Source organism: Microbacterium sp. 22303 (genome assembly GCF_052045265.1).
GTDB lineage: Bacteria > Actinomycetota > Actinomycetes > Actinomycetales > Microbacteriaceae > Microbacterium.
Map to the genome: position 1 here is coordinate 1 of NZ_JBQEOQ010000002.1, position 112292 is coordinate 112292.

The following is a 112292-nucleotide window of genomic DNA, read 5'->3' on the forward strand; positions in this document are numbered from 1 at the left end:
GGGTGGCCTCGCTTTCGCCCGTCACTATGGCCTCGTTTTCAACCATCGCCGACAGGGACCGGCTTGCGGGCACCGCGGTAACTGGAACGAGCGCGGAACTCAGCGCGCCAGTACGCTTCCCTCATGGTTGCCAAACTGACAACTCTTGGCTGGACACCGCTACCAGGCGCGATACCCGAGACGGTTCTGCCAGACACGGTCTATGTGATTCCAACGCGGACCGCCATGCCGAGCGGTGATGTCGTTGACGGAGAGCTGCGATACACGGAACACGTCCGCTATCTCCCAAAGGCTGCCCGCGCTGTCGGTTTGCCGGTCGAGTTCTCGATGGCCGAGGGCACCCGAAAGTACTTGTCCGAGTACAGCGTCGACCCCGAAACGTGGGCCCTGGGCCTCGCGTGCCTCACCATGGCGAACGACTGGCTCATCGCCGTGGTGTCGCTATTCATAGGCGAACGGGCCAAATTCCAAGGCTGGACCGCGGAGGAGGCAACACGGCTACCGCTGAGGCTGAAGGTGGTGGAGACGGAGACCGAACTCAACTACGAGATTGAGGGCGAAGGGGCCGATGTACTGGCCGCTCTTCGCGAACTGAACGGAGCCGCGAAAACGCGGCAGGCGAACGGCGGCCAAGAGGTTGGCTGACCGAAGCCTTCGGTACAGGGCCCTGCTTCTAGAGTGGGGACCCGTCCCACCCTCGGGAGGGCCGGAGCGTCTACGCTACCTCGCGCATTACGGGCAGGCGTCGCTGAGAGATTCTGAAACTGAGCTTCAATGCGTGACAGCGGCCTTCGATAAGAACCCCTCGCCGATGCCGGTGATCGACTTCGAGCTGGTCGAAACGGACGAACGAGTGCGGCGAGCGATTCAGGTGAAGAAGCGCCACGAATGGGCGGAGTTCACGCTGTCAGTAGACGATGCGCTTTTGGAAATTGTCGAACCCCACGCCCGGAAGGCAGTCGCATCGGCGATTGCGGCCCTCAACTTCCTCGAGGATCATGAGCTCCGTGAAGACGCCCACGCCGCGATTCACAAAGCCTCGTTTGTTCTGCGGGGCCTCTTTGGCTGTCCGATTGTTGTGCGCGATAACGCGTACTGGACGGCGTGCCCGGTGAACGTGTCGCACCTTCGAATGGGAGCGTCCATAGGGATGGTCGCCGAGTTTGCTTGCTCCATATGCGCGCGGATGGTCGAAGACTGCGATCATGTGATGGGTGAACAATATCGCCAGTTTGCGACGCGCCTCGACGGGCGTTGCTCCGTCTGCGAAGCACCTGAGTGTGAGCACGTCGTCGGAAGTTCCTACGTTGTCGTGGCACAGGCGCGGGCCCATGAATGCCGTCATGCATGAGGCTTCGTTCGTTGCACGCCCCCGCTATCCGCAGGCGCGAATCACTGAATTTACCCAGGACTACGGAGACGCGGGGGACGACCCTCACTTCCGCGCCCTCGCGGATCATGGCGCGCTTCACTGTGACGTCGACCTAGGACCGTGCGCCGGGCTAAATGACATGGTGATGGACCAGTTCGGGGCCTAGCCCTTGGAAGACTTCTTGCAGTCGATCCAAGACGCGGACGCTCGCAAGATCTGACGGGTGCGCCCCAGAGGTCCGTCTCCTCTACTATTTCGTTTCACCGAGTAGACGTGGACCGTTATCCCGCGGGTGTCACTCATCGTTGCGATCTGGGGGCCGCGAGCAAGAGTGGCGACCAAACTTCTTCCTGCAGTTGGGTTTGACTAGAGCGGGTTTTACCACTGAACGTCACCATGCCAATTGCTCAATTCGTGCTCGAGCCCCTCCCGGGCCCCCGGGGCCGCGTGGCCGGACCTCCGCCCCGCCTCCTCAGCCGGCGATCGCGCGCCCGTAGACCTCGAGCATCGCCGCGGTGCGCGACGACTGCCGGAAGTCGGCGGCGACCTGCGGATCCGGCTCGGGTGCACGACCGGCCGCGATGTCCGCGGCGGCGGTGCGCAGCGTCTCGGCGAGCGCGGCCACCCGGGCGGGCTCGTCCGCCCCGGCATCGGGCACGGCCCACAGCCCACCCCGCAGTTCGGCAGCGATGTCGGGGTCGCTCACGACCGTCGGGGTGCCCAGGGTCGCCGCCTCGAACGGCGTCATCCCCTGCGTCTCGAAGCCGATCGAGGTCTGCACGACGGCGTCGGCCGCGGCGATCCTGGCGAGCACGTCGGCGTAGCCGATCCGGCCGGCGAAGTGGATGCCGGGGCGCCCCGCCCAGGCGGCGATGCGCTCGGCGGCGCGGCGCTCGCCTCCGCCGCCGACGATCTCGATGTCCGCGTCCACGTCGCTCGCGACGACCGCCTCCAGGAACGGCAGCAGACGCTTCTCCGGACTCATCCGGCCGAGCCAGATGAACCGCGGCCGCCCCGGCTTCCGCTCCGTGCCCGGTCCCTGAGCCTGTCGAAGGGCGGCGAGCACCTGCTCGCGCACCTCGTCGTCGATCCCGTTCCAGATCACGTCCACGGATCCGAAGACGTCGTGCTGCTCGAGCCGGCGGGCGAAATGCCCCGACGGCGCCGTCACGGCACGCGACTCCGCGGCGATCCCCGCGAGGTACGCCCACCCGTCGGCGCCATGCGGCTGCGCCCCGATCCCGCGCAGCGCCGTGCGCCGCCACAGGTTCAGGACGCCGAGCACCGGCCGGTGCAGCGGAGTCACCGCGGCGATGCCGACGTCCACCCGGTTGTGCATCGTGTGCACGGCGGGGATGCCGTGCCGGTGCGCGAAGCGGTGCCCGATGAACGCGCCCCAGAAGTCGGCCTGCACGTGCACGAGATCCACGGGTGGACGGCGGGTGAGCGCACGGTCGAGGAAGCGGTCCGTGCGTCGGCCCGGCCAGGTCAGCGAATACTCGCGGTCGGCCGTGATCGGAACCGACGGGAGGTCGACGTATCCGGGATCGTCCTCCGCACCGGCGAGCCTCGCTCGAGCGGCATGCATCCGCGGCGCGACGATCGTGACCGTGTGACCCGCCCGCTCCAGGTACTTCCGCTGCAGTCGCATCGAGACCTGCGCCCCGCCCAGCGACTCGGCGTGCTGGTCGCCGAAGAAGACGATGTGCATCCGGGGCTACTCGGGCAGCGGCTCGTCGCGGTACAGCGCCTCGAAGGTGTCCAGCGTGCGGTTGATGTCGTGCACGACGACCCCGTCGAGCGAGGCGCGCTGCATGCGCTCGTACTCGGCCGGGTCGGCGGTGAGCACGTCGGTCAATCGCGCGGCCAGCTCGTTCACGTTGCCGGGCTCGAACAAGTAGCCGTTCTCCCCGTCGTGCACCAGGTGCGGCAGCGCGACGGCGTCCGCGGCGACGATCGGCAGCGCCGAGGCCATCGCCTCCATCGTCGCGATGGACTGCAGCTCGGCGATCGAGGCGATCACGAACAGCGAGGCGCGGCTGAGGATCGCGCGCAGCTCGGCATCGGTCGTGCGCCCGTGGAAGGTCACCCGGTCGGCCAGCCCGAGCTGCTGCGCGAGCGCCTCGAGCTGTTTGCGCTGGTCTCCCCCGCCCACGATGTCGAACGTCACGTCGAGAGCCGGATCCAGTTTGGTCATCGCCTTGAGGATGACCTCGACCTGCTTCTCGGCCGTGAGCCGGCCGACGAACACGATGCGGTTCTTCTCACGCGGGCCGATGACCGGCGTGTACTGGGTGCGGTCGATCCCGCAGCTGATCGGGATGACGCCCTCGACGTCGATCGTGCGCTCGAGGAAGTCGGCCGCGCGGCGGGTCGGCGTGGTCACGGCGCGGGTGAGAGCGAACGTGCGCGCCGCGTCGGCCCACGCGAACTTCAGCACGATGTCGTCGACGAACTTCGGCATCGTGGTGTGGTCGAGGATGTTCTCGGCCATGACGTGGTTCGTGGCGATCACGGGGATCCCGCGCTGATGTGCGATGCGCGAGAGCCCGCGCCCGATCACGATGTGCGACTGGATGTGCACCACGTCGGGCTGCACCTCGTCGAGCACTTTGCGTGCGTAGTGCTTCGCGCGCCACGGCCAGACGAACCGCAGCCAGTCGTGTGGCGCCCAGCGCACCGACGGCAGCCGGTGCAGCGTCATCGCCTCACCCTCGATCACCTCGACGCGGGGCTTCGCGGTGCGGTAGGCCTGGTTGGGGGCCACGACGTGCACGTCGTGGCCCCGCTGCACCAGGCCGGCGGCGAGGCGCTCGGTGAATCGGGCGGCGCCGTTCACGTCGGGTGAGAACGTGTCGGCGCCGATGACGATGGTGAGCGGGCGCGGCGCGGCCGCGGACTCAGCCGAGGCGGACGCGGCGGTGTCGGGGGTGGCCTGCGGGCGATGATCGCCGGGGGAAGTCACGTGATTGCTGCCTTTTGCTGGGCCGCGGCGCCGGCGAGCGCCTCATCGGCCGCTCGAACCCCGCGGAGATGGCCTGGATCGGGCGCTGGCCACTCTACCCGAGCGGACTGAGGATGCCGGGGAGGCGGATCCGGCACAGCACGGCAGCGTTCGGTGGTCCGCGGCGTCCCGTGCTCAGGATGGATCGGTGTTCGCCGCCTCTTGCCGACCGGAACGTCGCGGTTTCGGAGAATCCATCCTGAATTGCGGACACCAGGGGCGATGGCGGAGTCCGCGATCCAGCGTCCACCGCACGGCTCCACGGCCGGCCCGCTGATCGGCGGGCCGGCCGTGGACGGGATTCAGGCTCCGAGCACGACGCGCTTGGCGTGCCCGTGCCCGTCGAGGTCGAACTCGAGGGTGAGCGGCGACGTGCCGACGATCCGAACCCCGTCGTCGGCCTCGACCACGGTCGACTCCGCGACGCCGGCGAGCACGACCCGTGCGGTTGTCTGCGTGCGGCTCGGGTCGGAGAGCGCGACGGTCGTGCGCCCGCCCTCGGTGTGCACCGCCAGCGAGCACGGGCCGCTCACCGTCACCCCGTACGCGGGCGCCGCACCCGACGGCGTGGCCTGGAAGAAGTTCGCGAGCACGAGCCCCTGCCCCGCCACGCGGATCACCTGCGCCTGCGCGTTGTTGGCGACGATCTGGACGGTCGGCGCGTCGGACTCGGTGAACGTGACCGAGTGGTCCACGTTCGGCAGCACCATGTACGCATAGCCCCCGCCGGACGGGTTCGTGCCGTGGTGGTGCGTCACCGTGACATAGTCGCGGTTCTTGACGTCGGTCGTGCCGCCGGTGTCGGATCCGGAGTTGATCGTCTGCCAGTCGCCGGAGCGGGGCACGACCTGCACATCGATCGCACCGGAGACGTTCTCCCCCTGGAGGAAGACGTATCCGCCGTGGCCCATGATGTGCACGTTGCGCTTGACCGTGATCGACCCGTCGCCCGCGGTGAGGACGCGGTTGCGGTTGTCGGTGCGCACGTTCGGCACGGTGCCTGGCGCGAACGAGCGGTTGTCGATCGTGGTGAACACGTCATTGCCGGAGGTCGAGGCGATCGCCGCGCCCAGGCACACCACCTTGTCGTCGAGGAAGAACCACGACTTGCGGGCACTCAGGCTCTTGTCGAAGTTCAGGTGATCCATCCCCTGGATCCCCCAGCGCTCGTCGAGGGCGAGGCCGCCACCGAAGGCCTGGAATGCGCGCGGGATGCCGGTGCCATCCGTCGCACCGTTCGCGCGGGGCGCCGCGGTGACGGTCGTGCCGGGCAACCGGTACGGGTCGACCGTGGGCCAGAAGTCCGCGCTGTACTGCGCCGGATCCGCAGAGCTGTAGAAGAAGGTCAGCCCGTCGCCCTGGTACCAGCCGAGGTTGTTCTCGCGGTTGCCCCACTCATAGCGGCCGATCCGCTTCGAGGAGATGTTGACCACGGCGCTGAAGCCGGGGCGGTGGTGCACGAGCCGGTCCTGGTCGCCGAACGCCCTCGTGTAGACCGGTGCGTCGGCCGGCGTCACGCTGTCGTCGCCGAGGATCGAGGTCACCAGCAGCGACTTCGCCACCGTCTGGGTGGGCAGGCCATACAGCTTCTCGTCGGTGCAGCGCTGCAGCCAGCCCTTCACGAGCGAGAGGTAGCGGCTGCGGTACGGCTCCCCCGCGCCGGGGGCGAGCAGCAGGATCGCGGTGATCGCGGAGGCGCCGTCCACGTAGTCGGGCTCGGCCTGCCGCGACACTGCCCGGCCGCGGACGGTCTCCATCATCCGGCCGTTCCAGATGAACGGCGCGTACGAGGCATCGATCGCGTCGAGGAACACCGACTTCTTCGGATCCGTCACCTCCCAGTCGCTGCCGCCGAGCAGGCCCAGGATCTCGGCGATGCCTCCGAGCGTGACCACGCCGTAGGTTCCGACGTAGGGCAGGTAGGTGTGCTGCACGAAGGATCCGTCGGCGTAGAAGCCGTCACCGCTCGTAACGTAGCCGAACACGCTGTTCTTCCTTGCCCGCACCGTGTCGCTGAGGGCGTCGCGGGCGAGCGCGATCTCTTCAGGGTGCCCGTCGAGGATTCCGCGCAATGCGCAGGAGAGCGCCTTGTCCGTACGGTTCGCGCCGGTCTCGGCCAGGCTCGTGCCGCGGCCGCGCCAGTTCGGGTCGGGCGTGAAGTACCGTGCCGCCGCCATGAGCGCGGCGCGCACATCGGCCGGGACCGCGTCGTGCAGCAGGATGCAGATGTCGGCCGCCTTGCGGGGCACGCCGATCTCCCAGAACCACCAGTTGCCGACCGCGGACTTGCCCGCCTTGTAGACGTTCGCGCTGAGCCAGGTCAGCGCGTCCACGAGGTCGGCCGCGAGCGCCGCGTCCCCGTGCTGCGCGCATCCCGCTGTCGAGTACGCAAGAGCGAGGTCGAAGATGCGGTTGAACGTCACGCCCATGTTGCCGGACAGGACGGTGCCGCTCACGCCAGAGAGAGGCAGATCGGCCCAGATGCCGGGGGCCGCCGTGGGCCGCACCATCGCGTTCCACGACGCGCTCGCCGCGGCACTCATGCCGTTCAGCACGTCGGCGAGCTCGGGGATGGACGCCGCGCTGCCGTCGCCTGCCAGCATCACGCGACGGCGCTCGATGAGCACAGTGAGCGGATCGTCGGCGACGGCCGGGACGCGTCCGGGGAGCGTCCGGGCGCTCGCGGACTCGCCTGCGACGGCGACGAGGGCGCCGGCGCCGAGCAGTCCGAGCAGGGTGCGGCGGTTCATCTCAAGAGGGGACATCATCGGCCTCCGGGCGGTTCGGGGAAGGATTCGCGGACCATGGTATGCGCTTTCCCATCCGAATAGTAGAGGCGGTGTACATATTTCACGGCGCAGTGGACGCACGGCTGGCCCCCACCTTCGCCCTCTACGCTCTGAGCATGCGCCTGCTCGCCGACGCCGACCCCGCACGCTGGATCCCCGTGACCGGATCCCTCGGTCTGCGCGGCCGGCGGCACCGCAAGGCGGCGATCCGGATGCTGCTCGGCCAGGCCGGCGCGGCGGTCGGCGCTCCTCCGACGGCGTCAGGTACCAGGAGCGGATCCGGCTTCGGTGCGTGGGCGCTCAGCCAGGCCGCACCCTTCCTCATGCGCAAGGCCGACGGCCGGGTGCTGGTGTGGACCTGGAAGGCGGAGCCGGAGCTCATCGTGGCCATGGCGAGCGCGCAGGAGCTCACCCCGCAGCTGCGCACCGCCCGCGCCATGATGCCCATGGAGTACGACGACACCGAGGAGTTCCGCAACCCCTACCTCGGCGCCGGGGAGAAGCTCGTCGTGCCGCTGCCGCAACCCGGCCCCACGGGGCAGTCGGCACCGCCGTTCGCGACGTACACCTGGGACACCGGCACGCACCTCATCACGCTGCAGGCGGTCTGCGCCGACCGCGAGCGATTCGGCACCGTCATCTCCGCCGTGGACGAGATCGCGCGCACCCTGCGCACCGCGGATGACCTCGCCGTGGGCGAGGCCGGTCCGGTGCTGCGGCTGCCACCGGCCTGAGCGCAGGGCAGCGGATCAGTCCGTCCTGTCTCGGGGAATCAGCCTGTGGCTCTGATCGTCAGTCGCCCTGAAGCACCGCGGCAAGGCCGTTCAGGCGCAGGGCGGTGCCGCCACGCAGGTGCGGGAAATCGTCGCTTCCGTCCCCGGTGCGGGCGAGGAATGCGACCTGTTCGGTCCACATCAGCAGGCAGGCATCGTCATCGGCATCCGCGAACAGGACGGTCACCAGCGACGCCCACCGCGGCACGTCGTTCACCGTTGAGGTGTAGGAGAACACGATCCGACGGTCGGTGACGATGTCGAGATAGTGGGAGTGATAGGCGAGCTGCTCCGGTGCCGCATCGGGAACCGGGAAGCTGCTGGTGGCATCCACGCCGCCACCGACCCGGAACTCGTGACGTTCAGCCGTCCGCTTCCCCGGCAACCGGAACCATCGTCGTCGCTCCGTCTCATCGGCGAACGCGGTGAACACCGACGAGGCCGCCGCCTCGAAGCGGCGCTCGATCGTGAAGGCGTCGTGACGTACGTCTAGGGCGGCGGGCGTCCGCCTCGCGTCGTCGTGGGGTGCGGGGTGGGCTGTCATATCGTCTCCGGTTCATCAGCGGGTTTCTCAGTGACCCTCAGGAAGAAACATGAACGGACGGCGATAATTCCGCCCGCACCGTGCGCACGAGATCGCCCTCAGTTCAAGCCGCGCTCGGCAAGCCACGCGCGACCTACCGCCTTCGGCGCGCGGAGCAGCCACGCATCGGCGATCACCTCGCCGAGATGATCGGGCGCGATCGCTTCGAGGCGCAGCAGCACGGCGGGGTATCCCGCGAAGTGCGGGATGGTGAAGAAGACGTCCGGATCCGCCGCGATCAGCTCCTCGGCGAGGGCGGCGGTCTCCGTGTGCACGGCGACCACCGGCCCCTCCGGCCAGGTGCGGCCGAGCTCGGCCAACTGCGCCAGATCCGTCTTGCGCGGTCCGCGCATCCACGCGATCTGGCCGCCGTTGCAGCGCCAGGCCGGTTCCCCGGTGTGTCCGCCGATCCGCTCCTCGACGCCTGGCAGTGCGAGGGCCAGAGTACGGACATCGTCGATCGTCGCCATGGATCCGATCCTCGTCCCGTCCGGGACGAGGCTCAAGGGGCGGGCGGCTGCAGGACGCCACGACGGATGCAGGACGGATCCGGCGATCCCGTCGTGCATCCGTCGTGGGACCTGCAGTCACGCGGCCCGCGAGTTCAGGAGCGCTCGTACTCCAGCAGCGTGACTCCCGAGTCGAAGGCCGTCGCCGCCGTGCGCGTGAACGCCGACGGCGCGTACCCGCTGCGCCCGAACAGGGGGATCCCCTCGCCGAAGAGCACGGGATTCACCTTGAGCACCAGACGGTCGATCTCGCCGACGAGCGACGCGGCGAGCGCGCCGCCGCCGCACAGCCAGATGCCGCCGCCCTCCCGGTCCTTGAGATCGCGCACCACGTCGACCGGATCCCGGTCGGCGAACTCGACCCCCTCCACCGGATCCGGACCCTTCCGCGTGAAGACGATCTGGTGCAGGTGCGCGTACGGGCTGGGCATGGCGGGCAGTCCGACCGCGTACGTGTTCCAGCCCATCAGGACGGTGTCGAACGTCGTGCGGTCCTGCGCGATGCCGAGGGCATCCGCGAAGGACGTGGGGATGGCGTCGGCGAAGCGGGCGTTGATCGCGGCCATGTGATCGCCGTCGAAGAGGAAGGCGTCGAACTGCCCCTCGGGCCCGGCGATGAAGCCGTCCAGGCTGACAGCCACGTAATAGGTGAGCTCTCGCATAAGTCCTCCGATCCTCGAGCACATATCCACGACAGGTGCAGTGATTGAGAGACTACAACAGGTGTTGTGGTTGCGCTACTCTGAGGGCATGGCGAAGAACGAAGCCCGCAGGAACGCCCTCGCCGACGCCGGCATCGCCGTGCTCGCACGGGAAGGGTCGCGCGGGCTCACCCACCGCGCGGTCGACGACGCCGCCGGCGTGCCGACGGGCACGGCGTCGAACTACTTCCGCAGCAGAGAGGCGCTGATCGCCGGCCTGTTCCAGCGCATCGGCGAGCGCCTCGCCCCCACTCCGGAGGATCTCGCGCACCGCGCCGTGCAGACGCCGAGCCGTGCCCTGTTCGCCGACTACATGCGCGACATCGTGCGCCGGCTGCTCGGCGAGCGCGAGGTGACACTCGCCCTGTTCGAGCTGCGGCTCGAGGCGGCCCGGCGGCCCGAGCTCGCCGCCGCGCTCGAGGAGTGGCAGCGCGCGGGCTTCGAGGGCGATGTCGCGTTCAACGAGGCGGCGGGCCTTCCGGGCGGCCGCGCGGAGATCGCCCTGTTCCACTACGCCATCGAAGGCCTCGTATTCGACCGGCTCACGTCCTCGATCGACCCGGCGACGCCGACCGACGACGTCGTGGACGCACTCGTGGCGGGGCTGCTGCCGCGCTGAAACGCCGGTGCCGGCGCCGGCGCCGCACCCCGAAAGATGGAAAACGTCGCTCGCACGGTCCTGGGAGCGACGTTTTCCATCTTCGGCGCCGCCGCGCTTGTCGGCGACACGATGGATGCCCCAGGGTGGTCAGACGTTCACGTCGCCCACGAGGTTGACCCGGATGCCCATGCCGTCGAGCATCGCGGCCTTTGCGACGAGGGCCTTGTCGGCAGTCTCGGCGTCCGGCGCGTAGACGAGCTGGGCGTGGTTGGCCTTGTGCCTGGCCATGAACTGGTCCCGACTCTGACCGTGCAGCACGACGTGCGCGATCGGCCACTCCGGGTTCGTGGCGTCCTTCCGACGTTGGGTCTCCTCGGCGGGCAGCTCCACGACCGCGCCGCGGAACACGTCGGCCTGCAGCACCCCGTCGGCGATGAAGATGCGGGACAGCACGACTTCGCCCGGCTTGGAGACGCCGTTGATCGTGGCGCCGCCGGCGGGGAAGAACACGTGACCCTGCCGCCATCCTTCAGCCCTGTCCCAGCCGCCGAGGTGCGAGGCGGGGACGGATCCGGAGATCTCGTAGACCCAGACGAACTCGCCGTCGTAGTCCTCGCCCCAGCGCACGTCGTGCAGCGTGTTGTCGGGCACGAGGCCCATCGCCCGCCACACCCGGTCGGTCACGAGGGCATCGACCGCGACCCCCTCGTCGGCCTCGTTGAAGTGCGGGAAGGCGCGCCCCTCGTGCAGGATCCGGGATCCGTCGCGCGAGGTGACCGGCGGGCGCTCCGTGGAGTTCAGGATCCCCTCGGCCAGATCCGACGCGGGCACCAGATCCTTGAGGCCCTGCTGGTACTGGATCCCGACCGCGTCCAGGCCGAAGTCGTCGGCTATGCGAAGGGCGGCGATGTACATCTTCAGCTGCCACTGCACCTGCTCACGGGTGAGCTCGGTGGCGGCGTCCTCGCCGTAGACGAACGTCATGCCGTGCGCGATGAGCCAGTCGTAGGCGGCGTCGGCCTCGGCGTCGGTCACGGTCAGCATCTCGGCGTACAGCGCGGACTGCGACAGGCGCTCCTTGTAGATGCCGGTCCCATTGAGCAGCTCGTCGTCGAAGATCGCGTTGTACATGCCCATGCAGCCCTCGTCGAACACGCCGATGATGGCCTTGTCGGCGCGCAGCTGCGCGGCGAGCGCCTCACCGAGTTGCTTCTCCGGGCTGTCGGGGAGCACGGGCATGGCACGCACGTGCGAGGCGTCGTGCGTGATGCGGCCCGTCTCCGTCCACTCCTTCAGGCCCGCGCGGAACCAGTCGTCCGTGAAGTCGACCGACCAGATCGTGGAGTACGGCTTGCCCATCTTCGTGAGGCCCGCGTTCAGACCGAGCAGACCCACGAGCCCCGGCCAGTCCGGAGCGAAGTTCGCGGTGGTGAGGATCGGGCCGCGGTGCGTGCGCAACCCTGCCAGCACGTGGTGCGAGTACTGCCAGTTCGCGGTCGCCACGATGAGCGGTGCGTCGACGGGGATCCTCGTGAACACCTCCATGCCCATCCGCTGGCTCGAGATGTAGCCGTGACCGGTGACCGGATCCACGCCGAAGGGGCGGATGACGGTCCACCCGAGATCCGCGAAGGCGGCGGTGACGGCAGCCTCGGTCGCGGCCTGCACCGGCCACCCCGCGACGTTCGCCGACTCGCGGAGGTCGCCGGAGGTGATCAGGTAGGCGGTCTTCGGTGCGGAGGCGGGGCGCACGGTCGGCGCGGGGATGGCGTAGCTCATGGGATTCTCCGTTGCTGGATGGGGGTCTCGTCAGTGGTGCCGGTGGTGCCGGTGGTGCCGGTGGGCAGCGGGAGGGTGCGGGTCTCGCCCGCGACCATCCGCAGGTCGCGGGCGACGACGGCGTCGTGCAGGCGGAGCTCGGCGAGGTCGAGCGCTCCGCCGTGGAGGTGGAGGGTCAGCGTGCCCCGGTCTACTTCGGCCAAACCCCACCCGGTCCCGGTGGTGAACAGGAATCGCGCAGGGGCATCCACAGCGAAGGCGCCCAGGGTCGGTGCGAAGGACAGGGTGCGCGCGGGCGCGTCCCACTGCGCGCCGCTCGCGGCGAGCAGCAACGCCCAGGAGGCGAGGGAGCGGGCGTAGTGGTTGCCGCACTCGATCTCGTTCCACGGATTGCGGTGAACGCCGTCATAGCGGGAGCGCAGGGTGCGTTCGACGAGCAGGGCGTCCTCGACCCGGCCTGCATAGAGCAGCGATGCCGCCACCTGGTGCTCGATGCCGGTCCACACCTCGTCCGAGTACACGAACGGGATCGCGGGCCGCCCGCCGCGTGGCCAAGAAGCGAGCAGCAGCCCGCCCTCATCGTTCAGGGCGTACACGCGCTGCGTGCTCTCGTGCACGGACAGGTCGGCCCGGTGGTTGTGCGCCACGATCGCGGCGAGCGCGGAGTCGAGATGCTCGGGCGGCAGCAGCGCTCCGAGCCCGTTCGCCCAGGCGTGGAACTGCCCGAGGAGCTGGTCCGACAGCACACCCTCGCCGTACTGGTAGCGGTGCGCGTCGACGTCGTCGATCACCTGCCGGTAGTACTCGCCGTTGTACAGCACGTCGTCCATCGCCCCGGCGACGTGGTCGGCACGGGCCGCCCAGTCGCGAGCACGCTCGGTCTCGCCGAGGTGGGCCGCCATCCGCGATCCGGCCCGGAGTGCCGCCAGATAGATGCCGTTGGCGAGCGGATCGATCCCGTGGAACTCGATGTCGTAGGTGTTGTGCAGCTCGCCGTCGAGCAGGCCGTCGCCGTCGCGGTCCCATTCGCGGATGGCGTGCTCCAGGGCGCGCACCGCCGCCGGCCAGAGCTCGCGCAGGAACGCGTCGTCTGCGGAGAAGCGCCATTCGCGGTGCAGGCGCAGGAACGTGCCGAGCTGTCCGTCGACCGCCGGACCCATGAACCACGACGGGGATCCGAAGATCCGGTTGCCGCGGAACTTCTGCGCGCCGTCCTCGTCGGTCTCGAGCAGGAACTCGGGCCGGCGGGCGCTGCGCTCGAGCGAGGGGAACAGCCATGCGACGGTCTGCGCGTACGACCAGACATGGGTGCAGGTGCCCTCGCAGGAGCCGCCGTGGTCGAAGGACCCCTCCCACGCGGCGAACACCGGCCCCTCCCCCAGGACCGGGTTCGGCGGCTCCAGCACGAAGCAGGTGGTGGAGCGCGCCGCGGCGATGTTCGCCCCGGCGGCTTCGGCGAGCACGGGATCCAGGGTGCCGCCATAGAGGGCCTCGACGAACGCGTCGGTCGCCGCCTCGAGCGCGGGCAGTTCGCGGTGCAGGTGCACGGCGGCCGCCCACGCGTCGGGCCACAGCGACGCGTAGTGGTTGCGCACGACGGGTGGCAGCGCGGGATCCGCCGGTTGGCCGTCCAGGATGATGTGGCCATGCCAGCCGCGACGCCGGTTCGGAAACGACCAGCTCAGCACGAACTCGAAGTCGCGGGCCTCGCCGGGCGCGAGCGTGTGCACGATGCCCAGGGATCCGGTGCGCAGCCGTGGGAGCTTGGCGAGCATCTCCTCCTCGGTGAGCGGCGGGGCGTCGGGATCCGCGTCCCGCTCCGCGAAGAGGCCGCGCGGGCGGTCTTCGAGCGTGAGGCGCGGTTCGGGGTCGAGCAGTCCGTCGGCGGTGAGGTCGCTCCAGAACATGCGGGCGCCGTCGGGCCAGTAGCTCGTGACCCACTGCGGCTTGACCGTGGTCGACGCGTCGCTCGTGGTGAGGGCGAGGGTGCCGTAGCCCGGATCGTCCTCGGGCAGATCGATGCCGAAGTCGAGCCCCCGCACCTCGCCCTCATCGCGCCAGCGCACGGTCTGCGTGCCGCGCATCCCCCAGGGAGCATCCGGTCCGGGCTCGCCGCGGCCGGCCGTGTGCGACACGCTGCCGACGACCGTGACCCCGACCGGCGCGACGCCCGGATTGACGACCCGATAGCGCAGCACGGCGGCGGGGATGCCCGAGGCATCCGCATCGAGCGGCACGAGCGGGGTGAACGCACGCAGCGACACCTCCACGGGCAGCACGCGGTCGGCGAAGTCGATGTCGACCACGGGGTACTCGCCGTGCATCGTGGCGCCGTCGAGCCGCGGCAGGCCCGCGAGGTCGTCGAACGAGAACCCGGCATCGAGGTCCCGACGGCCGGTTACGCGCGCCTCCAGCACCCGGGTGACCGGATCCGCACCCTCCGGCGCCGCGTGGATCGCGAAGAACGTGCGCGGGTTGCGCCGGTCCTTGTCGGGGTGGTTCTCCAGTTCCCAGTCGCGCAGCTCGCCGCGGGCCCCGAGCGACACGTTGCCGGTGCCGATGCCGCCGAGCAGGAACGCCGCGCGCTCTGCAGTGTGCGGGATGGGGCGGGCGCGACGCGTCATGCGGACGCCTCCCTCACGTCGTCGGCCCGCTGCTGCGCCGCGAGCTCGTGCACGACCTCGGCCGTACCCGCGTAGAGCCGCAGGTAGCGGTCGTAGAGCGCGTCGTAGGCCGGAGCGAGAGTCGGGTCCGGGACGATCGTCGTCACCACCAGGTTCCACTCCTCGATCCTCGGAGCCGGATCGGCGACCGCACCCGCCGCGAGGAAGGCGGCGCCGTAGCTCGCACCGATCGTCACCTCGGGCACCTCCTGCACGAGCCCGGTGACGTCGGAGACGATCTGCAGCCAGAGCCGGCCCTGCGTGCCGCCGCCCACCGCGACGACGCGCCGGATGTCCGCGCCGGCGTCGCGCATGGTCTGCACGTTGTGCCGCACGCCGAGCGCCGTGGCCTCGAGCGCGGCCCGGTACAGGTCGCCCCGGCCGTGCGCGAGCGTGAGACCGGCGATCACGCCGCGCGCGTCCGGATCCTGGATCGGCGTGCGCTCGCCCGCGAAGTACGGCAGCAGCACGAGCCCGCGCGCTCCGACGCCGGATGCGTCCGCCTCGGCGAGCAGCTCGGCGTAGTCGGACCCGGTGAGGTCCTTCAGCCACGCGGTGAGCGCGCCGGACGTCGACAGCCCGCCGGCGAGGTTGCGGGTGCCCGCGAAGGCGCCGGCCGTGGTCCACATCGAGGGGGTGCGCAGAGTCTCCTCCCCGGTCGCGATGAGGAACATGGTCGTCCCGTACATGAGCATGAGGTCCCCGACGCCGTGGGCCCCGACGCTGACCGCCTCGGTCCACGCGTCGATGGTGCCGGCGATGACCGGCGTACCCTCGGGGATGCCGGCGAGGGCTGCCGCCTCGGCTGACACGGCCCCGGCGACGTCGCCCGCCCAGCACAGGGCGGGCTGCTCGATGGGCGCCGCGTACCGCTGCCACCATCCGTCGTGCCAGCATTCCCGTTCGATGTCGTAGAGCGGAGACACCTGGCTCGCGGACTGGTGGTCCAGCACGTAGGCGCCGGTGAGCCGGTGCGCGAGCCACGAGGCGGGCATGAAGAGCCGATGCGCGCGGCTCCACGCCGCCGGATCCTCGTCACGGATCCAGAGGATCTTCGGGCCGCCGGCCTGAGAGGTGAGTTCGGATCCCCCCACCCGCGTGATCTCGGCGACACCCAGGTCTGCGGTCATCCGGTCGATCTGCTCGCCGGCCCGGGTGTCGACACCGTAGAGGATGGCAGGACGGACGGGTTCGCCCGCGTCGTCGGCCAAGAGGATGCACGGTCCCATGCCGCTCACGCCGACGCCGGCGACCTCGGCATCCGGCACCTCGGCCAGCAGCTCACGGGACAGGGAGACGAACTCGTCCCACCAGATCCCGCCGTCCATCTCGACCCATCCGCTGCGCGGACGCATCACGTCATGCGTCCGCGTGGCCTGGGCGAGGATCGCGCCGCCGGCATCGACGAGGACGCCTTTGCTGCTGGAGGTGCCGATGTCGACACCGATGGTGCACCGCACGCGCATCCTCCTCGATCGCTCGCCCTGACCGGACGGCGATCACATTACGCGAAATCGATTTCAAGTGCAATCGGCTTGGAAACACTCTGCGCGGATCGGCATTCGCACGACCTTTCCGCTGATTTCGTGAAACCGATCCACATACCAGACGGCGATAAGAATCGCAGCCGGACGGATCTTCCCCACCCCGCGCTCGGCTCGGCTCGGCTCGGCTCGGCTCGGCTCGGCTCGGCTCGGCTCGGCTCGGACCAGCTCAGCGCGAGACGGTCGCGGCTTGGATCTCGTTGCGGAGCACGATCGTGCGCGCGGGCTGGTCGTCGCCGCCGATCCGGTCCAGCAGCATGCGTGCGGCCGTCACGCCCATGTGGCGCGCAGGAAGACGCACCACGGTGACCACGCTCGGCGACAGCGTCGTGAACGGCAGCGAACCCACGACCGCGACGCCCATTGCGGGCGGAGTGAGGCCGTGTTCGGTGAGCACCTGGATGGCGCCGACGCCGATGAGGTTGTTGCCCGCGACCACGGCGTCAGGCGGCTCGGGGAGCGCCAGCAGGTGCTCCATGGCCTCGCGGCCCCCGTCCACCCGGAACGACGAGAACCGCAGCAGGTCGGGGATGACAGGAAGACCGTGGGAGGCGAGAGCCATCCGCCATCCGTCCACGCGTTCGACCGCTGTCTCGATGTGCTCGGGCCCGGCGATGTGCGCGATGCGGGTGTATCCGGCTTCGATCAGCTGCTCGGTCGCGCTGCGACCCGCGTCGCGGTTCGCCATGACCACGCCGTCGATGTCGTACCCGGTGCTGCGGTCGACGGCGACCACAGGCCGCCCCGCCGCCATGATCTCCTCGAGGCTGGTGTGATCCGATGCCGCGGCGAGGATCACCCCGGACATGTGCTCGGCGATCGCGATCCGCAGATACGTCTGCTCCTTCTCGACCTGCGCGTCGGAGTTGCACAGCACCACGGAGAAGCCTGCTTCAGAGGCGACGTCCTCGACTCCGCGCGCCATCTCGGTGAAGTAGGGGTTCTCGATGTCGGGGATCACGAGCGCGATCACCTCGGAGCTCTGCCGCCGAAGGGTGCGCGCGGTGCGGTTCGGGAAGAACTTGAGCTGCGCGGCGGCCTGGCGCACGGCCGCGACCTTCTCCTCGGAGACGCCGACGCCGTTGAAGACGCGGGAAACCGTCGCCGGAGACACGCCCGCGAGACGCGCCACGTCGTAGATGGTCGCCATCCCGCCCTGCCTTCTGTTGTCCGTCAGGACACACTACCGTGATGAAATCGATTGCAACAGTGGGATGGAATCGGTAGGGTGGCCGCACGCGCTGCCACGCCCTGCACGCGTCTTCACCCACTCGACACGAGGATGTGCCCCGCCATGACCTTTTCCGACCTGTCGTCCCTGTCCGCCTTGCGCACCGTGCAGACCCGGTCCATCTCCCCGGAGAACTTCGACGGCTCCGTCGGCGGCGGCGCCAGGGCGACCGAGGGGACGGGGGCCGACTGCGCCCGCGACCTGGGGCCCGGGTGGAAGATCTCGCCGAGCGTCGACATCGCAGCGGGCGAGACGTTCGATCTCGCCGTGATCGAGGGCGCGGGCAGGATCACGCACATCTGGATCACCACGCACACCGACAACTGGCGCACTCTCATCCTGCGCGCGTACTGGGACGGCGTGGCCGAGCCCGCCGTCGAGGTGCCCTACGGCGACTTCTTCTGCAACGGCTGGGGCGTGTTCGCGCAGGTGAACTCGCAGGTGATCGCCGCGAACCCGCACGGCGGCTTCAACTCGTACTGGCCGATGCCGTTCCGCGACGGCGCCCGCCTCACGATCGAGAACACCTCGGCGGTCGACGTGCGCGTCTACTACCAGGTGACCTACGAGACCGGCGGCGACTACTCCGCCGACGGCTACTTCCATGCGCAGTGGCGCCGGTCGAATCCGCTGGAGGAACTCGTGCCGCACACGATCCTGGAAGGGATCGAGGGGCAGGGCCAGTACGTAGGGACGTACATCGCCTGGGGTGTGAATTCCAACGGCTGGTGGGGCGAGGGCGAGATCAAGTTCTACCTCGACGACGACACCGACCATCCCACGATCTGCGGCACCGGAACCGAGGACTATTTCGGCGGCGCCTGGAACTTCGACATCCCCGGCCAGGGGTACACGGCGTTCTCGACGCCCTACCTGGGCATGCCCCAGGTGATCCGCCCGGACGGGCTCTACGTCTCCCAGCAGCGCTTCGGCATGTACCGCTGGCACCTCGCGGATCCGATCCACTTCTCCACAGGACTGCCCAAGGTCGACATTCAGGCGCTCGGATGGCGCAGCGGCTGGCGCTACCTCCCCCTCCGCGACGACATCGCCTCCACCGCGATGTTCTACCTGGACCGCCCGACGGCCCGCCGCCCGAAGGCACCGAGTGCTGACGACATGGAGGTGCACCTAGGCACGGCCCCGGTGCCCGACCTGGGCGCCACTCCCCCACGCGCACCGCGCAGCTGAACCCGTCGCACGGCGAGCGCCGGCGACGCGAAGAAAGGAGAGGGCGATGAAGCCCCTGACCAGGATCGCGGCGGGCGCCGCGATCGCCTCCCTCGCCGTCGTCGCCTTCGCGGCCGCGGCGGCACCTCCGCCGGCCGTGGCCACCACCGCGACGACCCCGGCCACCGTCGTCGAGAAGCTCACCGGACCGGACGCCCCGAACAACACCTGGGGCCGCTGGGATGTGAAGGCCACCGACCTCGGCATCGGGTGGGACGACGGATCCGGCCACGTGCTCACCGCGTTCGGCGACACCTTCGGCAACTCCTGGACCGGCCCCGGCGGCGGTGCGCCGCCGAACGGGAACTGGCGCAGCAACGTGCTGCTGCGCTCGAGCGACACCGCCCTCGCCGACGGGATGCTGTTCGACCACGCCGCACAGGATCCGCAGGGGATCGCGAAGCAGATCATCCCATCGAAGAAGATCAACGGCGACGAGATCACCGTCATCCCCACGGCGGGCATCTCGGTCGGCGGACGCCAGTACCTCGGCTTCATGTCGGTGCGCCAGTGGGGACCTCCCGGCGTGTGGGACACGAACCATGCCGGCATCGCGTACTCCGACGACGACGGCGAGACCTGGACCGTGTCCGACACCCGCTGGGACAACCCGGACGGGCATGATCCCTTCCAGATGCAGGCGTACGTACAGAAGGGCGGCACGATCTACGTCTTCGGCACGCAGAACGGCCGCAACGGGCCGGCTTCGGTGGCGAAGGTTCCCGCGCAGAAGCTGCTCGACAAGGCCTCTTACCGGTACTGGGACGGCTCGTCCTGGAGCAAGGACGAAGCCGCGGCGAAGCCGGTCATGGACGCGCCGATGAGCGAGATGTCCGTGCAATGGGATGACTACAGCAAGCGGTTCCTCATGATGACGCTCTCGGGCGAGGATATCGTTCTGCGCACGGCGACCAGCCCCGAAGGACCGTGGACGCCGGCGCAGACCGTGGCCAGCTCTACCGACTATCCCGCGCTATACGGCGGCTACTTCCATCCGTGGAACAAGAACGGCGAGATCTACTTCACGATGTCGCAGTGGAACCCGTACAACGTGTATCTGATGCACCTCCGCATCGACCGCAACGGCACGATCATCGATCCGAACCTCGTGTCGGATCCGAGTTTCGAGCGCGCGACGACGCTGGGCGACGGCACGAACGGCACCTGGGGCGCGAAGCCAAACTCGGGAATCGACAACGCGCCGGCCGCGGGCTTCACAGGCGACCACCGCGTGTTCGTGCGGTACAACCAGGGCTGGCGCGACGTCTGGCAGGACGTGGCGGTGCAGCCGCACACGAAATACCAGCTGACCGGATTCCTCCGCACGTCGGTGAACAGCGACGCCGGGTACTTCGGTGCGCGGTCGCTCGACGGCACCGTGATCTCCGAGGCGCACTTCACCTCGGTGGGCGCATGGACGCGCTTCACCGTGACGTTCGACTCCGGGGACCGCGATCAGGTGCAGCTCTACAGCGGCGTCTGGACGAACAGCGGCGACATCTGGATGCAGATGGACGACGTGGCGCTCGTGCGGGTGCCCTGATGCCGCGCTGAAACGCCCGCTGCCGGAGTCGGAGTCGGCGTCGCCGTCGCAGCCGGACCCTCAAAGATGGAAAACGTCGCTCCCACGTTCCTGGGAGCGACGTTTTCCATCTTCGGCGCAGATTGCGGGTCAGGCGAGCGCGCGCACCGGGACTCAGGCGAGGGCGCGCACCGGGCCGCGCAGCACGGCGCGGTCGAGGCCGTAGCGACCCGCGCCGGTGAAGGCGAGGGCGAGGGCGCCGGCTCCGAGCACGGCCGCGAACTCCCAGCCGCCGTCACCGACCCAGATGCCTTTGCCGAGGTGCACCAGCACGATGGCTCCCACCATGTCGGCGGCCAGCAGCACACCGACGGGGCGCGTGAACAGGCCGGCGACGAGCAGGATCCCGCCGATCAGCTCGAGGAACGCGATCGCGGGCCCGGCGATCTCGGGCAGGGGCGCACCCATGCCGGCGAAGGCCTGCACCGTGCCGGGCAGGGTGAACTCGAAGACCTTCTGGGCGCCGTGCGCGGCGAAGACGCCGCCGATCACGAGGCGCAGGACCAGGAGTCCGAGAGAGGCGGCGGGCTTCGTGGTGTTCGTCATTCCGGACAGCTCCTTCGTGGCAGGACACCGCGGCGAGCGCGGCTCGGGGCGTCCGCCCCGTTCCTCCACGCTACGGAGCCGCCCCTGTCATGTTTCTGAACGCGGGCTCAATATCCGGTGTCGGATCCTCAGGACAGGGGCGGAACGTCCGCTTACACTGCACGGGTGGTGACGTTGCAGGAGCGCTGGCTCGCGAGGCTCGCGCGCTTCAATGCGGAGCATCCCTGGTCACACAATGACGCATACGCTCCCTGGGTTGTTTGGCACGCAAGACAGGTGCGGCGCCACGGCGGCACGCGCGCGCTGGACGTCGGATGCGGCGCGGGAGGACTGCTGCGGCGCCTGTCCGGTGTTCTGGACGAGGTCACAGGCATCGAGCCCGACCCGGCGACGGCATCCCGCGCGCACGCACACGTCGGTGCCGCGCGGTCGATCGCGGTGCAGAACCTCGCTTTCGAGGATCTGGAGACCACAGGCGTGCGCTACGACCTGATCACGTTCGTCGCGGTGCTGCATCACCTTGACCTCGTGCCCGCGCTGGAGAAGGCGCGCGAGCTGCTGTCGCCCGGCGGGCGCATCCTCATCGTCGGTGTCGCCGAAGAGACTGATGCGGACTTGCCCTGGACGGTGGTCTCGATGCTGCTCAATCCGCTGATCGGAGCGATCCGTCATCCGCGTCGAGCACTGCGATACCCCGCGAGCATGACCGCGCCGACGGCCGAGCCACGCGAAACGTTCGACGAGATCCGGGCCGTGACGCGCACGGTGCTTCCCGGCATCCGGTTCCGTCGACGGTTCTTCTGGCGCTACACCGCAGTCTGGACAGCGCCGGTGTCCTGAGCCCGGGCGCCGTCATCGACGCTCCGGTGCCGGCACGTTCCTCGCGCGCGCCTCGCTCAGGACGTCGGGATGACGACGATCGGCTGGGTCGTGGGCTTGCCCGTGGGCGATCCGCCCGCGGGCTCGACGGTCACCGCGATCGCGTCGCCGGCGTGCATGTCCCCCTTCAGCTGCGCAGTCGTCGTGCCCGGCTCGGCGGCGAAGAGGCCGGCGGACACAGGCGCGTCGCCTCGGACGAACCACAGCTCGTAGGTCTGCTTGTCATCCAGCGGCTCCAGCCCGTCGGACACGAGCACCGCTGTGCCGATAGAGGCCGACCAGTGCGCGGTCGCGTGGCCGCCGGAGGGCAACGACACGGTCTTCTGCGCCGCGTCGGGTGCGTTCTCGATCTTGTCGAGCGCGACGACCGCCGCGGGGCGCAGCAGTTGCGGGATCACGACGGAGGCCGCCACGCCGAGACCGACGATCAGCACGAGGCACGCGGCCAGCGCGAACAGGAGCCTGCGCGGACGACGCGCGGGCTTCGCTGCAGCGGGCGCATCGGATCCGGCCGGACGGCGCTCCTGTGCGGCAGCTTCCGGAACAGCTGCCTGATCGGATTCGGCCGGCGGCGCGTCGGAGACGGCCGGCCGCGCATCCACGGGCGGAGCGTCAACATCGCGGTCCTGGGGCGTGGCGGTGATGCGGGCAAGAAGCGCGTTGCGCAGCGCCGGCGGCGGCGCGACGGGCGGCACCCCCTCGGCGAGGAGGGCGGCGGTCTCCGCGTCGTCCTCGGCGATCGATGACCACTCGGGGTGCGCGGCGAGTGCAGCCCGGTAGCGTCGCTCATCCTCCGCAGACAGCGACCCGAGACTGTGGCCCGCGGCCAGCTCGGCGAACTCCGACTCGTTCATGCGTTCACCCCCCAGTGCGTCCGAAGACGCGTGAGTCCATCTCTCATCCGGGTCTTCACCGTTCCCAGCGGTGAACCCGTGAGCGTGGCGATCTCGCTCTGCGAGTAGCCACCGTAATACGCGAGCACGAGCGCCTCACGTTGCGCGTCCGGCAGCGCGGACAGGGCGTCGACGACCCGGCCGGCTTCGATCGATAGTTCCGCCTGCTCGGCGACGCTGTCATGGGCGACGTCGAGGTCGCGTGCGCCGATCCGGACGTCACGGTCGGCACTGGACTGCGAGGCCCGCACACGGTCCACTGCTCGACGGTGCGCGATCGTCAGGATCCAGGTCCTGCCGCGGCCCCGATCGGAGGTGAAGCGGGAGGCCGTCTGCCAGATCTCCAGGAAGACCTCCTGCAGCACCTCCTCGCTCTGCGACCGGTTCACCAGCACGCGGAGGATGAGGCCGAAGACGCGCGAGGACAGCATGTCGTAGAGCTCGGCGAACGCCGACTGATCGCCCTGAGCGACGCGCACCAGCAGCGCGGACGCGAGATCATCGCCGCCATCCTGCTCGGCGTGCTCCCGATCGTCGATCACCATAGGCTCCAGCATGCCTCACCTCCTCGCCCCGCATCGGCAATGCGTCGAGGGCGAGCACTGTCGCATCCGTCTCGCCGCCCGCACTCCGCTGCGGACCGGACCGCATGTTCGGGCGGTGCCGTCGATCATGCGGTCCGGTCGTGCCGGGCGGGCGGGCGCGGATCCTTACTGGGCCGGCGGCATCAAGACGGAGTCGACGAGGTACACGGTCGCGTTCGCGGTGTGGACGCCACCGCAGATCACGTTCGCGTCGTTGACCTTGAGGTTGTCCCCCGAACCGGTCACAGTCACCTCGCCACCCTCGACGGTCTTGTGCGTGCCGACGATGTCCTTCGGCGAGATCTGACCGGCGACCACGTGGTAGGTCAGGATCTTGCTGAGAGTGTCCGCCCCGGCGTCCGTCTTCAGCGTGTCGATGGTGGCGGGGTCGATCTTCTTGAACGCGTCATCGACCGGCGCGAAGACGGTGAACTCGCTCCCGTTGAGCGTGTCGACCAGGTTCACCTTCGGGTTGAGCTTGCCCGAGACGGCCGCGACCAGCGTGGTCAGCAGCGGGTTGTTGCTGGCGGCCGTCGCGACCGGGTCCTGCGCCATCCCGGCGACGGAGCCGGAGCCGGACGGGACCTGCTGCGCATAGGCGGCGCATCCCGGTCCGACCAGATCGGCCGCCGGATCCATCGTCTCGGTGGGAGACGCGGCCGGCGCGCTGGTCGACGGCTCGGAGGACGAGCCGGAAGATGAGCCCGACATCGACGAACAGCCCGTGAGGGCCAGGGCCGCGGCGGCGAGCAGGCCGGCGGCGGCGAGCGACGCCCTGGCGTGCAGGCGAACAGTGGATCGCATGATCTTTCTCCTTTGACTGGTGCATCGCGACCGTTCATCGGCCGACACGATGCGTTCGGAGCCGCACCCGCGCCGGATTGGATCCGGCCCGATCGCCATCCGATCGGCCGATCGCGACGAACCACGGATATGGGTGAGAGCACAGGGAAAGCAGGCGCACGGATCTGGGCCGCTGTCGCGGGGGTCGTCAGCGGCATGGTGTTCGTCGCCGCCGCCGAGATCACGGCCTTCCTCGTGGCGCGCGACGCGAGTCCGCTGCTCGCGGCGGGCTCGTTCGTCATCGACATCGTGCCGCAGTGGGCGAAGGAGCTGGCGATCGAGCTCTTCGGCGCCAACGACAAGCTCTTCCTCCTGCTGACCCTCGGCGTCGGCGTGCTCGTCGCCGCCGCGGCCGCCGGCCTCCTGGAAGGTCGACGCCGCTGGATCGGCGTCGCGGTGTTCGCCGTCGCCGGCGCCGCCGGGACATTGGCCGCGCTGACCCGCACGGGGGCGACGCCGTTGTCCGCCTTGCCGTCGCTCATCGGCGCGATCGCGGGCTGCGTGTTCCTGCGGATGTCGATCGCAGCGCTGCGCCGATGGCGCGCCCTCCGGGCCGCGGATGGCGCGGGTGGCGGCCCGGATCGGCGGCGCTTCCTCCTGCTGACCGCGGTGGGAGCGGTCGCCGCGATCGTGGCGGGAACCGGTGCCCGCCTCGGAACCGCGGCGACCACCTCGATCGCAGCGGTGCGCAAGGCGCTGCGACTGCCGGAGCCGCTGTCGCGGGTCACGGTGCCCGAGGGAGCCGAGCTCGACATCCCGGGCCTCTCGCCGCTGTTCACCCCGAACGCCGACTTCTACCGTGTCGACACCGCGCTGACGGTGCCTTCGTTGGCACCCGCAGATTGGCGCCTGACGGTCGACGGAATGGTCGGCGAGAAGGTGGAGCTGAGCTTCGACGAACTGCTGCGGATGGGCCTGCGGGAGTACGCCGTGACCCTGACCTGCGTCTCCAACCAGGTCGGCGGCGATCTCGTCGGCACGGCACGCTGGCTCGGCGTGCCGGTGCGCGAGATCCTCTCCCGCGCGCTCCCCGCGAAGGGGGCCGACATGGTCCTCTCGCGCAGCATCGACGGGTTCACCGCGAGCACACCGCTCGACGCGCTCACGGATCCGCACCGCGACGCGATCCTCGCGGTCGCGATGAACGGCGAGCCCCTGCCGCCCGAGCACGGTTTCCCGGTGCGGATGGTCGTCCCAGGACTCTACGGGTACGTCTCGGCGACGAAGTGGCTCACCCGGATGACGGTCACGACATTCGAGAAGGACCAGGCCTACTGGACGCCCCGCGGGTACAGCGCGCAGGCGCCCATCAAGCTGTCGAGCCGCATCGACACCCCGCGCATCGACAAGGAGATCCCGCCGGGGGCCGCCCGGATCGCCGGGGTCGCCTGGGCGCAGACCGTCGGGATCCAGCGGGTCGAGGTGCAGATCGACGGAGGGGCCTGGCAGACTGCGACGCTGTCGGCTCCCGTCAGCGACGACACCTGGGTGCAGTGGTTCCTCGACTGGAACGCGACGAGCGGCAGCCACTCGCTGGTCGTCCGCGCCACCGATCGGCACGGCCGGATGCAGGAACAGCAGCGCACCCCGATCGCTCCGAACGGATCAACCGGATGGCAGTCGACCGTGGTCCGGGTCGGCACGGCCGGCTGAACGGCAGCGGGAAGCGCCGACCCCCGAGCCGGCGCCCGCCGTCAGACGAGCCCTTGGATCCGGAACTGCTCGACGTGGTAGACACTGTTGTCGCCGGTGTTCCACTGACTCACGCTGAGATGCAGATCCGGCAGCGTCGAGCCGGGCAGGATGTACCCGCCATAGAGCTGGGCGACGTGGATCGCGTCCTCGGCGCCCCAGTTCCCGCCCCAGAGCAGGGTGGTCTTCGCGGCTGTGTAGAGGTTGTCCGTCGGAGTGTTCACGATCATCGCGTCGATCCGGTAGGCATCGGCGTTGAACCAGGTCAGGATCCACTTGCCTCCGAGAGGTCGCAGGCACATCTCGCCGAACTTTCCCGGCAGCACCTCGGTCGCGGGGTTTCCCCAGCCCCACGCACCGTTCGCGTAACCCCACGGCTGGTACGCCGACAACGTGGTCATGCTGTTCTGCGGCACCCGGTAGAGCACGATGCCCTTGTCGCGCTGGAAGCCCGTGCCGTAGATGTAGACGTAGCCGTCGTTGCCCTGACCCCACGTGATGCACTGGAAGTGCCCGTTGGCCATGTCGGCCGGGAACTTCAGCCCCGTATGCTGCCAGGTCGCCCCGGAATCGTCGGACTGCCACAGTTCGGTCCAGCGCACCGCCCCGAACGTCGGCCCGTTCACGATGGCATGCAAGTACATCCGGGATCCGATCGTGATCACGTCGGAGGGGATCACGGTCTCGTAGTACGCATCGTGCGGGTAGTACCAGAGCTGGGGCGCCGTGACCTGGGTGTTCGCACCCGCGCCCGCCGCGCCGTTGAACACGACCCCGGTGGTGAGGTCGGTGGTCGAGGAGTACAGCGCGACCGGGGAGCGCCAGTTCGTACCGCCCACCGTGTCGGCCCAGGTGTCGCCGAACATGAACAGCAGCCGCCCGTCGGGCGTGCGAGCGGGTATCCCGAGATCGGTCGCGCCGATCCCGTACTGCACCCCCGCCTGCGTGCCGGCGAGCACCTTCATACGGGTCACGGTGAGTCCCGCGGCCGCCGCGGGACTCACGCCCAGCGCCGAGACGCCGAATGCGGCGCCGGCGGCGAGCGCTCCCTGCAACAGGCTGCGGCGGGTGAGCCCGCGGGCAGGACGGATCGCTTCTTCGGACATGGCCTTCTCCCCTTCGAGAACGCGACCGGCTACTTGAGCCCGGCCATTTTGATGTTGCCGATGATCTGACGCTGGAAGATGAGGAACAGGATCACGACCGGCGCCGCGGCGAGCACGGATCCGGCCATGAGCAGGCCCAGCTCGCTCGAGCCGCGGCCGGTGCGGAACTCCGCGAGGTACTGCTGCAGCACGAATTTCTCCGGCGACGTGATCGTCATGATCGGCCACACGTAGGAGTTCCAGTAGGCGAGGAACGCCGTGATGCCCATGACGACGAACGGCGGCTTCGACAGCGGCAGGAAGATCCGCACGAAGATGCCGAACCGGCCGCAGCCGTCGAGCATCGCCGCCTCCTCGAGGCTGGCCGGGATGTTCAGGTAGAACTGCCGGATGAAGAACACCGACGCGGCGCTGGCCGCCCCCGGGATCACCAGCACGGCGAGCGTGTCCAGCATCGCCAGCTTCGTCACGACGATGAAGCTGGTGAGCAGGATCGTCATCCCCGGGATGAACATGGTCGTGAGCACGGCGACCCACAGCGTGCGCTGGAACCGGAACTCGAGACGCGCGAACGCGTAAGCCGCGAACGAGTTCACCGTCAGGCTGAGCACGGTGAACAGGATCGCGCCGAGGAACGTCCAGCCGAGCGTGCGCAGGAATGTCTCGTCGCCGAGGATCTTGCCGTAGTTCTCCCAGTGCCACACTTCGGGGAAGAACTGGAACGGAGTGCTCAGCACTTCGGTCTTCGCCTTGAAGCCGGCGATCACCATCCAGGCGAGCGGGAACAGCGCGGCGAGCAGGAAGATCAGGCCGACCACGCCCTTGCCGACGAAGGCCGCCCAGCCACCGATGCCGTGCGGCACCTTGAGCCGGCGGTGATCCTTGCCGTCCAGGACGATGCGGGTGGTCTCGGGCACGGTCGCGGGGTACGTCGCGCTCATCAGTCGACCAGCCTTTCGGAGTTGATGAACTTGAACACGAGGGCCGACACGGATCCCAGCACCACGAACAGCAGCAGCGCCGCAGCGATCGAGTAGCCCACGTTCACGTCGTTGCGGAAGTGGTTGAAGATGAACAGGTTGGGCAGGGTGGTCGAGTCCAGCGGACCGCCCTGCGTCATCACGAGGGGCAGCTCGAACTGCTGAATCGCGGCGACGAAACCCGTGATCAGCAGGTACAGGAACACGTTCTTCATCTGCGGCATCGTGATGTAGAAGGTCTTCTGCCACCAGCCGGCGCCCTCCATCGCCGCTGCCTCGTAGTACTCCGTCGGGATGTCGACCATCGCGGCGACCATGATGAGCGAGGTCAGCCCCATGCCGAGCCACACAGCCGGCACGGCCACGGCGAGCAGCGCCCAGGCCGGATCCCCGATCCAGGAGACCGCGTCGATGCGGAGCGCGGCCAGCACCGCGTTCAGGATTCCGCCGTCATAGGCGTAGATCACCACGAAGATGATGGACGCGATGACTCCGGAGATGATCGTCGGGATGTAGATGCTGACCTTGAGGATGGTCGCGAGCCGACGCGACAGGCTCACCACGAGACTCGCGAACAGGAAGGCCAGCACGAGCATCACAGGCACCGTCATCAGCACGAACAGGAAGCCTCGGCCGATCGTGGCGACGAACAGCGGGTCCGTCAGCACGTCGGCATAGTTCTTCCACCCGACGAACTGCGGATCCTTGTAGAAGCTCCAGTCCTGGAAGGACAGGAAGCCGGCGTACACCGCCGGCCAGGCGACGAAGACGCCGAGCAGGATCACCACGGGGGCGAGCATCAGATAGGCGAGCTTGGTGTCTCGGTTCCGGTACCGCGCGTGCCGGCGCCTGACGGTGCGCCGGTCGTCGGTGACTTCGGCGGGCATCGTGCCTCCTCGTCGTTCTGAGGTGCGGGGCGTCGGCTGCGCGGTCGGGGACGGCCTCGCAGCGGTCCCCGACCGCGCCGCGCTCACTTCTTGGGAGCCTTGCTGGGCAGATCCTGCGACTGGATGACCTTCTGGATCGCGGCATCGGCCGTGTTGATCGCGTCATCCGGCGAGGCCGCGCCCTTCATCACCGACTCCATGGCAGTTCCGACGGCGAGCGAGACGTCCCAGGGGTAGGTCGGCTCGGGGATCGCGTCCGGCGCGATGTCCTTCGTGATCACCTTCGACCACGGGGCCTTGGCTGCGGCCTCATCCTTCGCGACGGCATCCTGCACGGAGGTGCGCACAGGGACCTTGGTGAACTGCGTGTTCACGAAGAACGGCACGAGGTTCTTCGGGTCGCCGGCGAGAGACCACTCGAGGAACTTCCCGGCGGCGTCGGCGTGCTTGCTCTTCGCGTCGATGACCCACTTGAAGTTGCCGAGGGTGGTCGCGGTGCGGCCGTCGGCGCCCGCGGCGTTCGGGAAGGCGCCGATGCCGGTCTTGGTCAGCAGGTCGGGATAGTCGGATCCGATCTCGGACATCATCCACGAGCCGGAAACCTTGAAGGCGACCTTCTTCTGGCCGAAATCCTTGCCCTCGACATAGGCGGCGAGCGCCTGCTTGGGCATGTATCCCTTGTCCCAGAGCTCCTTGTACTTGGACATCAGGTCACGGTACGCCGCGTTGTCGATGTCCGGCTTGGCCCAGTCGTCCGTGAGCGCCGTGTGCCCGGCGAAGTTGTACTGCTGACCGACCGTCGACCAGGCGAAGGTGATGGCGTCGGACGCCGGCGAGATGCAGTACTGACCCTGCGCGAGCGTCGGCTGGATCTTGGCGCAGTCGGCGAGCAGGTCGTCCCAGGTCGCCGGGGCCTTGTCGGTGTCGACGCCGGCCTTGTCGAGCATGTCCTTGTTCCAGAACAGCACCGTCTGCGCTTCCTGCAGCAGCGGGTAGGCGTAATAGGTGCCGCCGATCTCGGACACGGACTTGGCGGAGTCGATGATCTCGTCGAGCTTCGACTTGTCCACGACCTTGCCGAGGTCGTAGAGCTGCCCGGCGTTGACCGCGTCCTGGATGCTGCCGGAGTGCGTGTAGATGTCAGGGGCCTTGCCCGCCGCCTGGGCAGCCTTCATCTTCTGATCCCAGGCATCCGCCGGGATCTCCGTGTCCTTGACGACGATCTTGTCCTGGGAGGCGTTGAACTTCTTGACGATGTCCTTGTACCAGGCGTTCTCGGGCGGAGTGAACGTGCGGTGCCAGAACTCGATCGTGGTCTTGCCGGAGGAGTCGCCTCCGTCGCCCGCGGCCTGCCCCGGCGTGCTCGAGCCGCAGCCCGCGAGCAGTCCTACCGCCGTGATGCCGCCGAGAGCGGCCATCACCACCCGGCGCGTGCGCTGTGTGTCCGTCTTCATGGGTTCCTCCTCGGGAACACGACTTCCTCGTCGAATCGGTGCTGGGTCCGGCACAGGGGGCCGGGTCCGCGGTCGCGCTGAGTCGGCATCGACCGGGCTGCATTCAGAGTAGGCGAAATCGATTTCAGGCACAAGACGCTCTTGAGCGATCTGCGCAACTCCGTGCGAGTGAAAGCCGATTCCTCTTCTCTCCGCACCGCGCCCGCCCTTTCGGCCGCGACCAGAACGCCTCTAGAGTCGTTCGACAGGAAATCGATTTCAGATGAGGTTTGCTCGTCCAGTCGTGAGGACACTCGCGAAAACCACGAAGGAGCTCCCATGATGACGTCCGCCGTCGGATCCCCCTCACCGGCCGATCTCTCCGGGCGATGGATCCGTCCTGCCGGTCCTGTCCCGCGCGAACCCCGCTGGGGCCATCCCGCGGGGATGCAGCTGGGCATCAGTTCCGCACCGCGCGGGCTGCTGCAGATCTTCACCCCCTATCTGGAGCATCCGCCGTCCGCACGAGGTGGAACTGGCGGGGTACAGCGACTCCGGCTCCGTGCCTCTGGACCGGCTCGTACTCAGCGCGACCATGGGCAACTGGGCGCGGCTGCGCCGGCTCGAGCTCGCGGACCGCGTGGTCACGCCTGCAGAGCTCTGGCCCGGGTTCACCGGCACCGGGTTCACCGCGCACGCCTCCTTCGGACTCGACGAGCTCGCCCGCGAGGGCGGGGCTGCGCTCGTCTCCGCGACGGGCGACGAGGACGACCCGTGGTCCGTCGGCTACAGCGCGCACACCGCGGATCACGGGCGTTTCCTCGGACGGAGGATGCGGCAGACCTGGCGGGTGGACCACCCGCATCCCGCCCTCCGTGCACAGGTCAATGCGCGGTGGTCGTACTGGGCGAGCACCTCGGAGATCCCCGGCGGTCCCGCCTACGAGAACCTCGAAGTCGTGCAGCCGTTTCGACAGGGCGCCGCACTGCGCTTCATCGTCGAGCCGCTGGACTGATCGCCAGCGCGCACGGCGGAGGCCTGCATCGCCGTCTCGGCTGTGCCGGCGCGCACGACAAGCGCCGGCGCGGTCTCTGCACCGCTGCGCTGCCTCAGCGCTGGCTGTCGTCCGGATCGTCCGCGGTGTCGTCGGCGCGCTCAGGGCCGCTCAGCCACGGACGCCACAGCACCACTTCGGTGGAGCGGCGGATCCGGCGCCCGGACGGGACGGCCATGACGGATCCGGTCGTTCCGGCGGCGAAGACGCGCACGCCGGGGCGGTTCGCGCGCTCCTCGCGCAGGTCGTGCTCGAGCTCGCCCACGCGGCGGCGCAGCGTGCGCACCTCGTCCTCGAGGTCGAGCAGGCGCGCGATCGCAGGCAGGCTCATCCCCTCGCCGGACAACTGGGCGACCTCGCGCAGCTGCTCGATGTTGCGCATCGAGTAGCGGCGGGATCCGCCCCTGGTGCGGCCGGGCACGACCAGTCCGATCCGGTCGTACTGCCGCAGGGTCTGCGGGTGCATGCCGGCGAGCTCGGCGGCGACCGCGATGGCGAAGATCGGGGTCTCGGCGTTCATGCGCTCATCGGCCATGACGCACCCTCGTCCTTCGCGCACGGCGCATCCCGAGAACACCGGTCGCGCTCCGCAAGCGGGCGCGCGTACCGGAAACAGGAGAATGCACCGAGATCAGGAGGATCCGCGAGGAATCGTCCTGATCTCGGTCACTGTTCCTGATTCCGGGACGACGCGGCGAGCGGCGCCCGGTGTCCGCGTCGCGCGCGGACCCGATCGACGGCGCAGGTGAACTCATCCCCGGGCCTTCGCCAGCAGCTCGGTGCGCGGGTTCTCGGCGGGCTCCGCCTCACGGAAGCGCTCCAGCGCCTCGCGCGCGGCGTCGTCGAGGTGCGACGGCACGGCCACCTGGACCTCGGCGAGCAGGTCGCCGACGCCCTTCGACGTCGTGACGCCGCGGCCCTTGACCCGCAGCACCCGGCCCGACGGAGTGCCCGGCGCGACCTTGAGCTTGACCGGATCTCCACCGAGGGTCGGCACCTCGATGGTGGCGCCGAGCGCGGCCTCGGTGAACGTGACCGGGACGGTCACCCGCAGGTTCAGCCCATCGCGGGTGAACACGGGGTGCGGCTTCACGGCCACCTGGACCACGATGTCGCCGTTCTCGCCGCCGTCGGGCGAAGGCCGTCCACGGCCGCGCAGACGGATCTTCTGCCCGTCCTTCACGCCCGCGGGGATCTTCACCTTGAGCGGGCGGCCGTCCTCACCCTGCAGCGTGACGGTCTCGCCCTGCACAGCGGTCGCGAACGACAGCGTCGTGCGGGCCGTGACGTCGGCGCCCTTCTGCGGGCCGCCGTATCCGCGGAACCCGCCGGAGGGCTGGCCGAACCGACCGGAACCGAAGGATCCGCCGCCCTGGTTGAACATCGCGAAGATGTCGTCGAAATCGGCGGACTGCCCGCCACGGCCCCGGTTGAACGCGCTGAACACGTCATCGAAGCCTCCGTTGCCGGCACTGCCGGGCGCAGTGAACCGCGCCCCACCGGCGCCCATCGCGCGGATCTGGTCGTACTCGGCGCGCTGCTCGGTGTCGGAGAGCACCGAGTACGCCTCGCTGATCTCCTTGAACTTCGCCTCCGCCGCGGCATCGCCGGGGTTGGAGTCGGGGTGGTACTTGCGCGCGAGCTTGCGGTAGGTCTTCTTCAGATCCGCCTCGGACACGTCCTTCGAGACGCCGAGGGTCTTGTAGAAGTCCTTGTCGAACCAGTCCTGGCTAGCCATCGATCACCCCCTACTCAGCAGGAACGGCGACGACGACCTTGGCAGGACGCAGCTCCACATCGCCCAGGCGGTAGCCCACCTCGACGACCTCGAGCACGACGGCCTTCTGCACACCCGGCGTGGGCTGCTGGAAGATCGCCTCGTGCTGCTGCGGGTCGAACTCGTCGCCCTTCTCGCCATACGAGACCACGCCGAGGCGCTCCACCACCGAGCGCACCTTGTCGGCGATCGCGGCGAAGGGAGTCCCCTCCTGCAGATCGCCGTGCTGGGCGGCGCGGTCGAGATCGTCGAGCACCGGGATCAGGCCCTTGGCGGCCTCGCCCTTCGCGCGCTGGATCTCGACGCCGCGCTGCTCCTCGGTGCGGCGGCGGTAGTTCGCGTACTCGGCCTGAAGACGCTTGAGGTCGACGAGCAGCGTGTGCTCGGCGTCGGCGAGGGCCGCGTCCTCCGCGGCGTCCTCGGCGAGCGCGTCGTCGCTCTGCGCGATGTTCAGGATGTCGTCGACCGTGAGTTCGTCATCGGCGCCGGCGTCCACTCCGGAGTCCTGCCCTTCCGGCTGGGGGCCGGACGCGTTCGCGTCCGACCCCTCGCTCGGTCCTTCGACAGGCTCAGGAACCGCGGCGTTCTCGTCGAAGTCCTTGGGATCCGTCATTACTTCTTCTCGTCCTCGTCGTCCACGACCTCGGCGTCCACGACGTCCTCATCGGACGCCGCGCCCTCGGCCGCCGGCTCGCCCTGCGGGGCGGCCGCGTCAGCCTGGGACTGCGCGTAGATGGCTTCGCCGAGCTTGCCCTGCGACTGGTTCAGCTTGTCGAACGCGGTCTTCACGGCCTCGTCGTCATCACCGGCCAGCGCGGTCTTCAGCGCGTCGACGTCGGCCTTGACCTCGGTCTTCACGTCCTCGGGGAGCTTGTCCTCGTTCTCCGAGATGAGCTTCTCGATCGAGTAGGCGAGAGTCTCGGCCTGGTTGCGGACCTCGGCCGACTCGCGGCGCTTCTTGTCCTCGGCGGCGTGCTCCTCGGCCTCGCGCACCATGCGGTCGATGTCGTCCTTGGACAGCGAGGAGCCGCCCGTGATCGTCATCGACTGCTCCTTGCCGGTGCCCTTGTCCTTGGCGGACACGTGCACGATGCCGTTCGCGTCGATGTCGAAGGTGACCTCGACCTGCGGGATGCCGCGCGGAGCCGGCGCGATGCCGGTCAGCTCGAAGGTGCCCAGCGGCTTGTTGTCGCGGGTGAACTCGCGCTCGCCCTGGAAGACCTGGATCGCGACCGACGGCTGGTTGTCGTCGGCGGTGGTGAAGGTCTCGCTGCGCTTGGTCGGGATGGCCGTGTTGCGCTCGATGAGCTTGGTCATCATGCCGCCCTTGGTCTCGATACCGAGGCTCAGCGGGGTGACGTCGATCAGCAGGACGTCCTTGCGCTCACCCTTCAGCACACCGGCCTGCAGGGCGGCGCCGACGGCGACGACCTCGTCCGGGTTGACACCCTTGTTGGCCTCCTTGCCGGTCTCGCGCTTGACGAGCTCGGCCACAGCGGGCATGCGGGTGGATCCACCGACGAGCACGACGTGAGCGATGTCGCCGACCTTGATGCCGGCCTCGCGGATCACGTCCTCGAAGGGCTTCTTGGTGCGGTCCAGGAGGTCCTTGGTGAGGTCCTCGAACTTCGCGCGGGTGATCGTCTCGGAAAGCGACACGGGGCCGTTCTCGGTGAGCGACAGGTACGGCAGGTTGACGCTGGTCGACGTCGAGGAGCTGAGCTCCTTCTTCGCCTGCTCCGCGGCCTCCTTGAGGCGCTGCAGCGCGATCTTGTCGCCCGAGACGTCGACGCCGGTCGAGTCCTTGAACTGCTTGATCAGGTAGTCGACGAGACGCTGGTCCCAGTCGTCGCCGCCGAGGCGGTTGTCACCGGCGGTGGCGCGCACCTGGATCGTGGAGAAGTCGTCGTCCTTGCCCACCTCGAGCAGCGAGACGTCGAAGGTTCCGCCACCGAGGTCGAAGACGAGGATGAGCTCGTCCTCCTTGCCCTTGTCGAGGCCGTAGGCCAGGGCCGCCGCGGTGGGCTCGTTGATGATGCGCAGGACGTTCAGGCCCGAGATCTCGCCGGCCTCCTTGGTGGCCTGGCGCTCGGCGTCGTTGAAGTACGCGGGGACGGTGATGACCGCGTCGGTCACGGTGTCGCCCAGGTAGGCCTCGGCGTCGCGCTTCAGCTTCATCAGGATGCGCGCGGAGATCTCCTGCGGCGTCCACTTCTTGCCGTCCACGTCGAACGACCAGTCGGTGCCCATGTGGCGCTTGACCGAGGCGATCGTGCGGTCGACGTTGGTGACGGCCTGGCGCTTCGCGGTCTCGCCGACGAGCACCTCCCCGTCCTTGGTGAAGGCGACCACCGAGGGGGTGGTGCGGAATCCTTCTGCGTTGGCGATGACCTTGGGCTCGCCGCCCTCGAGGACGCTGACGACGGAGTTCGTCGTACCGAGGTCGATACCGACAGCACGTGCCATTTGTTTTCTCCTTCAGTCGGAAATTTGGTGGAAGTCTGCGCGAGCTCCGGATCCCGGGGATGACCCTGCGAAACCTGAGTCGCGATGACTCAACGATACGCCCACTGTCAAGGGATGTCAAACAAACTTGATACGAGTGCGCTCAACTTTCACGAGTGGCGTCGCATGGATAGTTCACCCCATCGTGCGGACGCACAGCAGATCCCTAGGCTCGGGGCATGACCTCACGCACCCGCACCGCATCTGCCGCGATCCGCCTCGGCGCCGCCGCGCTCCTCCTGGCCACCGCGCTGCCGCTGAGCGCCTGCCTGAACCCGTTCGACCTCATCCCCAAGGGGCCGGCCAAGACGCCCACGTCCGAGCCGACCGCCGAGGCCGGCACCGTGACGGACGCACCGGCCGACTCGTCCTCCTCCGGATCGCTGTACTTCGAAGACCCGTCTCTGCCCGCGGGCACGGCCGCGGAGTGGTCGGACGGCCTGATCAGCGACAGCGAGTGGGACTACACGACTCCCGACGACGGCAAGGGCAACTGGGGCTTCACCCGCAAGGACGGCGTCTGCCAGGCGAAGTTCTGGCAGGGCACCATGACGTGGAACGGTCAGACCGACGACCGATCCGCGTCGGATGCGGTGCTCGCGGCCGTCCTCGGCACGACGCCCGACAAGGCCACCGAGCGCGCGACGGATGACACGCTGATGAACGCGACCAGCCAGACGAAGGACATCGCGAGTCGCACGCTGTCCTACTCCGACGACACGGGCAGCGGATACGCCGCCGCCCGCGGATTCCTCGATGCCCGCCTCGGGTTCTACGTCTCCGTCACCTGCACGGACGACTCCGCGGGCACCGTCGGGTACGACGTGATCACCGCGGACGCCATTCTCATCCACTGACCTCGCGCCGCCACGGAAATCGCACAGCACGCCTGACGGGCGGGCGAACCGCCGCGTCAGGCGAGCAGCCGTCCCCAGCGCGCGTCGAGCAGAGGGGATCCGGCCAGCTCCAAGGAGTGCCAGAGCGTCACCGCCACGGAATCGAGCACGGGCACCCCGGTGCGGTCCTCGACCTCCGCCACGATCGGCGCGCCGTACAGGTTGGTGCACAGGTAGACGAGCGCGTCGGGGCCCGCCTCGGCGAGCGCGATCGACGGATCCACCAGCGCCTCGGGCCGCACCCGGCCGAACGACTCGTTGTCGCTCAGTCCGAGCGCGGTGTGCCCGGTGACGGTGACGCCGTTCTCGCTGTAACGGGCGGCGACCTGCTCGTTCACGTCGGCGGTGTACGGCGTGAGCAGGCCGATACCGGAGATCCCGAACCGCCGGAACGCCGCGAAGTAGGCGAGCGTCGAGGTCGTGGCGGGCACGCCCGTGGCCCGGGTGATCTCGGCGGCAATCGCCTCATCATGCCCGACGCCGAGCCACGATCCCGAGGTCCCGTTCCAGGCGATCACGTCGACGTCGGCGGTGGCGAGCAGCTCGGCGGCCGCGCGCATCCCGGCGGCGTCGAACTGCTGGTCGGATCCGGCGTCGAGGGCGATGCGGGTCACCGGGATACGCGCGGAGTGCACGGTCACGTCATCCCGCTCGCCCAGGATCCGGTACGTCATCGGCTCCAGGCAGGTGTTCGAGGACGGGACGATCATCCCGATCCGGGTGGGCCGCGAGGCGGTCAGGACGTCCGGCACGGCGCTCATGCGCTCCTCCCTGCCAGCACGCGCTCGGCGCGCGTGCGCGATGGCACCGCCGGCTCCCGCTCGATGAAGCGTCCGATCGCGCCGGGATCGTGGAAGCCCTCCTCGTCCAGGACGGCCCGGCCGCCCGCGACGACGACCTGCGGCCAGCCGCGCAGCGTCCTGCCGTCGAACGGCGAGAAGTCGGTGCCCATGTGCAGCGCCGTTCCGTCGACGCGCCGCTCCTCGTCCGGATCGAAGACCACCAGGTCGGCGTCCTGACCGACCGCGATGCGACCCTTGCCGAGCAGCGCGTTGATGCGGGCGGGCGCCGCGGAGAACAGATCCGCGAAACGCTGCAGCACGGCGTCGGTGATCGGCGCCCCGTCGGTAAGGGCGGTGAACGCGGCGGGCATGCGCGTCTCCACCCCTGGCAGACCGTGCGGCATCTGCCGGATGTCGTCACTGTGCTCGCGCTTCTGACTGAGGTCGTAGCAGGAGTGGTCGCTGGCGACCGTGTCGACGGATCCGTCCGCGAACCGCTCCCGCAGTGCCGCGGCCGTCGCCGCGTCCCGCATCGGCGGGCAGCAGGCATACCACTCCGGGAAGCGCGACGCGTAGACACCGTCGTCCAACAGGAGGTAGTGCGGGCAGGTCTCGGAGTACACCTCGAGGCCGCGCAGGCGGGCGTCCGAGACGAGGTCGACCGCGCCGGGTGTGGACTGGTGCACGAAGTAGACCGGGGTGTCGATGTACTCCGCCATCGCGAGCACCTCGCGCACCGAGGCCTCCTCGGCGAGCTCGGGGCGGGTCTCGTGCAGGTGCTCGATGCCGATCTCCCCACTGTCGGCGTGCTCCTCGGTGCAGTCGACGATGATCGCGTCGTGCTCGGCGTGGATGACCGTCATCCCGCCGAGGCGCTTCATCTCCTTCATCACCTTGAGCACGGTGTCGTTGTCGCTCATGGTCGATCCGCGGTTGGTCATGTACATCTTGACCGAGCGGATGCCCATCGCGGCGAGCGCGTCCAGCTGCGCGGGCACCGTCTCATCCCACGTGACGACGGATCCGTGCAGGGCGACATCGCAGCGCGACGCCCGCGCCAGGTCCCGCTTGTTCCGGGCGGCCGCGAGGGGGCTCTCGGTGGCGTCCCGGGGGATGCCGAAGTCCATGATCGTGGTGGTGCCGCCCCAGAGCGCCGCAGCGCTGGTGATGGCGAAGTCGTCGAGGGTGCGGTACCGCCCGGTGATCTGCGCGACGTGGCAGTGCCCGTCGACACCGCCGGGGATCACCACGCGACCGGCGGCGTCGATGACCCGGCCGGCGGAGGGAATCGGATCCGAGACGGCGAGGATCGCGTCGATCCTGCCGCCGGCGACCACGATATGACCGGACGAGACGCCGTCCGCATTGACGATCCGGGCGTTCGCGATGACGAGGTCCGACATGATCAGTTCACTCCTTCCGAGATGCCCGTGGCGTTCTGCGCACGGTCGAGCGCCCGCTCCAGCGCCGGGCTGAGGCCGCGGCGGGGCTTGCGCGGCGGGGCGGCGAACGCGCCCGCCCGGTGCGTGCCGGAGGCGAGTCCGACCACCGCTTCGGCCAGCCGCACTCCGGCGCCGATGCCGTCCACGACCGGGACGGGGATCTGGCCGGCGACCTCGCGCGCAAGCCCGGCGAGCGGCGCACCCGCGAGGATGATCACATCCGCGCCGTCCTCGGCGACGGCGCGCTGGGCGAGCGCGACCAGCGTGGGACCGAAGTCCTGCTGGACGCTCCCGATGCCGCCGAGCGCCTCCGTGATGGACCGGATGGAGGCGAGGCGCCCGGCGAGCCCGAATCCCTCGACGCACTCGCGGTACCACGCGGTGATCCGGTCCGAGATCGCGATGATCGAGAAGCGGTGCCCCTGCAGCGCCGCGGCGCAGAGCGCGGCCTCGGTGATGCCGATCACGGGCACGTCGACGAGCTCCTTGAGCGCCGGCATGCCGGGATCCCCGAAAGCCGCGACCACGACGCCGTCGACCTCGCCCGCGTGCTCGGCGATCACCTCGGCCACCGCTCCTGCCGCGATGAGCGACTCGAGCCGGGTCTCGATGTACTCCACGCCGTAGGGCGCCGTCTGCACCTGCAGCTCGGTGTCCGGGCGCGCGGAGCGCTGCGCCTCGGCGCGGATCAGCTCCGTGACCGCGGAGCTCGTGTTGGGGTTGATGATCAGCAGTCTCATGTCGTCCTCTCTGCGGCCGACCCGGACTGCCGATGGCAGCTCACACGGTGTCGGGATACTGTTCGCGGTACTTCTCGATGTGGTGGGCGGACTGCGCGGCCGCCCGGTCGGGGTCGCCGCTGGCGATGGCGGTCAGCAGCAGCTCGTGCTCCTCGACGAGCTCCGGAAGGTCCCGGACGTGGCGGAACAGCCAGTGCATCCGCCCCTGCAGCGGCTCCAGCGCCGTACGGAGGAAGTCGTTGTCCGCGATCCGGGTGACCTCGTCGTGGAACTCGCTGTTCAGGGCGTGGGTCTCGGCCAGGCTCCCCCGGGCGAGCGCTTCCTTCGAGCGGTCGACCAGTCCGGTCAGCCGGCCGATGTCTTCCGGGGTGGCGCGCTGCGCTGCCAGCCGGCAGGCCAGCACCTCCAGCGCGATCCGCACGCTGAACAGGTCTTCCACCTGATCCGCATCGAGCGACGCGACCACGGATCCGCGCGTCGCCGGCTCCGTGACCAGGCCCTCCTGCTGCAGCATCCGCAGCGCCTCGCGGACCGGAAGCCGGGACACGTTGAACTCCGCGGCGAGGTCGCGCTCCACCAGCCGGGATCCCGGGGTGTACTGCCCCTCGAAGATCCTGTTGCGAACGGTGTCTCTGATCACCTCGCGCAGCGGCTTGGCCCGCTGACTGGCATCGACTGTCTGCGCCACGGGGCTGCCCTCCGCCTTCTCCGGTTCTGGGATCCCAGCCTAGCGACACACCCCGTCCGTGCACCGGGACGGAGTCCGATCCGCGGACGGGGACGATCATGCGCGCACGAGCCGCTTGCTGTAGTCGAGCGCGAGCACCGAGACGCCCATCACGATCGCCGAGCCGACGAAGTAGAGCAGCGCCCAGGTGTAGCCGCCCGTCGCACCGACGATGAGGCCGACCGCGATCGGCGTGATGAAGCCGGCGACGTTGCCGCTGAGGTTCATCGCGCCGCCCAGCACGCCCGCGTTCTCGCGGCCGCCCAGCGTGGCCGGAACAGCCCAGAACAGTCCGACCCAGCGCAGGAAGAAGAGCACGACCGAGAGCAGCACGACCGCGGTGATCGGGTCGCCGACGAGGGTGACGCCGACCAGGCCGGCGGTGACGATCAGCGCGGCGGCGCCGAGCATCGAGCGCATCACGAGGTTCGCGCTGTGCCCGCGGGAGCGGAGCTTGTCGGCGAGCAGACCGCCGAGGATCTCACCGACGAACCCGGCGCCGAAGATCACGAAGGTCGACCAGCCGACCGTCTTCAGGTCGAAGTGCTTGGCCTCGGAGAGGTACAGCGGGCCCCAGGTGAGCAGGCCGTAGAAGACGCCGTTGAAGCCGAGCCAGCCGAAGCACATGGCCCAGAACGAGCGGAAGCGCAGGTACTGCACGAGCCCTCGGCGGGTCGACACCGGGCCGGTGGCGGCCTCCTCGCGGTGCGAGTCCTCGATGTACTCGGCCTCGGCGTCGTTGACCGCCTTGTGCGCGCGGGGGTTGTCACGCACGTACCACCAGATGAACAGGCCGAGCACGACCGTCGCGATGCCGGCGATGATGAAGGCGTAGCGCCAGGATCCGGTGCTCGCGATGAGCCAGGTGATCAGGATGCCGCCGATGCCCGCTCCCAGCGGAGCGCCGGCGTCGAGGATCGTCGCACCGCGCCCGCGCTCCTTGGAGTGCATCCACAGGGCGTTCAGCTTGCCGCCGGCGGGCATGACGCCCGCCTCGGTGACGCCGATCGCGGAGCGCGCGATGAACATGCTGATGAAGTTGCCCGCCAGGCCCGAAGCGGCGGTCGCCGCGCCCCAGCCGATGCAGGAGGCCGTGACGACCTTGCGCGGGCCGAACCGGTCGATGAGGTAGCCGACCGGGACCTGCATGAGCGCGTACGTCCAGAAGAACGCGCTCAGGAGAAGTCCGACGAGCTCCGGGGAGAGGTCGAAGTCCTTCTGGATGATGGGCAGGGCGACCGAGATCGATCCGCGGTCGATGTAGTTCACCGACACCAGGATCAGCAGCAGGAGGAACAGCCTCCATCGCACTCTGGTGGGCTTGCCCTGGCTGCGGGGCGACGCGCTGGTCTCAGCGGCTCGGTCCGCCGTTGCTTCGTTCTGAAGGGACACCTGGTCCTCCTTCACTTCGTCGGGAAGGCCGGTCGAGCGTGCATGTCGACCGGAGTTTGGGATCCCACATTGGGATCCCAAACCGAGAATAGAAGGAGCGGCGTCGGACGTCAAGAGTTGGGATCCCAAAAGTGCACCGCGTCCCTCACAGAGGAACGCGGTGCACTTCAGATCCCGTGGACGCGGCCGGGCCGCCCCGATCACTTGCCGCCGGGAGGGCCGATCAGCAGCAGCACGGCGAAGATGGCCGCGACAGCAACGAGGATGAGCAGCGCGAGCACCCACGGCCGGTGCAGGAACCAGCGCATCGTGCGGTCGTACCAGGCGGCGTCCCGCGGATCGTCGGTCTGCGCGAGGCGCCAGTCGCCGGCGAGGCGGCCGGTGCGGTGCAGCCAGATCTCGGCGGGGATCGTGGCGTAGGGCACGATCGCGCTGGCGATCGCGAGGATCGCGACGCCGACGCCCCAGCGCTGGTGGAACGCGAGCAGCACCGCGGTGGCGCCGTAGGAGAGGAAGACGAAGCCGTGGATGGAGCCGGCGATCGTGACCAGCACCGGCGGCAGTCCTGTGGCACGGGCGATCAGCGCGCCGATCAGCAGGGTCCAGGTGATGGCCTCCGCGATCGCGAGCACGCGGAACAGGCGGGCTGGAGTGGTGAACACGTCTCTCCTCGGGTCGAGTACCTTTCCAGCGTAGGGATCCGGATACCCTCGCCGCCTCCCGCCGGCCTCCACCTTTCGGACGGTTTCGGACGCCCGATTCCGAAGGCCGTGTCATCGTGTGACGTGCGGCCCGGCGCGCCGGCAGGAGAGCGGCCTACACTCCCCCCATGCCCCGCCCCGCCCTGCTCGCCGTCTCTCACGGCACCTCCGATGCCGCAGGCGCCGCCGCGATCGCGCTGCTGGTGCGCCGGGTCGCCGAGCGGCTGAACGGCGCCCCGTCGCAGCAGACCGAGGACGAGCGCCGGGTCGCCGTGCACTCCGGCTTCGTCGACGTGCAGCAGCCCGACGCCCCCACGGCCCTCGCCGCGGTCGAGGGGCCTGTGGTCGTCGTGCCCCTGCTGCTGTCGCGGGGCTTCCACGTGCGGGTGGACCTGGGGCGGGCCGTTTCGGAGCGCTCCGACGCGGTCGTCACGAATCCGCTCGGGCCCGATCCGCGCCTCGCGGAGGTGCTCGCGCGGCGGCTGGCGGAGGCCGGCGCCGATCCGGCGCTCCGAGGTGGTGCGGTGCCCGGATCCGGTGCGGCGGCGCTCCCCGGGGGCGGCACCTATCGTCCGGTCGTGCTCGCCGTCGCGGGATCCCGGGATCCGCGCTCGCTGCCCGACGCCGAGGCCATGGCCGCGCTGCTGAGCGAGCAGCTGGGGCGCTCGGTCGTGCCCGCCTACCTCGCCGCACGCGAGCCGAGCCTCGCCGACGCCCTCGCCGCGCATCCCGGTGCCGCTGTCGCGACCTACCTGCTGGCGCACGGATACTTCTTCGACGTGGCGGAGCGCGTGACCGGATCCGCTGCGCTCACCGAGCCGCTGCTCGACGACGGCGAGCCGCCGGTGCCGCTCGTGGATCTCGTCGTGGGCCGCTACCTCGCGGGCGAGGCCGAGCTCCGGCAGTTGCCTGCGACCTCGTAGCGGAGCGGCATCGGGACGGCGGACGAGACCTGGTGTGCCGCAGGGGGGGTGCGGCCGGATGCTTCTGCGGGGCTACTCTCCCCGCGCATCCGGCCGCACGGTGATGCGCGCCTACCCGTCGGCCGCGCATCCTTCGCGTCGCCTGGGCTGCGAAACCCCAGGCGACGACGCTTGGACCTATCCGCCGAGATAGGCATCCGAGAGAAGATCCTGCGCGACGAGGCCCTTCACGGTGCCGTGGCCGACCACGCGCCCCTCGGCGAGCACCGACACCGACGAGCAGAGGTGCTGCACCAGATGCGTGTTCTGCTCGACGAGCAGTACGGTCAGCCCCTGCGCTGCGACGTTCTCCAACAGCACACGCACCTCCTGCACGGCGACCGGAGAGAGACCGCTGGACGGTTCGTCCAGCATCAGCAGTCGCGGATCCGACATGAGCGCTCGGGCGATCGCGACCAGCTGCTGCTGTCCGCCGCTGAGTCGTCCTGTCGCCTCTCCGCGGCGCTGCCCGAACCAGGGTGTGCGTGCGTACGCCGCGTCCAGCCGTTCCCTGGCGACTCTGTTGCCAGCGCTGTTCGCTCCGAGCAGCAGGTTGTCCTCGATCGACATGCTCGGAAACAGCCGCCGGTTCTGCATGCACAGCGCGATGCCGGCCTCGACGATCCGCCCGGTGGGGGCCTGCGCCAGCTCGACGCCGTCGAACCGGATGCTTCCGGAGCGGCGTGGGGTCGCGCCCATGATGCCCATGAGCAGCGAGGTCTTGCCGGCACCGTTGGCTCCGAGCACGCCGGCGACCGTGCCCGCCTCGACCTCGAGCGCGACGCCGTGCAGCGCCTCGACCGTGCGATAGCCGACCACGAAATCGGTGATGGTGAGAAGCGCCATGTCAGCTCCCGAGGTAGGCGGCGATCACCGCGGGGTCGTTGCGGACGTGCTCGGGCGATCCCGCCGAGAGCACTTCACCCGACGCCATCACGACGACCTCGTCGGCGAGCGGCATCAGGAAGCGCATGTTGTGCTCGACGACGATCACGCTCGTCGCCAGTTCGTCCCGCACGCGGGCGACCACGCTCTGCAGGTGATCCGTCTCGGCGACGTCCATACCCACGGCAGGTTCGTCCAGCAACAGGACCGAAGGAGCCGCGGCGAGCGCGGTCGCGATCATCACGAGCCGTTGCGCCGCGCTCGGCAGCGAGGAGCCGACCCGATCCAGATCCGCCTCGATGCCGACGATCTCCGCCGTCCGCTCGACCGGCGGGGATCCGGGCCGCGCGCGCCGCGCCAGATTCAGGGCCTCCCGCACCGTCCATCCGGTGAACAGCCGTGTCGTCTGAAAGGTGCGCGCGATGCCCCGACGCACGGTGCGGTGCGGGTTCAGCCGGCTCACGTCCGCACCCTCCAGCAGCACCCGGCCCGAGGTGGGCGGGATCGTTCCGCCGATCATGTTCAGCAACGTCGTCTTGCCAGATCCGTTCGGACCGATCAGGCCCAGCACACGACCGCGGTCGACGCTCACCGACACGTCATTGACGGCGTGGACCCCGCCGAAGTCCTTCGACAGCGCATCGATCACCAGGACACTCATGAGATCTCCTTCCACGTGGCAACACGGCCGTTCCTTGCGGCAGCACGGCCGCCGAACGCGCGGCGCAGCGCGCCGAGCAGCTGCTCGATGCCGCCGATGATCCCGCCGGGCATCAGCAGCGTCACCAGCACGAAGATCACGCCCAGCGCGATCTGACTCACCCCCGGGTACAGCTTGAGCAGCTGGGAGAGGCCAACCACGATCACCGCCCCGACGACGGGCGTGGACAGCCGGCCGTAGCCGCCGATCCCGATCGCGACAAACATCAGGAAGCCCTGCACGAAGGTGAACTGCGAGGGCGCGATCACTCCGTTGTACTGCGCGAGCAGCACGCCGGCCCACGCGCCGAACAGGGAGGAGATTACGAACGCGATCGCCTTGGTGCGTGCGGTGGGCACACCCGCGTGCTCGGCGAGGTCCTCATCCGCGCTGATCGCGCGCAGGCGCTCCCCGAGCACCGATCGCCCGAGCAGCTCGAAGAGGATCAGGCCCACCACCAGGGATCCGACGATGAGCACCAGCACGACCTCGAGCGGCAGGCCGAGGGCGACGGGCATCCCGTTAGGTCCTCCGGTGAGCGGCGCTTCGTTGATGAACACGAGGGCGCACACGGCACCGAAGAACAGTGTTCCGATCGCGAAATACTGCCCCCGGGTGCGGCTGAACACGAGCGCCACGATCGCTCCGACAACGCTCGCGATCCCCACCGCGCCGAGCGCCGCGACGACGAACGGCAGCCCCGCGTTCAACAGCAGCGACGACGCGTACGCGCCGATCCCGAAGAAGCCCGCCTGCGCGAGGCTCGGATAGCCGCCGAGACCCTGCACAACGTTGAGCCCGACCAGGGCGATCGCCCAGATCACGACGAGGACCGCGACGAGCCCCTGATCGCCCTGCAGGTTCGTGACTGCGAGGTAGGCGACCACGCCGAGGACGACGATGCCGACCCAGCTCGGCCACCGACGGCGACGCTCCGGGGCAGCCGCGCGCACGGGCACGACCCGTTCAAGGATGGACATCGGTCAACCTACTCTCTGTGCGTTCGTGGTGCGGATGCCGCCGGGCCGCAGCACCAGCACCGCCACCAGAAGAAGGAATCCGAACGCGCTCTGATAGGCGGGATCGATGAAGGTGGCCCCGAGGCTTTCCACGATGCCGAGGGTGAGCCCGCCAATCACGGCACCGGCGATACTGCCGAGACCGCCGATCACGACCACCACGAAGGCGCTCAGCAGCAGTGGATCCGCCATGAACGGGGAGACCTGATACGTCGGAGCGAAAGCCACCGCGGCGATGCCGGCGAGGATCCCCGCGATGAGGAACGCCAGCAGATATTGCCGCTGCACCGAGACGCCCAGGATGCCGGCCGCCTCACGATCCTGCGCGACGGCACGGATCGAACGACCGAACTTCGTGCGGTTCATCACCAGTGCGAGCAGCGCCACACTGGCCGCGGCGACTAGGACCACGACGACCTTGACCGCGGCGATGCTCAGCCCGCCGATCTGAAGCGTCCAGTGATCGTAGGGGGCGTTGAGGGCCTTGCCCTCGCCGCCCCAGACCACCAGGGCGATGTTCTGCAAGATCAGCAGCAGCCCGAGCGCGATGGCGGGCGCGGCCGCCGGGTTGCTCCGGATCCACCGATAGGCGAGCACCTCGGTGAGCACAGAGAGCAACCCGGCCAGCAGCACCCCAGCGGCGATCGCCAACAGGTAGGGGGCTCCGGCGGCCTGTAGGGTCCACGCGGTGTAGGCGGCCAGGACGATCACTCCCGCGTGGGCGAAGTTCGGGATCTCCATGATCCCGTAGACCAGAGTGAGTCCCAGTGCGACCAGCGTGAACAGGCTCCCGAGGAACACCCCGTTGACGAGCGCCTGCGCGATCATCAGCCCGCGGTCCCGCACGGCGCGTTGGTGATCTTCGGGTCGGCGACCTTTCCCCCGAGTCCGTCGAACACCATGGCGGTGGCGATGGAGGACTTACCCGTGCACCATGCCGTGACCTCGGAGAGCGTGCGTGCGTTGCGCTCGGTGAAGAGCGCGCCGTCGCTCGACGGCAGCCATCCGCTCACGCTGCCCTTCGGCACGTCGATCGTGCCGAGCGCCTTCAGGATCCCGGCGCGATCGGTGGTGGATCCGGCCTTCGTCATCGCCTCGGCCACCACGAACGGGAGGTCGTAGGCCCACATCGTGAGGTCCTGCGGCACCTCGTCGTACTTGGCCTGGTAGGCCTTCGCGAATGCCTGGGTCGCCGGGTTGTCGGCAGTGGTCGGCGTGGTTCCAGCGCAGTCGAGGTTGTCGGCCATGAGCGTGTCGTAGCCGTCACCGAGGATCGCCTTGGCCTGCTCAGGGTTGACGCCGGAGCTGTGCAGCACGGGGCCGGTGTAACCGGCCTGGCGCAGTTGCTTGAGCACGGGCAGGATGACCCCGGTCACGCTGGAGAGGTACACCGCGTCGGGCTGAGTGGCCAGGGCGCCCGCGATCGCGCTGCCGTAGTCGGCGCTGCCGAGCGGGGCCGAGGTGACCGTGACATCAAGGCCCGCGGCGGTGCCCTGCTTCTGGATGAGCTGGGTCAGACCCTCACCGTAGGGCTCGCCCTTTGTGTCGATCACGCTGATCTTCTTCGCGCTGAGCTTCTGCTGGGCCCAATCGACGCATCCGATCGTGTACGTCTCGGAGGCACCGCGCATGAGCACGATGTTCTTGTCGTAGCTGAGGATGCTGGGGAACGTGCTGTCCAGGATGTTCACCATCGGGACCGGGGTGCGCTGCAGTTGCGGCGCGTAGGTCGAGGATCCGAGGCCGAACGCGATCAGCGGCAGCTTGTCGGACTGCACCATCTGACGCAGAGCCGCGACTCCGGTGGTGGCGGGGTCGCTCTTGTCATCGGCGTAGCTGAACGCCAGGGTGTGGTGCTTTCCGGCGACGTCGAAGCCCTTCTGGTTGAGCGCGGCCAGGCCGAGCTCGATGGCGTTCTTCTGCGCCGGGCCGAGCGTGGCGTACACGCCGGACATCGACAGGATCGCGCCGACAGTGACCTTCTCCTGGGTGATGCCGGCAGCGCCGCCGCTCTGCGGCGTACAGGCCGACGTGGCGAGCATCAGCGTGGCGGCGATCCCCATCGCCGCAAGGTTGCGGATCTTCATGTTCTCTCCTTTGAGTGGTAGCTCGATCGGGTGGCCGAGCTTCGTATTGCAATTAGTTGCACTTTTATTCGACGAGATGCCAAAGTGGAAACGGGGAAAGACGGGCGATCAGCCGCCCGTGAGCGAGGCGGGCATGGCTGCGGGCGTCGCCCGGATGCGCCGCCTGCTCTCGTGCACGCGGATCGCTTGGCTGAGCTGCAATGCGCTCACCGCGATCCGCGGAAGCTCTGGGGGAACGACGCCGGGAAAGCTCACGGAGGTGTCGCCGACGAAGGCGTAGCGAGCCTCGCCGGTGGAACCCGGACGACGTGCCCACACACGATGGAAGATCTCGCCTCGCACTCGGTACATCAGCGCGAGATAGGGGTGATACCCCTCCGATCCGACGGGAACGGACCAGAGCGACGCAGCACCGATTCCGGACGCCGGCTCCAACCAAGCCGGATAGCTTCTGTCCGCAAGAGCCGTCGCGCTCATCGCGCGCTCCTCCTGAGATTCCGGGCCGATCATCGCGACGCCGCCAGCGTGCTCGCGGCGATCCGGGCGCGCAGTTCGCGGCGCAGGATCTTGCCTGCGGCGGACTTGGGCACGACGTCGATGAACTCCACCAGGCGAATCCGCTTGTAGGGAGCCACCCGCTCGGCGACGAAGGACCTCAGCTCCTCTGGGTCGACGACGCGCCCCGGTTGAGCCACGACGAACGCCTTCGGGATCTCGCCCGCATCTTCGTCCGGCACGCCGATCACGGCGGCGTCCGCGACATCCGGGTGCTCCAGCAGCACCGCCTCGAGTTCGGCGGGCGGCACCTGATAGCCCTTGTACTTGATGAGTTCCTTCAGGCGATCGACGATCGTGATATTGCGGCCCACGTCGACGACGACGACATCGCCGGTGCGCAGGTAACCGTCGGCATCCAGCACCGCGGCCGTCTCCTCGGGGTTGCCGATGTATCCGCGCATCACATTCGGGCCGCGCACCCAGAGTTCGCCCGGTTCGCTGACGCCGATGGAGGGCACCGCGATCTCGCGCCCGTCTGCGGCGACGACGCGGTTCTCCGAGTTCGGCACGGGAGGGCCCACGCTCGCCTTGGGTGAGCTCTCGCCGCGGCCGACGAAGTGCGACACCGGGCTCATCTCGCTCATCCCGTACCCTTGGCGCACCGACACCTCGAGGCGGCGCTCGACGGCCTCGGCGAGGTGCTCGTCCAGCGGCGCGGCCCCCGAGAAGATCTCCTGCAGACTCGACACGTCGTACTGATCGACCAGCGGATGCTTGGCGAGTGCCACGGCGATCGGCGGCGCCACGAAGGCGAACGTCACGCGGTGCTGCTGGATCAGGCTCAGGAACTGCTCCAGGTCGAAGCGCGGCATCGTCACCAGCGTGGCACGACGCTTGAGCGCCAGGTTCAGGAGCACCGTCATCCCGTAGATGTGGAAGAACGGCAGCACCGCGATGACCACGTCTGCGCGGCCGACGCCGATCCGCTCCTCGATCTGGCACAGATTGGCCACGAGGTTGCGGTGCGTGAGCTCGACACCCTTGGGGTGTCCGGTCGTGCCGGACGAGAACGGCAGTGCCATGAGCTGCGTCGCCGGGTCGAAGCCGGCGACGGGCAGCGCCGGTGCGCTGTCGCGCGCCTGGCCCGCGAACTCGAGAGAGAGGACCGCGTCCGGGTCGAGGCCCGCCGCTGCGGCACCGACCGCGGCGGTGTCCAAGAGCGCCGGGGCGGCATAGATGCGCTGGGCACCAGCGACGCGCAGCTGCGTGGCGATGTCCTCGGCCACCGCGAGCACCGGGACCGTCGTCACGGCGACACCCAGGGCGCCGCACGCATGGAACAGCACGGCGAACTCGATCGAGTTCGGTGCGAGCAGCGCGACCACGTCGCCGGGGCGCAGACCGCTGCGGTCGAGCTCGTCGGCCGTTGCGGCCACAAGGTCGCGCAGCTGACCGTAGTCGACCTCGCACCCCGACGCCCCGTCGATGATCGCGCTCTTCCTCAGGTCGTCGGCGGCAAGCTCTCCGAACACGATCTGGGGCAGCGACTGCTCCGGGATATCGACCGCGGGATACGGGCTGGAAAAGCTCATGAGGACTCCTTCGTCGCTCGGCGGATGCCGGGTACGCCACAGCGACCCGGTGAAAACGCAGGATGGATGGTCAGCGACGTGTCGGGACGTGCCTGCCGAGGAAGTCGATCACGTCGCCGATCACCTCGTCGCGGTTGGTCTCGTTGAAGATCTCGTGCCGCGCACCGGGATAGCTCTTGCGCGCACCGCCCTGGCCGATGAGGCGGGGCAGCACCGTCGCCGCCAAGGGGTAGGGGGCGATCGGATCGTCCTCTCCGTGCAGCCAGATCGTCGGCAGCGCACCGACGTCGGGGCCGTCGGCGATGTCCTTCAGGGCGACCTCGATCGCGAGCAGCGTCTCGCGCAGGAACGGCCCGTGATACACGTACTCGTCGTCGAGATACGCCTGTCCGGTGGCCGGGTCCCGAGAGAGCCCCTCCGGATCGATTGGCACCTCGGGGATCGGGTCGAGGTTCACCAGACCCATCAGGTCGGGATTGCCGCCGATGAACGGCCCGCTCAGCACCAGGGCAGCCAGAGCGCCGGTGCCTTCGCGCTGCACGTAGCGCGCCGAGATCGCTCCACCCATCGAGTGGCCGATCAGCACGACCGGGAGCTCGGGGTGCGCGTCTGCGGCGAGGCGGATGACGGCATCGAGATCGTGGGCGTAGTCGTCGAAGGTTTCGATGAGCACTCGAGCACCCTCGGAGCGTCCGTGCCCCTGATGGTCGGGCGCGTACACCTCGGCGCCGGCCGAGAGCAGGCGCTCGACGACGTGGTCGTAGCGGCGAGCGTGCTCGCCGTAGCCGTGGGCGATGACGGCGATGAACTGCGGCGCGCCCTGCGTCCAGTGCCACACGGCCACCCGCCCCGCGGTGCCGGCCAGGTCGAGCTGTTCGGGTTCGGTCATGATGTCCCCTTCGGGTCGTGGATCATCGGGTCCTGCGCGATCGGACCCTCGCCGCGCGACGCACTGAGCGTTTCGAGTTGCTCGATCGCCGCATCCGCCCAATCGAGGCGTGCCTTCTGCAGATGCAGCCCCCACTGCAGCACGAGGTACTGGCGTCGGCGGATCTCGGAGAGCGCCCCCTGGAAATCGCGCTTCTCGATCGCCTCGTACTCGGCGAGCTGTCTGGCGTGGATCTCCCGGTGCCTACGGATCTCCGGCAGCAGGTCTCCGCCGAGCGAGGACGAGGCCCGCACGCGGACCATGAGCGAGTCCTTGATGTGCTTCGGATCCTCCGCCGCCGCGATCCAGCGCCGGAGTTCGTCGCGACCCTCCTCGAGGATCGCGTAGGTGCGCTTGCCGCCCCTGCCGCCGCCGTCGGCGACCTCGACGATCAGGCCATCCCGCTCCAGGTCCCTGAGCTCGCGGTAGATCTGCTGGTGCGTGGCCGGCCAGAAGTAGCCGATCGAGCGGTCGAACCGGCGGGCGAGCTCGAGACCGGAGGACGGCCGCTCGTTGAGTGCGGTGAGGATGGCATGAGCGAGAGACATGCGATCAGGATACGAACGGACCCGGCCGGCGGCGCGCTCGTCCATGGCGCGAGGCGCGGGGCGGGTGAGCGCGTTCATGGCGGATCGACCTCTCTGTCGTGGCCCGGCGGGCAGTCCACCGGAAGTCTGAGTGATACTCAGTGTCATTATTGATGGAACCGGGTAGCAGCGATGGTACCGATGTTCCGGCCTTTTTGCAACAAGTTTCATTCAAGATGCGCAGCGAGCTCGACGCCCTGCCTGATCGCCCGCTTCGCGTCGATTCCGGCGGCCTCGTCCGCGCCGCCGATCACGTGATGCCGGAGCCCCCTGGCGCGGAGCTCCGCCACGAGCGCCGCATTCGACTCCTGCCCCGTGCACAGCACGACGGTGTCCGCCTCGATCAGCCGCTCCTCACCGTCGACGGCGATGCGCACGCCGTGCGGCGTCACGGCGAGATAGTCCGCGCCGGCGATCTCTTGCACCCCGCGGCGGCGCAGCTCGGCGCGGTGGATCCACCCGGTCGTCTTGCCCAGTCGCGACCCCAGCCGACCCGGCGAGCGCTGCATCAGCACGACGGACCTCGGCGAGTGCTCCGGGGCGGGCTCGACGAGGCCCCCGCGCCCGCGGCCGCCTTCCGCGATCCCCCACTCGCGCTCGAACGCCCGGAGGTCGTCCTCGCCCGCACGGTGTCCGGGGCGGGTCAGATAGGCGGCGACGTCGTAGCCGATGCCCCCTGCGCCCAGGATCGCGACACGACGACCGACCGGGCGCCCCTCACGCACGACCTGGGCATAGTCGAGCACATGCGGCAGGTCGAGGCCAGGGATGTCCGGGCGGCGCGGCAGGACGCCGGTCGCGACGACGATCCGATCCGCGCCCGCGAGCATCTCGATGTCCACGGCGACGCCGAGGTACAGGGCGATGCCGAGCTCGTCGACGCGATGCCGGTAGTAGCGCAGCGTCTCGTCGAACTCGCTCTTGCCGGGGATGCGGCGCGCGATGTCGAACTGCCCGCCGATGTCCGCCCGCCGCTCGAACAGCTCGACCCGATGACCCCGCTCGGCCGCCGCCACCGCGAATGCGAGGCCGGCGGGCCCCGCCCCCACCACGGCGATGCGCTCCGCCGCGCGCGTCGGTCCGAGCCGGATCAGCGTCTCGTGGGCGGCGCGAGGGTTCACCAGGCAGCTCGTGACCCGGCCGGTCAGGGTGTGGTCGATGCACGCCTGGTTGCAGCCGATGCACGTGTTGATCCGGTGCGCCTCGCCGCGCGCCGCCTTGGCGAGGAGCTCCGGATCCGCGAGGAACGGACGCGCCATCGACACGAGATCGGCGTCCCCCGCGGCGAGCAGGCGCTCCGCGACCTCCGGCGTGTTGATCCGGTTGCTCGCGACCACGGGGATCCCGACCTGTTCCCGCAGGCGTCGCGCCGCCGCGGCGAACGCGGCACGAGGCACGAGGGTCGCGATCGTCGGCACCCGCGACTCGTGCCAGCCGATGCCGGTGTTCAGCAGGTCGACGCCCGCCGCTTCCAGGCCCAGCGCGAGCGAGATCGTCTCATCCTCGGTCGATCCGCCCTCGACGAGGTCGACCGCGGAGAGGCGGAAGGAGAGGATCGCGCCGGCACCGAGCGCGGCTCGGACGGCGCGCACGACGGCGATCGGGAACGTGCGGCGCCGGTCGGGATCTCCGCCCCAGGCGTCGTCGCGATGGTTGGTCGCCGGCGCGAGGAACTCGTTGAGCAGATACCCCTCCGACCCCATGATCTCGACGCCGTCGTATCCGGCCTCGAGGGCGAGCGTCGCCGCGTCGGCGAAGCCGCGGATCACCTCGAGCACCTCGCTGTGCGTCAGCGCGTGCGGCACATGCTCGGCGATCGCCGCCTGCAGCGCACTGGGGGCGACGAGGTCGGGGTGGTGGGCGTAGCGCCCGAAGTGCAGCAGCTGGAGCAGGATCCGGCCGCCCTCGGCGTGCACGGCGTCTGTGATGAGCCGGTGTTCGGCGACGGCAGCCGCGGTCATCACCGCACCGCCCTCCCACGGACGCCCCGCCCGATCGGGCGAGACGCCCCCGGTGACCATGAGCGCGACGCCGTGCCGCGCGCGCTCCGCGTAGAACGCCGCGAGGCGCGCGAAACCGCCGTCGAGCTCCTCGAGCCCCAGATGCATCGACCCCATGAGCACGCGATTCGGCAGCGTCACCGCGCCGACGCGGATCGGGGTGAAGAGCGCGGGATAGGGGTTCATGGTCGACCTCCAATTGCAACAAGTTGCATAATCGTGGTCTTGATCATCTCACGCGCGGGCCGCGTTTCGTCCGCCGGGCTGCGGAAGCCGCATCCGTGCCGCACTCCCCGCCTCGGGCCGGGGATGTTCGCCGGCCGTTCACCCTCCGTCCATCCGCACGCCCCCGTGACTCGGAAGGGTGGACGAGGCGCCGCCCCCGTTCCGGCACGCCCCCGACTAAGGAGCTTCGCATGCACCTCCCCCGCACTCTTGTGGCGGCGACGGCCGCCGCCATCGCGCTCGTCGCCGCGAGCACCGCCCCTGCCCTCGCTGCCGATGCACCCGGCCAGGACAAGGACGGCCACTACTCGTTCGCCGTGATCGGCGATGTCCCCTACGGCACCGCACAGCAGGCGCTGTTCCCGCAGTGGATCCAGGAGATCAACGCTGCGGATCCGGAGATGACGTTCCACGTCGGCGACATCAAGAACGGTTCGACGCGCTGCGACGACGCCCTGTACCAGCAGATCAAGGGTGACTTCGACACCTTCACGAACCCGCTGATCTACACCCCGGGCGACAACGAGTGGACCGACTGCCACCGTGCGAACAACGGGGCGTACAACCCGCTCGAGCGCCTCGCCCACGACCGCTCCGTGTTCTTCGCGAACCCCGGAGTCACCCTCGGGCAGAACCCGGTGAAAGTCGACGCGCAGACCGCGGCCGGGTTCCCTGAGAATGTGTCTCTGCGTCGCCAGGGCGTCGACTTCGCCGCGATCCACGTCGTCGGCAGCAACGACGGCGTCCAGCCGTGGGCCGGCCTCGGTGACACCGTCGCGCGCCCCGAGCAGCTCGCCGCGGAGCAGGCGCGGATGGCGAACGCGATCTCGCTCGTGAAGAGCACGTTCGCGACCGCGAAGCAGAAGCACGACCGCGCCGTCATGGTGCTGCTGCAGGCCGACATGTTCGACCCCACCTACACGCCCTCCTGGTCGGACATCTCGGCCTTCCAGCCGCTCGTGCAGACTCTCGTGGAGCAGTCCAGCGCTTTCGACGGCGAGGTCTACCTCGTCAACGGCGACAGCCACGTCTACAACTCCGACAAGCCGCTCGCGGCCGGATCCCCGTGGCTGACGACCTATGGCGTGACCGGATCCGCCGACAACCTCACGCGCGTGACGGTCGACGGATCTTCGAACAACAAGGACTGGCTGCACGTCACGATCAACCGCCCCGGCGCCGACCACGTGCTGAGCTGGGAGCGCGTGCCGTACCTCGCGCACTGAACCGCGATCCGGAAGAGGGAGGACGCCGCTCGCCGCGCAGCGGGAGCGGCGTTTTCCGTCTCCGGCGTTCGGACGCATCCAACGACCCGGAACCGCGCCGGGGGCGTCCCTCACCGCCCCTCGACCCCCTCCGTCACGGCGGTCGGCTCGAGCATCGCGGCTCCGCCGACCGCGGAGACCGTCTCGACCGCCTCGCCGCCGTCGGGCTCGGTCTCGAGCACCCTCCGACGGAAGATCATCAGCCACGCGAAGTAGACCCCGCCCGCGAGGATCAGCCCGAGCACCACCAGCGCGGGGATGAACGAGGCCGGCGGCGTCACGAGCACGAACAGGACCACGGCCACCCAGATCAGCGCCACGACCGTGACGGGGAGCTCGGCACGGCCCAGGTTGAAGCCGCCCTTCTTCCGGCCCAGCCTCCTGCGCACCACCAGATAGAGCACCACGATCGCGCCGTACATCAGCGCCGGCAGCAGCGTCCCGCTGACGAGCAGCTGGTTCAGGGCGTCGCCCGGAAGCGCGACCATCAGCACGATCCCGATCACCACGATCAGCACGGTCGCAGCGACCGGCGTGCGAGTGCGGGGATTCACCCGGCTCATCAGCCGCGCCGCGGGGAAACGCCGATCTCGTGCCATCGCGAACACCTGGCGCGAGCACGCCGCCATGACCACCATGCCCGCGCCGAAGAACGCGAACGCGATCCCGCCGATCAGGATCCGCTCCCAGACCGGTCCGAGCTGGCCGCGGATGATCGCCGCGACCGGCGACGGATCCGCACTGACGGCCCCCACGTCCTTGATCGAGACCGTGAGCACGATCAGGAAGATCAGCCCGGCGACGCCGGCCGCGATCACCGATCCCACGATCGCCCGCGGGACCGCCCGGAACGGATCCTTGGTCTCCTCCGCCAGGTTGGCCGCCGAATCGAATCCGACCAGCGTCGTGAGGCCCATCAGCGCCCCGGCCATCAGTCCGCCTCCGATCGCGAAGTAGTTCGGATCGCCATTCGACACGCCTTGCGAACCGAGCGTGCCGAGGTCGCCGCCGCCGGTGATCGCCATGACCAGCAGCAGTGCGATCACCAGCACTGCGATGATCCCGAGTTCGACGGCCACCGCGGCCGAGGTGATGAGCCCGAACAGCCTGGTCGAGGCGATCACCAGTGCGGCCTGGACCACCAGGATCACGAGGGTGAGGACCCGGGCCGTGCCCTCGTCGGAAGGCATGCCCAGCAAAGGCATCAGCGCCTGGCTCGCCATGGCGTTGGCCATGGTGACGACCGCGATCGCCAGGTACCAGAAGCTGAGCCAGCCGAAGAACCAGCCGATCTTCGGGTTCGCGAGCCTCGATGCCCACTGGTACGAGGATCCGCTCAGGGCGATTCGCGCCGCGAACTGCGCGACGACGAGGGCGACGAGGGTCTGGCCGACGGCGGCGAGCACCCAGAGCCAGATCCCCACCGGGCCCGCGGTCTGCAGCATCTCGCCGTAGGTGGCGAACACCCCGACCGCCACAGAGATGAACGCGAACGAGACGGCGAACACCTGGAAGCCGCCGAGGGTGCGCTTCAGCTGCGGCTGCTCGCCGACGGGTGGATCCGCAGGAGCGGAAGGATCGGTTCGGGTCATGGTGCGGGCTCCTCGGTGAACGGTGCGACGAAGGCGCCGAGCTGCTTCTGCAGCGCGGTGGAGAAGGGGTGCGCGAGCTGGTCGGCGGGCGTGGACGGGTCCGCCGATCCGACATCGCGGAGGACGTGCACCATGTCCGGCAGCCGCGCGAAGTGCGCGATCCCCGGGCGGAACGCGTCGGACACCGCCCGCACCCCGGAGCCCGGCGCACCGTCGCCGCACGGGGTGTTGAAGTCCTTTGTGCCGCAGGTGATGAGTGTGGGGATCGCGACCTGCGGGGCGAGGCGCTCGGGATCGACGGCGTCATACTCCTTGCCGTACCGGGTGCGATAGGCATGCGTGATCACCATCTGCGCGGGGTCGGCTCCGTAGATGTTCGACGCGATGGTGTCCCGATAGACAGCGGTGAGGCCCGTCGCCGCCGGCAACGGAAGGGGCTCCGGGGCGGGAAAGGGCGGATCCTGCATCCTGATCTGCTCGACGCCGCGCGCCATCCAGCCCTCGAGCGTCACGGCGTCCACGGCGGTCATCGCGCCGCCGGCCACCGCCGCGTCGATCTGCACCGTGAACTGGCGGGCGACGATGTCGAGGATGCGGGTGTACGCCGGTTCGAGCAGGACAAGACCGGCGAGCGGCGGGGCGCCGCGCAGGTCCGTCGCGGCGAGCAGCGCGTCCGCGCCACCCTCGCTGTGCCCCAGGAGCAGGAGGCGGTGCGGGTCGACACCCGGCTGCGCGGCGACGAAGGCGAGTGCGTCGCGGATGGGCTGCACTCGGAGCCGGTCGTAACCGAGGTCGATCATGGCGCCCGGGTCGGCGGCGTAGGCGCCGAGGCCGGTGCTGCCGGTTCCGAGCTTGTCGTACCGCAGCGACGCAACCCCGGCGGCGCTCAGCCGGTCGGCGAGCCACCGGTAGGCCTCGGTAGCGAGGGTTGGTGCGTCGCCGTTGCGGTCCACGGCTCCGGTGCCGACGACGATCACGACCGCCGGTACCGACCTTCCCTCCTCGCCCGGGTTGCTTGGGTCGACCGGGCCGCGGTAGCTGCCGTGATAGGTGACACCGCCGCTGGCGAAGGCCACGTCCCGGTCGGCGGAGATCGCCCGAGGAGTCATCGCGGATCGAGTGGGCCCCCCTGACGCGGGAGTCAGGCACGCCGCGTCGCGAGCGGCCGACTCCGGCCCGTCTCCGACAGCGACGACCAGGCCGATCCCGACTCCTCCGCCCCCGAGCACCAGGACCAGCAGCACCGCCACGACTCTGCGCGACATCTCGCCCCGACGGCGGCGGATACCGCCCAGCAGCACCCCGACGGCCACAGCGACGAGCAGCAGAGCGCCGGCGAGGAAGGGGATCACTCCGGCCGAATGCGGCGCGGCGAGGCAGTCGATCATGGCGGTTCCCCCTCGGATACGATCAATTGTCCTGAACCGTCCAGGCGCCGACAAGTACCGCTTGCGGACTTGTCCGGATACGGACAACAACGTCACGGGTGGGAGAGGACGACATGGGCGACATGGACGACGAGAAGCTGCTCGCGGTGATCTACCGCGGCCGCCCCGCGACGATCGAGGAAGTGGCATCCCTGGCACACCTGGACCAGGGCGAGGCGGCAGCCGCGATCGAGCGGCTGCGCGCCCGAGGGCTGATCGGAGGGCAGGGCAACAATCTGGGCTACCCGCATCCTGCAACCTGGGCAGCCGAAACCGTCGCGGCGCACTCGGCCGACCTGCGCCGCACCGCGCGCATCGTCCTGGGCGACATGGAGCGTATCGTCGCGGACCTGCCGGGGATGCTGCGGCACTGGTCGGTGGGCGAGTCATCGGCGGATCTGGTGCCCGTGCTCGTGCGGCACGGACCGCAGGCGTCGGAGGATTTGTGGTTCGACACCGCACGACACGACGCCGGCGCCCTGCACGCCGTGCTCCCCGACCTCGGTCGCTTCCTGGCGACCGGGGACGACCGCGAGGAGCGGATCGAGCGGTTCGCGCATGCCCTGGCCGGCAAAGAAACGGTGCGCGTGATCATGCCGACCTCAGCCCTCGACGACCCGGCGGCGGTCGAATCGATCCGGATGTACGCCACGGTCGGGGTCGAGTGCCGGCTGCTGGATGACCCGCCGAGCTGGTTCTGGATCGATTCGGATCAGCTCGCCGTGCCCTTCGAGTGGGGCGAGGGACGACCGACGAGCGTGCTCGCCGTGCGCAACAGCGCTCTCGCAGCCATGGCCCTCGACTACTTCGAGGGCCTCTGGCGACACGCCGATCCGGTCACGCCGCCCGGGCACTCCTGGACGCCGCTGCTGCGGCTGATGCGACAGGGCATCACCCAGGAGACGGCGGCGCGGATGCTCGGCATCAACCCGCGCACCGGGCGGCGCCGGATCGCCGCCGCGATGGTGCACTACGAGGTGTCGACCCTCTTCGCCCTCGGCGTGGCCTGGGCCTCCGAGGAGGATCGCAGGCGCTGAACGGCGTCACCCTCGCGTCGCGGATCCGCTCTGATATCCGATTCTCCCTCGGATGAGGGCTAACCGCGCGGGTCAAGTCGTGGAGCCACCACCGCACCGGTCCCGCGCTACTCACCGCACGCCGCAGAACCATCGAGGGCCGCACCGCGGACGCTCCATTGAACAGCATCCTCCCCGGAGGAAACTGGACCATGTCGAACAATGACGCTCCGTGTCGGAGCCGATGACACACACGAGCGCCCGCGCGGATCCGCCCGTAGCTTGTCGGCATGCCTCCCGAAGCGATCGTTCCTGTGCGTGGTGCCCGCACGCGCACCGCCCGCGTGCCCACCAAGCCGCACGGGCAGTGGGCCGTCGACGGCCACGAGCCCCTCAACGGCAACGAGGAGTGGAAGCTCGCCGACGGCGGGCTGAGCGTGCGCGAGCGGATCGAATCGACGTACGCCGCCGGCGGCTTCGCCTCGATCGACCCCACCGACCTGCACGGCCGGTTCCGCTGGTGGGGCCTGTACACGCAGCGCAAGCCCGGGATCGACGGCGGTCGCACGGCGACGCTCAGCCCGGAGGAGCTCGAGGACGAGTACTTCATGCTGCGCGTGCGCATCGACGGCGGCCAGCTCACGACCGAGCAGCTGCGCGTGATCGGCGGCATCTCGACCGAGTTCGCACGCGACAGCGCCGACTTCACCGACCGGCAGAACATTCAGCTGCACTGGATCCGCGTCGAGGACGTGCCGGAGATCTGGCGCCGGCTCGAGGACGTCGATCTCAGCACCACCGAGGCCTGCGGCGACGTGCCCCGCGTGATCCTGGGGTCCCCTGTCGCCGGCATCGCCGCCGATGAGATCATCGATCCGACTCCGCAGATCCTGGAGATCGCGGAGCGGTTCATCGGCGACGAGACGCTCGCCAACCTGCCGCGCAAGTACAAGACCGCGATCACCGGCCACCCCAGCCAGGACGTCGTGCACGAGATCAACGACTGCGCGTTCGTCGCCGTCGAGCACCCCGAGCTCGGCATCGGCTACGACCTCTGGGTCGGCGGCGCGCTCTCCACGGTGCCCCGCCTCGGCGAGCGCCTGGGCGTGTTCGTCAGCCCCGACCGCGTGGCCGAAGTCTGGCACGGCGTCACCCAGATCTTCCGCGACTACGGCTACCGGCGGCTGCGCAACAAGGCCCGGCTGAAGTTCCTGCTCGCCGACTGGGGCACCGAGAAGTTCCGCGAGGTGCTCGAGAGCGAGTACCTGGACAGCCCGCTGCCCGACGGCCCGGCCGCCCCGAAGCCGGTCGGCAAGGGCGATCACGTCGGCGTGCACCTGCAGAAGGACGGCCGCTACTACGTCGGTGCCGCCCCCACGGTCGGCCGGGTCTCCGGCACCGTGCTCACCGGGCTCGCGGACCTCGCCGAGGCGCACGGATCCACCCGGATCCGCACCACGCCGTACCAGAAGGTCCTCGTGCTCGACATCGCCGAGGATCGCGTCGAGTCGCTCGTCGCGGGCCTGTCGAAGCTGGGACTCGAGGCCCGTCCGAGCCTGTTCCGCCGCGCGACCATCGCGTGCACCGGCATCGAGTACTGCAAACTCGCGATCGTCGAGACCAAGGCCAACGCGGCCATCGCGATCGACCAGCTCGAGCAGCGCCTCGGCGCCCTCGAGCCCGAGATCGGCCGCCCGATCACGCTGCACGTGAACGGCTGCCCGAACTCGTGCGCCCGCATCCAGACCGCGGACATCGGCCTGAAGGGCCAGCTCGTCATGATCGACGGCGAGCAGGTTCCCGGCTACCAGGTGCACCTCGGCGGCGGGCTCGCCAATCCCGACCGCGAGGAGGCGGGCCTGGGCCGCACCGTGCGCGGCCTGAAGGTGCCGGCCGACGGGATCGCGGACTACGCCGAACGGGTGATCCGCCGCTACCTCGCCGACCGTGCCGGCGCCGACGAGACCTTCGCGACCTGGGCGCACCGCGCGGACGAGGAGGCGCTGCAGTGAGCACCGTCGTGGACCTCGAACTGCGCCCGGCCCGTCGCTCGCCCGACGAGCTGCGCGCCCTCGCCGAGCGCGGCGCGGCAGAGCTGCGCAGCGGATCCGCCGATGAGGCCTCGCCCGCCGAGGTCGTCGCCTGGGTCGCCGCGAACGTCTCCCCGCGCCTGGCCGCCGTCGCCTGCTCGATGGCGGACGCCGCGCTGCCGCATCTCGTGGCCGAGGCGATCCCCGGCGTCGACGTGCTGTTCCTCGACACGGGCTACCACTTCCTCGAGACGACGTTCACGCGCGACGAGGTCGCCCGCACGCTCGACGTGCGCATCGTCGATGTGAAGCCCGCGCAGACCGTGCGCGAGCAGGACGCCGAGTTCGGCAAAGACCTGTTCGCACGGGATCCCGCCCTCTGCTGCGAGATGCGCAAGGTCGCCCCGCTGCACCAGGCCCTCGGCGGCTACGAGGTGTGGTTCACCGGCGTGCGCCGCGAGGAGGCGCCCACCCGGGCGAACACGCCCCTGATCACCTTCGACGAGCGCAACGGGCTCATCAAGGTGAACCCCGTCGCGGCGTGGTCGTTCGACGACCTCATCGCCTACGCCACCGCGAACGACGTGGTGGTGAACCCCCTCGTCGCGAACGGATACCCCTCGATCGGCTGCGCGCCCTGCACCAAGCCCGTCGCCGCCGGCGAAGACCCCCGCTCCGGCCGCTGGGCCGGACTCGCCAAGACCGAATGCGGACTCCACGTATGAGCATCATCGACACCCTGCCCTCGCGCACCGACGCGGGCGCCCTCACCGGCCTCGACCTGCTCGAGGCCGAGGCGATCCACATCATCCGCGAGGTCGTGGCCGAGTTCGAGCGCCCCGTGCTGCTGTTCTCCGGCGGCAAGGACTCCGTGCTCGTGCTGCACCTCGCCGCTCGCGCCTTCGCGCCGGGCCGGATCCCCTTCCCCGTGCTGCACGTCGACACCGGGCACAACTTCGACGAGGTCATCCGGTTCCGTGACGAGACCGTCGAGCGCCTGGGCCTGAAGCTCGAGGTCGCCCGCGTGCAGGACTACATCGACGACGGCCGCCTCGCCGAGCGACCCGACGGCACCCGCAACGTGCTGCAGACCCAGCCGCTGCTCGACGCGATCACCGCGGGCAAGCACGACGCCGTCTTCGGCGGCGCCCGCCGTGACGAGGACAAGGCACGTGCGAAGGAGCGCATCATCTCGCTGCGCGACGAGTTCGGGCAGTGGGATCCGCGCAACCAGCGCCCCGAGCTGTGGAGCCTGTACAACGGCCGGCACACGCCGGGCAAGCACGTGCGCGCGTTCCCGATCTCGAACTGGACCGAGCTGGACGTCTGGCGCTACATCGCCCGCGAGCAGATCGCCCTGCCGCCGCTGTACCTGGCCCACGAGCGCGAGGTCTTCCGCCGCGACGGCATGTGGTGGGCCGTGAACGAGTTCGCCCAGCCCCGCGAGGGCGAGCAGGTCGAGCGCCGCGTGGTCCGCTACCGCACGGTCGGAGATGCGAGCTGCACCGGCGCCGTCGAATCCGACGCCGCCACGGTCGACCAGGTGGTCGCCGAGGTGGCCCGCTCCACCCTCACCGAGCGCGGCGCCACGCGCGCCGACGACCGCATCAGCGAGGCCGCCATGGAGGACCGCAAGAAGAACGGATACTTCTGATGAGCACGATCGAGACCGCCCCGGCGCTGCTCCGCGACACCACCCTGTTCCGCTTCGCGACCGCCGGATCCGTCGACGACGGCAAGTCGACCCTGGTCGGCCGGCTGCTGCACGACGCGAAGGCGATCCTCGCCGACCAGCTCGAGCAGGTGGCCCGCACCTCCGCCGACCGCGGCTTCGCGCACGGCGAGTTCGACTTCGCGCTGCTCACCGACGGGCTGCGCGCCGAGCGCGAGCAGGGCATCACGATCGACGTCGCCTATCGCTACTTCGCCACCGATGCGCGCAGCTTCATCCTCGCCGACTGCCCCGGACACGTGCAGTACACCCGCAACATGGTCACCGGGTCCGCGACCGCCGACGCGGTGGTCGTGCTGATCGACGCGCGCAAGGGCGTCGTCGAGCAGACCCGCCGCCACCTCGCCGTGGTGTCACTGCTGCGCGTGCCGCACGTCGTGATCGCGGTGAACAAGATCGACCTCACCGGCTTCGACGAGGAGCGGTTCCGCGCGGTCGAGGAGCAGGCGCTCGCGGTCGCGGCCGAGCTCGGCCTCATCGACACGCATGTGATCCCGGTCTCGGCGCTCGAGGGCGACAACATCGTGGATCGGTCCGTGCGCACCGGATGGTACGACGGCCCCACCCTGCGCGAGCTGCTGGAGACCCTTCCCGCGCGCCAGGCCGAGGAGGACGCCGCGTTCCGCCTGCCAGTGCAGACCGTGATCCGTCCGCAGGGCGGCATCTCGGCGCTGATCGACGACGCCGAGGCCGACGAGCTGCGCGACTACCGCGGCTTCGCCGGGCGGGTGTCGAGCGGATCCGTCCGCGTCGGCGACCGCGTGCAGGTGTTCCCCGGCGGATACGAGACGACCGTCACCGGGATCCGCGTCGCGGGGCGGGTCGCGGAGGCCGCGCACACCGCGCAGTCGATCGCGGTGACCCTCGCGGACGAGGTGGACGCCGCCCGCGGCGCCCTCATCGCGACCGCCGGCACCGTGCCGGACGGGCACGCGGAGGCCGAGGTCGAGATCTTCCAGCTCGACGTGCGGCCGATCGCCCCGGGCGCCCGCGTGCTCGCCAAGCACGGCACCGCCACGGTGCAGGCGATCGTGACCGAGGTGCTCTCGCGCCGCGACCTGGACACGCTCGCCCTCGAAGACGCCGCAGAACTGGCTGTGAACGAGATCGGCCGCGTGCGGATCCGCTTCGCGTCGCCGCTCCCCCTCGAGCCCTATGCCGATGACCGGGAGGGCGGCGCCCTGCTGCTCATCCACCCGGTCGACGGAGCGACGCTGGCTGCCGCCACGGTCGTCGCGGCCGGCTGACCACGCCCCGGTCCCTGAGCCTGTCGAAGGGACCAGCCCCGAATCACGGTCATTTCGACAGGCTCAATGACCGGCTTGACCCCACCAGAAGACGCCCTAAGGAGGCGACAGTGAATCGCAAGACCCGCATCAGCACGGCCCTCACCTCTCTCGGACTCGCGATGGCGATGCTCGCCGGCTGCGCCTCCGGCCAGGCTGCGGCCTCCGGCCCGTCGGCCTCCCCGACGCACGACGACCTCGCGGAGCTGCACCTGGGCTACTTCGCCACGGTCACGCACACCCCGGCCCTGGTCGGCCTGCAGGAGGGCCTGATCCAGAAGGAGCTCGGCGCGACCCAGCTCAAGACCGAGGTGTTCAACGCCGGCCCCGCGGCCATCGAGGCGCTCACCGCGGGTGCGATCGACGCGGCCTACATCGGCCCGAACCCGGCGATCAACTCGTTCATCAAATCGGGCGGCGCCTCCGTGCGCGTGATCGCCGGAGCGACCAGCGGCGGCGCGGCCCTCGTGGTGCGCGACGGCATCACCAGCGCCGACGACCTCAAGGGCAAGACGCTCGCCACCCCGCAGCTCGGCAACACGCAGGACGTGGCACTGCGCACCTGGCTCTCCTCGAAGGGGCTGAAGACCAGCGTCACGGGCGGCGGCGATGTGAACATCACGCCGACCGAGAACGCTCAGACCCTGACGCTCTTCAAGAACGGACAGGTCGACGGCGCCTGGGTTCCGGAGCCGTGGGCCTCGCGTCTGGTCGTCGAGGCCGGCGGGCACGTCCTGCAGGACGAGCGCGACCTGTGGCCCGACGGAACCTTCCCGACCACGGTGCTGCTGGTCAGCAAGGACTTCGCCGACAAGCACCCCGGCGCCGTGAAGGAGCTGGTGGCGGGTCACCTCGACTCCCTGGACTGGATCGCGAAGCACAAGACCGAGCTGCCCGGCGCGGTCAACGACGCGCTCAAGGCCGCGACCGGCAAGCCGCTCTCGGACGCGGTGCTGACCAAGGCGCTCAGCACGGTGTCGTTCTCGGCCGATCCGAACGCGAAGGCGTTCGCGACCCTGGTCAAGAACGGCGTCACCGCCGGTACGCAGACGAAGGGCTCGATCGACGGCCTGTTCGATCTCGCGGCGCTGAACGCCGCCCTGAAGGAGCGCGGCGAGAAGGCCGTGAGCGACGGCGGGCTGGGAACGAAGAAATGACCGCCCCGCTCGCGCCGAGCTTCGACGGGGTCACCCCGGTCCTGCCCGCACCGGATCCGGTGGATCCGGCCGTGCGCCTCGCGCATGTGACCAAGCGGTACGGATCCGGCCCCGTCGTGCTCGACGACATCTCCCTGGACATCCTGCCGGGAGAGTTCGTCTGCCTGCTCGGCGCGAGCGGCTGCGGCAAGTCCACCCTGCTGAACCTCATCGCGGGCCTCGAGCCGCTGAGCTCGGGCTCGCTGACGGCTCCGGACGAGGGCGCCGCCGTGATGTTCCAGGATGCGGCACTCATGCCGTGGCTGAGCGCCCGGCGCAACGTCGAACTCGCCCTGCGTCTGCGCGGGGTGCCGCGCGCGGAGCGGCGGGCGGAGGCGCTGCGCCTGCTCGGGATCGTGAACCTCGCGGACGCCGCGGACAAGCGCCCGCACGAGCTCTCCGGCGGCATGCGGCAACGTGTCGCGCTCGCCCGCGCCCTGGCCCAGGACCGGCCGGTGCTGCTCATGGACGAGCCGTTCGCCGCGCTCGACGCGATCACCCGCGACCTGTTGCACGAGGTGCTGGAGAACGTGTGGCGCGAAACAGGCCGCACGATCGTGTTCGTGACCCACAACGTGCGCGAGGCCGCCCGCCTCGGCGAGCGCGTCGTGCTGCTCGGCAGCCGCCCCGGCCGGATCTCGCGCGAATGGCGCGTCGCACGCACCCGCGGCCGTCGTATCGAGTCGCCCGAGGTGTCGGCGCTGGCCGCCGAGATCACCGTCGAGCTGCGGAAGGAGATCCGCCGCAATGCCTCTTGACAAGATCATCCCGGTCGCTGAGCCTGTCGAAGCGACATCCCTGGGGGCGGGGCAGGTCCCTTCGACAAGCTCAGGGACCGGACGACGCACCGACGACGACCTCGCCCGTCTCGAAGCGGGCCTGGACCGGCTGCAGACCGCCGAGGCCGGCTCCGTCTCCCCCACCCGCGAGCGCCTGCGCGCCATCCTGCCGCCGGTGGGTCTGCTGGTGCTGCTGCTCGCCGCCTGGCAGCTGTACATCGTCATCGCGAACCCCCGGCCCGACAAGGCGCCGAGCCCCCTGCAGGTGCTGGGCGCGCTCGGAGACGCCTGGCAGGCGGGCCGCCTGCAGGAGGCTGTGCTCACGAGCCTCGAGCGCGGCGGCATCGGCTTCGTCATCGCGATCGTCGTCGGCACGCCGATCGGCCTGCTGCTGGCTGAGTGGAAGCTGCTGCGCCGTGCCGCCGGACCCCTGATCTCGGGGCTGCAGGTGCTGCCGTCCGTGGCCTGGGTGCCCGCCGCGATCATCTGGTTCGGCCTGTCCGATGCGACCGTGTACTTCGTGATCCTCATGGGCGCGATCCCCTCGATCGTGAACGGACTGCTCTCCGGAATCGACCAGGTGCAGCCGCAGCTGCGCCGTGTGGGCACCGTGCTCGGCGCGAACCGCTGGCAGGCCGCCACCGCGATCGTGCTGCCGGCTGCTCTGCCCGGCTACCTCGCCGGCCTCAAGCAGGGCTGGGCGTTCTCCTGGCGGTCACTGATGGCGGCGGAGATCATCGCGACCGGCGGATCCATCGGCTTCGGACTCGGATCCATGCTCGACCAGTCCCGTCAGCTCGCCGACCTGCCGGGCGTGCTCGCGACCATCATCCTGATCCTGGCGATCGGCATCCTGATCGAGCTGGTGCTGTTCGCCCCGCTGGAGCGGGCCGTGCTGCGCCGCCGCGGACTTCTGCTCGGAGGCGCATGATGACCAACGGAACCGTCACCCTCGTCGGGGCCGGCCCCGGCGACGCCGGCCTGCTCACGATCCGTGGACTGCGCGCCCTCGAGCGCGCCGATGTGATCGTCGCCGATCGTCTGGGTGCGCGCGCCGTGCTCGACCAGCTCGCCGCGGAGGGCACAGTCCTCACCGCCGAAGTGATCGATGTGGGCAAGACCCCCGGCCACCACCCCGTGCCCCAGCACGAGATCAACGCTCTGCTGGTGCGGCACGCGCGTGCCGGGCGCGAGGTCGTGCGCCTCAAGGGCGGAGACCCGTTCGTGCTCGGCCGCGGCCGCGAGGAGGCCCTCTACTGCGAGGCCGAGGGCATCGCGGTACAGGTCGTGCCGGGCATCACCAGCGCGATCTCGGTGCCCGCCGTCGCCGGCATCCCGCTCACCCACCGCGGCGTCGCCACGGCCTTCACCGTCGCGAGCGCGCACGATCCGATCGAGCAGCTGCCGGGCGGATCCGACCACACGGTCGTGCTGCTCATGGGCATCGGCACGCTCGCGCACACCGCAGGGATCCTCGCCCGGGGTGACCGCGGCGCCGACTGCCCCGTCGCGATCGTCGAGGACGGCTACGGCCCCGGCGAGCGCGTCACGATCGGCACGCTCGGCACGATCGCCGCCGTCGCCGCGGTGCGTCAGGTGCGCAACCCCGCCGTCGTCGTCGTGGGCGACGTGGTGCGGCTGAGCCCGCACGCCTCGCCCTCGCAGACCGAGGCCGCCCTGCTCGAGAAGCTCCTCTCCTCCACCCGATCCGACTCCGCCCGATCCGACCGAAAGACCCTGCAGCCGTGACCGCTCTGAACTCCTCCGCCCCGCTCCGCGTCGCGATCGTCGGCGCGGGCCCTGCCGGGATCTACGCCGGCAACATCCTCGCGAACGCCGTCGCCGCCCGCGCGAACGGCTCGTCCGTCGGCGCCGCCGGCGACACGTTCGGCACCGTCGGCGCAGCCGGCGACACGTTCAGCACCGTCGAGATCGACCTGTTCGAGTCGCTGCCCGCGCCGTACGGGCTGATCCGCTACGGCGTCGCCCCCGACCACCCCCGCATCAAGGGCATCGTGAACTCGCTGCACGAGATGCTCGACGCTCAGGGCGTCGATGCCGAGCGTCGCACGATCCGCTTCCTCGGCAACATCGAGGTCGGCCGCGACGTGTCCCTCGACGAGCTGCAGGCCCGCTACCACGCCGTGGTGCTCGCGACCGGTGCGATCCGCGACGCCGCCCTGCGCATCCCCGGCGTCGAGCTGCCCGGATCCTACGGCGCCGCCGACTTCGTCTCCTGGTTCGACGGCCACCCCGATGTGCCGCGCACCTGGCCGCTCGTGGACGAGCAGGTCGCGGTGATCGGCAACGGCAACGTCGCGCTCGACGTCGCCCGCATCCTCGCGAAGCTGCCGGAGAACCTGCGCAGCACCGAGGTGCCCGACAACGTGCTCGCGGGACTCGAGGCGTCCGCCGTCACCGACGTGCACGTGTTCGGCCGCCGCGGGCCCGCCGACATCAAGTTCACCCCGATCGAGCTGCGTGAGCTGGGCGAGGTCGCCGGAGTCGACATCCTCGTCGATGACGCGGACTTCGAGGGCGTGGATCCGGCCGCCGCGCCCAACAACCAGCTGAAGATCATGCTGCGCACGCTGAACGCCTGGCGCGACCGTCCCGAGAACCGGGGCGAATCGACCGGCGCCCGCCGCCGGCTGCACCTGCACTTCTGGCACGCGCCGGTGGCGATCATCGGATCCGATCGCGTCGAGAAGGTGCGCTTCGAGCGCACCGCTCCGGCCGAGGACGGATCCGTCTCGGGCACCGGCGAGTTCGTCGAGTACCCGATCACCGCGGTGTACCGAGCCGTCGGCTACTTCGGCTCGCCGATCGTCGACGCCCCCTTCGACGCCCAGCGCGGCGTGGTGCCGAACGAGGGCGGCCGCGTCGACGGCACGCCGGGGCTGTACGCGACCGGCTGGATCAAGCGCGGTCCGGTGGGCCTCATCGGGCACACCAAGTCCGATGCAACCGAGACCATCGCGAACCTGCTCGAGGACGCCGAGGCCGGTCGGCTCGTCGCCCCCACCGAGTCCGCCGACGTGCTGGAACTCCTCGCCGAGCGCGAGGTCGAGGTGACCACGTGGGACGGGTGGCTCGAGCTCGACGCGCACGAGCGCGCTCTGGGGGCCGCACACCAGCACACGCGCGAGCGGGTCAAGGTCGTGCCGCGCGAGGAGCAGGTGGAGATCTCGCGCCGCTCTGCGCTCTCCGGCACCGGAGCGCTCGCCCGATGACCTACGTGATCGCGCTGCCCTGCGTGGATGTGAAGGACCGCGCGTGCATCGACGAATGCCCCGTGGACTGCATCTACGAGGGCGAGCGCTCCCTCTACATCCACCCCGACGAGTGCGTCGACTGCGGCGCCTGCGAGCCGGTCTGCCCCGTCGAGGCGATCTACTACGAAGACGACCTCCCCGACGAGTGGACGGACTACTACAAGGCCAACGTGGAGTTCTTCGACGAGATCGGATCCCCGGGCGGCGCCGCCAAGGTTGGTCCCTATGCGTTCGACCACCCCGTCGTCGCCGCTCTCCCGCCGCAGGGTGACGGGCATGACTGACGACGTCTACGACGTGCTCATCGTGGGCGGAGGGCCGGCCGGGCTCTCTGCCGCACTGAACCTCGCGCGCTCTCTGGCGCGCGTGCTCGTCGTCGACGCGGACCGACCGCGCAACGCCGCGACCCTCATCTCGCACGGTTTCCTCACCCGGGATGGGATCCCCCCGCACGAGCTGCGGCGGATCGCGCGCGAAGAGCTCGCCGCCTACCCGAACGTCACGATCCGCACCCGCGAGCGGGTGTTCCAGATCGAGGCCGACGGATCCGGGTTCGTCGCCGAGATCGGCCGACGCGCCCCCGAGGTACGGATCGCCGCACACCGCGTGCTCCTCGCCACGGGCCTGCGCGAGACGCTGCCCGAGGTGCCGAACCTGCGCGGGTTCTACGGCGTGAGCCTGTTCAGCTGCGCGGCGTGCGACGCCTGGGAGCTGCAGGACCGCCCCCTCGCCCTCATCGGCGAGACGCCGGACCTCGCCGCCCGAGCCCGGCTCATCGCGCGGTGGACGAAGGAGCTCACGGTCTTCACGAACGGCGCCGACACCGTCGACACCGCGGAGGAGGCCGAGCTCGCGGCCGCCGGGATCGCGGTCGAACGCAGCCCGATCGCCGAGCTGTACGGAGAGCGCGGGGCGCTCACCGGCATCCGCCTCGCCGACGGATCCATGCACGCGGTCGAAGGTGGCTTCGTGCGCCCCGAATGGGAGACCGACCTCTCGTTCCTGCCCGCACTCGCGCCCGATCTCGACGCGCACGGTCACCTCGCCGCCGACCGCGCGGGCCGCACCAGCGTGCCCGGACTCTACGCCGCGGGCGACGTCGCCTCGCCCGGTCCGCAGCAGCTCATCGTGGCCGCCGGTGCCGGGGCGCGGGTGGCCGCGGTGATGATCCACGACTCGATCGGCGTCGCCACGGCCCACTGACCCGGCGCGTGGCGGGCCGGCCCGGGGCGCGGCTCCGCAGGAGAAATGCAGGTCTGCAGGACGGAATCCGCGAATCCGTCCTTGGAACGTGCATCCGTCCTGCAGAAGCGCCCGCTCCAGAAGCGTCCGCGTCCGCCCGCCCGCAGATCCACCGGATCCGGTCGGTCATCCGCGGCTTCACGGCGTCAGGCCCGCGCCACGACCTCCGCGACCGCGTCGAGCAGCGCCACGAGCGGACCCGGGATCCGATCGATCGGGAGAGCCGCGACGACATCGGCCGCGAACCGCGTCTTGCGGCCGCTCGCGGTGCCGGCGAAGCGGTGCAGCTGCGCCTCGATCGAGCGGACCCGCTGTGCGGGCTGACCCTGGAACACCCGGAACAGCGCGAGCTCGCCACGCGTCGCCAGCGTCTCCAGCACCAGATCGGATCCGGCAGCGCGGATCACCTCGTCCTCGAGGTCCCGATCGCAGCCGAAGAAGCCGACGCGCGTCACGGCGGCCGGGTCCGTCTCGCCGTCGGGCAGCAGCCCCACTGCGATGAGGGCGCCCAGCACGTAGCGCAGCTCGGCCGCGTCGTAGAGGCCGAGCACCGGCACCGCCGGATCCCGCCGGGCGAGCCGGGAGCGCAGATTCGTGATGCCACCGAGCGAGACCACCTCCGCCCGGACACCGTCGCCGCGCAGCTCTGCCGCGGCGATCAGGGCCAGCCTGTCGCTGTCCCCCTCCACGAGCACTACGGGCAGCACGGGCGATCAGACCCGGGTCAGTGGAAAGTGCGGCGGGGACGGCAATTCGACCTCGATCACATCTCCGGGGACCACGGATCCACCGCGTGAGACGATGCCCATCACCCCGGCCAGCCGCACCACGGAGCCCTCACCGTCGGCATGCACGAGCCGCTTCAGCAGCCCGGACCGGAAGTCGTTGATCTGCTGGCACGGATTGCGCAACCCGGTCACGGTGACCACCGCTTCGGATCCGATGTGCAGCCTCGTCCCGACCGGCAGAGCCAGCAGATCCACATCGCCGGTCGTGATGTTCTCGCCCAGCTGCCCCGACGCCACCTCGTAGCCCGCCGCACCCAGGTCGCCGAAGAGCTCCTCATGGATCAAGTGCACCTGACGGAGGTTCGGCTGCGAGGGATCCACGGCGACCCGCGAGCGGTGCTGCACCGTGGGACCGGCGTGGGCATCGCCGGCGACCCCCACGCCCTCGACCAGTGCGATCTCGCCCTGCGTGGATTTGCTGAACCCGTGCACCGGGCTGGTAGAAACCGCGACCACTCGACCCGTCATGGGTTCATCGTGCCACGGGCGCCTCACCGCTGAGGCGCGGTCCGGCGTCTCGAACTCAGTCGATTCTGCCCGCTACGCCGCATCAGGCACTCGAATCAACCGGATCGACTGAGTTCGGAACGGAGTCCACCGACCAGAAGTGAGCCGACAGGACCGCGGATCGCGCATCGGCGCGCCGCTACCTCTCGTTCACCCCCACCCACGAGACTTCCTGCATGAGCAACGGCGATCATCCCGAACCCCAGGCGACCGCGAACAGCGGAGCCGTCGCGGTGGTGGGCCTCGAGCTGCGCGGCGACGAGCCGGCGCCGAAGAAGCAGATCTACTCCTGGGCGCTCTGGGATTGGGCGACGCAGCCGTTCCACTCGGTGATCCTGACCTTCATCTTCACCGCGCTGTATCTGACGTCCGACGCATTCCTGCCGGCCGACCTCGCCTCGCTGGCCGACAAGGACCCGGCCAAGGTCGCCGGCATCGCCGAGCTCACGAGCGGCCTCGGGCTCGGCGGTACCATCGCCGGCTTCGCGATCCTGCTGCTCGCGCCCGTGCTCGGACAGCGTGCCGACGCGGCCGGCCGCCAGAAGCTGTGGCTCGGCATCGGCACCGGCGCCCTGATCCTGTGCATGCTCGGGCTCTGGTTCGTCACCCCGACGCCGTCTCTGTTCTGGCTGGGCGTCGCGCTGATCTCTGCCGGCGTCGTGTTCAGCGAGATCGCCTCGGTGAACTCGAACGCGATGCTCATCTCGATCGCGAATTCGAAGACGGTCGGACGAATCTCGGGCCTCGGCTGGGGCTTCGGCTATCTGGGCGGCATCGTCGCGCTCGTGCTGGTGATCGTGTTCTACATGGCGGACTGGTTCGGGCTCTCCGCAGACGGCGGTCTGCCGTTCCGCATCATCGCCGTCGGCTGCGCGGTGTGGGCGATCGCCTTCTCGATCCCGATCTTCCTGAACGTGCCGGAGCCGTCGCTGGGACGGGCGGACCGGAAGGTCGGCTTCTTCGCGTCGTACGCGCTGCTCGTGAAGGACGTGATCGGGCTCTACCGCAACCCGAGCACACGCACCACGTTCTGGTTCCTGGTTGCGAGCGCGGTGTTCCGCGACGGCCTGGGCGCGGTCTTCACGTTCGGCGCCGTGATCGCGAGCACGGTCTTCGGCTTCAAGTTCATCGAGCTGGTGATCTTCGGCGTCGCCGCGAACCTCATCGCGGGCGTGTCCACGATCCTGGCCGGGCGTCTCGATGACCGCTGGGGCCCGAAGCGGCTGATCCTCATCTCGCTCGCCTGCATGTGCGTCGCGGGCATCGCGGTGTTCGCCCTGGTCGACACCGGGCGGATCGCCTACTGGATCGGCGGCCTGATCCTGTGCGCGTTCGTGGGACCCGCGCAGTCGGCAGGGCGGTCGTTCCTGGCCCGGGTCACCCCGGCCGGCCGCGAGGGCGAGGTCTTCGGCCTCTACGCCACGACGGGGCGGGCGGCGAGCTGGATCGCCCAGGGCGCCTGGACGGTGCTGATCCTGCTGACCGGCAACACGAAGTTCGGGATCCTCGGAATCGTGGCGGTGCTGCTCGCCGGCCTCCTCCTGCTCCTGCCGGTGAAGGAGACGCGGCGCAGCGTCCACCTCTCGCGCTAGGCCGTATCGCCCGCCGCAACCCATCGGCTCACCAGCACCACCTGAGCTCAGAACTCCTGGAACGCGGGCGCTTGAGCACGTTGCGTGGCCGTGGCCTGGACGTTCAAGCCCGCGCACCAGCTCGGATACACCCGGAAGCCACGCTTGCCCGGCCGCCTTCCCGCCGTGATGCCGAGCTCCGTGAGATGCGCGCCGGTGAACCGGAACACCCCTCTCCGACCCTGCTGCTCCACGAAGACGAGCAGACCCGCAGCGGGATCGTCCTCGCCGAACGGCGCCGTGCTCCCCTCAGCGTCTCGTTGCCAGAACGCGACGAAGGCGCCCGGCTTGGTCGGAGTGTTACGCGCGGTACGGATATGCCAGGCCTCGTCGCAGATCTGGACGATCCCGGACTCGTAGTCGCTGTTCTGCATCTCGGGGATGACTTCGGCCGCCATGCCCACCCCCGCCGAGTACGCCGCAAAGGCAGTGAAACGCATACAGCCACGCTAACCTGCCGAGCCGTCAGCCCTGGGCCGAGGAAGGATGCCTCGATCGACGCGCCCCAGGCCCGATCTCGGCAGAGCACATCCGGCGGCCCGGACCTCCGCCCGGCCAGTTCAGGTCGCACTCTCTCCACTCAGGTCGCACTCTCTCCACTCAGGTCGCACTCTCTCCACTCAGGTCGCACTTTCTGCGCCGAACGGCGGCTCCGAAGAGCAGAAAGTGCGACCTGAAGCGGATCCGGCCGAAGCGGATTCGGCTCGCGGCGGAGCGGTCGCATAGCCCCGCCGAACCCGCCGGACCCCGCGAGACCCTGCGGGGTCGCCGCGCCCTGAGCGACAGACCGGCCGCTCAGCGCCAGTTGGCGGCGACCTTGGCCAGCAGGCGGGCGAACTCGGCCTGCTCCTCGGCCGTCAGCGCCGACATCGCCGTTCGCAACGCCTCGCGCCGGTCGCCGCGGATGCCGCGGCCCATCCGCCGCCCCTCGTCGGTGAGCACGATGCGGGTGCGACGGGCGTCGTCCGGGTCCGCCTCGCGAAGCAGCCAGCCTCGTTCCACACCCTGCTGCACGAGGCGCGATGCGCGCGGCTGATCCACGCCGATCGCCTCACCCAGCGCGCTCACGCTGAGCGGGCCCTGGGCCAGCGCCTCGAGCATGCGCAGCCGCGCAGGCGCCTCGCCGCGAGCACCGCCCCACGGCCCCGCCCCGCGCGCGAGCGGATCCCCGTGCGCGGCTCCGTGCGCGCCGCGCACGTGCGGACCGCCGCGGCCGCGGAATCCGTCGCCACCATGCCCGAAGTCGGGATCGTGCATCCCGTGCCGATGCTCGCGCGGCGGGCGCAGGCCCCGACCGCGCAGTAGGCCGAGCGCCGCGACGATCGCGTCGAGGGGATCCGGGTTCTCGGCATCGTGAGGCATGCTCCGATTTTACATGCGACTTGACATGGATCCGGATTGCATGTCACACTGCATATACATGGCAGATGACATGGATCCGGAGAGTCCGGAGAGGCAGCCCCGCCGCGAACGGCGCCGAGCAGCCGGTCATCGCCCCGAGACCTGAAGGACTTCGCATGAACACCGCAGAGAACAACACACAGAACACGCCCACTGACCGGAGCCGCCCGTTCGGCTTCTGGATCACCGCCGTCGACCGCCTGATGGCGGCCAAGTTCGCCACCGCGTTCGAGGACGAGGGGATCACCCGCCGCGACTGGCGGATCCTCAACGTCATCGACGGCACCGTTCCGACGGGCCGCGAGCTTCCGGCCGGCAAGGTTCGCCGCCTGGTCGCGCTCGGCTGGGTCGAGCCCGGCGCTGAAGGCTGGGCGCTCACCACGGACGGCACGGCCGCCAAGGCTCGCCTGACCACCGCCGTCGAGGAGATCCGCGCGCAGGTCGCCGGTGCCCTCGAGCCCGACGAGTTCGCCACGATGACGGGCTCCCTCGAGAAGCTCGCCCGCAGCCTCGGCTACGAGGAGGGCACTCGCCTGCCTCGTCGTCGCGCCGGCGAGCGCCGCGAGGGCGGCCACGGCCGTGGCCACCGCAGGCACCACCGCGGATACGGCGACCACCGCCGCAGCCACGGTGAGCACCGCCACGAGGCCGGGTTCGGACACGGCGAGGCCGGCTTCGGACGCGGCGAGCGCTTCGCCGGCGGCGAGCGTCCGGGCTTCGGCGAGCGCCCCGGCTTCGGCCGGTTCGCCGACCACCCCGGCTTCGGCCGCGAGTGGCTGCAGCGCGAGCACCTCCGTCAGGAGCACGCCCGCCACCAGCGCCGTTGCGACGGACACGCCGACGGTGAACGTCAGCACGGCGAGCACTCGCACGGCGAGCACCAGCACGGCGAGCACTCGCACGGCGAGCGCCGGCACGGCGAGCACCGGCACGGCGAGCGTCAGCACGGCGAGCACTCGCACGGCGAGCGCCGGCACGGCGAGCACCGGCACGGCATGGGCCCGCGCGGCGGATTCCACCGGCACACGCCGGAGCAGATCCACATCCACCTGCACGGCAGTCGTCACGACGGCTGATCCGCTTCCCCTTCCGGCCCCTGTCCGCGCACGCGGCAGGGGCCGGACCCGTCTCCTCCGCCGGCCGCCGGAATAGAGGCCGCGCGGCCTCGGTTTCCCTTCCACATGACACTTCTCGCCCCGGACAGGACGACGCCCGCCGTCGTCGTGCCGGGCGCGATCCCGCCCACCGGCGGCGCGGTCGATGCCCTTCTCTCGGCTGTCGACGTGCGGCTGATGCGGCAGGTGCGGATCGCACCGGATCCGGCCGAGACCATCGCGCTGGACCGCGACGCGCTGTCGATCGTGTACGTCATCGACGGCGCCGTGCACACCCGCTGCGGCGACAAGCCGATGTCCCTCGCGCGGGGCGACGCCATGCTGACGCCGGGACGCGTGCCGATGTCGGTGAAGACCGATCCCGGTACCCGGATCCTCGTCTCCACCCTCACGCTGGTGCCGCACGCGGCGCACATCGCGAACGCCCTGCCCGACGTGGCTCTCGTGCGCGATTTCGCCCACCATGAGCCGGCGGCGGCCGCGCTGGCCGCCCAGGTCGGACTCGATCTCACGGCCCTGCCGGTCGACGCCGCCGCGTTCGAAGCCGCCGGCCGCGACGGCGACGCCGTGATCTGCCGCATGATGGCGAACACCGTGCTCGCGTCGGTGATCCGCGCCTGGGCCGCGCACGGCTGCGCCCCCGCGGGGTGGCCGGCGCGCACGAGCGACCCCTTCCTGGAGAAGGTGATCGACGCGATCCATGCCGCACCCGGCAACGACTGGAGCGTCGAGGGTCTCGCCAGCGTCGGCGCCATGTCGCGGACGGTGTTCGCGGAACGCTTCCGCGCCGCCTTCGGCACCTCGCCCGCGAGCTACGTGACCGAGGTGCGGATGCGCGCCGCCCAGGACCGGCTCGTGCTCGGCTGCCTCGTCAGCGAGATCTCCCGCGACCTCGGCTACAGCTCCGACGAGGGCTTCAGTCGCGCCTTCCGCCGCCGCACGGGTCAGACCCCGACGGCGTGGCGCGAAGCTCGCACCGCCTGACGCGCCCGCGGAATTGCGGTGCGCTGCTCCGCTCAGCGATCCGCGCGGTCGCGGACGACGTCCGGCTCGCTGTCGCGCCCGGACCGGATCCGTCTCGGGCGCATCCGCTCCTGCCCGGACGCTTCCGTGATTCCGCAAAAAGGACGATGGCGACTTCTCAGGACGGATCCGCCCGGATCCTCCTGCAGAGTTGCCATCGTCCTCCAGAATTGCGGCGCGCTGCTCCGCTCAGCGATCCGCGCGGGCGCTGATCCTGCTCGATACCCCGAACAGCAGCGCTCCGACCACGAGCACGACCGCGCCGATCACGTAGACCTGGGCGATCCCGATGCCGTCCACCAGCAGGCCGCCGACGCCGGCAGCGGTCATGATCGCCGCCTGGAATCCCATGACCACGAGGCTTCCGCCCGCCTCGAGCCGGTCCGGCATGCGGTGCCCGATCCAGGTGTTCACGATCAGCAGCCACGAGGCGAAGAAGAATCCCCAGACGAATGCCACCACGCCGATCGCCCAGAGGGATCCGGTCATCGCGTCCATCAGCAGTACCGCGCCGGCGATCACGAGCGGGGTGATCACGGCGAGCGTGCGATAGCGGCGGTCGACGATCACGCCGATCGCGATGTTGCCGATGAAGCCGCCGATGCCGAACAGCGCGAGCAGCAGGATGATCGTCCCCTCGGTGATCGCGGCACCGCCCTCCTGCACGCGCTCGAGCGCGACCCGGATGTACGTATAGGCGAGGAAGTGCCCGAGCACCACCAGCACGTGGCCCACCACGCCCAGGCCGATGCCGCGGCGGCGGAACGTCTCGACCAGAGTGGACAGCCGTGCGGCCCCCTCCGCGGGCACGCTCGGGAGCAGGATACGCAGCAGGACGGCGAGCACCGCGCTGGCCGCCGCGGCGATCCCGAAGACCCCGCGCCAGTCGAGCACCTGGCTGAGCAGCACGCCCGCCGGCACACCCGCCACAGTGGCGAGCGACACACCCGCCGAGTTGAACATCATCGCCCGCCCCAGGCGCTCCGGCCCGGCGATCCGCGCGGCGACCGTGACAGACATCGACCAGAAGCCACTCAGCGCGGCGCCCAGCAGCACGCGCGCGACCAGCAGCAGCGGCAGGTTCGGAGCGACCGCGACGATCAGGTTCGACACGGCCGCGCCGATCGCCATCCACACCAGCAGGGAGCGGCGGTCCAGGCGGGGCAGCATGAGGCCGATGGTCGGAGCCACGATGAGCCCGGCGAGCGCCGTCACGGTGACCATCTGCCCGGCCTGACCGGGCGTGACGCCGATCTCGGCCGCGATGTCGGTGAGCAGGCCGCCGGGGAGGAACTCAGCGGTGACGAGCAGGAACGCCGTCGCCATCATGGCGAGCAAGGCGCCGTAGTTCAGCCGGCGCGGGGCGGAAGCCGCGATCGTGGGCACAGGGGCGGTGGTGGTCATGCTTCCAGCCTGGCGCAGGACGGGGGTCGGCGCCCGACCGTGCGTCCGGCCGATCCGACCGATCGTCCGGATCGGATCCGGGCGTGCTCGATCGCGGCGGTTGTCAGAGCAGCGGCAGCACGGCCGGCACCGCGGCGGCGACCGGGAACGGCCAGGCCGCGTTCGCGATGAGCACGGCGATCAGCACGATCGCACCGATCAGCAGCACCACGAGGATCAGGAACACCAGCGCCACCAGGCCGGGGTAGCCGCCTCTACCCGCCTCGGGGGCCGACGGCGGAGATCCTGGCCGCTCCGGCGGGAGCGCAGGAAGCGGCAGTCCGGTCGGCGGCACCGGATCGGAGTCGCGGGCGGGGACCATGCCCGCGGGCGTCGGGTCGGCACGCGGGGGCTTGGCGTCGCGGCGGGAATCCCAGGTCTGCCTCACGGCGGCCCCCGGCGCCGACGGGTGCCCCGTCGTCTGCGCGGTGTCGGGTGCGGCTTCTGTGCCCGACCGGGCCTCGGAGGCCGGCTCGCCGAACAGCGCGGGGTCGGGATCCGCCAGGATCGCGGCGAGGCCCGGAGTCTCCTCCGCGGGCGCTGCCGCCTCAGGGCTGGCGAGCAGTCGCGCGAGCTCGGCGTCGTCCCGGGCGGGCGCGATCTGGGGGTCGGCGAGGATCCGCGCCAGCCCTTCGCTCTCCACGGGCACAGGCGCCGGATCGGCATCACCAGGAAGCGGTGCTGGCTGCGGGAGCGACGTCGGATCGTCGGCACGCCCGGGCTCGGGCGCATCGTGGACGGGCGGCTCAGGGACGACGGACGGGGTCGGCGCGACCGACGTACCGGGCGGTGCGGGCGCGGAGGACGGTTCGTCCCGGGTCGGATCCGTCTCGTCCGCGGTCATGTCAGCCTCCGGTGGATCCCGCGTCGGTGACTCCGACGTCGGTGCGATGGAAGTTCTGGAAGGAGCGCGAGGCGGTCGGGCCGCGCTGCCCCTGGTAGCGGTTGCCGTACGTACCGGATCCATAGGGGTTCTCCGCCGGCGAGGACAGCTGGAAGAAGCACAGCTGACCGATCTTCATGCCCGGCCAGAGCTTGATCGGCAGGGTCGCGACATTGGCGAGCTCGAGCGTGACGTGGCCCGTGAAGCCGGGGTCGATGAAGCCGGCCGTGGAGTGCGTGATGAGTCCGAGGCGGCCCAGCGACGACTTCCCCTCCAGGCGCGCGGCCACGTCGTCCGAGAGCGAGACCTGTTCGAAGGTCGCGCCGAGCGCGAACTCGCCGGGGTGCAGCACGAACGGCTCATCCGGTTCGACCTCGATCAGCCTGGTCAGCTCGGGCTGATCCTCGCCCGGGTCGATGAAGGGGTACTTGTGGTTGTCGAACAGCCGGAAGTAGCGGTCCAGCCGCACGTCGATGCTCGACGGCTGGATCATCGACGGTTCGAGCGGATCCAGTCCGATCCGCCCCGCGTCGAGCCCCGCCCTGATGTCCCTGTCGCTCAGCAGCACGGTTTCAGCGTAGTCGGTGCCGTCACTGCGAGTCGGTCAGGCCGTTGCGGAACGCGAAGACGACCGCCAGCACGCGATCACGCATGCCGAGCTTCTGCAGCACCCGGCCGACATGGGTCTTGACCGTGGACTCGCTCAGCCAGAGCTTCTCCGCGATCTCGGCGTTGGACAGCCCCTGCACCAGTGCGTCGAAGACCTCGCGCTCACGGTCGGTGAGCACCTGCAGCCGCGCCGCGGCGGCGGCGCGGTCGTCGTCCCTCGCGCGGCGGCCGGGGTCCTCCGCGGCGCGGCTGAGCACGCCGAAGCGCCGAAGCAGTTCCGAGGTGACCCTTGGTGCGAGCACGGCGTCGCCGGCGGCCACGGCGCGGATCGCGGCGACGATGTCGTCCGCATCCGAGTCCTTGAGCAGGAAGCCGCTGGCGCCGGCGTCGATCGCACCGAACGCATAGGCGTCGAGATCGAAGGTCGTGAGCACAAGGACGCGGATCCCGCTGCCCGATGCCACGAGCTCCCTGGTCGCCTCCAGGCCGTCCTTGCGGGGCATCTGCACGTCCATGAGCACGACGTCGGGCCGGTGCACGGTCGCGAGCGCCACCGCCTCGATCCCGTCCTGCGCCTCCCCCACCACCTCGATGTCCGGCTGCGCGCCCAGCACCATCGCAAGACCGGCGCGGATCAGGGCCTGATCGTCGGCGATGAGCACCCGGATCGCGGTCATGACGCGCTCCTCGGCAACGCCAGGCGCACGACCCAGCCCCGCGGCGCAGCCGGTCCGGCCTCGAGCGCACCGCCGTAGAGGGCGGCACGCTCGCGCATCCCGAGCAGGCCCCGGCCCACGCGGCCGGAAGGCGCCGTGGGCTCGGATCCCTCCATGCGCACACGCTCCGGCGGAGCACTGTGCCCTGCGCGGGCGCCCTCGGGCGCGACCGGGGTCGTCGCGCCGTCGTCCCGGATCTCGGCGTGGATGGCCTCGGCGGTCACCCGCACCTCGACCCTCACCTGGGTCGGCGTCTCGGCGTGCCGCAGCGCGTTGGTGAGGGATTCCTGCACGACCCGGAACACCGTCATCTGCAGACCCGCCGGGACCCCCTGCGCAGCGCCGGACGCGGATCCGGTGCCGACCGCCTGCTCCGCGCGCCCCAGGTCGAGGTCCAGCCGCACCGGCAGCCCGATCCCCCGGTAGACCTCGGCGAGGCGCGGCAGGTCGTCCAGACCCGTGCCGTTGCGCGTCGATTCCTGCCCGTTCGTCCGTTCGAGCACCCCGATCGCCCGCCGCATCTCGTCGAGGGAGGAACGCGCCACTCCGGCGATCTGGCCCACCGCCTCGCGCGCTCGGTCGGGATCCGCGTCGAAGACGGCCCTCGTGCCGTCGGCCAGCCGCACGATCACGCTCAGCGAATGGGACACGATGTCGTGCACGTCACGGGCGATGCGCGACCGCTCGGCGAGAGCGGCGAGCTGCGCCTCTTGATCACGCTCGTGCTCGAGGATCCGCGCCCGCTCCACAAGCGCCGCCACGTACCGGCGGCGGTTTCCCGCGTTCTGCCCCCACAGCAGTGCGACCAGAAGCAGCAGCAGGTCGAACGCCGCCCAGGACAACGCCGTATCCAGTCGCGAGCCCGAACGGTTCACCGGTGCGAAGCCGAACCCGGTGAGCAGATGGACACCGCCCAGCGCCAGCGTCACCGCATAGGCGATCGCGCCGGCGATCCACGCGCGGGACATCCGGTCGTACACGGCGATCGCGAAGACCGCGTAGGCGACGGCGAACGCTCCCACATCCAGCCAGAACGGCAGCAGTACGAGCGGCAGCGTCAGCGTCACGAGGTACAGCAGCATCGGGTTGCGCCGGCGGAACAGCACCATCACGGTCGCGACGATCGCCACGACCACGAGTCCCAGGCCGATGCCCCAGACTCCGCCGGGCCGCACGACGACCGGGTCCTCCGCGGGGGCCGTCCCGAGCATCGGCACGACCGTCAGCACGACCCAGCTGAGCGTCGTGAGGGCGTCGGCCCAGTGCGGATGGCGCTGCCAGCGCGACGCGGCGCGATCCAGGGCGCGCGCGGAGCCGTCGGTCACGTCGCCAGTCTCCCACGGTCCTCCGGGTCGGCCGAGGCCGCCCGGTCCGCGGTCGTGCGCGACGAGCGTGACGCGGGCTCGCCGGCGCTCAGCGGCAGCGCGGCGGCCGTCTCCGCCTCGGACGACGCCGGATCCTGTCCGTTCTCGAACACCTCGACGCCGGCGCTGCGGCGCTCGCGACGGGCCTCGCGGCGCTCCCGGCGCGCCTGCCTGCGATCGCCGCGGCGCTCGTAGAGCACGACCAGCGCGGGCACCAGCAGCAGGGTGAGCACCGTGGACGAGACCAGCCCGCCGATGACCACGATCGCGAGCGACTGGGAGATGAACGCCCCGCCGCCGGTGATGCCGAGGGCCATCGGGATGAGCGCGAAGATCGTCGCGCACGCGGTCATGATGATCGGCCGCAGGCGCAGGCGCGCGCCGTGCACGACCGCATCGTCGAGTCCCGAGCCGTTCCGGCGGTACTCGTTGATGAGGTCGATCAGCACGATCGCGTTCGTGACCACGATGCCGATCAGCATGAGCATGCCGATGAGCGCCGGGATCCCGAGCGGGGTCCCCGTGATCAGGAGCCCCGCGATCGCCCCCGTCGCCGCGAACGGCACCGAGACCAGCAGGAGGAGCGGCTGCACGAGGGAGCGGAACGTCGCCACCAGCACGATGTATACCAGGGCGATCGCGGCGAGCATCGCGAGCCCGAGCTCGCCGAACGACTGCGCCTGCTCAGCGGCGGCGCCGCCCTCGTCCAGGTTCACGCCGGCTGGCAGGTCGACTCCCGCCACCGCCGTCTGCACACCGTACGACGCCGTGGAAAGGTCGGCTCCCTCCGCGGGCGTGGCCGAGATCGTGACCGCGCGAGCGCCGTCGATCCGGGTGATCGTGGCGGGAGCCGAGACCACATCCACGGCGGCGATGTCGCCGACGCGGATCGGCGTCGCGCGCAGATGCTCGAGGTCGCGCTGCGCCTGCGTGAGCCGGTCGGTCTCGGCCTGCTGGCGCGACCCGTCGGCGATCGCGGTGCGCGCCGCGGAGATCTGCTCGTCGAGGCCCGTCAGCCCGCTCTCGGCCCCGGCCACGGCCTGGGTGAGCTGCTGCACGAGCTTCTGATACTCGAGTGCGCTGAGCTGACCCTGGGTCGCGGGCTGGGGGTCGGCGGGCGGCGGCGAGGCGAGCAGCTGCGCGAGCTGCTCGCGCAGCGCGGCCAGGTCCGCCGCCCCGGAGGAGCGGGCGTCGTACAGCGTGGAGAGCTGCTCATCGGCCTTGTTCTCCGCCTCGGTGCGCGCCTGGGCGGACATCGTCTCCTGCTCGCGCTGCAGTGCATCCGCCGCGTCCTTCTGCGTCTTCTGGGCCTGCAGAGCCGAGATCGGCAGAGTAAGCGCCTTGACCGCCTCGGGGTCCGTCGCGGTCGACTGCGCACGGACCACCAGATCCGTGGCGGTGCCGTCGATGCTGACGGAGCCGAGCCGCTCGCCCTGGACGGCGGAGGAGATCGCCGCCCCCACCTCGGCGGTGGTGAAGCCCTGCGCCGCCGCACGCACGGGGTCGACGGACACCTTCAGCACGGGCAGATCCGCGGCGAGGTCGCTCTTCACCGTGCCGATCCCGTCCACCTTGCCGAGAGCCGCCGTGAGCTTCTCGGAGGCGCTCGCCAGCGCCTTGTCATCGGGGCTCTTCACGATCACATCGATCGAGGACGACGTGGTCTGCGTCGCCTGGGTCGAGACGGTGATGCGGTCGGCCTCCGGGAGCCCGGCGACGGCCTTGCGGATCCGCGGCAGCACGGCCTCGGGATCCGCATCCGGCGCGATCACGATGTCGAGCGTGACCGGCGCCCCCTGCTCACCCGCCGTGGTGCGGTACGAGGCGACCCCGTCGAGATCGCGGACCTTCTTCTCCAGCGCGGTCGCGGCCTTGTCCGACACGGCGAGCGTGGTGTCCAGCGGCATCGTCTGGGTGACGGTCACCGCGCGCTCGTCGGCGAAGCTGCCGAGCATGTCGGTCTTCAGGAAGGTCGCCGCCACGATGGTGCCGGCGAACACGACCACCGAGATCAGCACGACCGTGACCGGCCGGCGCAGCGCGAACAGCAGCGAGGGCAGATAGGCCCGCTGCATGCGCGTGACGCGCTCGGCGGGATCCTGCGCCGCCGCATCAGCGCCCGCGGCGGTCACGCCCGACGTGCCGGCCTGATGCGGATCCGCTACGGCGGCGTCCGTGGGATCCGTGCTCTCGACGGCGGTCATCGCCGCCTGCTCGGCATCCGCGGCCTCGGCATCCGCGACGGCGCCCCTCTTCGGACGGCGCAGGAACCAGTACGCGAGCACGGGCACGATCGTCAGCGACACCAGCAGGGAGGCCAGCAGCGCGATCGTCACGGTCAGTGCGAACGGCCGGAACAACTCCCCCGCCATGCCGCCGACGAGGGCGACCGGCAGGAACACCGCGACCGTCGTCAGCGTCGACGCCGTCACGGCGCCGGCCACCTGGCGCACCGCGGCCAGCACATCGGCAGGGGTGAGCGGTGCGGATCCGCGTCGCCGCGCGATGTTCTCGATCACCACGATCGAGTCGTCGACCACGCGGCCCACCGCGACAGTCAACGCGGCGAGAGTGAACACGTTGAACGAGAAGCCGCCCATGCGCAGCCCGATCACGGCGATCAGCAGCGACAGCGGGATCGACACGGCCGTGATCACGGTCGCCCGGGGCGAGAGCAGGAAGACCAGGATGATGAGCACCGCGAACACGAGCCCGAGACCGCCCTCGACGGCGAGGTCATGGGTCGACTTCTCGATCATCGTGGACTGGTCGAACAGCACCGAGCTCGCCGCATTCGCGCCCAGAGAGGGCAGGGCCTTCGCGACCGCGGCGGTCACCCCGTGCGACACCTGCACGGCGTTCGCCTCGGGCGTCTTGGTGATCGTCAGGCTCAGCGCGGGACGGCCATCGGAGCGCGAGATCGTGCTCTGCGGGACGGGAGCGAGCTCGACGGTGGCGACCTCGGACAGCGCCACGGGCCCCTGCATCGTCGGGATCGGCATCGCGGACAGGCGCTCGATCGAGGTGCCCTCCTGGCCGACCTCGATCGCCATCGCCCGCGTGCCGTCGCTGCTGGTGCCCGCCGGCACCACGACGCCGGCGGTGCGCAGCAGCCCCGACACGGCGGCAGCATCGATCGACCGCGCCGACAGCTTGGCCGGATCCAGGGTCACCAGCACGCGCTCGGAGGCGCGACCCGACACCTGCACCGCCCGCACGCCGGGGACGTGCTCGATGGCAGGGACGAGGGTCTTGTCCACCCGGTCGGCCAATGCGCCGATGTCGCCGTCGCCGGTGATCGCAAGGCTCTGCACCGGGATGTCGGCCGAGCTGCCCGCATAGACCTCGGTGTGCACGCCGTCGGCGGCGGATCCGGCGGCGGACGCCGCGGCCTTGAGATCGGCGAGGATCTTGGTGTCGTCACGTCCGAACGCCCAGTTCACGGTCAGCTGCCCGCTGCCGCTCGAGGTGCTCGTGCGCACTTCGTCCACCCCGGTCACGGCGCCGAGCGCATCGGACAGCGGCTTGACCACGTCGTGGTCGAGGGTCTCGGCCGAGGCGCCGGGCTTCGTCACGAGGACGACCGCCGCGGGCTGCGACATCGACGGCAGCAGCTCCTGCTTCATGCTGCCGGTGGCCCACAGGCCCGCTCCGACGATGAGAACGGTGAACAGGGCCACGACGGCGCGGTTGGCGAGGCTGAGTCGGGTCAGCGGGGTCACGGATCCTCCAGGCGATCACGGGCGGGCGCAGGGGCACCGCGACTGCCGCGGGCTGCGACGAGCCGTACCTTCAGCCAACCGCGCACCACGAGGCCGGCACATCCGCTTCGGGGAGGATCCGGTCCGCCCCGGGGTGGTCCTCAGGTACCACATCCTCCGGCGGCGTCCGCAGACGACATCGCCCCCTCCGCACAGTGCGAAAGGGGGCGATGTCGGCAGATCCGCGGGTCAGGCGTCGCGCGAGCGCAGCACCACCCAGGATCCGAGCAGGCCCGCGGCGACCCAGGCGCCGAGGGTGAGGAACGCCACGCCTGCGGACATCGGCGCGGTGTCGCTGGGCAGGATCGCGTTCTGCGCGGCCGACAGCGGCAGGTAGTTCGCGGCGTCGAGCACCCACTTCCAGGACTCGCCGGCGAAGGCGAAGAAGTTCGACATGATCGGCAGCACGAACAGCAGTCCGACCGTGGCAGCGATCGCACCGGCGCCCGAGCGCAGCATGAAGCCGAACGAGACGCCGATCAGCGCGCACACCGCCATCGTCGCGGCGGCGGCGAGCAGCGGCAGGATCACCTTGTCGGGCGCACTCCACTCGAGGCCCTGGCCGTGCGCGCCGAGGATCGCCGACACGAGGACGGCGGCGACCACGAACATCACCAGCGACGCGAGGAACAGGAACACCCCGAGTACCACGGACTTCGCCACCAGCACGCGCCCGCGGCGCGGGTCGGCGGTGAGCGTGGAGCGGATCATGCCCGTGGAGTACTCGCCGGTGACGGCGATCGCACCCAGAATCCCGGCCAGCAGCGCGGTGAACTGGATCGGCGTGACCACGGCCATGATGCCGTTGAGCCCGCGCGGTGCCTCACCGGAGGTGGTGAGGGCGAATGCGATCAGCACGGCGATGCCGATCGTGAGCGCGGCGGTGATCGCGATCGACCACCAGGTCGAGCGCAGCGTGGTCAGCTTGATCCACTCGCTGCGCAGGCTCCGCGGGAAGCTGAGACGGAACCGGCCCGGCAGGGCGGGGACAGTAGGGGCGACGGCGCTCATGCGACCACCTCCGGGATCGGGGCGACGGCTTCGGGCACGGCGCGGGTGCGGTATTCGACGGCCTCGCCGGTGAGGGCGAGGTAGGCGTCCTCCAGCGAGCCGCTGGTGGGGGTGAGCTCGTGCAGGGCGATGCCGCGCTCGGCTGCCAGGTCGCCGATCCACCACGCCTCGGGGCCGGTGACGTCGATCGTGTCGTGCCCCGAGCCGTTGACCACGGCGCCGGCGGCGAGGAGCAGATCCGCCAGCTCGGCGGCGCGGGGGCTGCGGACGCGCACCTGGGCGGTGGTCCACTGCTGCACGAGCTGGGACATCGGTGCGTCCGCGAGCACCTGGCCGCGGCCCAGCACGATGATGTGGTCGGCGGTCTGCGCCATCTCGCTCATGAGGTGGCTGGAGAGCAGTACCGTGCGCCCCTCCGACGCGGCATGGCGCACGAAGTTGCGCACCCAGAGCACGCCCTCGGGGTCGAGCCCGTTGACCGGCTCGTCGAGGATCAGCGTGTGCGGGTCGCCGAGCAGGGCCGCGGCGATGCCGAGGCGCTGCCCCATGCCGAGCGAGAACCCGCCCGCGCGCTTGCGGGCGACGGATCCGATGCCGGCGATCTCGATCACCTCGTCGACGCGCTTGGAGGGCAGGCCGTGCGTGGCGGCGAGCGCGCGCAGGTGGTTGCGGGCGGAACGGCCCGTGTGCACCGCCTTGGCGTCCAGCAGCACGCCGACCTCGGTGAGGGGCGCGTGCAGACGGCGGTACTCCTGACCGTTCACGGTGACGCGGCCCGCGCTCGGACGGTCCAAGCCGACGATCATGCGCATCGTGGTCGACTTGCCGGCGCCGTTCGGCCCGAGGAAGCCGGTGACGGTGCCCGGCCGCACGGTGAACGACACGTTGTCGACGGCGGTCTTGGGTCCGTATCTCTTGGTGAGGCCCTCTGCGGTGATCATGTCTTCGACGCTATGCGGCGGCTGTGCCTCGTCGCATCCCTCTGGAGGATGACTCCAGGGATCCCCGGGGATGATTCCGGAAACCCCGAACGTCGCCCGCCCCTGCCCGGGCTCCTCGCGGGTTCTCCCCTCACTCCGTTTCCCTCCCCTCACCTTGTTTCCCTCCCCCGGTCGGCGCCCGTGCGGGGAGGGAAAGTCGCGGCGGGGAGGGAAACCGTGCGATGAGGCAGGGCGGATCCGGGATCCCGTGGGCGTTTGTTATGCTGGCCAGGCGTCACCGACGCACGGGGCTGTAGTTCAATGGCAGAACTTCTGCTTCCCAAGCAGACAGCGCGGGTTCGATTCCCGTCAGCCCCTCCACTCCGACAAGGCCTCCGTCACCGACGGGGGCCTTCGTCGCGTCAGACGCCGTACGGATCCCGCTCCGGGGCTACTCCCGCACGCGCACGAACAGTCCCGGGTACTCGAGCACGAGCCCCGCGGCGTCGACGAGGATCTCCCGGCGGAAGTCGCTGTCCCGCGACTCGTAGAGGTAGCGCTCTCGGCTGAGGCACGTGTAGCGCTGCGGATCCGGCAGCACCTCGAGCGCGTCGGTGACGTAGGCGGTGACGATGTCCCGGGACTCGCCGGGTCTCAGCGCCAGGCGGCGGATCGGCAGCGTGTTCGTGAAGGGGCTGAAGGACAGGTCGATGTCGATCGCCCCACTCAGGTCGGGGCGCGGCACGTCGTTCACCCGCCATTCGCCCGCCGACGATCGGGCCAGGCGCAGGGTTCCGACGCGGTCGTCCTCGACCGTTAGATCTGCGAACTCCCACCGCTCCGTCAGCCGGGCGGCATAACGGATCACGCGACCAGGGCTCTCCACGACCGATGTCGCATCCACGCCGCCCGTCGCGACGGACAACTCCAGCGTCTCCGTGCTCCCCGTTTCGACGCCTCGCCAGCGGATCCGCATGACGCCGTCAACCGATCGACTCGGCGAGGGAGACGATGATGCCCTCCGGACCGCGGACGTAGGCCATCCGGATGGCGTGCTGCCATTCGCCGACGCCGCCGACCAGCGCGTATCCGTCCGCCACGACCTGGTCGATCATCGCGTCGAGGTCGTCGACCATGAAGGCGACGTTGCGGATGCCGAGCTCGTTCGCCATCGGAGCCGGCGAGCCGGGCTCGTGATCGGGGCGGGTGAAGCTGGACAGCTCCAGCGTCGTGCCGCCGGAGGGAGCGCGCAGCATGACGATCCGAGTCCGGGCGTCGGGGATCCCGATCACCGTGTCGAGGAATTCGCCCTCCACGGCCATGGGATCGCCGAGAACCTCCAGCCCGAGACGGGCGAAGAACGTCGTAGCCGCCTCCAGGTCGGCGACCGTGATTCCGACGTGGTCGAAACTGCGCACCCGCGGTGCACGGGCGGGGTCAGACAGGGGTTTCTGCGTGCTCATCCTCGAACCTCGTTCCTGTGTGCGGGTCGCTGCCCGCGGGCTGAATGGCGTGCGGGAAGTCGAAGAACCGGTGCGGGTCGTAGCGCAGCTTGATTCCGGCGAGACGGTCCGCGTTGGCGCCATGGTAGGCGGCCAGCGCATCCTCCAGTAGGAGGTCGGGGAAGTTCGGATACACCCGTCCGGATCCGGCTTCATGGGCGGCGTTCCAGGAATCGTCGATCCACGGGTCGCCGGGGTCGCCGACATGCTCCAGCAGGAAGCGGGTGCCACGGTGCGCGAACGCGGTCTCACCCGAAGCCACCCGGTTGTACGCCCCGCCCATCGCCGTGTACGAAAGCCTGCGCGGCCTGCTGCGGTCCGCGTCGGCGAGCAGCGACAGGATCCGCTCCAGGATCGGTTCTTCGATCGTGTGCTCGAAGAACTCCGACCGCAGGCGGACCGGACGCTGCGGCAGCGAACGCCGCTCGTCGGCGTGCGTCTCCTTCACGGTCGAGTACGGCACCGGATCTTCCACCCGCAGCCGCGCCGACCCGGCTCTGCCCAGGAGCTCCCGCAGCCACGCGTTGGTCACGGACGCGGGAAGGCTCGAGGCTCCGACCGCGCGGACCTGCAGACCGGGGACACCCGGCTCCAGCTCGACGACCAGATCGACGGTCAGGCCGTCGGGTGCATCGGGGGCGTGCTCCTGCCAGGCCGTCACAAGAGCACCGAGGTCGACATTCCCCGGTATCGCGACCTCGACACGGGAGACCATGGGCTCGGGCACGGTCGCGAACCGGAACGTGCCGACCACCCCGAACTGGCCCCCTCCCGCGCCGCGCAGCGCCCAGAACAGATCCGGCTCGCGATGCTCGTCGCAGTCGACGATGTCGCCGTCGGCGAGCACGACCCGGGCGCCGATCAGCCGGTCGCAGGTCAGCCCGTGCTGCCGTCCCAGCAGACCGATCCCGCCGCCGAGGGTCAGGCCCGCGATGCCCACGGTCTCCCCGCATCCCGCCGGCAGCGTGCGTCCCACCGCATGCAGTGCGCCGTACACCCGGCCCAGCCGGCACCCTGCGCCGATCGTCGCCGTACCCGACGGATCGACGCGGACCTGATCCATCGCGGCGAGGTCGAGCACGATGCCGTCGGTGGTGGATCTGCCGGCGAAGCAGTGGCCACCGCCCCGCGGCACCAACCGCATCCCGGTCGCCGCGGCGTGACCGATCTCCCGTGCGATGTCACGCTCCGACGCGCACGCGACGACCAGCGACGGCCGCACGCCTGACGACGCGGTGCGATGCTGGTCTGGTGCGGACATGACTCGACCGTACGAACCACGTAGGCGCTGAGGATTGAACAGAACGCGCATCGTCCAGCACTCCGAGGAGGCCCGCCGGATGCTGCCGGCGGTGCCGACGTGTCGAACACCGCACGAGGATCGCCGGCCGGCTCACGCACCACGGGTACGGCATCAGATCCCGCTGTCAGTTTCCTATGGGTGTCTGTTGCTGTTCGGATGCGGCCTCTAGGCTCTCTGGCGAGCGCGGCACATCCGAGCCGAGCCGGAGCGAAGGAGTTCCCTATGGCCGACTGGGCCGCTGACGTCAAGATCTACCGTCCCGACGCCGATGATGCTGCGATCGCGGGTCTGCTCAAGACCTACCGACTCGTCATGGACAGCCAGGACTCGGCGTACGTCGCATTCTCCGACAAGGACGAGGTCGAGACCGTCAAGACCAATTTCCTCAAGAAGAAGCTCGGCCTCACGGAGTCGGACGCGGTGCTCGACGCCGCGCTCGACGAGGTCAAGGAGACCATGAAGGCGGACCGCACCAAGAGCCGCATCACGGTCTACTACCTCCTCGCGGAGAAGTTCGGCAAGCTCGGCCTGTTCCACTGAGCGCCCGCTTCGATCACCAGAAGGACCCGCATCCGCTACGGAAGGTGCGGGTCCTTCTGCGAAGCACGAGACTCCGCCATGGAGGCGTCGACCCCCGGATCATCGACATACTGGCGGGATGACCTCTCCCGAGTATCGCGCGCGCTTCGGCTTCGACATCGCCTTCGCCAACGGCGGCGGGATGCACGGCGACGGCTTCCGCCTCGACCTGCCTTCCCCCGATCTGGACGCCGAGGCGATCGGCGCGCTCCTGATCCGCCACCTCGGTCTCGCACTCGTCGAGTCGGTCGTGCTGCATCGCCTCGAGATCGTCGCCGAGCAGCACCGCGGCAGCCGCGGGGTCGAGGCGACGACGCCCGCGCCTGCCCGCCGCATCGTGGATCTGTCGCACTCGATCCACGCCGGCCTCGTCACCTACCCCGGCCTGCCCGCGCCCGAGATCACCCCGTTCCTCACCAGGGAGGACTCGAGGGCGAAGTACGCGCCCGGCACCGAGTTCGCGATGGACGTCATCACGATGATCGGCAACACCGGGACGTACATCGACTCGCCGTTCCACCGCTACGTCGACGGCGGAGACCTGTCCTCGCTCCCCCTGGAGAAGCTCGTCGACCTGCCTGCCGAGGTCTTCCACCTCACCGACGCCTGGTCGTCCGACCGTCGCGGGATCGGATCCGCGACGCTCGCCGACCGCGACCTGCGCGGCGCGGCCGTGCTGCTGCACACGGGCTGGGACCGGCTCTTCGGCACTCCAGAGTACGGCCGGGGCGCGCCGTTCCTGACCGGAGCCGGAGCACAAGCGCTCGCCGACGCCGGGGTCGCTCTCGTCGGCATCGACTCGCTCAACATCGACGACACCGAGTCGGGAGGCGAGCGCCCCGCGCACTCGATCCTGCTCGCGGCAGGGATCCCCGTCGTCGAGCACCTTGCGAACCTGGGCTCGCTGCCTGCGCGCGGCGCCCGGTTCACTGCCGCTCCACCGGCCGTCGCGGGTTTCGGGACTTTCCCGGTGCGGGCGCACGCGATCGTCTAGCCCGGCCGCGCACGCGACAGGGCGGCCCGCCGTCAGAGACCCTCGATCGCCCCCTCGAACCCGAGCATCGTGTCCACCTCGGGCGGCGGGATCAGGCCGTCGTCGTCCTCGTCCCGGGGTGGACCGTTCTCCGCAGACTTCTGCTCGTGGACCGGCGCTTCGACCTGGTCGTCGTCGTTGTCGTGCCCCATCTCATCCTCCTTCACGAGGGAGCCGGTCAGCGACGCCCTCATCTGCATATCCGCCCGCGGCGGGCCTGATCCCGCCCTGTTCTCCGCAGGGTATGCCGCCGTGCAACGCGTCACAAGGGGACGGTCCTCTTCGGTCCGCGGCGCCGGTCGCGACCGCGTTGTCCGGACCTGCGGGTAGCGTGACACCCATGTCCACAAGACCCGCTGTCACCCTTCGCGCTCGCACAGACGCCGACCTCGATGCGCTCTACAGCATCGCGACGGATCTGGACACGTGGGAGGAACGCAACCCGGGCCGCCCCGCCGTTCCGCCCCGCACCGCGTGGGAGGAGCGTCTCACGGCGCGAGAAGCGGATCCGGGCAGCAACCGGAGCTTCGTGATCGACGTCGCCGGCGAAGCCGTCGGCAACGTCGGCCTGTTCGAGATCGACGAGGTCGCGCGGCACGCCGAGGTCGGCATCGCGCTCATCCCGTCCGCCCGGGGCAAGGGCATCGGCACCGAGGCCATGCGGCAGATACTGGAGTTCGGGTTCGTGCGCGGCAACCTGCGCCGGGTGCATCTCGAGGTGATCGCGTCGAACGCCGCGGCGATCCGCTCCTACGAGAAGGCCGGCTTCGTCGTCGAGGGGCGCCAGCGCGAGCACGCCTGGGTGCGCGGGCGCTATGAGGACATCGTGCGGATGGGGCTGCTCCGCGACGAGTGGCGCGAGAACCGCGCGGCCGACTGAGCCCGCCTCGCCGGCGTTCCGGCCCTCGTCGAGCGCGACGGCCATCCGCACGCCGACGGTGAGCCCACGCGGGGGGATGGCGTAGCGTCGGATCAGACCGCGATCGAAGGGGATCCGCATGGCGACGCACACCGTCACGAACCAGGCGCCGCCGCGGGAGAGCGTGGACGAGTTCGCACTCGACCTCCCCCTCGTCGAGGGTGTGCGACGGCACGGCGCCTCCTGGGCCGAGCCGGAGCTCACCGCGACCGGGCAGCTGGTCGGATCCGCCGCCTTCCAGCACGACGCCGAGCTCGCGAACGTGCACGAGCCGGAGCTCGTGGCGTTCGATCGCTGGGGGCGCCGCATCGACGAGGTCGAGTATCACCCCGCCTACCACCGGGTGATCGGCGCCGCGATCGCCGCCGGAGCTCACACCGCCGCCTGGGCGGATCCGCGCCCCGGCGCGCAGGTCGCCCGCGCCGCGCAGGTCCTGCTGTTCGCGCAGATCGAGCCCGGCCACGCCTGCCCCGTGTCGATGACGCACGCGGTCGTTCCCGCGCTGCAGCAGTTCGGGTCGGCGGACCTGCAGGACGAGTGGATGCCGCGGCTGCTCTCGCGGGACTACTCGCCCGCGCTCACCCCCGGCAAGACGTCCGCCCTGTTCGGCATGGCGATGACGGAGAAGCAGGGCGGATCCGACGTGCGCGCGAACCGCACCTCCGCGGCGCCGACCGGCGACGGGTCCTGGATCCTCACCGGGCACAAGTGGTTCTGCTCGGCGCCGATGTCCGACGGCTTCCTGGTGCTCGCGCAGGCGCAGGCCGGGCTCAGCTGTTTTCTCGTGCCGCGCGTGCTGCCGGACGGATCCCGCAATCCGTTCCTCATTCAGCGACTCAAGGACAAGCTCGGCAACCGCGCGAACGCCTCGAGCGAGGTGGAGTTCGACGGCACCCTCGGCTGGCTCGTCGGCGAGGAGGGTCGCGGTGTCCGCACGATCATCGAGATGGTCAATCAGACCCGATTGGACTGCATGCTCGGCACCGCCGCCGGGATGCGTCAGGCGACCGCCGAGGCGATCTGGCACGCGCAGCACCGATCGGCCTTCGGCGCCCTGCTCGCCTACCAGCCCGCGATGACGCAGGTGCTCGCCGATCTCGCCGTGGAGGCCGAGGCCGCGATCACCTCCTCACTGCGGGTCGCTGCGGCCTACGAAGCCGACGCGCCTGCCGAGGACGAGCCGTTCCGCCGGCTCGCGACGGCGGTGCTCAAGTACTGGATCTGCAAGCGCGGGCCCGGCCACGCCTACGAGGCGCTGGAGTGCCTGGGCGGCAACGGCTACACCGAGGCGTTCCCGCTCGCCCGGCGCTACCGCGAGCAGCCCGTGATGGCGGTGTGGGAGGGATCCGGCAACGTCATCGCGCTGGACGTGCTGCGCGCGATCGCCCGCGAGCCGGAGACCGCCGACGCGCTGCTGGCGGAGGTGCGCCTCGCCGCTGGGGCGGACGAACGTCTGGACGCGCACATAGCCGGCACGGAGCTGCTGCTGCGCGCAGCGCAGCGCGATCCTGCGTCCGCCGACGCGCAGGCCGGAGCGCGCCGGCTCACGGAAGCCCTCGCGGTGGCGCTGCAGGGCTCGCTGCTGATCCGGCACGCACCGGTCGCCGTCGCCGACGCCTTCGCCGCGTCCCGCCTCGGCGACGCACGGGGCTTCCTCTACGGAGCCGCACCCGCAAGGGCCGCCGCCGCAATCGTCGTCCGCCACGCCGGCGCGCCATGAAGGCTTTTCGCCGACCCGGCCCTTCGACAGGCTCAGGGACCGAACGTTGACACGGCGGCCCGGTCGCTCACTCGGAGCGCCCGGGCCGTCGTGTCCATGCGCGGGCCGGCTCTCGAGGAGGCCGGCCCGCGTGTGCCGGTCGGGCGTCAGCTGCAGCCGCCGCCCTGTCCGAGGTGCTTGCCGTTGTTGCCGGCGCAGTAGGCCGGCTGGACGATCGTGCCGGTGGCCGGATCCAGCGTCAGGTTCGCATCCTTGCGCGGATGCGAGAGGTCGAGCATGTTGCCGAGCGAGCCTGCGACCGCGTCCAGAGAACCGTCGCCGAGCCGGCCGAGGCCCCAGTTGTCCTCGATGAACCGCAGGATCGACGACTGCTGCGTGACGGTGTGGTCGACGAAGTCCTTCTTCGCGAACGGAGAGATCACCAGGAGCGGCTGACGCGGGCCCGGGCCGCAACGGTCGGCGTAACCGCCGAGGATCGGCGTGCCGGAGGCCGACGCATCGAGGCACCAGGCCGCATCGTTCTGCGGATCGTTCGACGCGTTGGTCACCGTCGCCGCGACGTGGTCGTACCAGCCGTCGGAGTCGTCATAGGCGAGCACGATCGCCGTCGATCCCCAGTTCTTGGACTTCTGAATGGCGTTGATCTCGTTCACGACGAACGTCTGCTCGTCGATCGGATCCGAGTACGACGCGTGCCCGTCCTGGTAGTTCGGCGCCTTCAGGTACGAGACCGCCGGCATGTTGTCGGTGTCGACGACCTTGTTGAAGTCGGTGATGTCGTACTGGTGGTTGGCCTGGCCGGCGTGCCCGATCTCGGCGTCGGAGGCCGGGGCGAGGTGGTGCGGGTTGGCGGTCGACGCGAAGTACTGGAACGGCTCGTGATGCGGGTTGTAGTCGGTCGACGAGACACCGGCCACGTTCGTGTGCGTGGTCGTGCACTGCGCGTAATCGACGCCCTTGATCGTCTTGGTGCTCTGCGGCGTGAAGCCGCCCTGGAACCAGCCCCACGACACGTTCTTCTCGTTCAGCAGATCGCCGATGTTGCGACCCTGCATCGCAGCGAGCGCATAGCTCTTCGCGTGGCTGCCGTCGGAGCAGTCGTCGAAGGCCGGATCCGGGTCCTCCGTCATGGTGCCGACACCCTGCGCGTCCGGACTCTTCACCGTGTACGGGTCGGGGGTGGCCGTCTGCGCGCCGGTGAACGGGTCGACGCTGATCACGCCGTGCGTCTGCCCGGAGACGAGGTTGAGCGCACCGGGGCTCGACGGGCCGAAGGTGTCGGAGAAGCTGCTGTCGCTGAGCGCGTAGTGCTGGGCGTAGTTCCACAGGCCGGTGACGGTGTTGCCGTCGTAGTAGTCCATGGTCATGCCCGGGGTCGCATACCGGGGATCACCGGGGTTGCCGCAGGTGTCGGTGCTGGTGTTCTCGACGAAGCGGTCCATCGCGCCGCCGTTGTACGCCTTCTGCTCGGCGAGGTACTCGTGGTCCTGGTCGCAGGTGACGGCCTGACCGGGGGTGAGTCGCTTCGGCTGCACGGTGTTGGGGTTGTTCGGCGCGAGCAGGCCGGCGTTCGCGAGGGTCGCGATGTCGGTCGGGGTGTCCTTCGCGGCGGTGAACGCGGAAGCCGGCGCCCCCGTGCCCTGGACCGTCTCGCCCGCGATGTTCGCGGCATTCGGGTAGGTCGCGAAGTAATGGTCGAAGGAGACGTTCTCGCCGAAGATCACGACGACGTGCTGGATCGGGGTGGACGTGGCGGCAGCGGGACGCGGAGCAGCGGCGGCCGGCAGCGCGCCGGCCGCACCGCCGGCCGCGGCCGCCAGCACGAGGGCGCCGAGCGCCCCGGCGGTGCCGAATCGGGAACGGAACATCGAGGGACCTTTCGTGAGAGGAAGGGGCCTCGATGCCGTGGAGGACGCCAGGCGCTCCCCGGCATCGGGTCCCGCACCGAAAGTAGGCCTGCGCGGCCAGCGGCGACAGGGGTCATGGGCATCATTCCCGATCCGTTCACCGGATCCATCGGGTTCTCCCAGGAAAGCGGCCCGCGAAGACGCGCGTGCGCTCAGGAACGCCGGCCCGCGGGCCTCTCGCGCCGAAGGTCGGCCCCCGTCAGGGAGACCGACCTTCGGCGCACTGGGCGGAGCGGATCAGAGCGCCGCGATGATGTCCTCCACGCGCTGCTTGGCGTCGCCGAACAGCATCTGCGCGTTCTCCCGGAAGAACAGCGGGTTCTGCACGCCCGCGTAGCCGGCGGCCATCGAGCGCTTGAACACGATCACGTTCTCGGCCTCCCACACCCGCAGCACCGGCATGCCGGCGATCGGGCTGCCCGGATCCTCCGCTGCCGCGGGGTTGACGGTGTCGTTCGCGCCGATCACCAGTACGACGGAGGTCGACGCGAGGTCGTCGTTGATCTCCTCCATGCTGAGCACGATGTCGTACGGCACCTTCGCCTCGGCGAGCAGCACGTTCATGTGGCCCGGCAGGCGCCCCGCGACGGGGTGGATGCCGAAGCGCACGTCGATGCCGCGTTCGCGCAGCTTGGAGACGAGGTCGGCGACGGGATACTGGGCCTTCGCGACCGCCATCCCGTATCCCGGGGTGATCACCACGCTCTTCGCGGAGGTGAGCATGTCGGCCGCGCCTTCCGCGTTGATCTCCCGGTGCTCGCCGTGCTCCTCGTCGCCCGACGCGGACGCCACGATCCCGAATCCACCGGCGATGACGGACAGGAACGACCGGTTCATGGCCTTGCACATGATGTAGGAGAGGTAGGCACCGCTGGATCCGACCAGCGCACCGGTGACGATGAGCAGGTCGTTGTTGAGCAGGAAGCCCGCCGCGGCCGCCGCCCAGCCCGAGTAGCTGTTCAGCATCGAGACGACGACGGGCATGTCGCCGCCGCCGATCGACGCGACGAGGTGCCAGCCCAGAGCGAACGCGAGCAGGGTGACCGCGATCAGCAGCCACAGCTGCTGGTCGATCACGAACCACACCGTGAGCACCAGGAACGCGACGAGCGCCAGGATGTTCAGCACGTTCTTGCCGGGCAGCATGAGCGGCTTCGAGGACATCCGCGCCGACAGCTTGAGGTAGGCGACGATGGATCCGGTGAAGGTCACGCCGCCGATGAAGATGCCGATGAAGACCTCGGCGTTGTGGATCCCGACCAGGGCGGGGGCGATCTTCGCGTGGGCGAGGTGGCCGTTCCAGCCGACCAGCACGGCGGCGAGACCGACGAAGCTGTGCAGCAGCGCGATGAGTTCGGGCATGCCTGTCATCTCGACGACCCTGGCGCGCCACAGGCCGATCCCGGCCCCCACGATCAGGGCGACGAGAAGGAAGACCAGTCCGATCACGGCACCGCCGGTCCATGCGTTCGCGACGGTGAGCGACACCGTGGCGAGCAGCGCGATCGCCATGCCGGAGATCCCGAAGATCACCCCGGAGCGCGCGGTCTCGTGCTTGCTGAGCCCGGCGAGACTGAGGATGAACAGCAGGGCCGCGACGATGTACGCGGCAGTGGAGAGAGCCCCGACGGTCACTTCTGGCCGCCCTTCGTGAACATGGCGAGCATGCGACGGGTGACCGCGAACCCTCCGAAGATGTTGATGGATGCGAGCAGCACGGCGATCGCGGCGATCACCTGGACGACCGGATTCGGATCCGTGATCTGCAGCATCGCGCCGACCACGATGACGCCCGAAATGGCGTTGGTCACCGACATGAGCGGGGTGTGCAGCGCGTGGTGCACCTTGCCGATCACGTAGAAGCCGATCACGACGGACAGCGTCAGCACCGTGAAGTGCTGAGGCAGCGGCGCGGGCGCGAAGGCGTTCACCGCGAACAGCGCGGCGATGCCGAGCACGATCAGCAGCGCCTTGCGGCCGGCCGACATGCCCTTCTTCGCCGGTGCGGCCCCATCCGGTCCCTGAGGCTGCCGAAGGGCGACCGGCGCCTTCGCCGGAGCCGCCGCGACCTGCACGGGCGGTGGCGGCCAGGTGACGGCACCGTCGCGCACGACCGTGACCGAGCGCTGCACGACGTCGTCGAAGTCGATCGTGAGCACGCCGTCCTTGCCCGGGGTGAGCAGGGCGACGAGGTTCGCCACGTTCGTGCCGTACAGCTGCGAGGCCTGGGCGGCCAGGCGTGAGGCGAGGTCGGTGTAGCCGAGGATGATCACGCCGTTCTCGGTGACGATGCGCTCGCCCGCGACGGATCCCTCCACGTTCCCGCCCTGGCCCGCCGCCATGTCGACGATCACGCTGCCGGGCTTCATCGCGGCGACATCGGACGCCGTGATGAGCCGGGGCGCGGCACGCCCCGGGATGAGCGCCGTGGTGATGATGATGTCGACGTCGGCGGCCTGCTCGGTGTAGATCTCGGCGGCGCGGCGGTCGTACGCCTCGCTCGTGGCCTTGGCGTAGCCGTCGGAGGACTTCTCCACAGCCACGTCGACGGGCAGGTACTCGCCGCCGATCGAGGTGACCTGGTCGGCCACCTCGGGGCGCGGATCCGTGGCGCGCACGATCGCGCCGAGGCTCGAGGCCGCACCGATCGCGGCGAGACCGGCGACGCCCGCGCCCGCCACGAGCACCTTCGCCGGCGGCACCTTTCCGGCGGCGGTCACCTGGCCCGTGAAGAACCGGCCGAACTCGTGCGCAGCCTCGACCACGGCCCGGTAGCCCGCGATGTTCGCCATCGAGCTCAGCACGTCCATCGACTGCGCCCGCGAGATGCGCGGCACGGCGTCGAGCGCCAGGGCGGTGATGCCGCGCTGAGCGAGGGACTCGACGAGGTCGGGGCGCAGCGCCGGCGACAGCAGCGCGATGAACGTCGCCCCGTCAGCGAGCAGAGCGATCCGCTCCGGATCCGGCGGCGTGATCGCCAGCACGATCTCACTGCCCCACGCCTGCGAACGTTCGACCAGCGTCGCCCCCGCGGCCGCGTAGGCCTCGTCGGGGTACGACGCATCCGATCCCGCTCCGCGCTCCACGACCACGTCGTGACCGAGCTTGCGAAGCTGCGCGATCGTCGCCGGGGTCGCGGCCACGCGCGCCTCGCCCGCAGGCTCGCGCACGATGCCGATGACTGCCATAGCTACCTCCTCTGTGCCCGTCAGCGATGACGGGGCTCCAGGCGACCTCGCCCGGACAACCTGCTCAGAGTACTGAGCCGGACGGCGGGGATCCCTCGGCTTTTCGCGATCTTACGCGCAAAGAATCGCGGATCTTTCCAGTCCGACAACGCCGCGCGCTCCCCGCGTAGGCTCGTCCTCATGGCACCGGATCCTCGGCTGAAGGCACTGCTCGGCGACTGGACGGGGACGGAGGAGCTCTTCCCCACGGCGTGGACGGAAGCAGGATCGGCCCGCGGTGCGCTGAGCGTCGAACCCGGTCCCGACGGGATCCTCCTGGACTACGTGGAGTCGCGCGACGGAGCCGACGGCGCACCCCTCGTCGCGCACGCCGTGGTGGCCGGCGCGGGGTTCTGGTGGTTCGACACGTACGGCTTCACTCCGGCGACGCCGGGCACCGCGGTCTGGCAGGACGATGTCCTGGTGCTCGACCGGCGCTCCGACCGCGGCCGCACCGTGATGCGACTGCGCGCGGAGGGCGACCGCCTCGTGCTCGAACTGGACACGGCCGTGCCGGCGGACGCGGATCCGGCGCCCCTCGTGCGCGGGGTCTACACGCGCGGCTGATCACCCCGGCTTCCGGTCTGACCGGTGGTGATCGGCACCGGACTAGAGTCACTCGTGCCGCGCGCGATACGACTGACCACCGAACAGGAGCCATCGATGACCTGGTTCTTCAAGCTCAACGTCATCGACGGCCCGCTCCCGCTCACGATCTGGGGGCTGACGATCGTGGCCGTGATCCTCGTCTTGATCCGCCGGCCCACCCCGGCGTGGTTGTGGCGGATCGTGATCGCCCTCGCCGTCGGGATCGGCGGAGGCGCTGCACTCGTGGCGTTCGTGAACACGTCGCACGCCTTCGGGCCGGCCATGCCCTACGCGTGCTGGTTCTGGGCGCCGGCAGGGTTCGCGGCGATCCTCCTGGGCATCGTGTCGCTGTGGGAGCGCCGGGTCTGGCGAAAAGTCGTCGCGGTGCTTGTGGTGATCCTCTCCCTGCTCTCCACGACGCTCGGCGTCAATGCGGCGTTCGGCGTCAACACCACGGTCGGCTCGATGCTCGGCATCGCGACCGACGACAAGATCGATGTGCTGCCCAAGCCGGTTCCGACCGAGACCACGAGCGGCCCGCTCTACAAGACCTGGCACCCGCCGGCGAACATGCCGAAGACCGGCGAGACGGCCGTGCTCAGCGGCTCGCACGCGATCCCCTCCACCGGCGGCTTCCAGCCCCGCGACGCGGTCCTCTACCTGCCCCCGGCGGCCCGCACCGCGAACCCCCCGCGGCTCCCCCTGATCGTAATGATGATGGGCTACCCCGGCGACCCGGACGCCACGTTCATCGCGAAGGCGCTCGACGACCTCGCCGCCAAGAACAATGGCCTCGCGCCCATCGTGATCGTCGCGGATCAGCTCGGCGTCACCAAGGCTGATCCGGTCTGCGCGAACACCGCCAAGTACGGGGACGTGCCCGCCTACTTCAACACCGACATCCCGGCCTACGCGACGAAGAACCTCAACGTGCTGCTCGACCACAGCTACTGGACGATCATGGGCTATTCGAACGGCGGCGCCTGCGCGTTCACATGGGCGACCCACCACCCGGACATCTGGGGGAACATCGTGGCGATCTCGCCGGACGAATACCCGGGCGTGGAGTGGCGCGACGAGGCGATCAAGACGCTCTTCGGCGGCGACGCGGCGAAGTTCGACGCGCTCAAGGCCGAGGCGGGGATCGCGGAGAACCCCGGGAAGTTCGCCGGTCACCTCGCCGTGTTCACCGTCGGCGGTGCGGATCCGGGATACATCCCGGGGACGAAGCGCGACGCCAAGCGCGCCGAGGACGCCGGCTTCACCACCACGTTCCATGAAGCACCGGGAGCCGATCACGTCGCAGGCGCCCTGAACACCGGGATCCCGTTCGCCATGGAACTGCTCTACAAGCATCTGGGGCTGTCCGCGCCGTGATCCCTGTCCCGCTGCCGAGAGCCTGTCCGGCGGTGCCCGGCTCGGGTGGGATTGCGCCTCGCTGACGACAGGGCGGCGCCGGTCAGTGCGGCGGCGCCGCCGAGCCCTCTGCGCGCGCGGCGGCATTGCCCGGGGCGAGCCGACGCAGCACGAACGGCGCCGCGACACCGTGCAGCAGGATGCTGCCGACGACCGTGACGACCATGACCAGCAGCACGGCATTGCTCTCGACGCTGTCCGTCTCGAAGGCGTTGTAGGCGAGCAGGCCGAACACGATGGTGGCGGTGCCTCGCGGACCGAGCAGACCGATCCGCACGCGATCGCCGCGACTGACGGAACTGCCCATGAGCGACAGGTACACCGGACCGAGCCGCAACAGGGTGAGCGCGAGCAGTGCGAGCACCAGGACACGCCAGTCGAACGACGACGTGAAGGCGACGAGTGCGGCGCCGCCGAGCATGAACCAGACGAAGTTCGCCGTGAGAGTGCCCACTTCCTCGACCAGCAGCAGCTCGGCGTGCGGGATCACCCGCTCCTGCATGCCCCGTGTGCGGGTGACGCGGTAGATGAGCCCCGCGACGAAGGCCGCCACGAAGCCGTTCGCCTCGAGGGCCGGGATCGTCGCGATGCCGTAGGCGATGAGCGGCAGCAGCAGCATCGCGTAGCGGGCACCCCCCTCGTTCGCGATGCCCCGGTCGCGGGCCGCCCTCAGCGCGAGCCCGATGACGCCTCCCAGCACGACGCCGATCACGATGGCCGAGACCGTCGCGGGGATCGCATTGACGAACGCCTCCACGAACTTCTCACCGCTGTGGCCGAGATCCTTGTCGTCCACCGTGACGTTGTCGGATCCGGTCGCGATCATCTTCTCCACCAGCGGGGCGAGCACGACCGCGATCGGCAGCGCCATGCCGAAGATCGGCGAGACGAGGCCGTCGTTGTAGCCGCTCTCCACGTTCAGGATCGCGCGGATCCGCTCCGGCAGGAGCTTGGTGCGCAGCAGGCGCGTCGCCGGCGCGAAATCGGTCGGCATGATCACACAGGCGATGACGACGGCGGCCACCAGGGCTTCGGGGAGGAGGAAGGCTCCGGCGATGGCAGTGAGGATGAGCGACAGCGGCAGCGCGATCAGCACGAGCCGAGCCGTGACCCTGCCCTCTCCGCCGAAGATGCCGCCGCGCACCTCGGTCGCGTCGGCGAAGAGCAGGATCGACAGGATGACCTCGACGATCTTCTCGGTCAGCGGCGCATCGAGTGCGGCCGCGTAGGTCGGCAGATCCCACACCGTGGTCGCGGCGCCCAGCACGAGCAGCATCGCAGGCCCCGCCATGCCCCACCGCTCGAAGCGATGCGACACCAGCGACCACAGCAGCACGGCGGTGAGGCCGAAGAGCACGAGCGGGGGCATCCGGATCCTTCCTTGAAGACGATCAGAGAGTACCGCGGCCCGAGCGCACCCGTTCCTTCGCGGTCGCCACGGCCACCTCGATCAGCTCCCGGGCGGCCGGGGAGAGGTCGCGCGCTCCCCCGCGCCAGAGCGCCGTGATCGGGCGGATGACGGGTTCGCCGGCGGTGCGCACCGCGCGCAGTCGGCCCAGCCGGATGTCGTCGGCGGCCTCCCGCCGGCTCATCACCGCGGCCCCCAGTCCGCCCGCGACCGCGGAGCGCACGGCGGCCGAGGTCGGCAGCACCACCGCCGGCTCCGCGGCGTCCCTGCCGAGCCGGCGGCGCACCTCGTCCTCCCAGGCGCGCCGGGTGCCGCTGCCCAGCTCGCGGGCCACGAGCGGCTCGTCGGCCACCGTGTCGAACTCGACGGGGCCGCGCGCGTTCCAGGGGTGCTCGGGCGCCACGACCAGCACGAGCTCGTCCTGGTCCACCATGGTCGCGCCGAGGTCGACCGGCACCTCGGTCGACTCGATGAACGCGAGATCCGCATGCCCGTCCCGCACCAGCGCAGCGGCGTCCGTGCTGTTGCCCGAGAGCAGCTGCACGGCGGTCGGCGTGCGCCCGATCTCGACCTGGCGTCGGCGGAGTGCGACGAGCCACAGCGGCAGCAGCCGCGCCGACACGGTCTGGCTCGCCGCGACGGTGAGCCGTGCGGTGCTCTCGCCACGCAGGGTGCGCGTCGCGGTGCGGAACCGGCCGACCGCCGCCAGCACATCGTCCGCCCAGGACGCCACGACCTCGCCCTCGAGCGTGGGGCGGGTGCCCGACGGGGCGCGGTGGAACAGCGACAGTCCGAGTTGACGCTCCACCGCGCGCAGACGTGCCGACGCCGACTGCTGGGTCACGCCGGTCTCCCGCGCCGCCGCGGAGATCGAGCCGGTGCGCACGACGGCGACCAGCAGTTCGAGTGAGCCGAGGTCGGGCATCGCTCCGTCTGTCACCTGGCTTGCCACAGTCCACGACTGTACCCCTATCGAGCGCCGCCGGATACCGCGGTCGACGTCGACGGACGAGCCTGGATCCATGATGTTCCGCCCTGCCCGCACGTTCCCCTCCCGCCTCGTCGCGCGCGGGGCGGACGTGCTGCCGGGCTTGGCGCTCACCGTGCCGATCGCCGTCGTCGCCACGCTGATCGGCGCGGCGATTCCGGTGCTCGGATCCGCCCTGCCCGCGATCGTGATCGGCGTGGTCATCGCGGTGATCCGTCGGCCCGGCGCGCGTTTCCAACCCGGTGTGGAGTACTCGGGTCGGTTCCTGCTGCAGCTCGCCGTGGTGCTGCTGGGCGCGCAGCTGTCGCTCGACGCGATCCTGCGCGTGGGTGCGGAGACGCTGCCGGTCATGCTGTCGACTCTTGCCGTGTGCCTGCTCGGCACCTGGGTCATCGGCCGGGCGCTGCGCGTGCCCCAGCGCCTGCGCACCCTGATCGGCGTCGGCACCGGAGTCTGCGGGGCCTCCGCGATCGCCGCGGTGTCGCCGGTGATCGGCGCGCTCAGCGCGGAGGTCTCGTACGCGGTGTCGACGATCTTCGTCTTCAACATCCTCGCCGTGGTCCTCTTCCCCCTGCTCGGTCACGCCCTGAGCATGGATCCGCACACCTTCGGACTGCTCGCCGGCACCGCCGTGAACGACACCAGCTCGGTGGTCGCCGCGGCGAGCGTCTTCGGAGCGGCCGCGCTCGGCTACGCCGTCGTGGTGAAGCTCGTGCGCACCCTGATGATCATCCCGATCTCGATCGGGCTCTCCGTCATCGAGTCACGCCGGGCGACCGGAGGGCGGCGGCTGACCCTGCGAGGCGTGGTCGGGCTGGTGCCGTGGTTCCTCGTGGGGTTCCTCGTCGTCGCGGTGATCGGATCCCTCGGGGTGATCCCCGCCGGCCCACGAGAGGCGATGGTGCACACCAGCGGGTTCCTCATCGCCACCGCGATGGCCGGCATCGGGCTGTCCACCGACGTGACCGCGCTGCGCCGTGCCGGCTGGCGGCCCCTCGCGCTCGGCGCGATCCTGTGGATCCTGGTCACCGTCACCGCCCTCGCGGTGATCGCACTGACGACAACTGGTCGTTGAGCGAGGACGCGCGAAGCGCGACCGAGACGAAACGCGGCGCTCTCGCGAAATGACCGCACCCGATTGAGGCCGGTCCTCCGGTCGTTCAGGTCGCGATTTCTGCTCTTCCGGCGTGGGTTTCGGAGCAGATAGTGCGACCTGAACGAGGATCAGACCGCCGGGGATCCGGATCCGGTCACAGCCAGCCGCGCTTCTTGAACACCAGGTACAGGGCGAATCCGCCGCCCACCATGAGCGCGATCGCCATCGGATAGCCGGCGGCCCATTTCAGTTCTGGCATCACCTCGAAGTTCATGCCGTAGATGCCCGCCACGATGGTCGGCGCGAAGAAGATGGCGGCCCAGCTGGAGATCTTCTTGACCTCCTCGCCCTGCCGCATGCTCTCCTCGGTCATCCGGCGCATCTCCTCGTTCTGGCGCCGGGCGACGATCGTCGCCTCCACGGTGAGCGCGTTGTCGAGATTGGCGCGGAACGTCGAGACGCGCTCGGACAGGGTCAGGATGTGGTCGAGCACGTCGCGCAGGTAGCGCTGCAGCTCCAGGTCGACGGCGTACTTCGCGGATCCGCGCAGCAGGTTCTCCAGCATCGGCTGCAGCGGCTGCGTGGCCTTCTGGAAGTCGATGACCTCGCTGCTCAGCTCGTAGATGCGCTGGGTGACGTCGGATTCCTCGAGGAACAGCTGCGCCTCGATCTCATCGATGTCGTTCTCCAGACCCGCCAGCACCGGCGAGTACTCGTCGACGAGCTCGTCGAGGACCGCGTAGAGCACGGCCTCGGGGCCGCGGGCGAGCAGCTCGGGGTCGTGCTCCATACGGCCGCGCACCCTGCTCAGGCTCGGCGTTTCGGCGTGCCTGATCGTGACGACGAAGTTCGGGCCGACGAACACGTGAAGCTCGCCGAACTCGACCTCCTCGTTCGCGTCCAGATAGCGAGCGGGGCGCAGCACGATGAACAGGGTCTCCCCGTAGCGCTCGAGCTTGGAGCGCTGATGCCCGGTCAGCGCATCCTCCACGGCGAGCTCGTGCAGGCCGAACTCCGCGGCGACCTGGCGCACCTCCTCCTCGCTGGGGCGGTACAGGCCGATCCAGCCCATGCCGCCGCGGTCGTGCATGAGCTCGAACGTCTCATCCAGCGTGTGCGGGGTGTCGGTGCGGACGCCGTCCACATAGATGCCGTTGTCGACGATCGCCATGGTTGCTCCTCGGGTCGTGCGTGCGCCTCGACCTGCAAGCCGGTCGAACGCGGGAGGCGTCGAGCCGTCCGCTCAGCTGTCTTCCGGCAGATGAGCGGACCAGCCGAACCAATACTCCCGCGCTCGACGGGAGTATTGCATCAGCCTTGCGGCAGCGGGCAGATGGCCGCGCCGTCGACCGCCTTAGCGTAGTCGTCCGAGGTGAACGGCAGGGCGAATTCCGGCGCCGTCCTGCCCTTGCCCGCGGGCGCCTTGGAGGCGATCGCCGCGAGCTCGAACGCGAGGTCACCCGCGAACGCGTCGCCGACCGTGGAATCGTTCAGCACCACGGCGACCGTGAAACCGGTCGCCGGGTCGGAGTAGGCCGCAGTCAGGTAGCCGGGCGTCCCGCCGTGCTGGCCGATCATCGATCCGACCAGCTTCGCGCCGCCGGTGGTCTGGTACCAGCTCGGGGCTCCGTCCGCGATGGGGAGCGGGGTGCCGAAGCGCTTCGGGGTCTTCTTCACCCGCAGCGCCTGCGCCGCCTCGGCCTGCACGTACCGTCCGAGATCGGCGATCGTGGAGACCACTCCCGAGTCGGTGTAGCCGTTGCTCGACGAGCTCACGGTGATGTCCGTGGGCTTCGCGCACTGATAGGCGCCGTCGACCTGGGTCAGGTAGGAGCCCTTCAACGCAGGCGACGGGGTGGGCGCGGCGGCCTGGGGACCGGGCAGCGACGTGGAGCCCAGCCCGAGCGGAGCCGTCACGTACTGGCGGATGAGCTGCGCCGCGGTCTGGCCCGTGGCGCGCTCCAGCGCCTGCCCGAGCAGCAGATACCCCGCATCGGAGTCGCGGTAGCCGGTGTGCGGGGGCGTCCGGTTCTGGGCGAGCCCGTAGGACGCCAGCTCCTTCGGCTCCCACTGCCGGTCGGGGTTGCTCAGCCACATCGGCATCGCCGTCGCCTGGGAGGAGCCGATCCCGCCGGTGCCGTTGCACAGATCCAGCAGGGTGACGTCCTGCAGATCCGGCACACCCGAGACGTACTCGGTGATCGACGCGTCGAGCTCGACCGCGTCGCGGTCGGCCAGCGCGTACAGCACGTCGCAGGTCATCAGGCGAGTGACATCGCCGATCCGGAACGACATGTCGGTGCTCACCGGGGTCTTGTCCTCGACGGACACGGTGCCGAGACCCTCGACGTAGGATCCGCCCCAGGGCGCCCACACGCCGACGATCGCGCCGCTCGAGCCGCTCGCCGCCATCGCGCGCTGGACGGCCGCCTTGATCTGGTCCTGCGTATCGGACGGCAGCCCGCCCTGCACCTGCGGTTTCGGCGAGTACGAGGGGGCTGCCGCGGTTCCCGAGCAGCTGCTCAACGCGAGTGCCGCCGCAACGGCACCGGCGACCAGCGCCCCTATCCGACGGCCTGTGATCCGACGCATTCGCCCCCCTGACATCCTCACGATTGTAAGCGGCCCTTCTCAGGGCGACGTCATCCCTGAGGATGATCCCGGACATCGGGCGAAGATTGTGATGTGCGGGATCCGCGCCCACTGTGCCTCAGACGCTCCCGAGTCCCTTCGCGATCGCCTGCGCGCGATCGCGCACGCCCAGCTTCGCGAACAGCGCGTTGACGTGCGTCTTCACCGTGGCCACCCCGACGTAGAGCGCCTCGGCGATCTCGCCGTTCGACCGGCCCTGCAGGATGAGCGCGTAGACCTCCCGTTCCCGAGCTGTGAGCGCAGGGAACCGCGTGGCGAGGGCCGTCGCCGAGGCCGGATCCGGATCCGTGTCCGCGAGGGAAGGCTCGACGCGCCCGTGCGCATCCGGCGCGGCGGCATCGGGGGTGACGGCGTGCGGCGCGCCGATCCGTCCCAGCAGCACGTCGCGCACCGGGGCGGAGAACGTGGACTGTCCTGCGGCGACCGCGCGGATCGCGGCGGCGAGCTCCGCCCGCCCCGCGTCCTTGGTGAGGTAGCCGCGGGCGCCGGCGCGCAGCGCGGCGACGATGTCGGCGTCGTCGGCGAAGGTGGTGAGCACCAGCACGGCGGTGCCCGGCGTCTCCGCCGTGACCCGCCGAGTCGCGGCGGCGCCGTCCAGCACCGGCATCCGCAAGTCCATGAGGGCGACATCGGGATGGGTGGCGGCGATGAGCGCCACGGCCTCGGCCCCGTCGCCGGCGGCGCCGACGACCTCGAAGTCCTCGACGAGGCTCAGCACCGTCTCCAGCCCGTCGCGGATGATCGCCTGGTCGTCGGCGAGCACGATGCGGATCCGCTCGGTCATGCCGGCGCCTCCACCCGCAGCACGAAACGATCGCCCCGTGCGCCCGCACCACCGCCGGTCCCTGAGCCCGTCGAAGGGTCCGGCACCAGACCTGCACGGGCGGTCCCGCCGAGCGCGGCGAAGCGCTCCCGCACCCCGCGCAGCCCATAGCCGCCACCGGTCGCGACGAGCCCCCTGTCCTGAGCGGGCGCCGCGGGGGCCGGGTTCTCGATCGTGCACTCCACCCGGTCAGGATGCCAGATCAGCCCGACCCGCACCTCGGCGCCCGGCGCGTGCTTGCGCGCGTTGCTCAGCCCTTCCTGCACCGCGCGGATCAGCGCCTCGGCGAGCGCGGCCGGTACCGAGCGCGGCACGCCGGCGACGTCGAGGCGGGCGCTCTTCTCCCCGGTGACGAGTGCGCGGATCCGGACCTCGAGTTCGTCCGGCGCTGCCGGTGCCGCCGTGTCGGACTCCGGTTGCTCGGCCGGCTCGCGCAGTGCCCGCACGGCCTCACGCGCCTCTTCCAGCCCGTTCACGGCGAGTCGCCGCGCCGCCGTCACCCGTTCCGCCGCGCGACCGGCGTCACCCGCGTCGAGCAGCGCCTCGGCCGCGTCCAGCTGCACCACGAGGCCGCCCAGGCTGTGCGCCAGCACGTCATGCAGGTCACGGGCGAGCGCCACCCGTGCGGCGGCGGCCTGCGCCCGCAGTGCCTCCGCGCTCGCGCGTTCCCTCTCGATCAGGAGCACGCGCTGCGCCCGCCGGCCGAGCCCCGCGATCACGCACAGCACGAGGGCGGCGACGATCCCGGCGAACCCGAGGACGTCGACCTCGGATCCGGCCTTCCCCGTCGCGCCGGCCTGCGCGAGCGCGGCGCCCAGCGCGATCCCGAGCGCCCCCACGACCGCGACGCCGCCGAAGACCGGCAGCGGCGTCTGGGGATCGCTCGTCACGGTCATCACCGCCACCACGAGCAGCGCCACACCCACCCCGCGCGTCGGAACCGCGGTGAGGCTCCCCGCGATCGTCATCACGGCGAGCAGACCGATCGCGAGCAGCGACGCCCGGCTGGATGGCGGAGACGTCCTCGCCCGATCGGCCGGCGCCTGCACCCCTGCCGGAGGAACCGGATCCGTTCCGCCCCGGGTCGCAGCGACCAGCGTGCGGATCACCCAGGCCGCGAGCCCGACGAGGGCGAGGGCGGTGACCCACGGCGAGACCACGGGGGCGGCCCGCCACAGTCCGTAGGCGACGGCGAGAGCGCCGGCGAGATTGATGCCGGCGCTCCACCAGGTGAGCGGATTGATGCGGGTCACGAGACCATGATGCGCGCTGATGCGTCCTGCGCGGTGCCGCGGCGCAGCCCTTCGACTCGGTGGTGCAGGACGAGGGTCCTGGCTGCGCGGTTCGCGGCGAGCACGAGCAGGATCAGCCCGCCGGAGATCCCGAGGTGGCTGCCGAACGACTCGAACGCGAAGGTCAGGCCCACGCGCACGCCGATAAGCACGACCCACAGCGCAAGGCCCCAGGGCGAGGTGCGGGTCTCGAACTCGGCGGCGGCCCTGGCAGCGGCCTTGGCGGGCATCCCCGCCGTGACCGGGACGGCGCCGTCCGGGCGGGCGATGCGGCGGATGTGTGCGATCGCGCCCATCGCGGCGCCCACGACCACGGCGATCACGATCTCGACGACGAACGCGACGACGTCGATGACCCCGAGTCCGCGCCCGTTCAGGGACTGCAGCAGCAGGGCCACGCCGAGGATCGCCGCCACTGCGGGGAAACTCCAGTCGCGGGTGCCGAGCACCGGACGCCAGGTCATCTGCCGGACGGCGATCACGCCGACCGCGACGAGGATCAGCAGGACGTTGGAGACGATCGAGAGGTTCATGTCCTCGATGCTCCTCGGATGCCGGATCCGGCGGCACCGCCCTGGGGTGGAGATCCGCGTTCGGCGGGTGGAGATCTGCGGCCAGCGCGCGGAGTCCGCGCCCGGCGGGTGGAGATCCGCGTCCGAGCCCGCGATGTGGTGCAGGCACCACATCGCTGTGGTGGCACGACCATCGGCCGCCGGCGCGTCGATTTCTAGCCTTTTCGGTACGAGAACTTCCCGGATCGGGATGCCGCAGACGCCCTTCGCGGGCAGTGAGAGAAGGACACCATGAACACCACGAAGACCACTGACAACACCACCGCCAGACGCCTCGTCGGAGCCGGGCTCGTCGGCGCCACCGTGCTCGGCTCGATCGCCATCGGCGTCGCCACCGCCGCCCCCGCGTCGGCCGCGACCCCGGTGCGCGCGGCGGCCACGGCCGACGTCACCCGCGGTTTCGACATCGTCAACATGACCAAGCACACTCTGGAGCTGACCGGGATCGGCAGCCCGGGCGAGCGCGATCAGTACCGGCCGACCGGGACGAAGATCCTCCCCGGTCAGTCATACCGCTACGAGAAGGTCTACTACTTCGCCAAACGCGGTGAGACGACCCTCACATTCAACTACAGCGAGAACCTGCCCGACGGCTCGATCCGGCTCGGAACCTTCGAAGCGACACTCGTCGTCGACGCCTTCAGTGGCACCAACATCCGCACGGATGCCGGTGCCACCTTCACCGTCGAAAACCAGGGCATCACCGCCGGCCGGCTGATCCTCTCGGAGAAGGAGTTCTCCACGATCTCGGTGCCCGCCTCCGACGCCCAGCGGCAGGCCGACCTGCTCAACCAGACCTGCATCTCGGGGATGGCGTCGTGCACGTTCACGCCGGTGACGAAGGTGGACGGCCCCGATCAGCGCAGGCTGGTCGCCGGTGGCGCGAACAACACCGACACGGCGCGTCCGGAGAGCTTCACCACCAAGGTCGTGGCCACCACCACCTCCTCGGTCGAGACAACCGGATCCGCCAAGCTGACGATCAAGGGGATCCTCGAGGCGGGCCTCAGCCACAAGTACGGCGGCACCTGGTCCGACACCAAGGAGACCACGAAGGTGCACAACTACACGATGAGCCCTTACTCGAACTACAACATGTGGTCGCGGTCGCTGACCGACCGGGTGACCGGCGACTTCACCGTCACGATGGGCAAGACCACCTGGAAGCTCACCGGGGTGCACTTCGACATCCCGAAGAAGGACGCCGACCCGCTCTACGACAGCGTCGCACGCCCGCTCACCGACCAGGAGAAGGCGAACCTGCCGCAGGTCGCCGAGATCAAGCCGATCACGCCGGCCGACTGACCCACTGGGGACCCGGGGGATCCGAGGAGTTGGGGAACCACGGATCCGAGCCGCCGCCCGCACCCGAGAGGTGTGGGCGGCGGTTCTGCGGGAGTACTCTCGGGGCACCGGCGGGATCGCACACCGGCAGGCAGGAGCACGTATGCGCGTCGTCATCGCCGAGGACGAATTCCTGCTGCGGGAGGGGATCTCCCGCATCCTCGCGGATGAGGGTCACGAGATCGTCGCGACGGCCGGCGACGCGGAC

102 protein-coding genes and 1 tRNA gene (1 of these 103 running past the window's edge) are annotated in these 112292 nt (G+C 70.2%); 37 read left to right on the top strand and 66 right to left on the bottom strand.

What is annotated here, in order from left to right:
• The first annotated feature begins 123 nt into the window (after positions 1–123).
• Both ACTJI8_RS05735 and ACTJI8_RS05740 read left to right on the top strand, forming a co-directional pair.
• Entirely contained in the window at positions 124–645 is a 522-nt protein-coding gene (locus tag ACTJI8_RS05735; protein ID WP_440732460.1) for a hypothetical protein, read from the top strand.
• A 133-nt stretch (positions 646–778) separates the two neighbouring features.
• Positions 779–1351, top strand: coding sequence for a hypothetical protein (locus ACTJI8_RS05740; RefSeq protein WP_440732461.1), 573 nt, complete (start codon positions 779–781; stop codon positions 1349–1351).
• A 493-nt stretch (positions 1352–1844) separates the two neighbouring features.
• Here ACTJI8_RS05740 and ACTJI8_RS05745 read toward each other — a convergent pair whose 3' ends face one another.
• The 3 genes from ACTJI8_RS05745 to ACTJI8_RS05755 all read right to left on the bottom strand — a co-directional run bounded on the left by ACTJI8_RS05745 (position 1845) and on the right by ACTJI8_RS05755 (position 7126).
• Positions 1845–3083 (bottom strand): glycosyltransferase family 4 protein, encoded by a 1239-nt coding sequence (locus tag ACTJI8_RS05745; RefSeq protein ID WP_440732462.1) that lies wholly within the window; start codon positions 3081–3083, stop codon positions 1845–1847.
• A 6-nt stretch (positions 3084–3089) separates the two neighbouring features.
• Positions 3090–4244, bottom strand: coding sequence for a glycosyltransferase (locus ACTJI8_RS05750; protein ID WP_440733198.1), 1155 nt, complete (start codon positions 4242–4244; stop codon positions 3090–3092).
• A gap of 434 nt (positions 4245–4678) precedes the next feature.
• Positions 4679–7126 carry a polysaccharide lyase 8 family protein gene (locus ACTJI8_RS05755; RefSeq protein WP_440732463.1) on the bottom strand — a complete coding sequence of 816 codons (2448 nt, stop codon included), beginning with the start codon at positions 7124–7126 and terminating at the stop codon, positions 4679–4681.
• Positions 7127–7281: 155 nt separating this feature from the next.
• Between ACTJI8_RS05755 and ACTJI8_RS05760 the strand changes: the two genes are divergently transcribed.
• The gene (locus tag ACTJI8_RS05760) at positions 7282–7899 is read left to right on the top strand and encodes a hypothetical protein (RefSeq protein ID WP_440733199.1); all 618 of its coding nucleotides are present in this window, start codon (positions 7282–7284) and stop codon (positions 7897–7899) included.
• 58 nt (positions 7900–7957) lie between these two features.
• Here the strand turns inward: ACTJI8_RS05760 and ACTJI8_RS05765 are convergent, their stop codons facing one another.
• The 3 genes from ACTJI8_RS05765 to ACTJI8_RS05775 form a co-directional block, all read right to left on the bottom strand.
• On the bottom strand, positions 7958–8482 hold the full coding sequence (locus ACTJI8_RS05765; protein ID WP_440732464.1) for an SRPBCC domain-containing protein: 525 nt from the start codon (positions 8480–8482) through the stop codon (positions 7958–7960).
• Between the two features lie 98 nt (positions 8483–8580).
• Entirely contained in the window at positions 8581–8991 is a 411-nt protein-coding gene (locus ACTJI8_RS05770) for an MmcQ/YjbR family DNA-binding protein (RefSeq protein WP_440732465.1), read from the bottom strand.
• A 134-nt stretch (positions 8992–9125) separates the two neighbouring features.
• Positions 9126–9692, bottom strand: a complete 567-nt coding sequence (locus ACTJI8_RS05775) for a dihydrofolate reductase family protein (RefSeq protein ID WP_440732466.1) — start codon at positions 9690–9692, stop codon at positions 9126–9128.
• Between the two features lie 88 nt (positions 9693–9780).
• On the opposite strand from ACTJI8_RS05775, the gene ACTJI8_RS05780 reads away from it, so the two are divergent.
• A complete protein-coding gene (locus tag ACTJI8_RS05780; protein WP_440732467.1) occupies positions 9781–10350 on the top strand; it encodes a TetR/AcrR family transcriptional regulator in 570 nt (189 codons plus the stop codon).
• 129 nt (positions 10351–10479) lie between these two features.
• Here the strand turns inward: ACTJI8_RS05780 and ACTJI8_RS05785 are convergent, their stop codons facing one another.
• The 4 genes from ACTJI8_RS05785 to ACTJI8_RS05800 all read right to left on the bottom strand — a co-directional run bounded on the left by ACTJI8_RS05785 (position 10480) and on the right by ACTJI8_RS05800 (position 17468).
• Positions 10480–12111, bottom strand: a complete 1632-nt coding sequence (locus ACTJI8_RS05785; RefSeq protein ID WP_440732468.1) for a fucose isomerase — start codon at positions 12109–12111, stop codon at positions 10480–10482.
• The gene (locus ACTJI8_RS05790) at positions 12108–14735 is read right to left on the bottom strand and encodes a GH116 family glycosyl-hydrolase (RefSeq protein WP_440732469.1); all 2628 of its coding nucleotides are present in this window, start codon (positions 14733–14735) and stop codon (positions 12108–12110) included. The genes ACTJI8_RS05785 and ACTJI8_RS05790 overlap by 4 nt, the downstream gene beginning before the upstream one ends.
• Complete coding sequence (locus ACTJI8_RS05795) at positions 14732–16240, bottom strand: FGGY-family carbohydrate kinase (protein WP_440732470.1); 1509 nt, start codon at positions 16238–16240, stop codon at positions 14732–14734. Before ACTJI8_RS05795 ends, ACTJI8_RS05790 begins: the two co-directional genes overlap by 4 nt.
• 247 nt (positions 16241–16487) lie before the next feature.
• Positions 16488–17468 carry a LacI family DNA-binding transcriptional regulator gene (locus ACTJI8_RS05800; protein ID WP_440732471.1) on the bottom strand — a complete coding sequence of 327 codons (981 nt, stop codon included), beginning with the start codon at positions 17466–17468 and terminating at the stop codon, positions 16488–16490.
• Positions 17469–17612: 144 nt separating this feature from the next.
• Between ACTJI8_RS05800 and ACTJI8_RS05805 the strand changes: the two genes are divergently transcribed.
• Positions 17613–18740, top strand: coding sequence for a glycoside hydrolase family 172 protein (locus ACTJI8_RS05805; protein ID WP_440732472.1), 1128 nt, complete (start codon positions 17613–17615; stop codon positions 18738–18740).
• A gap of 46 nt (positions 18741–18786) precedes the next feature.
• Positions 18787–20322: a DUF4185 domain-containing protein gene (locus tag ACTJI8_RS05810; protein ID WP_440732473.1), complete on the top strand. Its 1536-nt coding sequence runs from the start codon at positions 18787–18789 to the stop codon at positions 20320–20322.
• A gap of 153 nt (positions 20323–20475) precedes the next feature.
• Here ACTJI8_RS05810 and ACTJI8_RS05815 read toward each other — a convergent pair whose 3' ends face one another.
• The gene (locus tag ACTJI8_RS05815) at positions 20476–20907 is read right to left on the bottom strand and encodes a DoxX family protein (RefSeq protein ID WP_440732474.1); all 432 of its coding nucleotides are present in this window, start codon (positions 20905–20907) and stop codon (positions 20476–20478) included.
• Positions 20908–21072: 165 nt separating this feature from the next.
• On the opposite strand from ACTJI8_RS05815, the gene ACTJI8_RS05820 reads away from it, so the two are divergent.
• Entirely contained in the window at positions 21073–21747 is a 675-nt protein-coding gene (locus tag ACTJI8_RS05820; protein WP_440732475.1) for a class I SAM-dependent methyltransferase, read from the top strand.
• A 56-nt stretch (positions 21748–21803) separates the two neighbouring features.
• On the opposite strand, the gene ACTJI8_RS05825 is transcribed toward ACTJI8_RS05820, so the two are convergent.
• From ACTJI8_RS05825 to ACTJI8_RS05835, 3 genes are all read right to left on the bottom strand, one after another.
• Complete coding sequence (locus ACTJI8_RS05825) at positions 21804–22640, bottom strand: anti-sigma factor (protein ID WP_440732476.1); 837 nt, start codon at positions 22638–22640, stop codon at positions 21804–21806.
• The gene (gene sigK / locus ACTJI8_RS05830) at positions 22637–23236 is read right to left on the bottom strand and encodes an ECF RNA polymerase sigma factor SigK (RefSeq protein ID WP_440732477.1); all 600 of its coding nucleotides are present in this window, start codon (positions 23234–23236) and stop codon (positions 22637–22639) included. The genes ACTJI8_RS05825 and sigK overlap by 4 nt, the downstream gene beginning before the upstream one ends.
• A 153-nt stretch (positions 23237–23389) precedes the next feature.
• Entirely contained in the window at positions 23390–24067 is a 678-nt protein-coding gene (locus ACTJI8_RS05835; protein ID WP_440732478.1) for a fasciclin domain-containing protein, read from the bottom strand.
• A 129-nt stretch (positions 24068–24196) separates the two neighbouring features.
• Here ACTJI8_RS05835 and ACTJI8_RS05840 point away from each other — a divergent pair, with 129 nt between their 5' ends.
• Positions 24197–25759 (top strand): molybdopterin-dependent oxidoreductase, encoded by a 1563-nt coding sequence (locus ACTJI8_RS05840; RefSeq protein ID WP_440732479.1) that lies wholly within the window; start codon positions 24197–24199, stop codon positions 25757–25759.
• A gap of 41 nt (positions 25760–25800) precedes the next feature.
• Here the strand turns inward: ACTJI8_RS05840 and ACTJI8_RS05845 are convergent, their stop codons facing one another.
• The 4 genes from ACTJI8_RS05845 to ACTJI8_RS05860 all read right to left on the bottom strand — a co-directional run bounded on the left by ACTJI8_RS05845 (position 25801) and on the right by ACTJI8_RS05860 (position 30225).
• Positions 25801–26904 carry a DUF4185 domain-containing protein gene (locus ACTJI8_RS05845; RefSeq protein ID WP_440732480.1) on the bottom strand — a complete coding sequence of 368 codons (1104 nt, stop codon included), beginning with the start codon at positions 26902–26904 and terminating at the stop codon, positions 25801–25803.
• A 29-nt stretch (positions 26905–26933) separates the two neighbouring features.
• Positions 26934–27845 carry a carbohydrate ABC transporter permease gene (locus tag ACTJI8_RS05850; RefSeq protein ID WP_440732481.1) on the bottom strand — a complete coding sequence of 304 codons (912 nt, stop codon included), beginning with the start codon at positions 27843–27845 and terminating at the stop codon, positions 26934–26936.
• The gene (locus tag ACTJI8_RS05855; RefSeq protein WP_440732482.1) at positions 27845–28771 is read right to left on the bottom strand and encodes a carbohydrate ABC transporter permease; all 927 of its coding nucleotides are present in this window, start codon (positions 28769–28771) and stop codon (positions 27845–27847) included. Before ACTJI8_RS05855 ends, ACTJI8_RS05850 begins: the two co-directional genes overlap by 1 nt.
• 83 nt (positions 28772–28854) lie before the next feature.
• The gene (locus ACTJI8_RS05860) at positions 28855–30225 is read right to left on the bottom strand and encodes an ABC transporter substrate-binding protein (protein ID WP_440732483.1); all 1371 of its coding nucleotides are present in this window, start codon (positions 30223–30225) and stop codon (positions 28855–28857) included.
• A gap of 541 nt (positions 30226–30766) precedes the next feature.
• On the opposite strand from ACTJI8_RS05860, the gene ACTJI8_RS05865 reads away from it, so the two are divergent.
• Entirely contained in the window at positions 30767–31219 is a 453-nt protein-coding gene (locus ACTJI8_RS05865; protein WP_440732484.1) for a hypothetical protein, read from the top strand.
• Between the two features lie 94 nt (positions 31220–31313).
• On the opposite strand, the gene ACTJI8_RS05870 is transcribed toward ACTJI8_RS05865, so the two are convergent.
• The 4 genes from ACTJI8_RS05870 to dnaK form a co-directional block, all read right to left on the bottom strand.
• Positions 31314–31793 (bottom strand): heat shock protein transcriptional repressor HspR, encoded by a 480-nt coding sequence (locus tag ACTJI8_RS05870; protein WP_440732485.1) that lies wholly within the window; start codon positions 31791–31793, stop codon positions 31314–31316.
• Positions 31794–32009: 216 nt separating this feature from the next.
• Complete coding sequence (locus ACTJI8_RS05875; protein WP_440732486.1) at positions 32010–32996, bottom strand: DnaJ C-terminal domain-containing protein; 987 nt, start codon at positions 32994–32996, stop codon at positions 32010–32012.
• 10 nt (positions 32997–33006) lie between these two features.
• Complete coding sequence (locus tag ACTJI8_RS05880; RefSeq protein WP_440732487.1) at positions 33007–33648, bottom strand: nucleotide exchange factor GrpE; 642 nt, start codon at positions 33646–33648, stop codon at positions 33007–33009.
• Positions 33648–35501 carry a molecular chaperone DnaK gene (gene dnaK, locus ACTJI8_RS05885; protein WP_440732488.1) on the bottom strand — a complete coding sequence of 618 codons (1854 nt, stop codon included), beginning with the start codon at positions 35499–35501 and terminating at the stop codon, positions 33648–33650. The genes ACTJI8_RS05880 and dnaK overlap by 1 nt, the downstream gene beginning before the upstream one ends.
• 218 nt (positions 35502–35719) lie before the next feature.
• On the opposite strand from dnaK, the gene ACTJI8_RS05890 reads away from it, so the two are divergent.
• Positions 35720–36397: a hypothetical protein gene (locus tag ACTJI8_RS05890; protein ID WP_440732489.1), complete on the top strand. Its 678-nt coding sequence runs from the start codon at positions 35720–35722 to the stop codon at positions 36395–36397.
• Positions 36398–36453: 56 nt separating this feature from the next.
• Here the strand turns inward: ACTJI8_RS05890 and ACTJI8_RS05895 are convergent, their stop codons facing one another.
• From ACTJI8_RS05895 to ACTJI8_RS05920, 6 genes are all read right to left on the bottom strand, one after another.
• Positions 36454–37197 carry a maleate cis-trans isomerase family protein gene (locus ACTJI8_RS05895; RefSeq protein WP_440732490.1) on the bottom strand — a complete coding sequence of 248 codons (744 nt, stop codon included), beginning with the start codon at positions 37195–37197 and terminating at the stop codon, positions 36454–36456.
• Positions 37194–38621: an amidohydrolase family protein gene (locus ACTJI8_RS05900; RefSeq protein WP_440732491.1), complete on the bottom strand. Its 1428-nt coding sequence runs from the start codon at positions 38619–38621 to the stop codon at positions 37194–37196. The genes ACTJI8_RS05895 and ACTJI8_RS05900 overlap by 4 nt, the downstream gene beginning before the upstream one ends.
• A gap of 2 nt (positions 38622–38623) precedes the next feature.
• On the bottom strand, positions 38624–39400 hold the full coding sequence (locus tag ACTJI8_RS05905; RefSeq protein WP_440732492.1) for an aspartate/glutamate racemase family protein: 777 nt from the start codon (positions 39398–39400) through the stop codon (positions 38624–38626).
• Between the two features lie 40 nt (positions 39401–39440).
• Positions 39441–40088 (bottom strand): GntR family transcriptional regulator, encoded by a 648-nt coding sequence (locus ACTJI8_RS05910; RefSeq protein WP_440732493.1) that lies wholly within the window; start codon positions 40086–40088, stop codon positions 39441–39443.
• Positions 40089–40184: 96 nt separating this feature from the next.
• The gene (locus tag ACTJI8_RS05915; RefSeq protein ID WP_440732494.1) at positions 40185–41519 is read right to left on the bottom strand and encodes an MFS transporter; all 1335 of its coding nucleotides are present in this window, start codon (positions 41517–41519) and stop codon (positions 40185–40187) included.
• Positions 41520–41719: 200 nt separating this feature from the next.
• Entirely contained in the window at positions 41720–42181 is a 462-nt protein-coding gene (locus tag ACTJI8_RS05920) for a DUF3817 domain-containing protein (RefSeq protein ID WP_440732495.1), read from the bottom strand.
• A 167-nt stretch (positions 42182–42348) separates the two neighbouring features.
• Here ACTJI8_RS05920 and ACTJI8_RS05925 point away from each other — a divergent pair, with 167 nt between their 5' ends.
• The gene (locus ACTJI8_RS05925; RefSeq protein WP_440732496.1) at positions 42349–43143 is read left to right on the top strand and encodes a sirohydrochlorin chelatase; all 795 of its coding nucleotides are present in this window, start codon (positions 42349–42351) and stop codon (positions 43141–43143) included.
• A 177-nt stretch (positions 43144–43320) separates the two neighbouring features.
• On the opposite strand, the gene ACTJI8_RS05930 is transcribed toward ACTJI8_RS05925, so the two are convergent.
• The 10 genes from ACTJI8_RS05930 to ACTJI8_RS05975 all read right to left on the bottom strand — a co-directional run bounded on the left by ACTJI8_RS05930 (position 43321) and on the right by ACTJI8_RS05975 (position 53664).
• Positions 43321–44028: an ABC transporter ATP-binding protein gene (locus tag ACTJI8_RS05930; protein ID WP_440732497.1), complete on the bottom strand. Its 708-nt coding sequence runs from the start codon at positions 44026–44028 to the stop codon at positions 43321–43323.
• A 1-nt stretch (position 44029) separates the two neighbouring features.
• Positions 44030–44728, bottom strand: coding sequence for an ABC transporter ATP-binding protein (locus tag ACTJI8_RS05935; protein WP_440732498.1), 699 nt, complete (start codon positions 44726–44728; stop codon positions 44030–44032).
• Positions 44725–45747, bottom strand: a complete 1023-nt coding sequence (locus ACTJI8_RS05940; RefSeq protein WP_440732499.1) for a branched-chain amino acid ABC transporter permease — start codon at positions 45745–45747, stop codon at positions 44725–44727. Before ACTJI8_RS05940 ends, ACTJI8_RS05935 begins: the two co-directional genes overlap by 4 nt.
• Before the next feature lie 3 nt (positions 45748–45750).
• Entirely contained in the window at positions 45751–46632 is an 882-nt protein-coding gene (locus ACTJI8_RS05945; RefSeq protein WP_440732500.1) for a branched-chain amino acid ABC transporter permease, read from the bottom strand.
• Positions 46614–47873 (bottom strand): ABC transporter substrate-binding protein, encoded by a 1260-nt coding sequence (locus ACTJI8_RS05950; protein ID WP_440732501.1) that lies wholly within the window; start codon positions 47871–47873, stop codon positions 46614–46616. The genes ACTJI8_RS05945 and ACTJI8_RS05950 overlap by 19 nt, the downstream gene beginning before the upstream one ends.
• Before the next feature lie 108 nt (positions 47874–47981).
• Positions 47982–48350, bottom strand: coding sequence for a hypothetical protein (locus ACTJI8_RS05955; RefSeq protein WP_440732502.1), 369 nt, complete (start codon positions 48348–48350; stop codon positions 47982–47984).
• Positions 48351–48379: 29 nt separating this feature from the next.
• Positions 48380–49963, bottom strand: coding sequence for an AMP-binding protein (locus tag ACTJI8_RS05960; protein ID WP_440732503.1), 1584 nt, complete (start codon positions 49961–49963; stop codon positions 48380–48382).
• Positions 49964–50033: 70 nt separating this feature from the next.
• Entirely contained in the window at positions 50034–50852 is an 819-nt protein-coding gene (locus tag ACTJI8_RS05965; protein WP_440732504.1) for a lysophospholipase, read from the bottom strand.
• Positions 50849–51439 carry a PadR family transcriptional regulator gene (locus ACTJI8_RS05970; protein ID WP_440732505.1) on the bottom strand — a complete coding sequence of 197 codons (591 nt, stop codon included), beginning with the start codon at positions 51437–51439 and terminating at the stop codon, positions 50849–50851. Before ACTJI8_RS05970 ends, ACTJI8_RS05965 begins: the two co-directional genes overlap by 4 nt.
• 206 nt (positions 51440–51645) lie before the next feature.
• A complete protein-coding gene (locus ACTJI8_RS05975) occupies positions 51646–53664 on the bottom strand; it encodes an oxidoreductase (protein WP_440732506.1) in 2019 nt (672 codons plus the stop codon).
• Positions 53665–53894: 230 nt separating this feature from the next.
• Between ACTJI8_RS05975 and ACTJI8_RS05980 the strand changes: the two genes are divergently transcribed.
• On the top strand, positions 53895–54929 hold the full coding sequence (locus ACTJI8_RS05980) for a hypothetical protein (protein ID WP_440732507.1): 1035 nt from the start codon (positions 53895–53897) through the stop codon (positions 54927–54929).
• Positions 54930–55039: 110 nt separating this feature from the next.
• Here ACTJI8_RS05980 and ACTJI8_RS05985 read toward each other — a convergent pair whose 3' ends face one another.
• Together ACTJI8_RS05985 and ACTJI8_RS05990 are read right to left on the bottom strand one after the other, a co-directional pair.
• Positions 55040–56560, bottom strand: coding sequence for an amino acid permease (locus ACTJI8_RS05985; protein ID WP_440732508.1), 1521 nt, complete (start codon positions 56558–56560; stop codon positions 55040–55042).
• Positions 56557–57948, bottom strand: coding sequence for an alpha/beta hydrolase (locus ACTJI8_RS05990; RefSeq protein ID WP_440732509.1), 1392 nt, complete (start codon positions 57946–57948; stop codon positions 56557–56559). Before ACTJI8_RS05990 ends, ACTJI8_RS05985 begins: the two co-directional genes overlap by 4 nt.
• Before the next feature lie 113 nt (positions 57949–58061).
• Here ACTJI8_RS05990 and ACTJI8_RS05995 point away from each other — a divergent pair, with 113 nt between their 5' ends.
• The 12 genes from ACTJI8_RS05995 (at position 58062) to ACTJI8_RS06050 (ending at position 70504) form a co-directional block, all read left to right on the top strand.
• The gene (locus tag ACTJI8_RS05995; protein ID WP_440732510.1) at positions 58062–59024 is read left to right on the top strand and encodes a hypothetical protein; all 963 of its coding nucleotides are present in this window, start codon (positions 58062–58064) and stop codon (positions 59022–59024) included.
• A 269-nt stretch (positions 59025–59293) separates the two neighbouring features.
• Positions 59294–61015 carry a nitrite/sulfite reductase gene (locus ACTJI8_RS06000; RefSeq protein ID WP_440732511.1) on the top strand — a complete coding sequence of 574 codons (1722 nt, stop codon included), beginning with the start codon at positions 59294–59296 and terminating at the stop codon, positions 61013–61015.
• Positions 61012–61758: a phosphoadenylyl-sulfate reductase gene (locus tag ACTJI8_RS06005; protein ID WP_440732512.1), complete on the top strand. Its 747-nt coding sequence runs from the start codon at positions 61012–61014 to the stop codon at positions 61756–61758. Before ACTJI8_RS06000 ends, ACTJI8_RS06005 begins: the two co-directional genes overlap by 4 nt.
• The gene (gene cysD / locus ACTJI8_RS06010; RefSeq protein ID WP_440732513.1) at positions 61755–62687 is read left to right on the top strand and encodes a sulfate adenylyltransferase subunit CysD; all 933 of its coding nucleotides are present in this window, start codon (positions 61755–61757) and stop codon (positions 62685–62687) included. The genes ACTJI8_RS06005 and cysD overlap by 4 nt, the downstream gene beginning before the upstream one ends.
• Positions 62687–64012, top strand: a complete 1326-nt coding sequence (locus ACTJI8_RS06015; RefSeq protein ID WP_440732514.1) for a sulfate adenylyltransferase subunit 1 — start codon at positions 62687–62689, stop codon at positions 64010–64012. The genes cysD and ACTJI8_RS06015 overlap by 1 nt, the downstream gene beginning before the upstream one ends.
• Before the next feature lie 110 nt (positions 64013–64122).
• A complete protein-coding gene (locus ACTJI8_RS06020) occupies positions 64123–65208 on the top strand; it encodes an ABC transporter substrate-binding protein (protein ID WP_440732515.1) in 1086 nt (361 codons plus the stop codon).
• Positions 65205–66005 (top strand): ABC transporter ATP-binding protein, encoded by an 801-nt coding sequence (locus ACTJI8_RS06025; protein WP_440732516.1) that lies wholly within the window; start codon positions 65205–65207, stop codon positions 66003–66005. Before ACTJI8_RS06020 ends, ACTJI8_RS06025 begins: the two co-directional genes overlap by 4 nt.
• Positions 65995–66957: an ABC transporter permease gene (locus tag ACTJI8_RS06030; protein WP_440732517.1), complete on the top strand. Its 963-nt coding sequence runs from the start codon at positions 65995–65997 to the stop codon at positions 66955–66957. Before ACTJI8_RS06025 ends, ACTJI8_RS06030 begins: the two co-directional genes overlap by 11 nt.
• A complete protein-coding gene (cobA, locus tag ACTJI8_RS06035) occupies positions 66954–67775 on the top strand; it encodes a uroporphyrinogen-III C-methyltransferase (RefSeq protein WP_440732518.1) in 822 nt (273 codons plus the stop codon). The genes ACTJI8_RS06030 and cobA overlap by 4 nt, the downstream gene beginning before the upstream one ends.
• Positions 67772–69259 (top strand): FAD-dependent oxidoreductase, encoded by a 1488-nt coding sequence (locus ACTJI8_RS06040; RefSeq protein WP_440732519.1) that lies wholly within the window; start codon positions 67772–67774, stop codon positions 69257–69259. Before cobA ends, ACTJI8_RS06040 begins: the two co-directional genes overlap by 4 nt.
• Positions 69256–69585 (top strand): ferredoxin, encoded by a 330-nt coding sequence (gene fdxA, locus ACTJI8_RS06045; protein ID WP_440732520.1) that lies wholly within the window; start codon positions 69256–69258, stop codon positions 69583–69585. The genes ACTJI8_RS06040 and fdxA overlap by 4 nt, the downstream gene beginning before the upstream one ends.
• The gene (locus ACTJI8_RS06050) at positions 69578–70504 is read left to right on the top strand and encodes an NAD(P)/FAD-dependent oxidoreductase (RefSeq protein WP_440732521.1); all 927 of its coding nucleotides are present in this window, start codon (positions 69578–69580) and stop codon (positions 70502–70504) included. The genes fdxA and ACTJI8_RS06050 overlap by 8 nt, the downstream gene beginning before the upstream one ends.
• A gap of 185 nt (positions 70505–70689) precedes the next feature.
• Here the strand turns inward: ACTJI8_RS06050 and ACTJI8_RS06055 are convergent, their stop codons facing one another.
• Both ACTJI8_RS06055 and ACTJI8_RS06060 read right to left on the bottom strand, forming a co-directional pair.
• Positions 70690–71250, bottom strand: a complete 561-nt coding sequence (locus ACTJI8_RS06055; RefSeq protein ID WP_440732522.1) for an ATP-dependent endonuclease — start codon at positions 71248–71250, stop codon at positions 70690–70692.
• 6 nt (positions 71251–71256) lie between these two features.
• Positions 71257–71799, bottom strand: coding sequence for an MOSC domain-containing protein (locus tag ACTJI8_RS06060; RefSeq protein WP_440732523.1), 543 nt, complete (start codon positions 71797–71799; stop codon positions 71257–71259).
• Positions 71800–72014: 215 nt separating this feature from the next.
• Here ACTJI8_RS06060 and ACTJI8_RS06065 point away from each other — a divergent pair, with 215 nt between their 5' ends.
• Complete coding sequence (locus ACTJI8_RS06065) at positions 72015–73430, top strand: MFS transporter (protein ID WP_440732524.1); 1416 nt, start codon at positions 72015–72017, stop codon at positions 73428–73430.
• 47 nt (positions 73431–73477) lie between these two features.
• On the opposite strand, the gene ACTJI8_RS06070 is transcribed toward ACTJI8_RS06065, so the two are convergent.
• Together ACTJI8_RS06070 and ACTJI8_RS06075 are read right to left on the bottom strand one after the other, a co-directional pair.
• Positions 73478–73909: a MepB family protein gene (locus tag ACTJI8_RS06070; protein WP_440732525.1), complete on the bottom strand. Its 432-nt coding sequence runs from the start codon at positions 73907–73909 to the stop codon at positions 73478–73480.
• 355 nt (positions 73910–74264) lie between these two features.
• A complete protein-coding gene (locus tag ACTJI8_RS06075; RefSeq protein ID WP_440732526.1) occupies positions 74265–74831 on the bottom strand; it encodes a MarR family winged helix-turn-helix transcriptional regulator in 567 nt (188 codons plus the stop codon).
• A gap of 155 nt (positions 74832–74986) precedes the next feature.
• Here ACTJI8_RS06075 and ACTJI8_RS06080 point away from each other — a divergent pair, with 155 nt between their 5' ends.
• Positions 74987–75946, top strand: coding sequence for a hypothetical protein (locus tag ACTJI8_RS06080; protein ID WP_440732527.1), 960 nt, complete (start codon positions 74987–74989; stop codon positions 75944–75946).
• 105 nt (positions 75947–76051) lie between these two features.
• On the top strand, positions 76052–76969 hold the full coding sequence (locus tag ACTJI8_RS06085) for a helix-turn-helix transcriptional regulator (protein ID WP_440732528.1): 918 nt from the start codon (positions 76052–76054) through the stop codon (positions 76967–76969).
• Between the two features lie 228 nt (positions 76970–77197).
• Here the strand turns inward: ACTJI8_RS06085 and ACTJI8_RS06090 are convergent, their stop codons facing one another.
• The 8 genes from ACTJI8_RS06090 to ACTJI8_RS06125 all read right to left on the bottom strand — a co-directional run bounded on the left by ACTJI8_RS06090 (position 77198) and on the right by ACTJI8_RS06125 (position 87736).
• On the bottom strand, positions 77198–78412 hold the full coding sequence (locus ACTJI8_RS06090) for an MFS transporter (RefSeq protein WP_440732529.1): 1215 nt from the start codon (positions 78410–78412) through the stop codon (positions 77198–77200).
• 103 nt (positions 78413–78515) lie between these two features.
• A complete protein-coding gene (locus tag ACTJI8_RS06095; RefSeq protein ID WP_440732530.1) occupies positions 78516–79295 on the bottom strand; it encodes a hypothetical protein in 780 nt (259 codons plus the stop codon).
• A gap of 1 nt (position 79296) precedes the next feature.
• A complete protein-coding gene (gene dcd, locus ACTJI8_RS06100) occupies positions 79297–79902 on the bottom strand; it encodes a dCTP deaminase (RefSeq protein ID WP_440732531.1) in 606 nt (201 codons plus the stop codon).
• A gap of 22 nt (positions 79903–79924) precedes the next feature.
• A complete protein-coding gene (locus tag ACTJI8_RS06105) occupies positions 79925–80620 on the bottom strand; it encodes a response regulator (RefSeq protein ID WP_440732532.1) in 696 nt (231 codons plus the stop codon).
• Entirely contained in the window at positions 80617–81984 is a 1368-nt protein-coding gene (locus ACTJI8_RS06110; protein ID WP_440732533.1) for a sensor histidine kinase, read from the bottom strand. The genes ACTJI8_RS06105 and ACTJI8_RS06110 overlap by 4 nt, the downstream gene beginning before the upstream one ends.
• Positions 81981–85745, bottom strand: coding sequence for an efflux RND transporter permease subunit (locus ACTJI8_RS06115; RefSeq protein ID WP_440732534.1), 3765 nt, complete (start codon positions 85743–85745; stop codon positions 81981–81983). The genes ACTJI8_RS06110 and ACTJI8_RS06115 overlap by 4 nt, the downstream gene beginning before the upstream one ends.
• Positions 85746–85973: 228 nt before the next feature.
• Positions 85974–86795 carry an ABC transporter permease gene (locus ACTJI8_RS06120; protein ID WP_440732535.1) on the bottom strand — a complete coding sequence of 274 codons (822 nt, stop codon included), beginning with the start codon at positions 86793–86795 and terminating at the stop codon, positions 85974–85976.
• Complete coding sequence (locus ACTJI8_RS06125) at positions 86792–87736, bottom strand: ABC transporter ATP-binding protein (protein ID WP_440732536.1); 945 nt, start codon at positions 87734–87736, stop codon at positions 86792–86794. The genes ACTJI8_RS06120 and ACTJI8_RS06125 overlap by 4 nt, the downstream gene beginning before the upstream one ends.
• A 286-nt stretch (positions 87737–88022) precedes the next feature.
• On the opposite strand from ACTJI8_RS06125, the gene ACTJI8_RS06130 reads away from it, so the two are divergent.
• Positions 88023–88096, top strand: a tRNA-Gly gene (locus ACTJI8_RS06130).
• 70 nt (positions 88097–88166) lie between these two features.
• Here the strand turns inward: ACTJI8_RS06130 and ACTJI8_RS06135 are convergent.
• The 3 genes from ACTJI8_RS06135 to ACTJI8_RS06145 are packed head-to-tail and all read right to left on the bottom strand — an operon-like array spanning position 88167 to position 90478.
• Positions 88167–88691 carry a putative glycolipid-binding domain-containing protein gene (locus tag ACTJI8_RS06135; RefSeq protein ID WP_440732537.1) on the bottom strand — a complete coding sequence of 175 codons (525 nt, stop codon included), beginning with the start codon at positions 88689–88691 and terminating at the stop codon, positions 88167–88169.
• Positions 88692–88698: 7 nt separating this feature from the next.
• On the bottom strand, positions 88699–89178 hold the full coding sequence (locus ACTJI8_RS06140) for a VOC family protein (protein ID WP_440732538.1): 480 nt from the start codon (positions 89176–89178) through the stop codon (positions 88699–88701).
• Positions 89153–90478, bottom strand: coding sequence for an FAD-binding oxidoreductase (locus ACTJI8_RS06145; RefSeq protein ID WP_440732539.1), 1326 nt, complete (start codon positions 90476–90478; stop codon positions 89153–89155). The genes ACTJI8_RS06140 and ACTJI8_RS06145 overlap by 26 nt, the downstream gene beginning before the upstream one ends.
• A gap of 264 nt (positions 90479–90742) precedes the next feature.
• Between ACTJI8_RS06145 and ACTJI8_RS06150 the strand changes: the two genes are divergently transcribed.
• Positions 90743–91060 (top strand): DUF2853 family protein, encoded by a 318-nt coding sequence (locus ACTJI8_RS06150; protein WP_440732540.1) that lies wholly within the window; start codon positions 90743–90745, stop codon positions 91058–91060.
• A gap of 118 nt (positions 91061–91178) precedes the next feature.
• The gene (locus ACTJI8_RS06155) at positions 91179–92093 is read left to right on the top strand and encodes a cyclase family protein (protein WP_440732541.1); all 915 of its coding nucleotides are present in this window, start codon (positions 91179–91181) and stop codon (positions 92091–92093) included.
• A gap of 32 nt (positions 92094–92125) precedes the next feature.
• On the opposite strand, the gene ACTJI8_RS06160 is transcribed toward ACTJI8_RS06155, so the two are convergent.
• Positions 92126–92326 (bottom strand): hypothetical protein, encoded by a 201-nt coding sequence (locus ACTJI8_RS06160; RefSeq protein WP_440732542.1) that lies wholly within the window; start codon positions 92324–92326, stop codon positions 92126–92128.
• Between the two features lie 146 nt (positions 92327–92472).
• Between ACTJI8_RS06160 and ACTJI8_RS06165 the strand changes: the two genes are divergently transcribed.
• Both ACTJI8_RS06165 and ACTJI8_RS06170 read left to right on the top strand, forming a co-directional pair.
• Entirely contained in the window at positions 92473–93012 is a 540-nt protein-coding gene (locus ACTJI8_RS06165) for a GNAT family N-acetyltransferase (protein WP_440732543.1), read from the top strand.
• A gap of 118 nt (positions 93013–93130) precedes the next feature.
• Positions 93131–94771, top strand: a complete 1641-nt coding sequence (locus ACTJI8_RS06170; RefSeq protein ID WP_440732544.1) for an acyl-CoA dehydrogenase family protein — start codon at positions 93131–93133, stop codon at positions 94769–94771.
• Between the two features lie 146 nt (positions 94772–94917).
• Here the strand turns inward: ACTJI8_RS06170 and ACTJI8_RS06175 are convergent, their stop codons facing one another.
• From ACTJI8_RS06175 to ACTJI8_RS06185, 3 genes are all read right to left on the bottom strand, one after another.
• On the bottom strand, positions 94918–96639 hold the full coding sequence (locus ACTJI8_RS06175; RefSeq protein WP_440732545.1) for a phospholipase C: 1722 nt from the start codon (positions 96637–96639) through the stop codon (positions 94918–94920).
• A gap of 276 nt (positions 96640–96915) precedes the next feature.
• Positions 96916–98313 carry a Re/Si-specific NAD(P)(+) transhydrogenase subunit beta gene (pntB, locus tag ACTJI8_RS06180; protein WP_440732546.1) on the bottom strand — a complete coding sequence of 466 codons (1398 nt, stop codon included), beginning with the start codon at positions 98311–98313 and terminating at the stop codon, positions 96916–96918.
• Positions 98310–99866, bottom strand: a complete 1557-nt coding sequence (locus ACTJI8_RS06185; protein ID WP_440732547.1) for a Re/Si-specific NAD(P)(+) transhydrogenase subunit alpha — start codon at positions 99864–99866, stop codon at positions 98310–98312. The genes pntB and ACTJI8_RS06185 overlap by 4 nt, the downstream gene beginning before the upstream one ends.
• Before the next feature lie 180 nt (positions 99867–100046).
• Between ACTJI8_RS06185 and ACTJI8_RS06190 the strand changes: the two genes are divergently transcribed.
• Both ACTJI8_RS06190 and ACTJI8_RS06195 read left to right on the top strand, forming a co-directional pair.
• Positions 100047–100472 (top strand): hypothetical protein, encoded by a 426-nt coding sequence (locus tag ACTJI8_RS06190; RefSeq protein ID WP_440732548.1) that lies wholly within the window; start codon positions 100047–100049, stop codon positions 100470–100472.
• A gap of 96 nt (positions 100473–100568) precedes the next feature.
• A complete protein-coding gene (locus tag ACTJI8_RS06195; RefSeq protein ID WP_440732549.1) occupies positions 100569–101870 on the top strand; it encodes an alpha/beta hydrolase in 1302 nt (433 codons plus the stop codon).
• A gap of 82 nt (positions 101871–101952) precedes the next feature.
• On the opposite strand, the gene ACTJI8_RS06200 is transcribed toward ACTJI8_RS06195, so the two are convergent.
• Positions 101953–103278, bottom strand: a complete 1326-nt coding sequence (locus ACTJI8_RS06200; protein ID WP_440732550.1) for a cation:proton antiporter domain-containing protein — start codon at positions 103276–103278, stop codon at positions 101953–101955.
• A gap of 22 nt (positions 103279–103300) precedes the next feature.
• Positions 103301–104269 carry a LysR family transcriptional regulator gene (locus tag ACTJI8_RS06205; protein WP_440732551.1) on the bottom strand — a complete coding sequence of 323 codons (969 nt, stop codon included), beginning with the start codon at positions 104267–104269 and terminating at the stop codon, positions 103301–103303.
• Between the two features lie 70 nt (positions 104270–104339).
• Between ACTJI8_RS06205 and ACTJI8_RS06210 the strand changes: the two genes are divergently transcribed.
• The gene (locus tag ACTJI8_RS06210) at positions 104340–105380 is read left to right on the top strand and encodes a YeiH family protein (protein ID WP_440732552.1); all 1041 of its coding nucleotides are present in this window, start codon (positions 104340–104342) and stop codon (positions 105378–105380) included.
• Between the two features lie 175 nt (positions 105381–105555).
• Here ACTJI8_RS06210 and ACTJI8_RS06215 read toward each other — a convergent pair whose 3' ends face one another.
• The 5 genes from ACTJI8_RS06215 to ACTJI8_RS06235 all read right to left on the bottom strand — a co-directional run bounded on the left by ACTJI8_RS06215 (position 105556) and on the right by ACTJI8_RS06235 (position 110701).
• Positions 105556–106572, bottom strand: a complete 1017-nt coding sequence (locus ACTJI8_RS06215) for a magnesium and cobalt transport protein CorA (protein WP_440732553.1) — start codon at positions 106570–106572, stop codon at positions 105556–105558.
• A 140-nt stretch (positions 106573–106712) separates the two neighbouring features.
• Positions 106713–107993: a serine hydrolase domain-containing protein gene (locus ACTJI8_RS06220; RefSeq protein ID WP_440732554.1), complete on the bottom strand. Its 1281-nt coding sequence runs from the start codon at positions 107991–107993 to the stop codon at positions 106713–106715.
• A gap of 118 nt (positions 107994–108111) precedes the next feature.
• The gene (locus ACTJI8_RS06225; protein WP_440732555.1) at positions 108112–108837 is read right to left on the bottom strand and encodes a response regulator; all 726 of its coding nucleotides are present in this window, start codon (positions 108835–108837) and stop codon (positions 108112–108114) included.
• Complete coding sequence (locus ACTJI8_RS06230) at positions 108834–110129, bottom strand: sensor histidine kinase (protein ID WP_440732556.1); 1296 nt, start codon at positions 110127–110129, stop codon at positions 108834–108836. Before ACTJI8_RS06230 ends, ACTJI8_RS06225 begins: the two co-directional genes overlap by 4 nt.
• Positions 110126–110701 carry a hypothetical protein gene (locus ACTJI8_RS06235; RefSeq protein ID WP_440732557.1) on the bottom strand — a complete coding sequence of 192 codons (576 nt, stop codon included), beginning with the start codon at positions 110699–110701 and terminating at the stop codon, positions 110126–110128. The genes ACTJI8_RS06230 and ACTJI8_RS06235 overlap by 4 nt, the downstream gene beginning before the upstream one ends.
• A gap of 270 nt (positions 110702–110971) precedes the next feature.
• Here ACTJI8_RS06235 and ACTJI8_RS06240 point away from each other — a divergent pair, with 270 nt between their 5' ends.
• Together ACTJI8_RS06240 and ACTJI8_RS06245 are read left to right on the top strand one after the other, a co-directional pair.
• Positions 110972–112045: a hypothetical protein gene (locus tag ACTJI8_RS06240; protein WP_440732558.1), complete on the top strand. Its 1074-nt coding sequence runs from the start codon at positions 110972–110974 to the stop codon at positions 112043–112045.
• Positions 112046–112187: 142 nt separating this feature from the next.
• Positions 112188–112292 carry the beginning of a response regulator gene (locus tag ACTJI8_RS06245; protein WP_440732559.1) on the top strand. 549 nt of this gene lie beyond the right edge of the window, so 105 of the gene's 654 nt are visible here — the first part of the coding sequence; its start codon is at positions 112188–112190; the stop codon falls past the right edge of the window.

What these genes read in the sequence shown, in the direction of transcription:
- ACTJI8_RS05735 (WP_440732460.1), top strand. Translation starts at nt 124, where the DNA reads ATGGTTGCCAAACTGACAACTCTTGGCTGGACACCGCTACCAGGCGCG.
- ACTJI8_RS05745 (WP_440732462.1), bottom strand. Translation starts at nt 3,083, where the DNA reads ATGCACATCGTCTTCTTCGGCGACCAGCACGCCGAGTCGCTGGGCGGG.
- ACTJI8_RS05755 (WP_440732463.1), bottom strand. Translation starts at nt 7,126, where the DNA reads ATGAACCGCCGCACCCTGCTCGGACTGCTCGGCGCCGGCGCCCTCGTC.
- ACTJI8_RS05760 (WP_440733199.1), top strand. Translation starts at nt 7,282, where the DNA reads ATGCGCCTGCTCGCCGACGCCGACCCCGCACGCTGGATCCCCGTGACC.
- ACTJI8_RS05765 (WP_440732464.1), bottom strand. Translation starts at nt 8,482, where the DNA reads ATGACAGCCCACCCCGCACCCCACGACGACGCGAGGCGGACGCCCGCC.
- ACTJI8_RS05770 (WP_440732465.1), bottom strand. Translation starts at nt 8,991, where the DNA reads ATGGCGACGATCGACGATGTCCGTACTCTGGCCCTCGCACTGCCAGGC.
- ACTJI8_RS05775 (WP_440732466.1), bottom strand. Translation starts at nt 9,692, where the DNA reads ATGCGAGAGCTCACCTATTACGTGGCTGTCAGCCTGGACGGCTTCATC.
- ACTJI8_RS05780 (WP_440732467.1), top strand. Translation starts at nt 9,781, where the DNA reads ATGGCGAAGAACGAAGCCCGCAGGAACGCCCTCGCCGACGCCGGCATC.
- ACTJI8_RS05785 (WP_440732468.1), bottom strand. Translation starts at nt 12,111, where the DNA reads ATGAGCTACGCCATCCCCGCGCCGACCGTGCGCCCCGCCTCCGCACCG.
- ACTJI8_RS05790 (WP_440732469.1), bottom strand. Translation starts at nt 14,735, where the DNA reads ATGACGCGTCGCGCCCGCCCCATCCCGCACACTGCAGAGCGCGCGGCG.
- ACTJI8_RS05795 (WP_440732470.1), bottom strand. Translation starts at nt 16,240, where the DNA reads ATGCGCGTGCGGTGCACCATCGGTGTCGACATCGGCACCTCCAGCAGC.
- ACTJI8_RS05800 (WP_440732471.1), bottom strand. Translation starts at nt 17,468, where the DNA reads ATGGCGACCATCTACGACGTGGCGCGTCTCGCGGGCGTGTCTCCGGCG.
- ACTJI8_RS05805 (WP_440732472.1), top strand. Translation starts at nt 17,613, where the DNA reads ATGACCTTTTCCGACCTGTCGTCCCTGTCCGCCTTGCGCACCGTGCAG.
- ACTJI8_RS05810 (WP_440732473.1), top strand. Translation starts at nt 18,787, where the DNA reads ATGAAGCCCCTGACCAGGATCGCGGCGGGCGCCGCGATCGCCTCCCTC.
- ACTJI8_RS05815 (WP_440732474.1), bottom strand. Translation starts at nt 20,907, where the DNA reads ATGACGAACACCACGAAGCCCGCCGCCTCTCTCGGACTCCTGGTCCTG.
- ACTJI8_RS05825 (WP_440732476.1), bottom strand. Translation starts at nt 22,640, where the DNA reads ATGAACGAGTCGGAGTTCGCCGAGCTGGCCGCGGGCCACAGTCTCGGG.
- sigK (WP_440732477.1), bottom strand. Translation starts at nt 23,236, where the DNA reads ATGCTGGAGCCTATGGTGATCGACGATCGGGAGCACGCCGAGCAGGAT.
- ACTJI8_RS05835 (WP_440732478.1), bottom strand. Translation starts at nt 24,067, where the DNA reads ATGCGATCCACTGTTCGCCTGCACGCCAGGGCGTCGCTCGCCGCCGCC.
- ACTJI8_RS05840 (WP_440732479.1), top strand. Translation starts at nt 24,197, where the DNA reads ATGGGTGAGAGCACAGGGAAAGCAGGCGCACGGATCTGGGCCGCTGTC.
- ACTJI8_RS05845 (WP_440732480.1), bottom strand. Translation starts at nt 26,904, where the DNA reads ATGTCCGAAGAAGCGATCCGTCCTGCCCGCGGGCTCACCCGCCGCAGC.
- ACTJI8_RS05850 (WP_440732481.1), bottom strand. Translation starts at nt 27,845, where the DNA reads ATGAGCGCGACGTACCCCGCGACCGTGCCCGAGACCACCCGCATCGTC.
- ACTJI8_RS05855 (WP_440732482.1), bottom strand. Translation starts at nt 28,771, where the DNA reads ATGCCCGCCGAAGTCACCGACGACCGGCGCACCGTCAGGCGCCGGCAC.
- ACTJI8_RS05860 (WP_440732483.1), bottom strand. Translation starts at nt 30,225, where the DNA reads ATGAAGACGGACACACAGCGCACGCGCCGGGTGGTGATGGCCGCTCTC.
- ACTJI8_RS05870 (WP_440732485.1), bottom strand. Translation starts at nt 31,793, where the DNA reads ATGGCCGATGAGCGCATGAACGCCGAGACCCCGATCTTCGCCATCGCG.
- ACTJI8_RS05875 (WP_440732486.1), bottom strand. Translation starts at nt 32,996, where the DNA reads ATGGCTAGCCAGGACTGGTTCGACAAGGACTTCTACAAGACCCTCGGC.
- ACTJI8_RS05880 (WP_440732487.1), bottom strand. Translation starts at nt 33,648, where the DNA reads ATGACGGATCCCAAGGACTTCGACGAGAACGCCGCGGTTCCTGAGCCT.
- dnaK (WP_440732488.1), bottom strand. Translation starts at nt 35,501, where the DNA reads ATGGCACGTGCTGTCGGTATCGACCTCGGTACGACGAACTCCGTCGTC.
- ACTJI8_RS05890 (WP_440732489.1), top strand. Translation starts at nt 35,720, where the DNA reads ATGACCTCACGCACCCGCACCGCATCTGCCGCGATCCGCCTCGGCGCC.
- ACTJI8_RS05895 (WP_440732490.1), bottom strand. Translation starts at nt 37,197, where the DNA reads ATGAGCGCCGTGCCGGACGTCCTGACCGCCTCGCGGCCCACCCGGATC.
- ACTJI8_RS05900 (WP_440732491.1), bottom strand. Translation starts at nt 38,621, where the DNA reads ATGTCGGACCTCGTCATCGCGAACGCCCGGATCGTCAATGCGGACGGC.
- ACTJI8_RS05905 (WP_440732492.1), bottom strand. Translation starts at nt 39,400, where the DNA reads ATGAGACTGCTGATCATCAACCCCAACACGAGCTCCGCGGTCACGGAG.
- ACTJI8_RS05925 (WP_440732496.1), top strand. Translation starts at nt 42,349, where the DNA reads ATGCCCCGCCCCGCCCTGCTCGCCGTCTCTCACGGCACCTCCGATGCC.
- ACTJI8_RS05930 (WP_440732497.1), bottom strand. Translation starts at nt 44,028, where the DNA reads ATGGCGCTTCTCACCATCACCGATTTCGTGGTCGGCTATCGCACGGTC.
- ACTJI8_RS05935 (WP_440732498.1), bottom strand. Translation starts at nt 44,728, where the DNA reads ATGAGTGTCCTGGTGATCGATGCGCTGTCGAAGGACTTCGGCGGGGTC.
- ACTJI8_RS05940 (WP_440732499.1), bottom strand. Translation starts at nt 45,747, where the DNA reads ATGTCCATCCTTGAACGGGTCGTGCCCGTGCGCGCGGCTGCCCCGGAG.
- ACTJI8_RS05950 (WP_440732501.1), bottom strand. Translation starts at nt 47,873, where the DNA reads ATGAAGATCCGCAACCTTGCGGCGATGGGGATCGCCGCCACGCTGATG.
- ACTJI8_RS05955 (WP_440732502.1), bottom strand. Translation starts at nt 48,350, where the DNA reads ATGAGCGCGACGGCTCTTGCGGACAGAAGCTATCCGGCTTGGTTGGAG.
- ACTJI8_RS05960 (WP_440732503.1), bottom strand. Translation starts at nt 49,963, where the DNA reads ATGAGCTTTTCCAGCCCGTATCCCGCGGTCGATATCCCGGAGCAGTCG.
- ACTJI8_RS05965 (WP_440732504.1), bottom strand. Translation starts at nt 50,852, where the DNA reads ATGACCGAACCCGAACAGCTCGACCTGGCCGGCACCGCGGGGCGGGTG.
- ACTJI8_RS05970 (WP_440732505.1), bottom strand. Translation starts at nt 51,439, where the DNA reads ATGTCTCTCGCTCATGCCATCCTCACCGCACTCAACGAGCGGCCGTCC.
- ACTJI8_RS05975 (WP_440732506.1), bottom strand. Translation starts at nt 53,664, where the DNA reads ATGAACCCCTATCCCGCGCTCTTCACCCCGATCCGCGTCGGCGCGGTG.
- ACTJI8_RS05980 (WP_440732507.1), top strand. Translation starts at nt 53,895, where the DNA reads ATGCACCTCCCCCGCACTCTTGTGGCGGCGACGGCCGCCGCCATCGCG.
- ACTJI8_RS05985 (WP_440732508.1), bottom strand. Translation starts at nt 56,560, where the DNA reads ATGACCCGAACCGATCCTTCCGCTCCTGCGGATCCACCCGTCGGCGAG.
- ACTJI8_RS05990 (WP_440732509.1), bottom strand. Translation starts at nt 57,948, where the DNA reads ATGATCGACTGCCTCGCCGCGCCGCATTCGGCCGGAGTGATCCCCTTC.
- ACTJI8_RS05995 (WP_440732510.1), top strand. Translation starts at nt 58,062, where the DNA reads ATGGGCGACATGGACGACGAGAAGCTGCTCGCGGTGATCTACCGCGGC.
- ACTJI8_RS06000 (WP_440732511.1), top strand. Translation starts at nt 59,294, where the DNA reads ATGCCTCCCGAAGCGATCGTTCCTGTGCGTGGTGCCCGCACGCGCACC.
- cysD (WP_440732513.1), top strand. Translation starts at nt 61,755, where the DNA reads ATGAGCATCATCGACACCCTGCCCTCGCGCACCGACGCGGGCGCCCTC.
- ACTJI8_RS06015 (WP_440732514.1), top strand. Translation starts at nt 62,687, where the DNA reads ATGAGCACGATCGAGACCGCCCCGGCGCTGCTCCGCGACACCACCCTG.
- ACTJI8_RS06025 (WP_440732516.1), top strand. Translation starts at nt 65,205, where the DNA reads ATGACCGCCCCGCTCGCGCCGAGCTTCGACGGGGTCACCCCGGTCCTG.
- ACTJI8_RS06030 (WP_440732517.1), top strand. Translation starts at nt 65,995, where the DNA reads ATGCCTCTTGACAAGATCATCCCGGTCGCTGAGCCTGTCGAAGCGACA.
- cobA (WP_440732518.1), top strand. Translation starts at nt 66,954, where the DNA reads ATGATGACCAACGGAACCGTCACCCTCGTCGGGGCCGGCCCCGGCGAC.
- fdxA (WP_440732520.1), top strand. Translation starts at nt 69,256, where the DNA reads ATGACCTACGTGATCGCGCTGCCCTGCGTGGATGTGAAGGACCGCGCG.
- ACTJI8_RS06050 (WP_440732521.1), top strand. Translation starts at nt 69,578, where the DNA reads ATGACTGACGACGTCTACGACGTGCTCATCGTGGGCGGAGGGCCGGCC.
- ACTJI8_RS06060 (WP_440732523.1), bottom strand. Translation starts at nt 71,799, where the DNA reads ATGACGGGTCGAGTGGTCGCGGTTTCTACCAGCCCGGTGCACGGGTTC.
- ACTJI8_RS06065 (WP_440732524.1), top strand. Translation starts at nt 72,015, where the DNA reads ATGAGCAACGGCGATCATCCCGAACCCCAGGCGACCGCGAACAGCGGA.
- ACTJI8_RS06070 (WP_440732525.1), bottom strand. Translation starts at nt 73,909, where the DNA reads ATGCGTTTCACTGCCTTTGCGGCGTACTCGGCGGGGGTGGGCATGGCG.
- ACTJI8_RS06075 (WP_440732526.1), bottom strand. Translation starts at nt 74,831, where the DNA reads ATGCCTCACGATGCCGAGAACCCGGATCCCCTCGACGCGATCGTCGCG.
- ACTJI8_RS06080 (WP_440732527.1), top strand. Translation starts at nt 74,987, where the DNA reads ATGAACACCGCAGAGAACAACACACAGAACACGCCCACTGACCGGAGC.
- ACTJI8_RS06085 (WP_440732528.1), top strand. Translation starts at nt 76,052, where the DNA reads ATGACACTTCTCGCCCCGGACAGGACGACGCCCGCCGTCGTCGTGCCG.
- ACTJI8_RS06090 (WP_440732529.1), bottom strand. Translation starts at nt 78,412, where the DNA reads ATGACCACCACCGCCCCTGTGCCCACGATCGCGGCTTCCGCCCCGCGC.
- ACTJI8_RS06095 (WP_440732530.1), bottom strand. Translation starts at nt 79,295, where the DNA reads ATGACCGCGGACGAGACGGATCCGACCCGGGACGAACCGTCCTCCGCG.
- ACTJI8_RS06105 (WP_440732532.1), bottom strand. Translation starts at nt 80,620, where the DNA reads ATGACCGCGATCCGGGTGCTCATCGCCGACGATCAGGCCCTGATCCGC.
- ACTJI8_RS06120 (WP_440732535.1), bottom strand. Translation starts at nt 86,795, where the DNA reads ATGAGCGCCGTCGCCCCTACTGTCCCCGCCCTGCCGGGCCGGTTCCGT.
- ACTJI8_RS06125 (WP_440732536.1), bottom strand. Translation starts at nt 87,736, where the DNA reads ATGATCACCGCAGAGGGCCTCACCAAGAGATACGGACCCAAGACCGCC.
- ACTJI8_RS06135 (WP_440732537.1), bottom strand. Translation starts at nt 88,691, where the DNA reads ATGCGGATCCGCTGGCGAGGCGTCGAAACGGGGAGCACGGAGACGCTG.
- ACTJI8_RS06140 (WP_440732538.1), bottom strand. Translation starts at nt 89,178, where the DNA reads ATGAGCACGCAGAAACCCCTGTCTGACCCCGCCCGTGCACCGCGGGTG.
- ACTJI8_RS06145 (WP_440732539.1), bottom strand. Translation starts at nt 90,478, where the DNA reads ATGTCCGCACCAGACCAGCATCGCACCGCGTCGTCAGGCGTGCGGCCG.
- ACTJI8_RS06150 (WP_440732540.1), top strand. Translation starts at nt 90,743, where the DNA reads ATGGCCGACTGGGCCGCTGACGTCAAGATCTACCGTCCCGACGCCGAT.
- ACTJI8_RS06155 (WP_440732541.1), top strand. Translation starts at nt 91,179, where the DNA reads ATGACCTCTCCCGAGTATCGCGCGCGCTTCGGCTTCGACATCGCCTTC.
- ACTJI8_RS06160 (WP_440732542.1), bottom strand. Translation starts at nt 92,326, where the DNA reads ATGAGGGCGTCGCTGACCGGCTCCCTCGTGAAGGAGGATGAGATGGGG.
- ACTJI8_RS06165 (WP_440732543.1), top strand. Translation starts at nt 92,473, where the DNA reads ATGTCCACAAGACCCGCTGTCACCCTTCGCGCTCGCACAGACGCCGAC.
- ACTJI8_RS06170 (WP_440732544.1), top strand. Translation starts at nt 93,131, where the DNA reads ATGGCGACGCACACCGTCACGAACCAGGCGCCGCCGCGGGAGAGCGTG.
- ACTJI8_RS06175 (WP_440732545.1), bottom strand. Translation starts at nt 96,639, where the DNA reads ATGTTCCGTTCCCGATTCGGCACCGCCGGGGCGCTCGGCGCCCTCGTG.
- ACTJI8_RS06185 (WP_440732547.1), bottom strand. Translation starts at nt 99,866, where the DNA reads ATGGCAGTCATCGGCATCGTGCGCGAGCCTGCGGGCGAGGCGCGCGTG.
- ACTJI8_RS06190 (WP_440732548.1), top strand. Translation starts at nt 100,047, where the DNA reads ATGGCACCGGATCCTCGGCTGAAGGCACTGCTCGGCGACTGGACGGGG.
- ACTJI8_RS06195 (WP_440732549.1), top strand. Translation starts at nt 100,569, where the DNA reads ATGACCTGGTTCTTCAAGCTCAACGTCATCGACGGCCCGCTCCCGCTC.
- ACTJI8_RS06200 (WP_440732550.1), bottom strand. Translation starts at nt 103,278, where the DNA reads ATGCCCCCGCTCGTGCTCTTCGGCCTCACCGCCGTGCTGCTGTGGTCG.
- ACTJI8_RS06210 (WP_440732552.1), top strand. Translation starts at nt 104,340, where the DNA reads ATGATGTTCCGCCCTGCCCGCACGTTCCCCTCCCGCCTCGTCGCGCGC.
- ACTJI8_RS06215 (WP_440732553.1), bottom strand. Translation starts at nt 106,572, where the DNA reads ATGGCGATCGTCGACAACGGCATCTATGTGGACGGCGTCCGCACCGAC.
- ACTJI8_RS06220 (WP_440732554.1), bottom strand. Translation starts at nt 107,993, where the DNA reads ATGCGTCGGATCACAGGCCGTCGGATAGGGGCGCTGGTCGCCGGTGCC.
- ACTJI8_RS06225 (WP_440732555.1), bottom strand. Translation starts at nt 108,837, where the DNA reads ATGACCGAGCGGATCCGCATCGTGCTCGCCGACGACCAGGCGATCATC.
- ACTJI8_RS06235 (WP_440732557.1), bottom strand. Translation starts at nt 110,701, where the DNA reads ATGAACCTCTCGATCGTCTCCAACGTCCTGCTGATCCTCGTCGCGGTC.
- ACTJI8_RS06240 (WP_440732558.1), top strand. Translation starts at nt 110,972, where the DNA reads ATGAACACCACGAAGACCACTGACAACACCACCGCCAGACGCCTCGTC.